The 115,343-nt window shown below is 41.3% G+C and carries 84 protein-coding genes, 2 tRNA genes and 1 pseudogene (1 of these 87 cut by a window edge); 48 read left to right on the plus strand and 39 right to left on the minus strand.

The window, feature by feature from the left end; all coding sequences use genetic code 11:
* From tig to ACQY4U_RS09995, 5 genes are all read left to right on the plus strand, one after another.
* On the plus strand, nt 1-546 hold the end of the coding sequence (gene tig / locus ACQY4U_RS09975; RefSeq protein ID WP_428329246.1) for a trigger factor. Its footprint begins 804 nt before the window's first position; 546 of the gene's 1,350 nt are visible here — the last part of the coding sequence; its start codon lies beyond the left edge, outside the window; its stop codon occupies nt 544-546.
* 260 nt (nt 547-806) lie between these two features.
* Nucleotides 807-1,514, plus strand: a complete 708-nt coding sequence (locus ACQY4U_RS09980) for an ATP-dependent Clp protease proteolytic subunit (RefSeq protein WP_428329247.1) — start codon at nt 807-809, stop codon at nt 1,512-1,514.
* Between the two features lie 111 nt (nt 1,515-1,625).
* Nucleotides 1,626-2,864 carry an ATP-dependent Clp protease ATP-binding subunit ClpX gene (gene clpX, locus ACQY4U_RS09985; RefSeq protein WP_428329248.1) on the plus strand — a complete coding sequence of 413 codons (1,239 nt, stop codon included), beginning with the start codon at nt 1,626-1,628 and terminating at the stop codon, nt 2,862-2,864.
* A gap of 124 nt (nt 2,865-2,988) precedes the next feature.
* Nucleotides 2,989-3,852, plus strand: coding sequence for an AMP nucleosidase (locus ACQY4U_RS09990; RefSeq protein ID WP_428329249.1), 864 nt, complete (start codon nt 2,989-2,991; stop codon nt 3,850-3,852).
* Between the two features lie 205 nt (nt 3,853-4,057).
* A complete protein-coding gene (locus ACQY4U_RS09995; protein WP_428329250.1) occupies nt 4,058-5,416 on the plus strand; it encodes a cystathionine beta-synthase in 1,359 nt (452 codons plus the stop codon).
* A gap of 71 nt (nt 5,417-5,487) precedes the next feature.
* Here the strand turns inward: ACQY4U_RS09995 and ACQY4U_RS10000 are convergent, their stop codons facing one another.
* From ACQY4U_RS10000 to ACQY4U_RS10020, 5 genes are all read right to left on the minus strand, one after another.
* A complete protein-coding gene (locus ACQY4U_RS10000) occupies nt 5,488-7,047 on the minus strand; it encodes an ArnT family glycosyltransferase (RefSeq protein ID WP_428329251.1) in 1,560 nt (519 codons plus the stop codon).
* 96 nt (nt 7,048-7,143) lie between these two features.
* The gene (murA, locus tag ACQY4U_RS10005; protein WP_428329252.1) at nt 7,144-8,451 is read right to left on the minus strand and encodes a UDP-N-acetylglucosamine 1-carboxyvinyltransferase; all 1,308 of its coding nucleotides are present in this window, start codon (nt 8,449-8,451) and stop codon (nt 7,144-7,146) included.
* 121 nt (nt 8,452-8,572) lie between these two features.
* Nucleotides 8,573-9,301 carry a DUF4290 domain-containing protein gene (locus ACQY4U_RS10010; protein ID WP_428329253.1) on the minus strand — a complete coding sequence of 243 codons (729 nt, stop codon included), beginning with the start codon at nt 9,299-9,301 and terminating at the stop codon, nt 8,573-8,575.
* Nucleotides 9,302-9,469: 168 nt separating this feature from the next.
* Complete coding sequence (locus ACQY4U_RS10015; protein WP_428329254.1) at nt 9,470-10,003, minus strand: hypothetical protein; 534 nt, start codon at nt 10,001-10,003, stop codon at nt 9,470-9,472.
* Between the two features lie 63 nt (nt 10,004-10,066).
* Nucleotides 10,067-10,297: a hypothetical protein gene (locus tag ACQY4U_RS10020; RefSeq protein ID WP_428329255.1), complete on the minus strand. Its 231-nt coding sequence runs from the start codon at nt 10,295-10,297 to the stop codon at nt 10,067-10,069.
* Between the two features lie 157 nt (nt 10,298-10,454).
* Between ACQY4U_RS10020 and ACQY4U_RS10025 the strand changes: the two genes are divergently transcribed.
* Entirely contained in the window at nt 10,455-10,886 is a 432-nt protein-coding gene (locus ACQY4U_RS10025) for a hypothetical protein (RefSeq protein ID WP_428329256.1), read from the plus strand.
* 118 nt (nt 10,887-11,004) lie between these two features.
* Here the strand turns inward: ACQY4U_RS10025 and ACQY4U_RS10030 are convergent, their stop codons facing one another.
* The gene (locus tag ACQY4U_RS10030) at nt 11,005-12,483 is read right to left on the minus strand and encodes a glutamate synthase subunit beta (protein WP_428329257.1); all 1,479 of its coding nucleotides are present in this window, start codon (nt 12,481-12,483) and stop codon (nt 11,005-11,007) included.
* On the minus strand, nt 12,483-17,000 hold the full coding sequence (gene gltB, locus ACQY4U_RS10035) for a glutamate synthase large subunit (RefSeq protein WP_428329258.1): 4,518 nt from the start codon (nt 16,998-17,000) through the stop codon (nt 12,483-12,485). The genes ACQY4U_RS10030 and gltB overlap by 1 nt, the downstream gene beginning before the upstream one ends.
* Nucleotides 17,001-17,432: 432 nt before the next feature.
* Here gltB and ACQY4U_RS10040 point away from each other — a divergent pair, with 432 nt between their 5' ends.
* The gene (locus ACQY4U_RS10040; RefSeq protein WP_428329260.1) at nt 17,433-18,974 is read left to right on the plus strand and encodes a tetratricopeptide repeat protein; all 1,542 of its coding nucleotides are present in this window, start codon (nt 17,433-17,435) and stop codon (nt 18,972-18,974) included.
* A gap of 62 nt (nt 18,975-19,036) precedes the next feature.
* Here the strand turns inward: ACQY4U_RS10040 and ACQY4U_RS10045 are convergent, their stop codons facing one another.
* Nucleotides 19,037-19,393, minus strand: a complete 357-nt coding sequence (locus ACQY4U_RS10045) for a cupredoxin domain-containing protein (RefSeq protein WP_428329261.1) — start codon at nt 19,391-19,393, stop codon at nt 19,037-19,039.
* Nucleotides 19,394-19,616: 223 nt separating this feature from the next.
* Here ACQY4U_RS10045 and ACQY4U_RS10050 point away from each other — a divergent pair, with 223 nt between their 5' ends.
* Entirely contained in the window at nt 19,617-19,913 is a 297-nt protein-coding gene (locus tag ACQY4U_RS10050) for a DUF3892 domain-containing protein (RefSeq protein ID WP_428329262.1), read from the plus strand.
* A gap of 67 nt (nt 19,914-19,980) precedes the next feature.
* Here ACQY4U_RS10050 and ACQY4U_RS10055 read toward each other — a convergent pair whose 3' ends face one another.
* The gene (locus ACQY4U_RS10055) at nt 19,981-20,454 is read right to left on the minus strand and encodes a CYTH domain-containing protein (RefSeq protein ID WP_428329263.1); all 474 of its coding nucleotides are present in this window, start codon (nt 20,452-20,454) and stop codon (nt 19,981-19,983) included.
* Nucleotides 20,455-20,650: 196 nt separating this feature from the next.
* Between ACQY4U_RS10055 and ACQY4U_RS10060 the strand changes: the two genes are divergently transcribed.
* The gene (locus ACQY4U_RS10060; protein WP_428329264.1) at nt 20,651-22,456 is read left to right on the plus strand and encodes a DUF6600 domain-containing protein; all 1,806 of its coding nucleotides are present in this window, start codon (nt 20,651-20,653) and stop codon (nt 22,454-22,456) included.
* Nucleotides 22,457-22,527: 71 nt separating this feature from the next.
* Here the strand turns inward: ACQY4U_RS10060 and ACQY4U_RS10065 are convergent, their stop codons facing one another.
* On the minus strand, nt 22,528-22,962 hold the full coding sequence (locus tag ACQY4U_RS10065) for a DUF6526 family protein (protein WP_428329265.1): 435 nt from the start codon (nt 22,960-22,962) through the stop codon (nt 22,528-22,530).
* Nucleotides 22,963-23,093: 131 nt separating this feature from the next.
* Between ACQY4U_RS10065 and ACQY4U_RS10070 the strand changes: the two genes are divergently transcribed.
* Nucleotides 23,094-23,957, plus strand: a complete 864-nt coding sequence (locus tag ACQY4U_RS10070) for an aldo/keto reductase (RefSeq protein WP_428329266.1) — start codon at nt 23,094-23,096, stop codon at nt 23,955-23,957.
* Between the two features lie 50 nt (nt 23,958-24,007).
* On the opposite strand, the gene ACQY4U_RS10075 is transcribed toward ACQY4U_RS10070, so the two are convergent.
* A complete protein-coding gene (locus tag ACQY4U_RS10075) occupies nt 24,008-24,298 on the minus strand; it encodes a YciI family protein (protein WP_428329267.1) in 291 nt (96 codons plus the stop codon).
* A 178-nt stretch (nt 24,299-24,476) separates the two neighbouring features.
* Here ACQY4U_RS10075 and ACQY4U_RS10080 point away from each other — a divergent pair, with 178 nt between their 5' ends.
* Nucleotides 24,477-25,667 (plus strand): galactokinase, encoded by a 1,191-nt coding sequence (locus ACQY4U_RS10080; protein WP_428329268.1) that lies wholly within the window; start codon nt 24,477-24,479, stop codon nt 25,665-25,667.
* Nucleotides 25,668-25,696: 29 nt separating this feature from the next.
* Nucleotides 25,697-26,227, plus strand: coding sequence for an RNA methyltransferase (locus ACQY4U_RS10085; RefSeq protein ID WP_428329740.1), 531 nt, complete (start codon nt 25,697-25,699; stop codon nt 26,225-26,227).
* Between the two features lie 67 nt (nt 26,228-26,294).
* Here ACQY4U_RS10085 and lpdA read toward each other — a convergent pair whose 3' ends face one another.
* A complete protein-coding gene (gene lpdA, locus ACQY4U_RS10090; protein WP_428329269.1) occupies nt 26,295-27,683 on the minus strand; it encodes a dihydrolipoyl dehydrogenase in 1,389 nt (462 codons plus the stop codon).
* 422 nt (nt 27,684-28,105) lie between these two features.
* On the opposite strand from lpdA, the gene ACQY4U_RS10095 reads away from it, so the two are divergent.
* Both ACQY4U_RS10095 and ACQY4U_RS10100 read left to right on the plus strand, forming a co-directional pair.
* Complete coding sequence (locus tag ACQY4U_RS10095) at nt 28,106-31,426, plus strand: carboxypeptidase regulatory-like domain-containing protein (RefSeq protein WP_428329270.1); 3,321 nt, start codon at nt 28,106-28,108, stop codon at nt 31,424-31,426.
* 43 nt (nt 31,427-31,469) lie between these two features.
* A complete protein-coding gene (locus tag ACQY4U_RS10100; RefSeq protein ID WP_428329271.1) occupies nt 31,470-32,555 on the plus strand; it encodes an NHL repeat-containing protein in 1,086 nt (361 codons plus the stop codon).
* A 75-nt stretch (nt 32,556-32,630) separates the two neighbouring features.
* Here ACQY4U_RS10100 and ACQY4U_RS10105 read toward each other — a convergent pair whose 3' ends face one another.
* A complete protein-coding gene (locus tag ACQY4U_RS10105; RefSeq protein WP_428329272.1) occupies nt 32,631-33,812 on the minus strand; it encodes an AIR synthase related protein in 1,182 nt (393 codons plus the stop codon).
* Between the two features lie 62 nt (nt 33,813-33,874).
* Between ACQY4U_RS10105 and ACQY4U_RS10110 the strand changes: the two genes are divergently transcribed.
* On the plus strand, nt 33,875-35,665 hold the full coding sequence (locus ACQY4U_RS10110; protein ID WP_428329273.1) for a chloride channel protein: 1,791 nt from the start codon (nt 33,875-33,877) through the stop codon (nt 35,663-35,665).
* Between the two features lie 80 nt (nt 35,666-35,745).
* Here the strand turns inward: ACQY4U_RS10110 and ACQY4U_RS10115 are convergent, their stop codons facing one another.
* Nucleotides 35,746-37,920, minus strand: coding sequence for a glutamine synthetase III (locus tag ACQY4U_RS10115; protein WP_428329274.1), 2,175 nt, complete (start codon nt 37,918-37,920; stop codon nt 35,746-35,748).
* 547 nt (nt 37,921-38,467) lie between these two features.
* Here ACQY4U_RS10115 and ACQY4U_RS10120 point away from each other — a divergent pair.
* From ACQY4U_RS10120 to ACQY4U_RS10160, 9 genes are all read left to right on the plus strand, one after another.
* Nucleotides 38,468-40,087 carry an ammonium transporter gene (locus ACQY4U_RS10120; protein ID WP_428329275.1) on the plus strand — a complete coding sequence of 540 codons (1,620 nt, stop codon included), beginning with the start codon at nt 38,468-38,470 and terminating at the stop codon, nt 40,085-40,087.
* Between the two features lie 240 nt (nt 40,088-40,327).
* Nucleotides 40,328-41,398 (plus strand): porin, encoded by a 1,071-nt coding sequence (locus tag ACQY4U_RS10125; protein ID WP_428329276.1) that lies wholly within the window; start codon nt 40,328-40,330, stop codon nt 41,396-41,398.
* Between the two features lie 71 nt (nt 41,399-41,469).
* Nucleotides 41,470-42,039 (plus strand): DUF4468 domain-containing protein, encoded by a 570-nt coding sequence (locus tag ACQY4U_RS10130; RefSeq protein WP_428329277.1) that lies wholly within the window; start codon nt 41,470-41,472, stop codon nt 42,037-42,039.
* A 169-nt stretch (nt 42,040-42,208) separates the two neighbouring features.
* Nucleotides 42,209-43,024, plus strand: a complete 816-nt coding sequence (locus ACQY4U_RS10135; RefSeq protein WP_428329278.1) for an energy transducer TonB — start codon at nt 42,209-42,211, stop codon at nt 43,022-43,024.
* A 78-nt stretch (nt 43,025-43,102) separates the two neighbouring features.
* Complete coding sequence (locus ACQY4U_RS10140) at nt 43,103-43,507, plus strand: hypothetical protein (RefSeq protein ID WP_428329279.1); 405 nt, start codon at nt 43,103-43,105, stop codon at nt 43,505-43,507.
* Between the two features lie 96 nt (nt 43,508-43,603).
* Nucleotides 43,604-45,826 (plus strand): phosphoribosylformylglycinamidine synthase subunit PurL, encoded by a 2,223-nt coding sequence (gene purL / locus ACQY4U_RS10145; RefSeq protein WP_428329280.1) that lies wholly within the window; start codon nt 43,604-43,606, stop codon nt 45,824-45,826.
* The gene (gene gloA2, locus ACQY4U_RS10150) at nt 45,826-46,215 is read left to right on the plus strand and encodes an SMU1112c/YaeR family gloxylase I-like metalloprotein (protein ID WP_428329281.1); all 390 of its coding nucleotides are present in this window, start codon (nt 45,826-45,828) and stop codon (nt 46,213-46,215) included. Before purL ends, gloA2 begins: the two co-directional genes overlap by 1 nt.
* Before the next feature lie 2 nt (nt 46,216-46,217).
* Nucleotides 46,218-46,931 carry a tRNA1(Val) (adenine(37)-N6)-methyltransferase gene (locus ACQY4U_RS10155; protein ID WP_428329283.1) on the plus strand — a complete coding sequence of 238 codons (714 nt, stop codon included), beginning with the start codon at nt 46,218-46,220 and terminating at the stop codon, nt 46,929-46,931.
* Nucleotides 46,932-46,934: 3 nt separating this feature from the next.
* Nucleotides 46,935-47,429: a metallophosphoesterase family protein gene (locus ACQY4U_RS10160; RefSeq protein ID WP_428329284.1), complete on the plus strand. Its 495-nt coding sequence runs from the start codon at nt 46,935-46,937 to the stop codon at nt 47,427-47,429.
* A 47-nt stretch (nt 47,430-47,476) separates the two neighbouring features.
* Here the strand turns inward: ACQY4U_RS10160 and rnhA are convergent, their stop codons facing one another.
* Together rnhA and ACQY4U_RS10170 are read right to left on the minus strand one after the other, a co-directional pair.
* On the minus strand, nt 47,477-47,947 hold the full coding sequence (gene rnhA, locus ACQY4U_RS10165) for a ribonuclease HI (protein WP_428329285.1): 471 nt from the start codon (nt 47,945-47,947) through the stop codon (nt 47,477-47,479).
* 138 nt (nt 47,948-48,085) lie between these two features.
* Nucleotides 48,086-50,179 (minus strand): heavy metal translocating P-type ATPase, encoded by a 2,094-nt coding sequence (locus ACQY4U_RS10170; protein ID WP_428329286.1) that lies wholly within the window; start codon nt 50,177-50,179, stop codon nt 48,086-48,088.
* Between the two features lie 116 nt (nt 50,180-50,295).
* Here ACQY4U_RS10170 and ACQY4U_RS10175 point away from each other — a divergent pair.
* Nucleotides 50,296-50,369 (plus strand) — tRNA-His (locus tag ACQY4U_RS10175).
* A gap of 37 nt (nt 50,370-50,406) precedes the next feature.
* Here the strand turns inward: ACQY4U_RS10175 and ACQY4U_RS10180 are convergent.
* Entirely contained in the window at nt 50,407-50,952 is a 546-nt protein-coding gene (locus ACQY4U_RS10180; RefSeq protein WP_428329288.1) for a hypothetical protein, read from the minus strand.
* A gap of 599 nt (nt 50,953-51,551) precedes the next feature.
* On the opposite strand from ACQY4U_RS10180, the gene ACQY4U_RS10185 reads away from it, so the two are divergent.
* The 6 genes from ACQY4U_RS10185 (at nt 51,552) to ACQY4U_RS10210 (ending at nt 59,531) form a co-directional block, all read left to right on the plus strand.
* Complete coding sequence (locus ACQY4U_RS10185) at nt 51,552-52,334, plus strand: zinc-dependent peptidase (RefSeq protein WP_428329290.1); 783 nt, start codon at nt 51,552-51,554, stop codon at nt 52,332-52,334.
* Between the two features lie 196 nt (nt 52,335-52,530).
* On the plus strand, nt 52,531-52,920 hold the full coding sequence (locus ACQY4U_RS10190) for a DoxX family protein (RefSeq protein ID WP_428329291.1): 390 nt from the start codon (nt 52,531-52,533) through the stop codon (nt 52,918-52,920).
* Between the two features lie 185 nt (nt 52,921-53,105).
* Nucleotides 53,106-53,723, plus strand: coding sequence for a (2Fe-2S)-binding protein (locus ACQY4U_RS10195; RefSeq protein ID WP_428329292.1), 618 nt, complete (start codon nt 53,106-53,108; stop codon nt 53,721-53,723).
* A gap of 11 nt (nt 53,724-53,734) precedes the next feature.
* Nucleotides 53,735-54,718: an FAD binding domain-containing protein gene (locus ACQY4U_RS10200; protein WP_428329293.1), complete on the plus strand. Its 984-nt coding sequence runs from the start codon at nt 53,735-53,737 to the stop codon at nt 54,716-54,718.
* A complete protein-coding gene (locus tag ACQY4U_RS10205) occupies nt 54,715-57,033 on the plus strand; it encodes a xanthine dehydrogenase family protein molybdopterin-binding subunit (protein ID WP_428329295.1) in 2,319 nt (772 codons plus the stop codon). The genes ACQY4U_RS10200 and ACQY4U_RS10205 overlap by 4 nt, the downstream gene beginning before the upstream one ends.
* Before the next feature lie 260 nt (nt 57,034-57,293).
* Nucleotides 57,294-59,531, plus strand: coding sequence for a PAS domain S-box protein (locus ACQY4U_RS10210; protein WP_428329296.1), 2,238 nt, complete (start codon nt 57,294-57,296; stop codon nt 59,529-59,531).
* 15 nt (nt 59,532-59,546) lie between these two features.
* On the opposite strand, the gene ACQY4U_RS10215 is transcribed toward ACQY4U_RS10210, so the two are convergent.
* Entirely contained in the window at nt 59,547-60,047 is a 501-nt protein-coding gene (locus ACQY4U_RS10215; RefSeq protein WP_428329297.1) for a VOC family protein, read from the minus strand.
* A 107-nt stretch (nt 60,048-60,154) separates the two neighbouring features.
* A complete protein-coding gene (locus ACQY4U_RS10220; RefSeq protein ID WP_428329298.1) occupies nt 60,155-60,703 on the minus strand; it encodes a hypothetical protein in 549 nt (182 codons plus the stop codon).
* A 503-nt stretch (nt 60,704-61,206) separates the two neighbouring features.
* Between ACQY4U_RS10220 and ACQY4U_RS10225 the strand changes: the two are divergent.
* The 8 genes and pseudogenes from ACQY4U_RS10225 to ACQY4U_RS10260 form a co-directional block, all read left to right on the plus strand.
* Nucleotides 61,207-64,382, plus strand: a pseudogene (locus ACQY4U_RS10225) (carboxypeptidase-like regulatory domain-containing protein); the annotation flags it as partial.
* A gap of 28 nt (nt 64,383-64,410) precedes the next feature.
* Nucleotides 64,411-66,111: a RagB/SusD family nutrient uptake outer membrane protein gene (locus ACQY4U_RS10230; protein WP_428329299.1), complete on the plus strand. Its 1,701-nt coding sequence runs from the start codon at nt 64,411-64,413 to the stop codon at nt 66,109-66,111.
* A 397-nt stretch (nt 66,112-66,508) separates the two neighbouring features.
* Nucleotides 66,509-70,681: a hybrid sensor histidine kinase/response regulator transcription factor gene (locus ACQY4U_RS10235; RefSeq protein ID WP_428329300.1), complete on the plus strand. Its 4,173-nt coding sequence runs from the start codon at nt 66,509-66,511 to the stop codon at nt 70,679-70,681.
* 40 nt (nt 70,682-70,721) lie between these two features.
* Nucleotides 70,722-72,083 (plus strand): glycoside hydrolase family 27 protein, encoded by a 1,362-nt coding sequence (locus ACQY4U_RS10240; protein ID WP_428329301.1) that lies wholly within the window; start codon nt 70,722-70,724, stop codon nt 72,081-72,083.
* Between the two features lie 60 nt (nt 72,084-72,143).
* A complete protein-coding gene (locus ACQY4U_RS10245) occupies nt 72,144-74,609 on the plus strand; it encodes a glycoside hydrolase family 95 protein (RefSeq protein WP_428329302.1) in 2,466 nt (821 codons plus the stop codon).
* 387 nt (nt 74,610-74,996) lie between these two features.
* Nucleotides 74,997-77,408, plus strand: a complete 2,412-nt coding sequence (locus tag ACQY4U_RS10250; RefSeq protein WP_428329303.1) for a TIM-barrel domain-containing protein — start codon at nt 74,997-74,999, stop codon at nt 77,406-77,408.
* Between the two features lie 20 nt (nt 77,409-77,428).
* Nucleotides 77,429-80,332, plus strand: a complete 2,904-nt coding sequence (gene galA / locus ACQY4U_RS10255; protein ID WP_428329304.1) for a beta-galactosidase GalA — start codon at nt 77,429-77,431, stop codon at nt 80,330-80,332.
* 153 nt (nt 80,333-80,485) lie between these two features.
* Nucleotides 80,486-81,265, plus strand: a complete 780-nt coding sequence (locus ACQY4U_RS10260; protein WP_428329305.1) for an HAD-IIA family hydrolase — start codon at nt 80,486-80,488, stop codon at nt 81,263-81,265.
* A 4-nt stretch (nt 81,266-81,269) separates the two neighbouring features.
* On the opposite strand, the gene ACQY4U_RS10265 is transcribed toward ACQY4U_RS10260, so the two are convergent.
* Complete coding sequence (locus ACQY4U_RS10265; protein ID WP_428329306.1) at nt 81,270-81,743, minus strand: lipocalin family protein; 474 nt, start codon at nt 81,741-81,743, stop codon at nt 81,270-81,272.
* 160 nt (nt 81,744-81,903) lie between these two features.
* On the opposite strand from ACQY4U_RS10265, the gene ACQY4U_RS10270 reads away from it, so the two are divergent.
* Nucleotides 81,904-82,761, plus strand: a complete 858-nt coding sequence (locus tag ACQY4U_RS10270) for an alpha/beta fold hydrolase (protein ID WP_428329307.1) — start codon at nt 81,904-81,906, stop codon at nt 82,759-82,761.
* 45 nt (nt 82,762-82,806) lie between these two features.
* On the opposite strand, the gene ACQY4U_RS10275 is transcribed toward ACQY4U_RS10270, so the two are convergent.
* The 3 genes from ACQY4U_RS10275 to ACQY4U_RS10285 all read right to left on the minus strand — a co-directional run bounded on the left by ACQY4U_RS10275 (nt 82,807) and on the right by ACQY4U_RS10285 (nt 85,293).
* On the minus strand, nt 82,807-83,313 hold the full coding sequence (locus ACQY4U_RS10275; RefSeq protein ID WP_428329308.1) for a DUF3347 domain-containing protein: 507 nt from the start codon (nt 83,311-83,313) through the stop codon (nt 82,807-82,809).
* Nucleotides 83,314-83,339: 26 nt separating this feature from the next.
* Nucleotides 83,340-84,797 carry a hypothetical protein gene (locus tag ACQY4U_RS10280; RefSeq protein WP_428329309.1) on the minus strand — a complete coding sequence of 486 codons (1,458 nt, stop codon included), beginning with the start codon at nt 84,795-84,797 and terminating at the stop codon, nt 83,340-83,342.
* Nucleotides 84,798-84,885: 88 nt separating this feature from the next.
* Nucleotides 84,886-85,293: a hypothetical protein gene (locus tag ACQY4U_RS10285; RefSeq protein WP_428329310.1), complete on the minus strand. Its 408-nt coding sequence runs from the start codon at nt 85,291-85,293 to the stop codon at nt 84,886-84,888.
* 298 nt (nt 85,294-85,591) lie between these two features.
* Here ACQY4U_RS10285 and ACQY4U_RS10290 point away from each other — a divergent pair, with 298 nt between their 5' ends.
* Nucleotides 85,592-86,176 carry a TIGR00730 family Rossman fold protein gene (locus tag ACQY4U_RS10290; RefSeq protein WP_428329311.1) on the plus strand — a complete coding sequence of 195 codons (585 nt, stop codon included), beginning with the start codon at nt 85,592-85,594 and terminating at the stop codon, nt 86,174-86,176.
* Nucleotides 86,177-86,335: 159 nt separating this feature from the next.
* Here the strand turns inward: ACQY4U_RS10290 and ACQY4U_RS10295 are convergent, their stop codons facing one another.
* The 11 genes from ACQY4U_RS10295 to ACQY4U_RS10345 all read right to left on the minus strand — a co-directional run bounded on the left by ACQY4U_RS10295 (nt 86,336) and on the right by ACQY4U_RS10345 (nt 97,878).
* The gene (locus ACQY4U_RS10295) at nt 86,336-86,956 is read right to left on the minus strand and encodes an HAD family hydrolase (RefSeq protein WP_428329312.1); all 621 of its coding nucleotides are present in this window, start codon (nt 86,954-86,956) and stop codon (nt 86,336-86,338) included.
* A gap of 9 nt (nt 86,957-86,965) precedes the next feature.
* On the minus strand, nt 86,966-88,189 hold the full coding sequence (locus ACQY4U_RS10300) for an MFS transporter (protein WP_428329313.1): 1,224 nt from the start codon (nt 88,187-88,189) through the stop codon (nt 86,966-86,968).
* 141 nt (nt 88,190-88,330) lie between these two features.
* Nucleotides 88,331-88,990, minus strand: coding sequence for an HAD family hydrolase (locus tag ACQY4U_RS10305; protein WP_428329314.1), 660 nt, complete (start codon nt 88,988-88,990; stop codon nt 88,331-88,333).
* 36 nt (nt 88,991-89,026) lie between these two features.
* A complete protein-coding gene (aroC, locus tag ACQY4U_RS10310; protein WP_428329315.1) occupies nt 89,027-90,133 on the minus strand; it encodes a chorismate synthase in 1,107 nt (368 codons plus the stop codon).
* A 37-nt stretch (nt 90,134-90,170) separates the two neighbouring features.
* The gene (aroA, locus tag ACQY4U_RS10315; RefSeq protein ID WP_428329316.1) at nt 90,171-91,463 is read right to left on the minus strand and encodes a 3-phosphoshikimate 1-carboxyvinyltransferase; all 1,293 of its coding nucleotides are present in this window, start codon (nt 91,461-91,463) and stop codon (nt 90,171-90,173) included.
* A gap of 98 nt (nt 91,464-91,561) precedes the next feature.
* Complete coding sequence (locus ACQY4U_RS10320; protein WP_428329317.1) at nt 91,562-92,689, minus strand: chorismate mutase; 1,128 nt, start codon at nt 92,687-92,689, stop codon at nt 91,562-91,564.
* A 127-nt stretch (nt 92,690-92,816) separates the two neighbouring features.
* A complete protein-coding gene (locus ACQY4U_RS10325; RefSeq protein WP_428329318.1) occupies nt 92,817-93,725 on the minus strand; it encodes a prephenate dehydratase in 909 nt (302 codons plus the stop codon).
* A 984-nt stretch (nt 93,726-94,709) separates the two neighbouring features.
* Entirely contained in the window at nt 94,710-95,612 is a 903-nt protein-coding gene (locus tag ACQY4U_RS10330) for a hypothetical protein (protein WP_428329319.1), read from the minus strand.
* Nucleotides 95,613-95,710: 98 nt separating this feature from the next.
* Complete coding sequence (locus ACQY4U_RS10335) at nt 95,711-96,607, minus strand: sterol desaturase family protein (protein WP_428329320.1); 897 nt, start codon at nt 96,605-96,607, stop codon at nt 95,711-95,713.
* Nucleotide 96,608: 1 nt separating this feature from the next.
* Nucleotides 96,609-97,667, minus strand: coding sequence for a 3-dehydroquinate synthase (gene aroB, locus ACQY4U_RS10340; RefSeq protein ID WP_428329322.1), 1,059 nt, complete (start codon nt 97,665-97,667; stop codon nt 96,609-96,611).
* Between the two features lie 4 nt (nt 97,668-97,671).
* Nucleotides 97,672-97,878, minus strand: coding sequence for an RNA-binding S4 domain-containing protein (locus ACQY4U_RS10345; protein ID WP_428329323.1), 207 nt, complete (start codon nt 97,876-97,878; stop codon nt 97,672-97,674).
* Between the two features lie 144 nt (nt 97,879-98,022).
* On the opposite strand from ACQY4U_RS10345, the gene ACQY4U_RS10350 reads away from it, so the two are divergent.
* Nucleotides 98,023-99,207: a proline dehydrogenase family protein gene (locus ACQY4U_RS10350; RefSeq protein ID WP_428329324.1), complete on the plus strand. Its 1,185-nt coding sequence runs from the start codon at nt 98,023-98,025 to the stop codon at nt 99,205-99,207.
* 48 nt (nt 99,208-99,255) lie between these two features.
* Here ACQY4U_RS10350 and ACQY4U_RS10355 read toward each other — a convergent pair whose 3' ends face one another.
* Nucleotides 99,256-99,909 (minus strand): HAD family hydrolase, encoded by a 654-nt coding sequence (locus tag ACQY4U_RS10355; protein ID WP_428329325.1) that lies wholly within the window; start codon nt 99,907-99,909, stop codon nt 99,256-99,258.
* Nucleotides 99,910-100,350: 441 nt separating this feature from the next.
* On the opposite strand from ACQY4U_RS10355, the gene ACQY4U_RS10360 reads away from it, so the two are divergent.
* A tRNA-Ile gene (locus ACQY4U_RS10360) sits at nt 100,351-100,424 on the plus strand.
* Nucleotides 100,425-101,312: 888 nt separating this feature from the next.
* On the opposite strand, the gene ACQY4U_RS10365 is transcribed toward ACQY4U_RS10360, so the two are convergent.
* Nucleotides 101,313-102,896 (minus strand): TROVE domain-containing protein, encoded by a 1,584-nt coding sequence (locus ACQY4U_RS10365; RefSeq protein WP_428329326.1) that lies wholly within the window; start codon nt 102,894-102,896, stop codon nt 101,313-101,315.
* A 143-nt stretch (nt 102,897-103,039) separates the two neighbouring features.
* Here ACQY4U_RS10365 and ACQY4U_RS10370 point away from each other — a divergent pair, with 143 nt between their 5' ends.
* Entirely contained in the window at nt 103,040-103,801 is a 762-nt protein-coding gene (locus ACQY4U_RS10370) for a nucleotidyl transferase AbiEii/AbiGii toxin family protein (RefSeq protein WP_428329327.1), read from the plus strand.
* Here the strand turns inward: ACQY4U_RS10370 and ACQY4U_RS10375 are convergent.
* The 3 genes from ACQY4U_RS10375 to ACQY4U_RS10385 form a co-directional block, all read right to left on the minus strand.
* Nucleotides 103,788-104,534: a hypothetical protein gene (locus ACQY4U_RS10375; protein WP_428329328.1), complete on the minus strand. Its 747-nt coding sequence runs from the start codon at nt 104,532-104,534 to the stop codon at nt 103,788-103,790. The genes ACQY4U_RS10370 and ACQY4U_RS10375 overlap by 14 nt on opposite strands.
* A complete protein-coding gene (locus ACQY4U_RS10380) occupies nt 104,531-105,700 on the minus strand; it encodes a zinc ribbon domain-containing protein (RefSeq protein ID WP_428329329.1) in 1,170 nt (389 codons plus the stop codon). The genes ACQY4U_RS10375 and ACQY4U_RS10380 overlap by 4 nt, the downstream gene beginning before the upstream one ends.
* Nucleotides 105,701-105,787: 87 nt before the next feature.
* Nucleotides 105,788-107,242: an RtcB family protein gene (locus tag ACQY4U_RS10385; protein WP_428329331.1), complete on the minus strand. Its 1,455-nt coding sequence runs from the start codon at nt 107,240-107,242 to the stop codon at nt 105,788-105,790.
* Between the two features lie 259 nt (nt 107,243-107,501).
* Here ACQY4U_RS10385 and ACQY4U_RS10390 point away from each other — a divergent pair, with 259 nt between their 5' ends.
* From ACQY4U_RS10390 to ACQY4U_RS10405, 4 genes are all read left to right on the plus strand, one after another.
* Nucleotides 107,502-108,539, plus strand: a complete 1,038-nt coding sequence (locus tag ACQY4U_RS10390; RefSeq protein ID WP_428329332.1) for a helix-turn-helix transcriptional regulator — start codon at nt 107,502-107,504, stop codon at nt 108,537-108,539.
* Nucleotides 108,540-108,706: 167 nt separating this feature from the next.
* Nucleotides 108,707-109,021 carry a DUF6660 family protein gene (locus tag ACQY4U_RS10395; RefSeq protein WP_428329333.1) on the plus strand — a complete coding sequence of 105 codons (315 nt, stop codon included), beginning with the start codon at nt 108,707-108,709 and terminating at the stop codon, nt 109,019-109,021.
* A gap of 77 nt (nt 109,022-109,098) precedes the next feature.
* Complete coding sequence (locus ACQY4U_RS10400) at nt 109,099-113,484, plus strand: CusA/CzcA family heavy metal efflux RND transporter (RefSeq protein ID WP_428329334.1); 4,386 nt, start codon at nt 109,099-109,101, stop codon at nt 113,482-113,484.
* A 2-nt stretch (nt 113,485-113,486) separates the two neighbouring features.
* Nucleotides 113,487-114,683: an efflux RND transporter periplasmic adaptor subunit gene (locus ACQY4U_RS10405; protein ID WP_428329335.1), complete on the plus strand. Its 1,197-nt coding sequence runs from the start codon at nt 113,487-113,489 to the stop codon at nt 114,681-114,683.
* Nucleotides 114,684-115,343: the final 660 nt, after the last annotated feature.

The raw sequence follows: 115,343 nt of genomic DNA on the forward strand, positions 1-115,343 counted from the left end.
GATAAATTATTTGGTGAAGGTACAGTAACTACCGAAGAAGAGTTTAAGGCTAAAATAACCGAGGAAATCGAAGTAATGATGATTCAGGATTCTGAACGTAAATTACAGAACGATGTTTACAATTACGGTTTAGGTAAGGTTGAATTAACCCTGCCTGATGAGTTTTTGAAACGCTGGTTAAAAGCTACTAACGATAAACTTAGCGAAGATGAGTTAGCTGGTGGCTATAATGATTTTGCTCAAAACCTTAAGTGGACTTTGATTGAAAACAAAATTATTAAAGACAACAAGATTGAGCTTAAATACGAAGAGGTTTTTGAACTGGCAAAAGAGCGTTTAGCACAACAGTTTAAAATGTATAGCCCGCAGGGCATACCCGATGATCAATTGGCTCAGTATGCAGTTCAATACCTGCAAAACAAAGAGAACGCTAACAAGATATTTGAAGAAGTGAAAGCTTTAAAAGTATTTAACCATATTAAAAGCGTAGTTACTTTAGAACCTAAGGAAATATTATATACCGATTTTAGCAAATTGGTAGCTTAATTATATAATTCCTGCTTTGGTAATCCGGTATGGCCGCAAGGCGATACAGTGTTGCTGAATGGTATCTATAAAACCTATAACCGGAAAGTCCGGAGTTTTGAAATCAGCAGTTGATTTTTAAACTCCGGACTTTCGGTCTTTACTGCCTTTTGGGTCTTCAGCAAATAAATTTACTTTTCGTAAACTTTATGGTACTAAATGTATTTAAGTAACAACTATATTTATCGCGATTAAAACCCGCATCTTAACAAAACAAAATCATGAGCAGTAACATTGATAAAAACGAATTCAGAAAATATGCTGTAAAGCATCACCGGATAAACAGTATCTATGTAGATAAATTTATTGCAGGTGTTGACAGGGCCAGCCTGCCAACCGGCATGACGCCTTATATTATCGAGGAGCGCCAGCTAAACGTAGCACAAATGGATGTGTTTTCGCGCTTAATGATGGATCGTATCATTTTCTTAGGCGATGCGATTTATGAAAATATTGCAAACATTATTCAGGCTCAATTGCTTTTCCTTCAATCGGCCGATGCAAAACGCGATATCCAGATCTATATCAATTCACCTGGAGGTTCGGTTTACGCAGGTTTAGGTATTTATGATACCATGCAATTTATATCAAACGATGTAGCAACAATTTGTACAGGTATGGCAGCCTCAATGGGCGCCGTATTATTATGTGCAGGTGCAGCGGGCAAAAGGGCAGCGTTACCACATGCCAGGGTAATGATACACCAGCCATCAGGCGGTGCACAGGGGCAACAATCTGATATAGAAATTACGTATCACGAAATAACCAAGCTGAAAAAAGAATTGTACCAGATCATTGCTGATCATAGCGGTACATCTTACGAGAAAGTTTGGGATGCATCAGACCGTGACCATTGGATGATAGCCGAAGAAGCTAAAGAATTTGGTATGGTTGATGAAATTTTAAGAGGAAACAATCCAAAGAAATAATTCTTTGAGGTAATAGCCCGCAACGGGTAAAAGCAGGTAAGTCCGGCATCTAATTAAGCTTTCGGACTTACCGACTTTTTTAATTAAATTTGAATAGAAAAAGTAAATCAGATGAATAAAAACAGCAAGGAGATCAGGTGTTCGTTTTGTGGCGCAGGTAAACAGGATTCCCTGATGCTGATAGCGGGCCTTGATGCGCACATTTGTGATAAATGCGTTAACCAGGCTAACGAAATTCTGGCTGAAGAGCTAAAGGTACGCAAGGTAAAAACATCGCCTGCAACACCCGCAACCCTAAAACCTGCTGAAATTAAGGCACACCTTGACCAATATGTTATTGGGCAGGATGATGCCAAAAAGGTATTGGCTGTTGCCGTATATAATCATTATAAAAGATTAAACCAGCGTGTTGATAAGGATGATATTGAGATTGAAAAATCAAATATCATTATGGTGGGCGAAACCGGTACCGGTAAAACCCTGCTTGCAAAAACACTTGCCAAAGTATTAAACGTTCCGTTTTGTATTTGTGATGCTACCGTATTAACCGAAGCCGGTTATGTAGGGGAGGATGTTGAAAGTATTTTAACCCGCCTGCTGCAAGCCGCCGATTATGATGTAGCCACTGCCGAAAGAGGGATTGTTTACATTGATGAGGTTGATAAAATTGCCCGCAAAAGCGATAACGCCTCTATTACCCGTGATGTATCTGGCGAGGGTGTACAACAGGCCCTGTTAAAGATACTGGAAGGTACCATGGTTAATGTACCGCCACAGGGAGGCCGCAAGCATCCTGATCAAAAAATGATTACCGTTAATACCAACAACATCCTGTTTATTTGCGGTGGTGCATTTGATGGTATCGACAGAAAAATTGCTAACCGCCTGCGTACGCAAACAGTTGGTTATAAAATGAAACGTGATGATAGCGAGGTTGACCTAAAAAACCTTTATAAATACATTACCCCGCAGGATCTGAAATCATTCGGCTTAATACCCGAGCTGATTGGCCGTTTGCCTGTGCTTACTTATTTAAACCCTTTAGACAGGGAAGCATTGCAGAATATTTTAACCGAGCCTAAAAACTCCTTACTTAAACAGTACAAAAAACTGTTTGAATATGAAGGTGTAAAGCTTGAGTTTGATGCCGATGTGCTTGATTTTATTGTTGATAAAGCAATGGAGTTTAAATTAGGCGCCCGTGGTTTACGTTCTATATGCGAAGCTATTATGATTGATGCCATGTTTGAGTTTCCATCGCAAAAAGATGTGAAGCGCTTAAACGTAACATTGGATTATGCACATGAGAAATTCGAAAAATCAGACCTTAAAAAATTAAAGGTAGCTTAACATAAACATATAATCAATTTCTTATATTTGATATAACAACTGGCCCTGGTTAATACCGGGGTTTGTTGTATAAAAGGCTTTCCTCCCCACGGAGAGTGCATTAAGACACTTAAACACCAGTACCATGAATGAACACCTGGACATTAAAAAAGAAGAAATATCCGAAGCAAAACCCAAAAGGATAAGGGAAGTACATAGCCCGGTAACATCAGGCCTTAAAACCAAGGAGGCTATAGTTACCAACTGGCTGCCTCGTTATACCGGCCGCCCCCTGGCTGATTTTGGCAATTATATTATTTTAACTAATTTCTCAAAATACATCCACCTGTTTTCGCAGTGGAACGATGATGCGCAGATATTAGGTTTGGATAAGCCGATGCAAAGCGTAACTGCCAATGGCATAACCATTATAAACTTTGGTATGGGCAGCTCGGTAGCGGCCACCATTATGGATCTGCTTACGGCCATACACCCTAAGGCTGTTATATTTTTGGGGAAGTGCGGCGGCCTTAAAAAGAAGAATAAAGTAGGCGACCTGATATTGCCGATTGCCGGTATCAGAGGCGAGGGTACATCAAATGATTACCTGCCTGCCGAAGTGCCTGCACTGCCATCATTTGCGCTGCAAAAAGCTATATCAACCACCATACGCGACTTTGGGCGCGATTACTTTACCGGAACCTGTTACACTACCAACCGCCGCGTTTGGGAGCACGACAAGGAGTTTAAAAAATACCTGAAAGAATTAAGGGCGATGGCCGTTGATATGGAAACCGCAACCATTTTTACAACGGGCTTTGCTAATAAGATACCTACTGGCGCACTGCTGTTGGTATCCGATCAGCCGATGATTCCGGAGGGGGTAAAAACTGCCGAAAGTGATTCGAGCGTTACCGAGCAGTTTGTTGAAACACATTTAAAAATCGGTATTGAATCCTTAAAACAGCTCATCAATAATGGGCTAACGGTTAAGCATTTGATTTTTTAGTTAAAATAGCAGGTAATTTCATGTAAAATGATATTCTCTACCTGTTAAAGTCCTTTCCTTTGGAGAGGATTTAGGTGTGGCTTTTTTTATGCAGAGATTTTATAATGCTTTAACAATTCCTCATATTAATTCGGGATATATCATTTAAGAAAGGTAATTTTGAAGCATAATCCGCTTTGTATACCGGATTAGTAGATATTAAATTATGTGGTACAATAACATATTGGAAACCATAGGGGACACCCCGATGGTTAAATTGAATAAAGTAACTAAAGATATCCCGGCAACGGTTTTAGCCAAAATTGAAACAACCAATCCGGGTAACTCAATTAAGGATCGTATGGCCCTTAAAATGATTGAGGATGCCGAAAAAAGCGGTAAGCTTAAACCCGGCGGAACCATTATTGAAGGAACTTCAGGTAATACGGGTATGGGCCTGGCCATTGCCGCCGTTATAAAAGGCTACAAATGTATTTTTACCAGTACCGATAAACAATCAAAAGAAAAATTTGATGCGCTGCGCGCCTTTGGTGCCGAGGTTATTGTTTGCCCTACCAACGTTGACCCGGAAGATTCACGTTCTTATTACTCGGTATCATCACGCCTGGAGCGCGAGGTGCCAAACTCATGGAAACCTAACCAGTACGATAACTTATCAAACTCACAGGCCCACTATGAATCAACCGGGCCCGAGATATGGGAGCAAACCAATGGTAAAGTAACGCACTTGGTTGCAGGTGTTGGTACAGGTGGTACCATATCAGGTATAGCCAGGTATCTGAAAGAGAAAAACCCGGCCATCCAGGTTATTGGGATTGATACTTACGGTTCCGTATTTAAAAAATACAAGGAAACAGGGGTGATGGATAAGAACGAGATCTACCCATACATTACCGAAGGCATTGGTGAGGATTTTTTACCGCAGAACGTTGATTTTAACCTGATAGATCATTTTGAAAAAGTAACCGATAAGGATGCAGCCCTAATGACCCGCGAGATTGCACGCAAGGAAGGCATTTTTGCAGGGAACTCAACAGGCTCGGCAGTTGCCGGGGTGTTGCAGATGAAGGATAAGTTTAAAGAAGGCGATGTGGTGGTGATCATTTTCCCGGATCATGGTACCCGTTACCTGGGTAAAATGTATAATGACGACTGGCTGCGCGACCGAGGTTTCCTGAAAGACGAAAAGCTTACAGCGCGCCATATCATCCAAAAGAAGGATAACCAGCTGATAGTTACCATCGATTGCGAAAAGACTGTCCTGGAGGCTATAAATACTATTAAATCGTTAAACATCTCGCAGATCCCTGTAACACAAAAAGGAATGGTGATAGGTAAGATTACTGAAAGTGATATTTTAAACTCGTTAATAGAAAACCCGTCGATCAAATCTCAGCCTATCAAAAACATCACCACCAGCCCCTTCCCCTTTGTTGATCTCAATACCTCTATCGATAAGATCTCGGCCATGATCAATAAGGATAACATTGCTGTATTGGTTGAAGATAACGGGCAGATAGAAATTATTACCCAGTACGATATTATCAATGCTATATCAGCATAAATAATAAAAGCTTTAGATTGAAAAGGTGTTTTGCATTAAGCGGAACACCTTTTTTAGTTTATCGGGATTATTTATTCTAACCTTTTCCTGGCAAGCTCATTACTGTAGCGCTTATTTAAAGCGGGATCCGGATGTACCAACAGGAAAATGCCGGTGCCTTTTTCAACAGCAAGGGGGTTCTCAACCTCGCCGTATTTTTTATAGCTTTCTAAATGCGATGCGAAGGTTTTAATGTTACCTCCGCCCTGGTCGTCCACATAAATAATATACTGTGCGTTCAGGCTATCGGGTGCCCAAAGGGTAAAGCTGCTGTTAAGTGATATAACCTCGGGCAAATGGTATTGCTTACCAAAGTGGTGTATGGCACCAGCCTCACCATAGTTATCGGCATATAACTGGGTATGCTTTTGCTGCTCGGGGGTTAGACTGTTCCATACCCGGGCTACTTTTGCGGTCATTTCGTCCCAGCCGAACATATCGGCGTAATCCTGTGTGGTGGCATGTGTTTGGTGATCTTCCCAGGTCACCGTAAATTTTAGAAAAGGCAGGTTTGCCTTGGTGTACCTGAAAAATGCCAGCGTTTTATCCATCGGTAAAACGGGTAAAAATATAGGGAAAAGCAAAAAGTTAGGGATGGTAAATAGAGCGATAACCAGGCTGCGCAATGCATAGCCACTGGTTTTAAGCCAACGCTCAAACCCAAAACCTCCGGCGGCAAACAACATAGGGAATGCGCCAAAAAGGTAATAGCTTTTACCCTTCATCGCCAACAGAAAGATAAATATAAACACAAAGGCAAACGCAATGAACTGGAACTTATGCAGCCTGAACGAAAACAGCAGAAATACAAACCCGGTTAACCAAACAAACAGGGCAATACCGTTATCCAAAAGATCCTGCATAATAAAGTCGGACGGTTTGATGTATTGCAGTTGTTGTTCGCGCAGGTTATGCATGTGGGTAAAAACCGGTAAATGATGTTGGAATTGCCAGATAAGGTTGGGCAAAATTATCAGCAGTGCAAGCAGGGCCGCACCTAAAACATGCTTGTTAAATAAAAGCTTGCGCTGCTTGCTTACCAGCAGGCCTAAAATTAAAGAGCCCGTAAAAAATAGCATGGTATATTTTGTAAGCACCCCAATGCCTACAACTATCCCCAAAAAGTATAAATATTTTATGGCTGATGTATTGCTATACTTTGTAAGCAGCCAAACGGCCATAACCCACCACAACTGGTCAAACACTACGGGCTGAAACAGGTAGCCGCTTGCGGCAAATGCTGGCGCAAACAGGAGCGACATGCAGGCCAATGCAATAGCAAACCTTTTACCACCCAGCTCCATCACAATAAGGCCGGTGAACCAAACGATAAGTCCGCTGCAAAGGGTTGGGAAAATGCGGGCCGCAAAAACAGAATCGCCAAAAAGTACGGAACTTATTTTTGCCAGCAGGGCAATAAATGGCGGCACTTCTTTGTAGCCCCAGTCTAAATGATCGGCAAGTACCAGGTGCAGCAGTTCATCGCGGTGAAAGCCGAAATGCGATATGGCAAACAGGTTTAAACCTATTTTAATGATTACAAATACAAGTATAAATACAGCGTAGGTTGATCTCTTGTTTTGGTAGGGCATTTTTAGGTCAGCTTATGATAAAGGTAATAATTTAGTGCTAAAAGCAAAAAAGCTGAAAGTTTATGTCTTTCAGCTTTTTTTGAGGTTATACTTGCTTTATATTCTTTTAATATCGGCACCCAATGCAATTAAGCGTTTGTCAATATGCTGATAGCCACGCTCAATTTGTTCAATATTGTAAATGGTTGATTTTCCTTTGGCCGATAGGGCTGCAATTAACAAAGCTACCCCGGCACGTATATCAGGCGATGTCATGGAGATACCGCGTAGCTGTACCTGTTTATCCAAACCGATCACAGTAGCACGGTGCGGATCGCATAGTATGATCTGAGCGCCCATATCTAACAGTTTATCCACAAAGAACAAACGGCTCTCAAACATTTTTTGATGGATCAGAACCGATCCTTTGGCCTGTATGGCAACTACCAAAACAATGCTCAGCAAATCGGGCGTAAAGCCCGGCCACGGCGCATCGGCAATGGTCATGATGGAGCCATCAATAAAGGTTTCAATTTCGTAATGCTTTTGTGCGGGAATGTAAATATCATCGCCCCTAAGCTCCAGCTTAATACCCAGGCGTTTAAAAACATCGGGGATCATGCCCAGCTCAGGGTAGTTCACATTTTTTATGGTGATCTCAGATTCGGTCATGGCGGCTAAACCAATGAACGAGCCGATCTCGATCATATCCGGCAATAGACGGTGCTCGGTACCACCAAGCTCGGTTACGCCTTCAATGCTCAGCAAGTTTGAGCCTATGCCGGTAATTTTGGCGCCCATGCGGTTAAGCATTTTACAAAGCTGCTGCAAATAAGGCTCGCAGGCGGCATTATATATGGTGGTAATGCCTTTTGCCAGTACGGCTGCCATCACAATGTTGGCAGTACCGGTTACCGATGCTTCGTCCAATAAAATGTATGTACCCTTTAAGTTTGATGCATCAACATTAAAAAAACCGTTGCTTGGGTTGTAATTAAATTGGGCACCAAGTTTTTCAAAACCTAAAAAATGCGTATCCAAACGGCGGCGGCCAATTTTATCGCCACCCGGTTTAGGGATGGATGCTTTGCCGAAACGGGCCAACAAAGGGCCAACTATCATGATAGATCCGCGTAGGCCACCGCCTTTTTCTTTAAAAGAATCAGAAAGGAAAAAATCAAGATCTATATTTTTAGCCTCAAAGCTATAGGTATCAGGTGCCAGTTGTTCAACCGTAACCCCCATATCGCCTAACAGCTCTATAAGTTTATTAACATCCTTAATATCAGGTATGTTGCTGATGGTAACTTTTTGACTGGTTAATAATACAGCCGAAAGAATTTGCAATGCTTCGTTCTTTGCACCTTGTGGTATTATTTCACCCTTCAGCGGTTTACCGCCTATTATTTCAAATGCATTAGTCATAAATTGGTTTATAGTTTATTGCCTTGCGGGCAATGGGTAGTACATAGTTTTTAAACAGATAAAAAGACAGGTCAAATATCTGTTCTTTTATCGACTATGGAATACCGGTACAAACAAATAATTAATATTTTTTTGGTCCGTTACTACGGCCACGATTTTGGTTATTGTTGTTGTTACGTGGGTTGTTGTTATTGGTGCGTCCGCCGCCACCTCCGCCGCTTCCGCCACGGTTGTTTTGGTTGTTATTGGTACGCCCGCGGTTATTGCTATTGGTACTGGTATGGGGGTTGGCGCGGTATTCCACACGGTTAAGGTTAATGTTTTCTTCTAACTTTAACTGCCCGCCCGATAAGTTATAAAGATCCGATAGGATACTTTCGTCGGTAACGGAATCCTTGTTCCATTGCACATAGGCCATTTTCATAAAATTAGCTACGGCTTGCACCATGTGGCGTTTACGGTCGGGGTCTTCAATGCTTTTAGCCTTCTCAATCATCAGCTCAATGGTTTTGCCATAGTGCTTGTATTTAATACGCTGATTGGGGTATCTTAAAGGCTCAGGCTTCATGTGGATAGCCTCAACCGTTGGTTTTGGATAGGGCGAATCTACATCTATCTTAAAATCAGATATGATGTGCAGGTGATCCCAAAGTTTGTGTTTAAAATCGGCAACATCGCGCAAATGGGGGTTTAAAAAGCCCATAAGGTCAATTACTACCTGTGCATAGCGGTTACGTTCTTCTTTGGTAGGCAGTGCAACAATGTATTTAACCATGTTTTGCACGTTGCGGCCATATTCCGAAAGGATAAGTTTATTCCTGGTGGAATTATAATCAAATTGATCAGGCATAGTTTTAAGCCAGTTAATGAGTTTTTTAATGAAAGTTTTAAAATTAGCGCAGACAGTATTCCGATAGGAGGAATTTGAGGCTAAAGTTGAATTTTACTTTGATGTAGAAATACAAATATAAGGCAATAGTTTAATTATCCAAATTTTGTAGTGTCTCTGTTTGAATTTCTATGGAATTGATGTCAATCCAAAAAATTTAAATTCGTCTTTCATTTTTACAAATTCAAAACCTTCACTTGCCCCCTCATGTCCTTTAGCAATTTCGTTTGGCTCGAATGTTACATACAGTATATCATATAATGTAATCGGCATTGATCTATGTATTTTCATATTTGGTGGTGGAAAATTCAAATAAGCCTCACTTATATTATATTTTTTGTATTTCATAACTTCAAAAAGTTTCGATTTTGGTAAATTTTTATAATATTGAATTAAAAATGTGTTTAGTGACATATAGGTAACAGCGATACTTTGCTCGTATGTTAGTTTTGGATCTATAGTTTCAAATAAATCACAGTGTATGGTTTTTAAAGAAAGATTACGTAAAGTTTTTGTGTCTTTCAATTCAAGAGCTTTTTTTAATTGTTTCCAAGTATTGATTAGTTTAACAGAATCTTTAAACGTAATATTTGTAGGTTTATAAGGTTGACCTTGCACCCCTATAGTAAGGAATAGAAAAAATGGAATTAATAATTTACTCATAAAAAAGCCACTTGTTAGGTGGCTTAAATATATAAACAAGAAAGCAGAATTAATCTGTCAACCTTATAATATCATTGCGTCTCGGTTTGGTTTTTTAGCTTTATTGATGATTAAAAATACAATCCCAATTATTATAGTAGGCAGCCAATATAAAAAGGAATATTCTCCTAATTTACTTACAAAATTGCTTAACGGTGGGCCCTGGTAAGCAAACAATGAGGCTCCAAAGCAAAACATTCCCAAACCTGTAAGGATTAAAATGATGCCAATTATTTTAAATTTATATTTTTTCATTATGAAAGGTTTCTTAAAAAAGGTGGAGTGAATATATGAATAAGTCCGCTTTTAATCTGCCATTCTCGCAATATGTTGTTCTCGCCGTTTGAAATTATTATATAAGAAAAAATAAAGCGAGATTTATAAAAGCGAAGTGAACACCCGCTCATTTACTATGAACATACCGGAAGAAATTGAAAAGTATATTTCCAGCCAGCCTGAACCCAAACGGAGCGACATGGAAGCCCTGCATCTGTTGATACTTGGGGTGTCGCCAGCTTGTAAACTATGGTTTGATGATGGGAAGAACAGCGAAAATAAAATCGTTAGCAACCCTAACATAGGCTATGGCAATTACACCATAAAATATGCGACTGGAAAAGCCAGGGAGTTTTTTCAAATAGGCATGAGTGCAAACACTACCGGAATCTCCATCTATATTCTTGGTATCGAGGATAAAACATACCTGTCCAAAACCTACGGAGAAAAAATAGGCAAGGCAAGCGTAACCGGGTATTGCATTAAGTTTAAAAATTTAAAAGATATAAATACTACAATACTTAAAGCGGCCATACGCTATGGCTTTGAGGCAACCAGTGAAAAGTAAATTATAAACTGCAAGGAAAATAAAGACGGCTTAAACTACAAACAAAAAAACCGAACAGCTTTAACTGTCCGGTTTTGATTATGATGATTGTTTAGATTAGGGTGCTTGTTGTTTATTACTAAAATACCTGTTCAAACTGGTTAACGGCATCCTTGCTTTCAAGTATGGAGTGTCCCATTAAAAACTCATCTACTTTACGTGCGGCTTCGCGGCCCTCAGATATTGCCCAAACAACCAATGATTGTCCGCGGCGCATATCACCGGCTGTAAATACTTTGCCTACGTTGGTGCGGTAAACACCTTCTTTAGCTTTAACGTTCTTGCGTTCGTCAAGCTCAATGCCCATATTCTCTAACATACCGTTATGCTGCGGGAATAAGAAACCCATAGCCAGGAATATCCGTTGGCAAACTATTTCGCGCTCCGAGCCTTCAACTTTATGAAATTTAATTGGCCTGCCCATTACATCTAATTCCCAGGTTACATCAGTTACCCTTATGGCCCTTAGATTACCCTCTTCGTCGCCTAAAAACTCATCGGTATTAATTCCCCAAAAACGATCAACTCCTTCTTCATGGCTGCTGGTAGTCTTTAGCACCATTGGGTAGGTTGGCCATGGCATGTGAGCCGTACGCTGAGCTGGCGGCTGCATCATCACCTCAAACTGCTTAATAGAGCTTGCACCCTGACGGTTTGAAGTGCCCACACAGTCAGATCCTGTATCACCACCACCAATCACAATTACATCCTTACCGGTTGCTATGATCTCTTCCTGCGGAAACTGGGTATTGCTTACGCGTTTGTTTTGCTGTTTTAAAAAGTCCATCGCAAAATGGATCCCTTTTAGTTCCCTGCCGGGGATATTTAAGTTACGCGGAATGGTTGAGCCACCTGCCAATATTACGGCATCGTTGCTGCGTAAAATTTCATCGTCGGCAATATCTTTACCTACTTCGGTATTGCATTTAAATACAATGCCGTCTTTTTCCATTACTTCAATACGGCGGTCAATAACCCATTTTTCAAGCTTAAAATCAGGGATACCGTAGCGAAGCAAGCCTCCCGGGCGGTCATCGCGCTCATAAACTGTTACTGCGTGGCCTGCCTTGCTTAACTGGGCTGCAGCAGCTAATCCGGCTGGGCCGGAGCCTACAACGGCAATCTTTTTACCTGTTTTTACAAGTGGGGCAACCGGTTTAACCAGGTTTTTTGAATAAGCTATCTCAATAATATGCTTTTCAATTTCTTCTATAGCTACAGCCGGTTTATTGATGCCAAGCACACATGCCGATTCGCAAGGGGCAGGGCATATCCTCCCGGTAAACTCCGGAAAGTTATTGGTTGATGATAAAATGCTGTAGGCTTCTTCCCAATTTTTACGATACACTGCATCGTTAAACTCAGGGATGATATTGCCCAGCGGGCAGCCCGAATGGCAAAAGGGGATGCCGCAATTCATGCAGCGGGCCGATTGCTGGTTTAATTTCTCGTCAGAATATGCGTGAACAAATTCGTTATAATTTTTAACACGTTCTGCAGCCGGTGTTTTTGAGGGAAGTTCTCTGTTAAACTCCTGAAATCCTGTTGGTTTTCCCATTAGCTGATAGTTTGATATTGTAATTTCTCTAAAACCTTTTTGTACTCTTTTGGATATACTTTAACAAACTGGCCTGATGCTTTGCCCCAGTTGTCAAGTAATTGTTGGGCTACTTTACTGCCTGTTAAATGAACATGCTTGTGTAACAATGCAATGATCTGCTCTTCGTCTTTTATTGATAAAGGATCCAGATCAACCATTTCAGTATTACAGTTTTCGGTAAAGGTGTTGTTTGGGTTATAAACCCATGCAATACCGCCGCTCATTCCGGCTGCAAAGTTTCTGCCTGTTTCGCCTAATATCAATGTGCGACCCCCGGTCATGTACTCACAACCATGATCGCCGATACCTTCAACTACGGTGGTAGCACCTGAGTTACGCACGGCAAAACGCTCGCCGGCCATACCGCGGATAAATACCTCGCCGGCAGTAGCACCATAAAGGGCAACGTTACCAATAATGATATTCTCTTCAGGAGTGAAAGTAGCTTTCTCTGACGGGTATATGGCTAACTGTGCACCTGATAATCCTTTGCCCACGTAATCATTCGCTTCACCTTCCAGCTCAAACGAAATTCCCTTGGTTGCAAAGGCACCGAAGCTTTGTCCTGCCGAGCCTTTGAATTTAAAGTTGATGGTATTGTCAGGCAAGCCTGCTGATCCATATATTTTTGAGATCTCGTTTGATAACAGCGTGCCTATGGTACGGTCAACGTTCTTTACATCAAATGCTGCAAATACCGGGGTTTTATCTTCAAGCGCCACCTTTGCAGCTGCTAACAGTTTCCAGTCGAGTATGTCGTCCATACCATGATCCTGTTTTTCGCTGTTGTAAAGGGTAACATCTTTTGGATTGGTTACCGGGTGCAACATTCCCGAAAGATCGATCTTTTTAGCTTTCCAGTTCTTTAATCCGTCCTTTACTTTCAGAAACTGAACACGGCCCACCATTTCGTTAATGGTGCGGAAACCTAATTCGGCCATAATCTCGCGCAGCTCCTCGGCCATAAAGCGGAAAAGGTTCACCACGTGTTCCGGCTTACCGGTAAATAGTTTTCTTAATTCAGGATCCTGTGTAGCAACACCTACCGGGCAGGTATTTAAATGGCATTTGCGCATCATGATACAGCCGCCGGCAACAAGGGCCGCAGTAGCAACACCCCATTCTTCGGCACCCATTAAACAGGCAATAGCCAAATCACGACCGGTTTTTAACTGCCCGTCGGTTTGTAATACAACCCTGCTGCGCAGTTTATTGCGTACCAGTGTTTGGTGCGCTTCGGCCAGGCCAAGCTCCCAGGGTAAGCCTGCATGTTTAACAGAGCTGATAGGGGATGCACCTGTGCCGCCATCATAACCTGCAATCAGGATAACATCGGCATGGGCTTTTGCAACACCTGCTGCTATAGTACCAACACCTGCCTTTGATACCAATTTTACGTTGATACGTGCAGCACGGTTAGCATTTTTAAGGTCGAAGATTAATTGGGCCAGATCCTCGATAGAGTAAATATCATGGTGAGGCGGCGGCGATATTAAACCTACACCCGGTGTAGAGTGACGTGTTTTTGCAATCCACTCATCCACCTTATGGCCGGGTAGTTGCCCGCCCTCGCCGGGTTTTGCACCCTGCGCCATTTTTATCTGTAACTCATCGGCATTGGTAAGGTAATTTGAGGTAACCCCAAAACGTGCCGAAGCCACCTGCTTAATAGCAGAGCGCATTGAATCGCCATTAGGCATAACTTCATAACGCAGCTCGTCCTCACCACCTTCGCCGGTATTGCTTTTGCCGCCTATGCGGTTCATGGCAATGGCCATAGTGCTGTGCGCCTCGTGCGATATGGAACCGAACGACATGGCACCCGTAGCAAAGCGTTTCATGATGTTTTCAGCAGGTTCAACCTCTTCAATAGCTATTGGTTCGCGGTGATGTGCAAAATCAAGCAACCCACGGATGGTATAATGCTTTTCTGTTTGCTCATTGATCTCTTTAGCGTAGTTTTTATAAACCCGGTAATCATTGCTGCGGGTAGCATGCTGCAATAAGTGTACGGTAGTTGGGTTAAACAAGTGCGATTCGCCGCGGCGTTTCCACTGGTAAATACCACCTTCTGGTAGTAAACGGTCGGCACTTTTTGCACCGAAACCGATTTTATGTTTACAAAGTGATTCGCGGGCAATTTCATCAAGGCCTAAACCTCCAATGCGGGTTACTGCCCCGGTAAAATATTTGTCAACTACAGTTTTGTTTAAGCCTAATATTTCAAAAACCTGCGAACCATGGTATGATTGCAAAGTAGAGATCCCCATTTTTGAGAATATCTTCAGCAAGCCATCATTGATTGATTTTACATAGTTTTTTTGCAGTGTTTTTAAATCAAGATTGGTTTCTAAGCCACCATTGTTTTTCAACGTTTCAATGGTTGACAGGGCCAGGTAAGGATTAATAGCCGTTGCACCAAAGGCCAGTAAACAGGCAAAGTGGTGCACTTCCCAGGTATCCCCGGTTTCAACAACCAAACCAACAGCACCACGGCGACCGCTGCGGATTAAATGGTGGTGAACAGCCGATACTGCCAGCAATGTCGGGATAGGGGCATGTTCAGAATCAATGGCACGGTCTGACAGGATCAGTACTTCAAAACCATCATCAACAGAATCTTCGGCATAACGGCAAAGCCTTGCTATACCTTTCTCTAACGAGCCCGGCATACCATCGGCATTGTAATAGGTTTGCAGTGTTTTAGCGTGGAACATACCGGTATCAATACTCCGCAGCTTTTCAAGCTGATGGTTTTTTAATATCGGGTGTTGTAATACCACGCAATGGCAGTGCATTTTATCTTCGTCTAACAGGTTGCCATTGTTACCTATAAACGTAGCCAGGCTCATTACCAAACGTTCACGGATAGGATCAATAGGCGGGTTGGTAACCTGGGCAAAAAATTGTTTAAAGTAGCTTGATAAGTGCTGTGGCTTGTCTGACAATATAGCCAGCGGCACATCGGTACCCATTGAGCCTATCGGTTCTTTACCATCAAGTGCCATTGGCTTTATAATGGTATCAATATCCTCGCGGGTATAACCGAATACCTGCTGGTAACGGAAAACAGAATCTTCAGACAGGCTGGCAAATGCCAAACGTGGTTCTGAAAGTTCGCTCAGGCGGATCTTATAATTTTCAAGCCAGCGGCCATAAGGCTGGCGCGAGGCTATCTGGTGCTTAATTTCATTATCGGTAATGATCTTGCCTTTTTCAGTATCGATCAATAGCATTTTACCGGGCTGTAAGCGGCCTTTGCGCAATACAAGGCTTTCATCCAGCTTTAGTACGCCGGCTTCTGATGCGGCAATAACACGGCCATCCTTGGTTACTACATAGCGCAACGGGCGAAGGCCGTTCCTGTCTAACAAAGCACCAACTAATTTACCATCGGTAAAGGTAATGGCAGCAGGGCCATCCCAGGGCTCGGTCATGGTTGCATGAAACTCGTAAAATGCTTTTTTAATCGGGTCCATCTGCTCGTTGCCATCCCATGCTTCGGGTATCAGCATCATCATTACGTGTGGTAATGAGCGGCCGGTGTGCAGTAGTATCTCGATGATATTATCCAAACAGGCCGAATCGGATTGATTGTTATCAATTACCGGTAACAGCATCTCCATTTCCTCGTTGGTAAAATAAGCCGAGGCATAAGATTTCAACCCCGAGTAAAACCAGTTAAGGTTACCTGTAAGCGTGTTGATCTCGCCATTATGCGCAATTAAGCGGAATGGCTGGGCCAGTTTCCACGATGGGAAAGTATTGGTTGAGAAACGCGAGTGGATCATGGCGAAGCCCGATGCAATACGCGGATCAGCAAGATCACTAAAGTATTTGCGCAACTGGTAAGTAGTTACCTGCCCCTTGTAAATAATAGTTTTGCAGGATAGCGAGGTAAAGTAAAAATGCTCGGCAGCGGCAGGTACAGTTTCAGTTATGGTTTTGTTGATGTAGCGCCTTAATATATAAAGCTTACGTTCAAAATCTTCGGTATTTGTAATATGGTGCGGCCTTAGTATAAAAAGCTGTTCTGAATCGGGTTCAGCACCGCGGGCAGTTTCACCAACAGCCGATGAATTAACTGTTAGCTTACGATAGCCTAATTTATGCAGCCCCATTTTTTCAATGGCGTTGCCAATAATAGTGCGGCAGGCTTTTTTAAGTGCAGATTCTTTCGGGAAAAATATCATCCCTACGCCGTATTCGCCAGGTTCTGGCAGGCTAATCTCTAAATCAGCGCATTCTTCTAAAAAAAATTCGTGGGGGAGTTGTATCAGTATCCCGGCACCGTCGCCGGTTTCAGGGTCACATCCGCATGCGCCGCGATGTTCCATGTTTTCGAGCATGGTAAGCGCGTCGTCAATTATCTGGTTACTTTTATGTCCGTTAATATTTGTAATAAATCCGGTACCGCACGAGTCGTGTTCAAATTCTGGCCGGTAAAGGCCCTGTTGGCTTTCAGCTTGATCCATTGCAATAAAATGTTTATAAATGGTGCAACGACGAAGTTACAGAATGCGAATTTGAATTAAAAATTTCTTAATGTTTTTAATTTATTCTAAATAATCTAATATTTATTGGTTTTTAAATTGTCAAATTGCTAATGAATGATAATTAATTATCAAAATTTCGTAAATCAAAAGTGCCGGATTGTGATTTTAGACAGTTTAGTAACATCTACTAAATCTATCTGCATTAAATAAATTAAAGATTATATGGGTTTAAAGTAGTTTGCTAGGGAGGTTTAGTAATTACGTCACTTTTAGCTCCTTAAAATTAGACTTGGTTTATTTGTTTTAATTAAAATCATAATAAGACATTTTGGTGATAGCTAAAATCACTGATCCTGATAATATTTTATAGCTTTATTGCTATAATAAATTTACTAAACCCTTACACAAAAAATGAAGAAACTTTATTCCATCCTGGCCATCCTTATAATTTTTAAAAGCAGTGTTTTTGCCCAGGTACTTACACAAACTAAAATACATAACGATTCATTAGCCATGGTTAAGCAGAGTATGAGTACTATAGAGTTCTGTAACCTGGCGATAAAAAGTGCCAAACAAACTAATAAATTAGGTTTAGCCCATATTTATCTAATACGCGGCAGTGCAGAATATCAATTGAAACACTACACAAAAGCAGTTAGTGATTATACATTATCTATCTCATATTATCCTGAATTAGGAGACACTTACGTGAGCAGGGCAATAGCTTATGAAAAACTTAATGAAAGCGGAAGGGTTATTGAAGATTATAAAAGTGCAATACCTTATTTAAACTTGGATAACGACCATAAAGCAGTTTTATTTAATAATATGGCAAGGGCTTATAGCCGTTTGCAGCAATATGAAAATTCAGTTAATGCAGATTCTGTCGCCATTTCATTGAGCCCTAAATTTGGCACAGCTTATTTAACCAGGGCCGAGGCTTATGGCAGATGGGGCAAATATCAGCTATCAATTAATGATCTAAATATAGCTGCCTATGCTTTTCAAAATAATGCACAATTACTTTCAACAATATATGAAGAGCGCGGCAATATGAAGAGAGCCTTAAAACAAAACTTAGAAGCTATTAATGATTTTTCATTTGCCATTAAACTAAGGCCGGATAATAAGGCTGCTTATTGGAATAGGGCGGCCTGTTATCGTGAAAATGGAGATTACCAGTTAGCTGATGAGGGCTACACCAAAGCTATTGAGTATTTTAAGAATGACCCTAAATCGTTGGCTAGATTGTATGACGATCGCGCCCTTATGGAAACGGGGTTACAACAATACGCTAAGGCAATAGCCGATGAATCGACCGCTATAGGTCTTAACACTGGTTTACAATCAGTTTATTATAACCGGGCAAATGCATACGCCCAAAATGGCGACTATGAGCTTAGCAATGCAGATTTTATAAAAGCAATAGAGGTATATAAAGATAATTCACCCGCTAAGGCAGCTATTTACAGTGCTATTGCCCATAATGAATATTTTTTAAAACAATATAAGCAGGATGTTGACAATTGCACATTGGCAATTACTTTAAATAAGACTGATTGGTCACCATATATGGAACGGGGTAGAGCATATATGAAATTGATGAATAAGGAACTGGCCATAAATGATTTTAAGCAGGTGCTTGTTTTAGATACCTCAAAAAGATCAGCGGATTATGCTTTTTCGCTTTATTATACCGGCAATGCTGATAAAGCAGTTGAAGTAATGAAAAGCGGCCTGATCAGTACAAATGATTCTTATACCATGATGGCTAATTACTACAATATGGCATGTTTGTTTTTTCTGATGAATAAAAATGAGCAGGCTTACGTTTATCTAAAAAAATGTATTGATGGTGGATACCCTAAAAGATACGCACTTAACGATGCTGATTTTGACAATATCAGGTCTACTGATGACTTTATAAGTATTATGGGCAACAGCAATAAATAATTTCTCCAAAAAAAAACGGGCCTGTAATAATACAGGTCCGTTAATTAAAATTATAAAACCAGTTAATTAGTTACAACAACTACAGCCGTTTTCATCATTGAGTGGATCAGGCAGTGATAGCTATAGGTACCTGCATTTGAAAACACAAAGTTAAAGGTGCCATTGGTTGATAAGCTGCCACTGTCAAAAACACTGGTTAGTGATGTTGCGGTATGCGGGGCGCTATCCTTGTTTGTCCAGGTAACTGATGAGCCTGCCTTGATCCTTACGGTATCAGGTACAAAAGCGAAGTTCTGGATAGCGACAGTTGCCGCCGGAACTGAGGCTACAGGTTTTACCGCAGTATTTGTTGAGCAGCTATAGATCAGGATAATGCCTGATAAAACGATCAGCGACAGGTAAACGAATTTCTTTTTCATGTTATTAGCGTTTGTAGAATATAATATTGTTTTATATCAACACGTGCCAAAATTGAAAATGGTTGCCTTGAAGTTTGATTTTTTCTGGTCAAAAAATGTCAGCAATGACAACTGCAGGGTGTGTACATACGTAGTTTTACGCAAAAAAAAGGGTGATAATACGGAGTTGATAAAGCTGTAATTGGTTTAATTTTACCATACCTGGTTAACTAAACTTTATTAAATGGCTGTACGCATAATCTGCATCAAAAAAGATGATGGGGATCATTCAAACCCTTATCTCGCAATTGACCATTTTGAATGGGTAAATGAGCGTATAAATGTGAATGGCATAACCGACAGGTCAGAAATACACGATTGGATAAAGGAGAGTAATGGGGAGGCGTATGTTATAGACCAGTACGGGAATAAAAACTATCTGATCCCGGCAATGTGCCCGCAGGGTAATAAATACGTTAAAACTGTTGCCGATGAAAATGTTAACGATCTGCTGCTTTTATTACCCGGATGCACAGAATAAATAAGGTCATTTTATTAGTATACTGCTTCGGGAAAGTTGCTTCAAACCTTTCAGAGCAATAAACTGATCATTTTGCCCAGCCATTAAAAGGGTTACGTGAAAGGTTTGAGTTGTAATACCGTGCGTCGTCACTTACTTCATGAGTGATCCAGTGGGGGAGGGTAAATTCTTCATCTTCACTTTCCAGTTCAATTTCGGCCATTATTAAACCGGAATTTTCGCCGGCAAACTCATCTACTTCCCAAAGCTTACCCTCAAAATCAAGGCAATATCTTGTTTTGTCTAATTCAGATAGCGCAAAGTTATCTAACAATGCATTGCCTTCATCTGTAGGGATACTGTACTCAAACTCCAGCCGCGAAATTCCTTTTGTAGCACCTTTTATGGTGATAAAGCCTTCTTTATCAGTTACGCGTATTCTTATGGTTCTGTTATCTTCATCAAGCAGGTATCCCTGGCGAAAATGATTGCCTTCGGGTTTTGTAACCTGTTCCCATTTTTTATGATCGACCAAAAACTTGCGTTCAATTTCAACTCCCATTTGTTTTTTTGTTAGGATATATGCTTACAATATTAAACAACAAAGAAACAATATGTTTTATAATTGGGTTAGTTATAATATGTATTGTAATAGCTGTTGTTGATTAATATAATTATTAGGTTTGATTAAACTTAATAATTTTGCAGCTGTCATAAGTATATAGAAAATATTATATACTTATTAAACACTCCTTATCATGAAAAAGATATTTTACATAGGATTACCAATAGCCGGACTATTAGCATCCTGTTCGCCAATTATATATACCAGTACTACACCGCAGCCCGTATACCAGGATCAGCCGCAACAGCAGCAGGCTTATAATGATCAGCCGCAAACAGACCAAGTTTTTTATGACGAACTAAGCCCTTATGGCCAATGGATTGATTACCCAAACTATGGTTATGTATGGCAACCAAATGTTGATGCTGATTTTAGGCCCTACGATACCAATGGTAACTGGGTTTACAGTGATTACGGCTGGACATGGGTATCTAATTACAGCTGGGGCTGGGCTCCTTTCCATTACGGTAACTGGTTTTTTGATGGCAATTACGGCTGGTTATGGATGCCGGGCCAGCAATGGGCACCAGCCTGGGTAACCTGGGGCCAGTCTGGCGATTATTACGGCTGGGCACCAGTTCCGCCGGGAGTGAGCCTTGGCGGCGGCTGGAGGCCAAGAAACGAAGACTGGAACTTTGTGCCGGCAAGACATATTACACAGGTTAACATTAATAATTATGTGGTTAGAAATAACGTAACCGTTGTAAACAACACCACTATAATTAATAATACCTATAACAATGGTGGTACCAGTGGCGGCGGTCGCCCGTTTATTTATAACAGGGGCCCAAGAGTGAACGATGTAGAAGGACGTACAAACACCCGCATCCAGCAGGTTAGGATAAATGAAACTTCAAGGCCAGGCCAGTCATTGTCAAATAACCAGTTGAATGTTTATCGCCCGGTTATCAACCAAAATAATAACCAGGGCAATGGTAATAAAAGGCCGATCCCACAAAATGTAATAAACTTTGGGCAGGGCAATTACCACAGGTCAAACCAGCAACAAAATAATGGGCGTGGTAATAACCAAAATCAAAACCCGCAACAGGGCAACAACGGGCAGGTAACCAACCCTGACCGTAATAATGGGCAAAACCATAATAACGGACAAGGCAATAACAATAACAATCAAAACCCGCAACAGGGTAATAATGGGCAGGTAACCAATCCTGATCGTAACAATGGACAAAACCATAATAACGGACAAGGCGGTAACAATAACCAAAATCAAAACCCGCAACAGGGTAATAATGGGCAGGTAGCTAATCCTGACCGTAACAACGGGCAAAACCATAATAACGGACAAGGCAATAACAATCAAAATCAAAACCCGCAACAGGGTAACAATGGGCAGGTAACCAACCCTGACCGTAACAATGGACAAAACCATAATAACGGACAAGGCAACAACAATAACCAAAATCAAAACCCACAGGGCAATGGTCAGGGAAATCAACAAAACCCTAATCAGCAGCAAAACGGCAGGCCGGGTAACGGGCAGGGCAATAACCAAAACCAGGTTCCGCAACAAGGCCAGGGTCAGCAAAACCCAAGGCAGGGAAACGGACAGCCTGTAGGTGGTCAAAATCCAAATCAGCAGCAAAATGGTGGCAGGCCGGTAATGAACCCTAACCAAAACCAGCAGATCATAAACAGGCAGCCCATGTACAACAGGCCGGCAACTGCTCAGCCTCAACAACAGCAACCACAACAACCCCAAAGGCAACAGCAAGCGCCGCAACAACAGCCGCAACAGCAACCTCAAAGGCAGCAGCAAGCACCTCAACAGCAGCCGCAGGTACAGCCGCAACAGCAAAATGGGAGGCCGGGCCAGCCAATAATAGTTCAGCCTAAAAAGGTTAACGAAAAAAGGCCCGAAGTTAGACCACAACCGGTAAAACCTGTAGTGCAGGATGCTCCAAAAGTGCAGAACTAAGTTGTTTACAGCTATAAAACAAAAAAGACGCCTTAAATAAGCGTCTTTTTTGTTGGGTTATATTTTGATTTTTACATGCGGTAATTATCAGCTCTCCAGTTTTTGATCTCCTTTTTTATTTCATCAGGCGATAATCCTTCTTTAGCTGCCCTGTCTGCCAATACTACAAACTCATCATCGGGTGCAAAACGCAGTGCAATAATATGCTGCATGGTTATTCTGCTATCGAATGGTTTGTGCGTAAGTATAAAGTGCCTTAAGCTTTCTTCTGCGCGGATAGCCCTGTTTTGTGCGCTTATGGGAAACTGGCGTAAATAATAGAATGACATTACGCCACAGATAAATAGAACGGCTATTAATATGGAGTTCAGCATATCGTAATGTGCAGCATATTGCAGCCATATGTTTACAAAAGCGCAAATAGTACCTATAATTAAAAATGCACTTAATACAAAGTGGTACCCGGTTACATAACGGGAGTGGTGGTTATAATTCTGAACGTTCATACAAGCCTGTTTTTTAGGCGAATATATGACAAATTACCCTATTGGTTGATTCTGAGTATCATTTTTAACAACCCGATTAAGAACAATTAGCCTAAACAGGCGTTAATATTTTAATTAAAAAGCAAGCAGATATGAGTAACACACCAGTTTCATTTCAAAAAACTTTAACAATAGGCGGCGAGTTAACCGTTAACCGGATGGGTTATGGTGCTATGCGTATTACAGGCAAAGGTATTTGGGGCCCGCCGAAGGATGAAGCCGCAGCAATAAGTGTTTTACAAAAAACAGTAGAGCTGGGTATCAATTTTATTGATACGGCTGATAGCTATGGTCCGCACATTTCAGAAGAGTTAATAGCCGAGGCATTATATCCTTATCCAGCCGATTTGGTTATTGCTACCAAAGGTGGCCTATTGCGTACCGGCCCTGATGAATGGCCTGTAAATTCGCATCCCGATCATTTAAGAAAAGCATTGGAAGGCAGCTTAAAACGCTTAAAGCTTGACCAGATAGATCTTTACCAGTTACACCGGATTGATCCAATAGTACCTGCCGAGCAAAGCTTTGAGTTTTTACAAAAAGCGCAGGAAGAAGGGTTGATCAAGCACATAGGCCTGTCGGAAGTTGATGTTGACATCATTAAAAAAGCACAGGACTTTTTTGAAGTTACCACTGTACAAAATATGTACAGCGTTGATAACCGCAAATGGGAGCATGTTTTACAGTATTGTAAAGCGCACGAAATTGTTTTTATACCCTGGTTTCCACTTAATGGGGGTAACGTTGCAGTGCAGGATAAATTAAAACAGATAGCCGATAAGCACAATGCAACCGTACACCAGGTGGCGCTCAACTGGCTGCTTAACCATTCGGATAACATTTTACTTATCCCCGGTACCTCAAGTGTTGAGCACCTGGAAGAGAATGTAAATGCACTCTCGCTCGAACTTGCCGAAGATGATATAAGCGAACTGAATAGTATATCGCCTAAATAAGTATATGTATCAGCTTTACGGCGTTTAAAAACACCGTAAAGCTGATCGTATTAAACCTGTGCTACCTTAAAGGGTTTTACATCTACAGATTCCCAGATCCCCTGGGTTATGTATGGCTCGCCCTGTTTCCAGGCTTCAAGCGCCTCTTCAGTTTCAAATTGTAAAATCATTACCGATCCCATCATTTTACCATCTTCACTAAGCATTGCGCCACCTAAAACATAGTTGCCGCTTTCTTTTAATGCCTTGGCACCATCTAAATGATGCGGACGCATGTTCATGCGGCGTTGCAGGGCTTCGGGATCTGTAAAATCGTATGCTGTTATCAAATATTGGTTCATCTTTTAATTATTTTTAGTTTATTGGTTAACAATTACAGGGCTATGGTTGTTCTGCGGCGGCAAACATATTTATTGTTGTGTAAATTGCATGGCAATCTATCATTAAAGAAAATTAAAAATCATAACTGTAAATGTGACATTTTTTACAATATTTGCTTTTATAATCAATTACAAATTAATGAAATACTTTCTTGAACAGGAATTTAATAAATTGTATAATAAGGATGCACACAATGCTTATTTTTCACCAGGCCGTGTAAACCTGATAGGCGAGCATATTGATTATAACGGGGGCCTTGTAATGCCCTGTGCTATTACTTTTGGTACTTACCTGTTGGTATCTCCTAATAATGACAATGTTTTCCGTTTTAAAAGTTTGAATTTTGAAGATGCGCTTGAAATTCCTGTTCAGGCCGATTATGTAAAAACCGGCGAAAGCTGGTTCAACTACCCTTTAGGTGTTATTGAGCAATTTTTAAAGGACGGCCACCCGGTAAAAGGGTATGACTTTCTTTTTTATGGCGATATACCTATTGGTTCAGGGCTTTCATCATCTGCTTCAATAGAAGTGGTTACAGGTTTTGCGTTGAATGACCTGATGGACAGCGGTTACTCAAAACTTGATTTGGTTAAGCTGGCAAAATCTGTAGAGAATAACTTTATTGGTGTTAACTGCGGTATTATGGATCAGTTTGCGGTGGCCTTTGGCGAAAAGAACAAAGCACTGATGCTAAACTGCGATACCCTGGATTACAAGGCTGTTGATACTAATTTAGGCGATTATATATTAGCCATTATAAATACCAACAAACCCCGTAAGCTTGCCGAATCAAAATATAACGAACGTGTGCAGGAATGCCAGGCTGCCTTAACTGCCCTGCAGCAGGAACTGGATATTCAATACCTTTGCGATATTGATGCCGCTACCTTTGAGCAGCATAAACACCTGATAACCGATGCTATTATATACAAACGTGCCAAACACGTTATTGAAGAGAACGACCGCGTTAAGTTAGCCGCCGTTGCTCTGAGCAGTAATAACCTGGCCGAATTTGGCAGGCTGATGTATGCATCGCACGATTCGTTGCGCGATTTGTACGAAGTGAGCGGCAAAGAATTAGATACAATAGCCGAATACAGTAAAACCGATGCAAATGTAGCAGGGGCCCGGATGACGGGGGCTGGCTTTGGCGGCTGCGGTATAGCATTGGTAAAGGAAAGTGCCTTTGATGATTTCAGCGAAAAAATGATTGATTATTACACCCATAAAATTGGTTATGCACCATCGGTTTATAGCTCATTAATAGGAAATGGGGTAGGGCTGTTGGCTGCTTTTGCTACCGATGACACTTTAAAAGGCAAGGGATAAAGATAAAATTTGTTCCTTTGGGGGCGATGATCAGAAAATTAAAACTTGATGAGTTGAACCGGGTTTCGGTAGCTGAATTTAAATCACAGCAAAAATTCCCGGTTGCTGTTGTGCTTGATAATGTGCGCAGCATGCATAACATTGGCTCGCTCTTCCGCACCTCGGATGGGTTTGCAGTTGAGCAGCTTTGCCTTTGTGGCATTACCGCCTGCCCTCCGCACCGCGAGATAGAAAAAACCGCATTAGGTGCAACACAATCCATCAACTGGAAGTATTATGCCGATACCTTACTGGCGGTTGAAGAGCTGCGTAACGCTGGTTATATTATAATAGCCGTTGAACAGGCCGAAAACAGTATTATGCTGCATGAGTTTGTGCCTGCCGACGGTAAAAAATATGCCCTGATATTTGGTAACGAAGTAAACGGGGTAAGCGAAGAGGTTATGGCAACTATTGATGCCTGTATCGAAATTCCGCAATTTGGAACCAAGCACTCCTTTAATATAGTAGTTTCGGCGGGAATAGTCCTGTGGGACTTTTTCTCAAAAATGATGGTTTAATAAAACAAAAAAGCCCTGGATAATAGTTTATCACTATTATCCAGGGATTAACAGTTTTATCTTAATGTTATAAGTGTATCACTTCATCGTAAGCTGCCGCGGCAGCTTCCATAACAGCCTCACTCATGGTAGGGTGCGGGTGTACAGATTTAATGATCTCGTGGCCAGTAGCCTCAAGCTTGCGCGCAGTAACCACTTCGGCAATCATTTCAGTAACGTTATGGCCAATCATGTGGGCGCCTAAAAATTCGCCGTATTTGGCATCAAATATCAGTTTCACAAAGCCATCTTTAGCACCGGCAGCACTTGCTTTACCTGATGCTGAAAAAGGAAACTTACCGACCTTAATTTCATAACCCGCTTCTTTAGCTGCTTTTTCGGTATAACCAACAGATGCAACCTCAGGCGAGCAATAGGTACAGCCCGGGATGTTGTTATAATCAAGCGGATGAGGGTTTAAACCTGCAATTTTTTCGACGCAGATAATACCTTCGGCTGATGCAACGTGTGCAAGGGCCTGGCCTTTAACAATATCACCAATGGCATAAACACCTTCAACATTGGTTCGGTAAAAATCGTCAACTATAACTTTGCCTCTTTCGGTGATCACACCGTTTTCTTCGAGTCCGAGTCCTTCAAGGTTGGTTGAAATACCAACAGCCGATAATACGATCTCAGCCTCTAATACCTCGGTACCGGTAGCTGTTTTTATCTGCACTTTACAAAGGTCGCCACTGCTATCAACCGATTCAACGTTTGAACCTGTCATAATAGTGATACCCTGTTTTTTTAGCGTGCGGGCTAATTGTTTTGAAACTTCTTCGTCCTCAAGCGGTACAATATTGTCTAAATACTCAACCACGGTAACTTTGGTACCTATGGTATTATATACATAAGCAAACTCAATACCTATAGCGCCCGATCCAACAACGATCATTGATGCCGGTTTTTTTGGTAATACCATTGCCTGGCGGTAACCAATAACCTTTACACCATCCTGCTTAAGGTTTGGTAACTCGCGCGAGCGGCCACCTGTTGCAATAATTATATTTTTAGCAGTAACTTCTTTTACTTCGCCACTGGCGGCAGTTACCTGTACTGTACTTTTATCTTTAAGTTTACCAAAGCCTGCAATAACGTCAATTTTGTTTTTACGCATTAAAAACTGCACGCCTTTGCTCATACCATCGGCAACGCCGCGGCTTCTTTTTACCATTGCTTCAAAGTCAACTTCGCTTTCACCTACCTTAATGCCATAATCAGCAGCATGGTTAATGTATTCAAATACTTCAGCACTTTTTATTAATGCTTTGGTTGGGATACAACCCCAGTTTAAACAAATGCCCCCAAGTGATTCTTTTTCAACTATTGCAGTTTTTAAACCCAATTGTGAGGCACGGATAGCAGCTACATAGCCACCCGGACCAGAACCAATAACAATTAAATCGTAGTTCATATTTGATAATAATATTTTAAAAGTGAATGATCGCTGTTTACATTTTGTTTATCAGCAATCTTTAAGCTTCGCCCTTTAACGTAACCGCTGTTTTTATGTTCCGGTTATTTGCCGTACCAAGCAATGCCTGAAAATTTATGCCAAAGCTAAACAAAAGGTGCCAAATGGTAAAATTAACACATCCGGATAATGGTAAGCACAACGTCACAATGATTTATAAAGTATGGTAATATTTATTTAACAATCTTTTTGCAAAATTCATACTTAAAGCGCAAATAGCTTTAATTCTTTTATGTTATTATTACTAAATGTTGATAAATACCTAATAATTATTAATATTAACTTAACATTGGCGATTAGTTGAATCTCTATATTTGCCCAAAATTATTTAACTATTAAATGTTTAACTAAAAAAGGAATGTATGAGGAAGTTTTTACTTTTTATTTTACTAACCGGGATCACATTTTTTATCAGTAAAAATGTATCAGCCCAGGGTGTAACCACAGCCAGCGTTAACGGTATCGTTTCCGATGCCAAAGGCGGTATACCCGGAGCAACCGTTACCATTACACACCTGCCTACGGGGTCTGTGTACTCAACTGTAACCCGTACGGATGGACGCTTTAACTTACCTAACTTAAGGGTAGGTGGTCCGTACACATTTAAAGTAACCTTTATAGGTTATAAAGATTACGTTCAGGAAAACCTAACCTTGTCTATCGGCCAGGATCAGCGTTTGGATGTTAAACTTCAGGATAATACAACTGCCTTAGGCGAAGTTGTTATTAAAGGCACACAAGGTAAGGTGATCAACTCATCACGTACCGGTGCCCGCGAAACAATAACCCGCTCACAGATTGATGCTTTACCTACTTTAAACCGTTCATTGAGCGATTTTACAAAACTAACACCATCAGCAAACGGCTTAAGCTTTGGCGGTCGTAGCAACTTGTTTAACAACTTAACTGTTGACGGTGCTTTGTTTAACAACTCTTTTGGTTTATCAAGCACATTAGGTGGTCAAACCAACTCACAGCCAATTTCATTAGATGCGATTGACCAGATACAGGTTGATGTTGCTCCTTTTGACGTTAGGCAGGGTAACTTTACTGGTGCCGGTGTTAACACTGTAGTAAAATCAGGTACCAACACTATTAAAGGTACTGTTTATGATTACTTACGCAGTACACACCTTACCGGTTACAATGCAGGGCCTACTGCTGTAGCTGTAACACCGTTTACTTACCACCAGGTTGGTGCAAGTTTGGGTGGCCCTATCATCAAAAATAAATTATTCTTCTTTATATCAGGCGAGGAAGAGCGTATAAGCCAGCCGGCTACAACTTATGTAGCTTCTGCACCGGGTATAAGCGGCGCAACAGTTTCACAGGCTGATGCTGCAACCCTTAACTCAATTTCTGCTTTCTTAAAGTCGAAATACAATTATGACCCGGGTGCTTACCAGGGATATAACTATGATACCTACAGCAATAAAGCAACTGTAAAAATTGACTGGAACATTGACAAAAACAATACCTTAAGTGCTAAGTATTTTTACTTAAAATCTTACGGAGATCACCCGGCCAGTAACTCAAACTCAGGTATCTCAAACTTTGGCTCAAGGGCTCCAAGTGTAACTACCTTGCCGTTTTATGGTTCAGGCTACCGTATCAACAACAACTTTAACATTGGTATTATTGAGTTAGATACCCGTATCAGCAGCAGCATCTCAAACAGGTTAACTGCAGGTTACTCAGCACTGCGTGATTACCGTGCCTCTTTAGGCCCTTCTAACAGCGTTCCTTTGGTTGATATTGGTAACGGAACAACTGATGCTACAGGTAAAATCATTACCCCGTCAAATGCTACTTTAACTACTTTTGGTTATGAGCTGTTTACCGCAGGTAATATTTTATATACCAACATTGGTCAGTTCAGCGATGACTTAACCATATACAAAGGTAAACACGAGATAACTATTGGTACAAGCGACCAGATTCAAAGCTATAAAAATGGTTTTGCGCCAAACTACAATGGTGTTTACGTATACAACTCAGCATCAGACTTTTTGAACGGTTTACCGGCTCAAACTTATGCCAGCCGTTATTCTGCATTGCAAAGCGGCGCTTTTCCTTATGCAACTATCAAAGCTTCGATTTACAGCTTATATGTACAGGATAAATACAACGTTACAGACAACCTTAAAATCACTTATGGTGTAAGGGCTGATTATGACGTGTTCCCAAGTTCATTACCGCAAAACGCTAACGTACCTTCATTAACTTTCCAGAACAACACACATGTTGATCCTTCAAAGTTACCTGCAAACAGGATCCAGGTATCGCCACGTTTAGGCTTTAACTGGGATGTAGCCGGCGACCAAACTACACAGGTTCGTGGTGGTACAGGCTTGTTCTCAGGTACAGTTCCATTTGTATGGATCTCAAACCAGGCATCAAATAATGGTGTATTGTTCGGATCATACTCTATCACAAAAGGAGCGGCATCAAATACAGCTGCTCAAAACGGTCAATTAGTGTTTAACCCTAATGTAAATGCAAATCATCCGGCTGCCGGCCAGGGCGTACCAAATACATCATACGAGTTAGATATAACCGATCCGCATTTAAAATACCCTACTATCTTCAGGTCTAACTTAGCTATTGACCATAAATTCCCTGGTGGCATCGTTGCTACTATTGAAGGTTCATACACTAAAGATCTGCACGCCATTTATACCCAAAACTTAGTATTATCAAATGGATACTATACTATACCGGGTACTGAGGGACAAATTCGTTACAATTCAAAAAACACTACACCTTCAGCAGCAGCAGCTACAGCAGCAAACCCTTCAATTACCGGTTTGTATTATTTAACTAACACCAACAAAGGCGATTCGTACTTTGTTACCGGTCAGTTACAAAAAAGCTTTAGCAATGGATTCTATTTTAACGTAGCTTATACCCATAGCGGTTCAAGAGATGTTAATGATGGTGGTTCAACTGCATCAACTATCTGGAGCTCACGTTATGTAGCAGGCGATCCTAACGGAAACAACCTGTCAAACTCAAGTTACATACAGCCTAACCGTATTATTGCATCAATTGCTTACAAGAAAGAATACTTTCAGCATACTGCAACTACCATAGGTTTAATATTTGAAGATGCTAACAGTGGTGTTGTATCATACGTAACCAGCGGCGACCCTAACAATGACGGTGCTACTAACGATTTGATGTATATCCCAAGAAACTCAGGTGATATTGAGTTAGTGAAAGATTTTGCTGCTGACCCGCGTACACCTTCGCAAATTTACACGCAGTTAAGTAACTTCATTAACCAGGATCCATACCTTTCTTCGCATAAAGGTCAGTTTGCACAGCGTAACGGTGTTATTTTACCTTATTTCCAAAGAGCAGATTTGCACTTTGCACAAGACTTTTTTGTTAAAGCAGGTAAAACAAGAAACACAGTTACCATATCATTCGACATTATCAACTTTACTAACCTGATTGATAAAAACTTAGGTTTATACTCAGATTCATTTAATGGTTTTGCGAGCGGTAGCACAACAGTGTTGAGCTATAAAGGTATTGACCCTGCAACAGGTCGTGCACAATACTCGTTCCCATACCTTGATAAAACAAACTTAATCCCGGTAACCAAATCATTTATTAATGATAGCGGTCAGGGTTCACGTTTCCAGGCTCAACTTGGTTTAAGGTATACATTTAATTAATCAGAATAATTGTTGACGAAAGTTTTAACACAAAAGATAATATATGAAACGATATAAATTTAATAATACTATAGCTATCGCATCTATTGTGCTATTGCCAGCCTTAATATTTACGGCTTGTAAAAAGGATAGCCCTGCTAAATCAGGCCCTACTGCAATCAGCACTACAGGTGTATTAAGTGTATTTGCAGGCAGCGGAGTTGCAGGTTCTGCAAATGGTGCAGCTTCTGTAGCAACATTTAACTATCCACAAGGCATCGCTTCTGATGCTGCCGGTAATTTTTATGTTGCCGATCAGGGTAATAACGAGATCCGTAAAATTAGCCCTGCTGGTGCTGTAACTACCTTAGCTGGTACCCTGGTTGCAGGTTCAACTAACGCTACAGCTATTGGTGTGTCTGCATTGTTTAATGCTCCTGCCGGTGTTGCTGTTGATGCAACCAATAATGTTTACGTTGCTGATTATGGCAATAACGCTATCCGTAAAATTACTGTTGCAACAGGTGCTGTAACTACCTTAGCGGGTGGTAAATCAGGTGCTGCTAACGGTACAGGTACTGCAGCAACTTTTAACGGCCCATCTGGTGTTGCTGTTGATGCAACCGGAAACGTTTATGTGGCTGATTTTTTAAATAACCAGATCCGCAAAATTACGCCTGCTGGTGTTGTAACCACGTTGGCTGGTTCAACAACTGCCGGTGCAGTTAACGGAACAGGTGCTGCTGCATCATTCAACGGCCCAAGAGGCGTAGCTGTTGATGCATCAGGTAACGTTTATGTAGCTGATGCAGGTAATAACCTGATACGCGAAATAAGCCCTGCTGGTGTAGTAACAACTTTTGCCGGTACAGGTGCAGCAGGTAATGTAAGCGGTGCAGCAAATGCATCAACCTTTTATTACCCAAGCGGCTTAACAGTTAACGCTAATGGTGATGTTTATGTGGCTGATGCGGTTAACAACCTGGTTCGTAAAATATCAGGCGGTACCGTAACTTCAATAGCCGGTTCAGGTTATGCAACTTTATCAAGTGCATTAAATGGCCCTACAGGTGTAGCGCTTGATCCTGCCGGTAATATTTATGTGGCTAACGACTTAGGTCAAACCATTAAAAAAATTGTTGCTCAATAATTGCAATAGTTTATATAAAACAAAAAACCCTGCTCAATTTAAGCAGGGTTTTTTTATGCAGAATATTTTTAAAACTTAATTGTAAACAAACTCACCAAACTCCGATGTTATGGTTACCTGTTTTTTATCGGCTTTTTCAACACGGCCAATAATCTGTGCCGCTATGCCGAAGCTTTCTGATATGCTGATCAGATCAGCAGCTATCTCTTCGGGTACATAAAGCTCCATACGGTGGCCCATGTTAAATACCTTGTACATTTCCTGCCAGCTGGTTTTTGACTCTTCCTGTATCAGTTTAAATAGTGGGGGTACAGGGAAAAGATTATTTTTAATGATATGCAGGTCATCAATAAAGTGCAGCACTTTGGTTTGTGCGCCGCCACTGCAATGCACCATGCCGTTTATCTGGCTGCGATATTTATCTAAAATAGTTTTAATAACAGGGGCATAGGTGCGCGTTGGCGATAATACCAGCTTACCTGCGGTAATAAATTTACCATCGCCGATAGCTATGGGGTCGGTAAGGTTTTTTGATCCCGAAAATATAAGGTCGTAAGGGATTGCCGCATCATAACTCTCTGGGAATTTATCGGCGATAGTTTTGTTAAACACATCATGCCTTGCAGAGGTAAGGCCGTTTGAGCCCATACCGCCGTTATATTCCTTCTCGTAAGTAGCTTGTCCATACGATGCCAGGCCTACAATTACATTACCAGGCTCTATGCGGTGGTTTGATATTACGTCGTCGCGTTTCATGCGGCAGGTAACGGTAGAATCCACTATAATGGTACGTACTAAATCGCCAACATCGGCAGTTTCTCCACCGGTTGAATAAATACCAATACCGGCATCCCTCAGTTCGGCCAGCACTTCTTCTGTTCCATTAATAATAGCAGCAATAACTTCGCCGGGTATCAGGTTCTTATTTCTGCCAATGGTTGATGACAGCAGGATATTATCAACGGCACCAACACAAAGCAGGTCGTCAATATTCATAATAATAGCATCCTGTGCAATACCTCGCCAAACAGAAATATCACCGGTTTCTTTCCAGTAAGTATAAGCTAAAGACGATTTTGTACCAGCGCCGTCAGCATGCATAATATTGCAATACGCGGGGTCTTTAGTTAATATATCAGGTATTATTTTGCAAAATGCTTTTGGGAAAATACCCTTGTCAATATTTTTAATAGCATTATGTACGTCATCTTTTGAAGCCGAAACACCCCTTTGATCGTATCTTTGCGAAGAAATCATGGGTCAAATATACTGTGTTATGGCATAAAAACCGTTATTTTGTGCACTCTCTCCTTTGAATTATGTTAAAAACAGTGTCCTATAAAATTAAAAAATGGCGATTACGACAAAATAGCCAGCGAAATTTTTTAATTTATTGCAGCGTTTTTGTTGGTTTTTTTGCCGGATTAGCTGCTGTTGCGCTAAAATTCCTGGTACATACCATGGAAGAGATCAGCCGGAATATCTCTTCGCATCTGCCATACCATATCATTTATGTTTTTTTACCTGCACTGGGTATTTTTTTAACGGTTGCTTACCAGCACCTTATTAACCGCGATAAAATTCAAAAGGGGATAGGCAACATCCTGGTCAACATTAAAAAAAACCATTCAAACATCAGGTATAATAATATTTATTCGCATTTAATTACCAGCTCGTTAACGGTGGGTTTTGGCGGTTCATCAGGGTTAGAGGCGCCAATTGTAAGCACAGGAGCAGCCATTGGTTCAAATACAGGTAAATTTTTTAACCTGAGCGACTATGAAAAAACTGTATTACTGGCCGCAGGCTCTTCGGCAGGTATCGCAGCTGTGTTTAACAGCCCTATTGCCGGGGTGCTGTTTTCGTTAGAGATTTTGTTGGGCGAGATAAGTATCCCCACATTTATACCATTATTAATGGCATCGGCAACTGGGGTGGTGGTATCAAAGCTTTTGTATTCGGGTCAGCTCTTTCACCTGGTTACCGAAGGCTGGGAGCTTAGGGCATTGCCTTTTTACATTGTATTAGGTTTATTTAGCGGGTGGATCTCGGTCTACATCTCAAAAGTAGGCGGCTTTTTAGAAAAAGGAATTCTTAAAAAACAAAACCGTTATGTGCGGGCATTGGCAGGTGGTTTATTTTTAGGCCTCATCATTATGATATTCCCTGCCTTGTTTGGCGAGGGTTATCATTATTTGCAGGCCATATTGAACGGCGATATCAATACCTTAAAAGAAGAATCATTATTTGCATCGTGGCTTTCATACCCGGTAGTAATGGCCATATTTATTGCCTGCCTTATATTTATGAAAATTATTGCAGCGGGCATTACCATTGGTGCAGGCGGTAATGGTGGTACATTTGCACCTACCATGTTTACCGGTGCATTTTTGGGTTTATTTGTGGCCTATTGTGTAAACCAAACCGGGCTGGTACATTTAAGTACCAGTAACTTTGTGGCCGTTGGTATGGCGGGTGCGCTAAGCGGTGTTTTACATGCACCCTTGACCGCTATATTTTTGATTGCCGAAATTACCGGTGGCTATGTATTGTTTATCCCGCTGATGATTGTTGCATCCATCTCTTATATTATAGCCCGGTTATTTAACCCGCATAACATGTACTGGCACGAACTGATCCATGAAAAAAACATTCATCCCGATCAGGATTATGATATGCTCAATGCCCTTACGCTTGATAGCCTGATCAATAAACAATTTATTGCCATAAGTAAGGATACCAGGATCAGGGATCTTTATAAATTGTTGTCGGCCAGCAATGCTAATATTTTTGCCGTGCTTGATAATGATAAAATGCTTGAAGGTGTGGTTTGGCTGGATCAGATCCGTAAGCAGATATTCGATACCGTAAGTGATATTAGCCAGGATAGTACTGTTGCTGATATTATGGTAGTGCCGCCGGCCATTATTGATTATAAAGACCCGGTAAGCAGCGCTATGGAACTATTTGATAAACTGGATGTATGGCAATTGCCTGTAATTAAAGATGAAGTATTTGTTGGCTTTATTTCAAAATCTACCTTGCTTGCCAAATACCGCGAAGAATTTATCAGGCAGCACCGGGAAGCAGATCTGTTCTCCCATGCATAAAATGGTCTGCCATTTAGCAACATAACAAAAGAGGCGTTTTACTTTAAGTAAAACGCCTCTTTTTAGTTTGATGAGCTGTTTTATTTGATAAACAGCAATTCCCTGAATTTTGGCAGCGGCCATAATGAATCATCAACCAATTGCTCCAGTTTGTCAACATGGTAGCGGATTGGCTGGAAAAATGGTTTTACCTTTTCATCATAATCAATAGCCTTGTCGCGTATATCATCAACGGTATTGGCCTTTTTACGGGCATCAACCATTTCTTCAATGTTTGATTTAATCAGGTTTACATGTTCAGATATTTTTACGATCAGGTCCAGCTGTGCTTTATAGGTATCCTTATCAAGCCCCAGGTCTTTTAATCCTTTCACGTTTTCAATCAGTTTGGTTTGATAGGCTATTGCTGCGGGCAAAATAACGTTTATACCTAATTCGCCAATAACGCGTGCCTCAATCTGTAATTTTTTGAAAAAGCTTTCCAATAAAATTTCATGGCGCGCATGCGCCTCTCTTTTTGAAAATACACCCGTATCCGAAAAAAGGAAATCTGTTTTGTCGGATATTAAAGCATCAAGTGCCCTTGGTGTGGTTTTTATATTTGGCAGGCCTCTTTTTTCTGCTTCTTTTTCCCAGTCGTCGCTGTACCCGTTACCTTCAAAGCGGATGCTTTTTGATTCTTTGATATACTTTTTGATCACGATCAATAAGGCAACATCCTTCTTTTCGCCTTTTTTGATCAGCTTATCCACATCATATTTAAACTTTTTAAGCTGATCGGCTACTATCAGGTTCAAAATGGTCATAGGGCTGGCCGAATTGGCTGATGACCCAACCGCTCTTAGCTCAAACTTATTTCCTGTAAATGCAAAAGGGGAGGTACGGTTACGGTCTGTATTGTCCTGTAGTATCTGTGGGATTTTTGGGATGCCCTGCCATAATAAAGCATCCTCTTTTATTTTTTTACTGATCCTTGAGGTTTCAATATCATCAAGCACATCATTGAGCTGTGTACCTAAAAAGATAGATATTATTGCCGGCGGTGCCTCATTTGCACCTAAGCGGTGATCGTTATTAACAGATGCTATTGATGCCCTTAACAGATCGGCATGTTCATGAACCGCCCTGATGGTGTTTACAAAAAAAGTAAGGAACATCAGGTTATTTTTTGGCGTTTTGCCCGGCGATAACAGGTTTTTACCTGTATTGGTTATCATCGACCAATTGTTATGCTTGCCTGATCCATTGATGCCTGCGTAAGGCTTTTCGTGCAGCAGTACTTTAAAGTTATGTCTTTTGGCAACACGGTCCATCAAATCCATCAACAGCTGGTTATGATCTATGGCCAGGTTAATTTCTTCGTAAATTGGGGCACACTCAAATTGCGAAGGCGCAACCTCGTTATGGCGTGTTTTTAAGGGGATACCTAATAATAAGGCCTCGGTTTCCATATCCTGCATAAAAGCATAAACACGCTCCGGGATCGAACCAAAATAATGATCTTCCAGCTGCTGGTTTTTGGCAGACATGTGCCCGAATAAAGTACGACCTGTTAAATAAAGATCGGGGCGGGCATTAAATAAGGCTATATCAACCAAAAAGTATTCCTGCTCAATGCCTAATGAGGCATTAACCTTTTCAATACTTTTATCAAAATAGTGGCATACATCAACAGCTGCCTTATCTAAAACGCTTAATGCTTTTAATAGAGGTACCTTATAATCCAGCGCTTCGCCGGTATAAGAAACAAATACGGTTGGAATACATAAGGTACGCCCCATAATAAAGGCAGGGGAGGATGGATCCCAGGCGGTATAGCCACGCGCCTCAAATGTATTACGGATGCCTCCGCTCGGGAAACTTGAGGCATCAGGCTCCTGTTGGGCAAGCGCATCGCCCGAAAACCTTTCTATCGCACCGCCGTCGCCTGTCGGTTCAAAAAATGCATCGTGCTTTTCGGCTGTTGAGCCTGTCAGTGGTTGAAACCAATGCGTATAGTGAGTTGCACCTTTACCCATAGCCCATGATTTCATGGCGGAAGCAACCTGCTCGGCCATATCACGCGGAATGGGTTCACCTTTTTCAATAGAATTAACAATACCCTGGTAAGCTTCAGACGAAAGAAATTCCTTCATCTTTTTTTTATCAAAAACATTTGCGCCAAAAAAATCTGAAATTTTATGCGAAGGAAACTTTACCTCGGGGATGCTGCGTGTAAGCACTGATTGTAATGCCTGAAAACGGAAATTAGCCATTGAATGGATTTTTATTAAAGGTTTTACATCAAAAATATAATTATCCTTTATAAATAGGTGTATTTAATAATAAATATAATCTTTGATTTTTTTCTGAAAAATTGCTTGAAATTATTGGTTATTTTAAGTTTAAAGTTAATTTTTATCAAATAATCAGCTTTTTTTAACATTTATTGGTATTTATACGACATAAAATAACCTTAATTGTTTCTTTTTGGTAGTAATTAAGCAATTATTTAAAAAAAATCACATCTAAAACTTATCTCTAACTTTTGTAATTGCTAAATATTCAAAAAAAGAGTTAAATTTTATGCTGTTTTTGCTATTTTAATAAAAGTTATGTTTTTCATGTTAATTTATTGTGTACTTATTTGGTTTTATTAAAATTCATCCATATTTTCATGGAAATATTTATAAAAAATATATAATTATTCAATTTTTAATAAAAAAAATGCAATAATTATAAGTTTCAAATAGATATTCCCCTGCTTTCGCTTATTCACCTTAAATAATTATATCAATCAAACTAAATTAAACTAAACAAACAATGAAAGTAAAATTTACAAAAGTAAACTTGCTCAGTTCAGTCCGACAACTGACACGTGAGAAATGGGCGCTGGGTGCTACCATCTTTGCTGGAAAAATGATAGGCTTAGGGCTTGTTGTATTAGCAATGATGATTTTGCCTGGTTTCTTTGGTACAAAAGCACATGCTGCTGCCGAAGTTTATACGGCACATGAAACAACCATGATGAACACAGTGAACACTGTTTGGACTTTAGTAGCTGCCTTCCTTGTGTTTGGTATGCAGGCTGGGTTCGTAATGCTTGAAGCAGGTTTTGCGCGTAAAAGAGAAACGGTTAACGTTTTAATGGAGTGCGTTTTTGATACTTGCCTTTGCGGTATTTTATTTTACGCTGTAGGTTATGCATTTATGTTTGGCCACGGTAACGGCTTTATTGGCTGGGGTGGTTTAGGCGCCGATGGTAAAACTATTACCAACTGGTTCTTTTTACAAAATACTCCTGCTACTTACGAAGCTACAGGTATCCCTGTTTTGGCTCACTGGATTTTCCAGTATGCTTTTGCTGATACTTGTTCAACTATCGTTTCTGGTGCTATGATCGGTCGTACCAGTTTCCGCGGAGATATTCTTTACAGTATTGGTATCACAGGTTTTATTTACCCAATAATTGGTCACTGGGCCTGGGGACCGGATGGTTTCTTAGCGTTAATGGGTTCTGCAGGTAATTTCTTGCCGTCATTAGGCCAGGGTTTCCGCGATTTTGCAGGTTCAACTGTAGTACACACTATAGGTGGTATAGCATCATTAGCCGGGGCAATAGTTTTAGGCCCACGCTTAGGCCGTGTATTTAAACGTGATGATAAAGAGAAAGGTGGAATGCCACCAGGACATAACTTATTAGTTGCTGCTGTGGGTGGTTTCATCTTATGGTTCGGCTGGTACGGATTTAACCCGGGAAGTACATTATCAGCAATGGACGGACAAGGTATTGGCCGCGTTGCTGCCAACACAACCCTTGCTGCCTGTGCCGGTGGTATGACAGCTATGTTTGCTGCACTATGGTGGGGCGGAACTAAAGGTAAATTTGATTTAGGCTTTACCGTTAACGGTTTCCTTGCAGGTTTAGTTGCTATTACATGCCCTTGCTACTGGGTTAGCCCGTTTGGCGCCATTATGTTAGGTGGTGTTGCAGGCTTTATAGTATTTGCAGGTATTTATTTAATTGAGTGGTTCCGTATTGACGATCCGGTTGGTGCAGTTTCTGTGCACGGTTTTGCTGGTTTGTGGGGAACTATCTCATTAGGTTTATTTGCATCAGGCCAGTACGGTGCTACAGGCCCTACAGGTGCTGATAACTCAGCCCCGGTTACAGGTTTGTTTTACGGTGGCGGTGCCAGCGTACTTGAAGCACAGTTAATAGGTACATTTACCATTGCGATTGCTGTATTTGTGGTAACATTTGTTATGATGTTTGCTATAAACAAATTAGGCCATCCTTGGAAATTACGTATCGAAGAGCATGGTGAACTTGGTGTTGGTGGTTTAGATGTATTTGACCACGGTATTGAAGTTTACCCTCCGCAAGACGAAGATGTTAGCTTAAGCGGCCTGTTTGAAAAAGGCACTAAAGTAACAGCTTAATACAATATTACAATCCATAATACGCCCTTGTGCGGTTGGTTAGTTGATCCTGATTACTACCCCACCGTTTATATCAACCGCACAAGGGTTTTTCGTTACTACACTGACACCAATTTACTAAAAATACCTGCTGAGCTAACTTGCATTATAGCTCAGACGGGATTTACTGTGCTTTAAATTATCAATCAATCAAACTAAATAATTCAAATCAACCAAACTAATCAAAATCCGTTACTTATCATGAAAAAAAGATTTCTACTCTTATCTGTACTTGCTGCATCCTTCTTCACCCTTAAAGCCCATGCAGCCGCTTTTCCAGCCGCAATGCCAGCCGATACTGGTAAAGCTGCAGCTGTAGATCCGCCGCTGGTGTTTTCAGGATCTGTTGATACTTATTACAAAGCCGATTTTTCTGGTCACCCAAACATTCCAACCAGTTTTGCCAATGAGAATAACTCGGTTTCAGTAGGTATGATCGATCTGGGCCTGAAGAAAAAAGTAGGCAAGGCATCATTTGTAGGCGAGTTGTCATTTGGTCCGCGTAGTGATCAATCTATCCCTACATCAGGATACCATATCCAAAACCTGTATGTTTCTTACGATGTTACCGATAAATTTAACCTTACAGCTGGTTACATGGCAACATTTGTTGGTTATGAAGTAATTTCTCCGACAGGAAACTTTAACTATTCTACTTCTTATTTATTTACCAACGGCCCGTTCCAGAATGCTGGTTTCAAGGCTACTTATGCTTTCAGCGATAAAGTAAGCTTAATGGCTGGTATTTTTAATAACTACTGGAATACTTATACTTCATACAGAAATACAGCTGCGGGTGCAGCAACAGCATCTGGCGATGTATCAACCTTTGGGGCGCAGTTAATGGTTTCCCCGGTTAAAGGCTGGACAGCTTACGTTAACTTAGTTACCGGATCGTACTCAGGCACAGAAGTGGACCTTACAACTACCTATCAAATAACAGATGCCTTTAAATTAGGCTTAAACGGCGCAACATTTTCAGCACCAAACAATGGTGGTGGTTTTGAAGGCGTAGCTCTTTACCCTCAGTTAGCAGTTTCAAAAGTTGTTACCTTTGGTTTAAGAGGTGAGTATTTTAAAGTTAAAGATGATGGCGGCGATGTTAAAGCCATTACCATAACTTCAAACATTAAAGCAGGCCCGTTAACTATCATCCCCGAGATCAGGTTTGATAGCAAAAGCGACAAGTTCCCTGCAACATTTACTGATAGCAGTTTAGCTGCAACTAACCATGCATCACAATTTGTGCTTGCTGCGGTTTACGCATTCTAATCAATCAGTCAATTTGTTATTTTTAAAGCCGTTGCCATTTATGGCAGCGGCTTTATATTTATATTTATACCATGAAAAGAATATTATTGATCGCAGTACTTTTTCTGTTTGCCAAACTTGCCAGTGCACAAAAAAACTTACTGGCTATGGATGAGCATAATAAGTATATTTATTACCAGGTGGTTGATATGCCGCATACCCCGTTAGATAGTTTAAAAGCAAACGCGGCAGAATTTGTACGGACAGAATATCCTAAAATAAAAACAAAAGAGAGCGAGGGCAGCACCAGTATTGCCGATAAGTTTTTAACCTATGCCGCCTTTGTAAAGCACGAAACCGGGGAGATTGATTATAACATAACCATTGAGTGTAAGGATCATAAATACCGGTACTGGTTAACTGATTTTGTATTTACCCCTTATCAGAAAGACAGGTACGGCAATTTTGTACCCCAACAGGGCATAAGCATCCCGCTCGAAAACGTATATGTAAAATTTGATAAAAAAGAAGCCACCGGCTACCTTGACCAAACAGGGGCGTTCAGCAAAAAGCTTGGCGAAAAATTAAAATTGTATATGACCAATGCCCCCGCGCCGAAAAAAGCAGAAATCGTAAAAAAAGTGGTGACTGATAAGTGGTAGTTTAAATACACAATGTTGCATTTAAATATGATTTTATTAATAAACTATAGTTTTAGTTGTCAATATTAATAAGTTTATATTCAGTTGATTGAAATAATTCTAAAAGTAACAATGTTGCAATAACAAATATTGCCGTAGCGTTATAATAGAAAATTTAATTTCAATCACTATGCTTATCTCAAAATTTGATTTGTACAAGTCCGAGTGGCTCGATCTTGTATTTGACAACCGTAACAAAGAGTACGGCGCTTACGAATTAAGGCAGCACTATGCCAGTACCATGGTAAAAGCAATGGGCATTACCTTTTTAGGGATCTCATTAATGTGCGGTGCTGTTATAGTTTTTACAACTGTGAAACCTGTTTATCACATTGTAGAGGTTGTAAATAAACCCATTGTATTACCGCAACCGCTTCCGCCCATCAAAAAAATTGAGAAACCTGCCGATCCCAAACCATTAAAGGCAGAGGCGCCAGCGCCGGCAGCGCCTACCACAAGGGATGTGCCACCGGTTGTAGTGGTTGATGCCAAGGCAGAAAAGCCCGTTGTAAATGCACAGATACAAGGCGCAATAGGTACCGAAACCACTAAAGGAACGGGAACAGCAATTAATGCTACGCCAGTTGATCCTCCGGGTGGTACGGGCGTTGCACCTGATGAAAGTGTACACACTTTGAACGGACTTGATTTTATGCCCGAACCTGTTGGCGGTGCCAACGCATGGGCTAAGTTTTTAAGTAAAAACCTGAGATATCCACCTGTTGCGCAGGAAGAAGGGGTAAGCGGCCGTGTTTATTTAAGTTTTGTTATTGAAAAAGATGGCAGCCTTTCAAATATAACAGTTGACAGGCCAGCTGGGCATGGTTTTGACGAAGAAGCCCTGCGCGTATTAAAATTGGCAAAAGCCTGGAAACCCGGCACACAAAACGGGCAGCCCGTACGTGTAAAATATACTATCCCCATTAATTTTCAAGTATCTGAATAAAAACCAAACCTTGTCACAAGCATCCGGCTCATAGCTTTAAAACTATGAGCCGGATTTTTTAAATTTATCATCTCAATCATGAATAAAACGGTTGTTGTAGTTACTTTATTGATATTAGTATCTGTTGGTATAAATGCACAGGATTTTAAAGGGACAAACAGGAAGGAAAAACAAGTTTTAAAATTGATTAATTCGCTCCCGGAAGTTATAAAGGAAAATCAAACTCGCAAAAAATTACACTTATCTGTGTTTTTGAAAGCCTATATTCAAAATATACCAAACAAAACAGATGATTGCTATTATGTGACGATAAGTGAAGAAAAAGGAGAGCGGCTATTTACCTATGATTGGTATAAAGTTAACAGCCATACTTATGCAGTTAGCTACTACGATGTAATCAATAACAAAGCCATTTCTTTAAAAGAATGGAGAATGCACAAAAAGCATCAGCCTATAAAGAGCTACCACCACTTAGCAAAATAGGGTTTGAATTTCCCTGCAAAAACGTTTCGCCTTTTACCTTTCTCCTTTCACCTTTTTTCTTAATTTTGTGCATCCTTTCAGAAAACAATATTAACATTGGAGCACCAGGAATTAACCACCGTTGAAACCGCTAAAGACTTAGGTTTACTACCCGAAGAATTTGAACGTATAAAAGAAATATTAGGGCGCGTGCCCAACTTTACCGAACTGTCTATTTTTTCGGTAATGTGGAGTGAGCACTGCTCGTACAAAAACTCTATCACCTGGCTAAAAACCTTACCAAAGGATAGCCCGCGTATGCTGGCTAAAGCAGGTGAGGAAAATGCTGGTTTAGTTGATTTGGGCGGCGGCATAGGTTGCGCCTTTAAGATCGAATCGCATAATCACCCATCGGCATTAGAGCCTTACCAGGGCGCTGCAACAGGTGTGGGCGGTATTAACCGTGATATATTTACCATGGGTGCAAGGCCAATTGCACAGCTAAACTCACTTCGCTTTGGGGATTTAACCCTTGACCGTACCAAATGGTTAATAAAGGGTGTGGTTAAAGGAATCAGCCATTATGGTAATGCCTTTGGTATCCCAACCGTTGGCGGCGAATTGTTTTTTGATGAATGCTATAACGTTAACCCGCTGGTTAATGCTTTTTCGGCAGGGATTGTGAAAGCTGGCGAAACCGTATCCGCAACATCGTATGGTGTGGGTAACCCGGTTTACATAGTGGGTTCGGCAACGGGTAAAGATGGTATACACGGTGCGGCTTTTGCATCTAAGGATATTACAGAAGATTCTGTTAACGATCTGCCAGCTGTACAGGTTGGTGATCCTTTCCAGGAAAAACTATTGCTTGAAGCTACCTTAGAAGTAATAAAAACAGGTGCCGTTATAGGTATGCAGGATATGGGTGCGGCGGGTATTATCTGCTCAAACTCTGAAATGTCTGCCAAGGGCGAGCATGGTATGGTTATCTACCTTGATAAAGTACCAATGCGCCAGGAAAACATGAAACCTTACGAGATCCTGCTTTCTGAATCACAGGAGCGCATGCTTATTGTGGTTGAAAAAGGCCGTGAAAAAGATGTAGAAGCTGTTTTTGATAAATGGGATTTAAATTGTGCCATTATTGGTGAAGTAACCGATACCCAACGCCTTGTTTATTACATGAATGGCGAAATGGTTGCCGATGTACCTGCCTTTGACCTTGTTTTAGGCGGTGGCGCACCTATTTACGAACGCGAATACCGCGAACCTGCTTACTTTGCAGAGAACCAGAAATTTAAAATTGAAGATGTTGAGGAACCAGCTGATCTGATCGCTGTTGCTGAACACTTAATAGGCCATCCAAATATTGCATCAAAAAGATGGGTAACTGACCAGTACGATTCAATGATCGGTACATCAACAATGACCACCAACCGCCCGAGTGATGCGGCTGTAGTTGCGGTTAAGGATACCGATAAAGCCATTGTTATTACGGTTGACTGCCATTCAAGATATGTGTATGCCGATCCGCAAAAAGGTACGGCAATAGCCGTTGCCGAAGCCGCACGTAACATAACCTGTGCCGGTGGCGAGCCGGTTGCTATAACCAATTGCCTTAACTTTGGTAACCCTTACAAGCCCGAAGTTTACTGGCAGTTTGTGGGTGCCATTAAAGGTATGGGCGAAGCCTGCCGTAAATTTGAAACCCCGGTTACAGGTGGTAACGTGAGTTTTTATAACCAGTCGTCAGATGAAGGCCCGGTATTTCCTACGCCTACTATAGGTATGCTTGGAGTTATGGATGACCTGTCGAACTTTATGACATCAGACTTTAAACAGCCCGGCGACATTGTTTATTTAGTTGGCGAATCGGTTAATGACATTGCTTCATCGCAATACTTAGCATCATACCATAAAATACTTAAAGCACCGGCACCATATTTTGATATTGATAAAGAATATGCAATGCACCAGGTAGTAAAACAGCTGATCCAGCATAAGGTTATCCAGTCGGCACATGATGTGTCTGATGGTGGCTTGTACGTTACCCTGGTTGAATCTGCAATGCCAAACGGCTTGGGCTTTGAAATTGAAACTGACAGCTCTATACGTAAAGATGCTTTTCTTTTTGGTGAGGCACAGGGCAGGGTAGTGGTAAGTATAGCACCGGATGATCAGGAACGTTTTATTGAAATGATGGCAACCAGCGAGGTTGATTTTACCATGCTTGGAACGGTTACCAATGGAAACCTGAATATTGATGAAGAGCTTTTTGGTAACATCACCGATATTAAAATGGTTTACAATAACGTATTGCACGAAATATTAGGCGCATAATGCTTAAGCTGAACCGGGTACATCATATAGCTATTATATGTGCAGACTATGAAAAGTCCAAACATTTTTACAGTGAGGTACTTGGTTTAAAAATACTACAGGAGGTTTTCCGCAAGGAAAGAAACTCTTATAAGCTTGATCTGGAAGTGGGCGACCAATACCAGATCGAGCTTTTTTCATTTCCTGATCCGCCTGCAAGGCCATCCCGGCCAGAGGCAGCTGGACTACGCCACTTAGCTTTTGAAGTTGATGATGTAGCGCAAGCCGCAGCCCATATTGAAGCCGCCGGAATAGCTATTGAACCTATCAGAACAGATGAGTTTACCGGTAAACGCTTTACCTTTTTTGCCGACCCGGATGGGTTGCCTATTGAGTTTTATGAGAAATAACGATGGCTGGCGTTTTTCAATTTAAACAATTTAGTGTTGACCAAAGTGGCTGTGCCATGAAGATCAATACAGATGGGGTTTTGTTAGCTGCTTTAGCTGTTAGTGATACTGCCAATACTATATTGGATATAGGTACAGGCACCGGGGTAATTGCTTTAATGTTGGCGCAAAAATTTAATGATGCTCATGTTGACGCCGTTGAAATCGATGCACAAGCGGCTGATACCGCAAACATAAATTTTGAATCTTCCCCATTTTCAAAACGACTAAAGCTTTATGCATTAAGTTTTGAAGCTTATTTTAAACAGCATCCGGAAAAACAATATGACCTGATAGTTTCAAACCCGCCCTTTTATATTGACTCATTAAAATCGCCTGGGGCAAAAAAGGCATTGGCTAAACATACTGATGTTGATTTTTTCGAGCAGCTGATAAAAAATGTATCCCGGCATTTAACACCAAATGGTAGCTGCTGTTTAATATTACCTGTTAATATTGCCGAAATGGTAACGACTTTAGCAGCAGCCGGGGGGATGTATCTTCAAAAAACCATCTGTGTTCAATCTTACGCCCATTCACAGGCCCACAGGGCAATTATATGTATTGGGTTTAATAATGTTGCTGCTGATGCAACTGAATTGATCATTTACAAGGCTGCGGGCATCTACACAGACGAATACCAAAAACTTTTACAGCCATATTTTCTTAATTTTTAAACGATGGTAAGAATAGGCTTAATATCAGATACCCACAGTTACCTTGACGATGCTGTTTTTAAACACTTTGAAAACTGTGACGAAATATGGCATGCCGGCGATATTGGTAATATTGATGTGGCTGATAAACTCGCCGCCTTTAAGCCATTTAAAGCGGTTTACGGTAATATTGATGGCAAGGATGTACGAATAACTTACCCCGAAAATTTAAGGTTTAAATGCGAAGAGGTGGATTTATGGATAACACATATAGGTGGTTATCCGGATAAATACAGTCCGCTGGTAAAGCCCGAAATTTATAACAACCCACCACAGCTATTTATATGCGGTCATTCCCATATTTTAAAAGTAATATTTGATAAAAAGATCAATTGCCTGCACATTAATCCGGGTGCAGCTGGTAAGCAAGGCTGGCAAAAAGTACGCACGTTAATGAGGTTCAGTATAACAGGTAACAAAATCCACGATATGGAGATCATTGAGTTGGGCGCGAAGTAATTTTATAGCCACAAACTCCATTTCAAGGTAGTCTTTAACAACTAAACCTATAAAAAATTCACCTTCGCATTTTCCATCTCAAAAACAGAATCAATCAAAAGCTCTTTCTGTTTCCCGGCGGCAACGGCTAATTGGTCGCAACGCTCATTTTCGGGGTGCCCATTGTGGCCGCGTACCCAGGTAAATTTGATGTTATGCAGCTTGCTTACATCCAGGTAACGTAACCAAAGGTCTTTGTTCTTTTTGTCCTTAAAACCCTTTTGTAACCAGCCGTATACCCACTTTTTCTCTATGGAATCGATCACATATTTTGAATCGGAATAGATCATTACATTTTGGTTCAGGGTTTTTATGGCTTCTAAACCCTTAATTACAGCAAGCAGCTCCATGCGGTTATTGGTAGTTTTACGAAACCCTTCCGACAGCTCTTTATAATGCTTGCCCGATCGTAAAATTACCCCATAACCACCCGGACCCGGGTTACCGCTTGATGCTCCGTCTGTATATATCTCGATCATAGTTTTTTAGTGCACAAACTATGGCCGATACTCCATAGTCAAGCCTCAAAAATAGGAAACATTGCGCTAAACAGGGTATAAGCTTGGTTTTTTATACTTAATGTTCATAAACAGGGGATGGGTGTTCTGAAAAAAGTATCAGTCTAACTTCTTTACTTTTAACCTTAACGAGTTACCAATCACCACTACATCAGAAAATGCCATGGTAAATGCGCCAACCATCGGGTTTAGAAAACCAAGGGCTGCAATAGGAATGGCAATAACGTTGTAGGCAAATGCCCAAAAAAGGTTTTGCTTAATGGTAAGCAGCGTGTGCTTACTGATCTGCAGGAATTTAACTACCGATTGCAGATCTGTATTCAATAATATTACCCTTGCCGATTGTATCGCCACCTGGCTGGCATCATTCATTGAAACGCCTACATCGGCCTTGGTAAGGGCCGGGGCATCATTAATACCATCGCCAATCATTATGGTTTTCCCTTTTTGTTTGTAAATGTCTATGACCGCCAATTTTTCGTCGGGCAGTTTTTCGGAGTGTATATCAGTAATGCCTATTAGCTGGGCCACTTTTAAACACCTGTTGTTTTTATCGCCGCTTAATAGCACAGGGATAATTCCCATTTTTTTAAGTTGGATGATCAGGTTTGCAGCCTCGGGTTTTATTTCATCGTCGATAGCTATTTGTGCAAGCAGTTGCTGGTTTTTGTAAAGCGACAAGTTAAAGCTGCTTTGATCGGCAGATTTACCTGATCCTAAAAAGTAATGATTCCCCTCCACGTCTTCCGCACGCATACCCAGGCCTTTTTCTTCCTTTACGGTTTTAATAATGAGCTTGGTTTGTTCAAGTGGTTTCAATTCAGCCACCAGCGATTTAGCTATCGGGTGATTAGATCTTTCCTCAATCGCCAGTATAATTCCCCTGATCTGTTCTATAGGTGCGTTAGTAGCCACCTTAATCTCATTAATGCGGAACTTCCCGGTAGTTAAAGTGCCAGTTTTATCAAATACTACATATTTGGTATGGGCTACAGCCTCAATGGTATCGCCACCTTTTATTAATATACCATTTTTTGCTGCGCGACCCAAGCCAACCATAACAGCCGTTGGGGTAGCTAAACCCATTGCACAGGGGCATGAAATAACCAGCACCGCAATGGCATTCATCAATGCAGTTTGCAGGGGGGTATGTATAATAAAATAAGTTATAACAAAGGTGATGAGCGCAATCAATATTACCGCCGGCACAAATATAGAAGCTACCTTATCGCCTAATTTTTGAACAGGTGGTTTGGCAGCCTGCGCCTTTTTCATCAGTTCAATTATCTGGGCCAGCACCGTATTTGAGCCAACTTTGGTGGCCATCATTTTTAAATTGCCATGTACCACTATGGTGCCGCCTATTACGGTATCATATTTTTCCTTTTCAACCGGCAGGCTTTCGCCTGTAAGCATGGATTCATCAACCGATGCATTGCCCGATAGTATGTCGCCGTCAACCGGGATCTTATCACCGGTATTTACCAACAGGGTATCGCCGGGGCGCACATCCTTAGCACTTATCACTTCAACCCCGCCATTAACCACCCGGTTGGCATTTACCTGCTGAATTTTCACCAGGTCTTTTACTGCCGATGTAGTTTGGGTAACCGAACGTTTTTCGAGCACGTTACCTAAAAGTACCAGTGTGATTATGGTAGAGCAGGTTTCATAAAACTGGTATTGCATGCCCAGGTTTTCAATAGTGCCAACAAGGCTGTAAACAAAGGCCGCGGTTGATCCTGTAAATATCAACACATCCATATTGGGCACGCCGCCCCTTATAGAGTTGATAGCACTTTTGCCAAAATGCAGGCATCCTACCACAAAAACAGGCAGGCATAACAACAATTGTACTACCGGCAGGTGCAAAAAATGCCATGAAAAAAGCATGTTGAGCAGTAAAGGCGCGGTTAATATGGCGCAGAAAATGAATTTATTTTCAACTTTTTGGTAAAAAGGAGTGATTTGAGTAGCCGGATCATCAACAACTTTAAAGCCTAAGCCCTCAATTCCTTTAATTATTTCGGGTAGGGATGATGTATTGCTGCTGTTTGAGAATTTTACCTCTTCGCTTGCAAAATCAACAAGGATATTTTGTAAGCCCTTTTTTTCGAGGAGTTTATGAATAGACAAAGCACAATTATTACAATGCATCCCTGTCACATTAAGTTCTACCAATTGCTCTGCCATAATTACAAATCTACTTATTAATTAAAATCGTTCTAAATAAAATGGGTAACCTTAATGTAATATTAAAAAGACTTTGCAATTAAGCGGGATATTTCTATTTTTGCACTCTCCAAACGGTAGATGTAGCTCAGTTGGTTAGAGCATCGGTTTGTGGTACCGAGGGTCGTGGGTTCGAGCCCCATCATTTACCCATGCGCCTCTCATGAATATGAGGGGCGCTTTTTATTTTATTCCATTTCGAGCTCTTTGTTTACAAGTTTCCTCTCTTTTTTTCGTTCCGATCTTCGCTTGTCTGATTTTACTTTTTGTGGATATGGATTTTTATCACCAAGGAAGTGCATGCTTGCTTCGGCTAATGATGAACCTTGTCTAATCATAAGTCCATTCCAAACGCAGTCTTTAAATGGGCAATTGTGTTTGGAATATGTTCCAAAATTTCGGTGCCTAATTTTCTTATCGGACAAAATTTTTTGTTGATTTTTTTTTACATCCTCCCAAATTTTGGCATAGTCGGCTTTTGTATTTTTTATTCCTAAAGTTGAAACTGCCACAAACACAGATGGATCTTTCAATTGTAAAAAATCAAAAGCTTTTTTGAATGTTTTGTGAGCATATTCTCGAACCATAATTTTCTCATTAAGGCTCAATCTTTCATTTTCAACCAGTGAACGGTAAAGTCCAAGCGTGTTGAAATCTTCAAAGTCTTTATAATTGTCAATGTATGGGTAATATTCTTCTATAGTTAATTGATTAAATTTTTTACCAATTTCCATTCTCTGAGATTTAATATTAATAAAGCTATGCAAAACCATGACATAGCGAAATGTATTATCAAGATAATTAAATTATTAAAAAACTTCAAATAAGCGCCAATTATAATCAATCATCAATAAAATGATTCGAGTTACGCACCATAAGGTAGTCAAAGCCGGACTATTTTCTGCAAATTCACTATAAACTGGTTCGGAATTTGTACAATAACCGACCCTTAAAGAGGTAGTCAATTTTTGACTGCCTCTTTTTTATTTAATACAACTTATTGTAAATTAATGTATTAGCAAGCTTTTTATTTCGAAAAGTGTTTTGAGCTTTTTGCTGCTTAAGCCAAGGGCATTATTACCCAAATAATGTCAACACCTGTTTCCACAGATAAATTTTTATTTAATATCTATACCAACTTTTAACACCATAACCTGTTGTTAAAACAAGCTTCCAATTACTTATTATATGCCCTCTTTCAATACGCGAAACTTTAGACCAGTTTTTTATCTCTGTATTCTGTGTCACTTTGCCTCAGGTACTTATGATTTATTTTAAGCAAAAGGAATTGAATACTTCAGTAGCTTTTTAAAAGAAAAAGAAATTAAACATCATGTATATATTTATCTCTATCGTTCTTATTGCCCTATTGACCTGGTTCTTGTTTCGGAAAAAAAATAAAGTTATCGTTTTAGATGAAACGGAAAAATCAGCATACAAAGAATTGCTTGATGCTCATATTGACTATTATCAGAAATTAAGCGATTTAGAAAAAAGCAGGTTTGAAAATCTTATTAATGAATTTTTAAGTGGAGTAACTATAGAAGGGGTTGGTACTGAAGTCACGGCTACAGATAAGGTTTTAATTGCGTCAAGTGCTATTATTCCAATCTTTGGTTTGGGCGACTGGCAATATAAAAATCTAACCAATATTATACTCTATCCGGATACCTTTGATAAAGAGTTTCAGTTTGAGGGTGAGAACCGTAATATATTAGGTATGGTGGGATCGGGCTATATGAATGGCCAAATGTTGCTTTCCCGTTCCGCATTAAGTAAAGGCTTTTCCGCATCAGCGGGAAAAGAAAATACAGCAATACATGAATTTGTTCACTTACTGGATAATTCAGATGGTACTACAGATGGTGTTCCTGAAAACCTGATGGCTCATCAATATGTTCTGCCTTGGCTAAATATGATGCATCAGGAGATGCACCGTATTAAAGAGGGAAAATCGGATATTAATCCTTATGCACTTACAAACGAGGCAGAATTTTTAGCTGTAGCTGCTGAATATTTTTTTGAAAAACCCGAAAAATTCCAGCATATGCATCCCAGGTTATATGACCAATTAAGCTTGATTTTTAATCAGAAGCCCGTTCAAAATGTCGGTTAAATATTTGAACAAATATCTTAGGCTTTTGTATTTCTTATTTGATTGACTTTCAGTTAATAAATGTGAATCTGATTCTGATTCTATTTCATCTTTTAAATGGCCCTTCTTAAATAAAGAATTAGAAATATTTATCAAAACATTAATAGTTACCATTAACAGGAATGGTTGTTGTGTACAGTTATCAAACACATCACCTATGAAACAAGAAAACATAAAAAATGCAGCGCGAATTTTATTGGGGACTAACCTCATTATAGCAGGAATCGGTCACCTGTCCTTTGCCAGAAAAGGTTTCCAGGCGCAGGTTCCTAACTGGGTGCCATTGAAGAAAGATGATACAGTAGTGTATTCCGGAATAGTCGAAATTGCATTAGGCACCGCAATTGCCTTTGCACCCAAAAAATACAGGCAGGATATTGGAAGAGTGGCCGCTGCTTTTTTTGTCGCTGTATTTCCCGGTAATATAGCTCAATACCAGTATAAGCGGAGTGCGCTTAATCTTGATACCAATAAAAAACGATTGATCCGTTTGTTTTTCCAGCCAGCGCTTGTTTATTGGGCTTTGAAAAGTACAAGTAAGGATTGATGGAAGAATATAATACTTCCGCTACAAAATTTACAACGCTCAATCTTTACCGTTCACAAAGAAATGTAGATTATATGGTAGTGGCTTGTTTTGTTTAGACGGATTCTGAATAGTTTATTTTTTAGTTCTTGTTTAAACATTTGCCTTGAAATTAATGTTTGTTTATTAGCAATCAATTAAATTATATGGACAATTCATCCGAAAGCAAAGAACCTTTAAAAGGTGGTACAACGCGGCGGCAGTTTTTAGGTCAGGTTGGTTTTGTAGGCGCTGGCTTACAATTAGCACCTTTACTTTCCAAAGCTACCGGTATCTTACCGGATAATGAGGCACTTCCTGCCGAACCGGTATCTGTAACGATGATGGTTAACGGCAGTCAAAAAACATTAACACTCGATACAAGGGTGACTTTACTTGACGCTCTGCGCGAAAAGCTGATGATGCCAGGCACTAAAAAGGGCTGCGATCATGGTCAATGCGGCGCATGTACCGTTTTGGTAGATGGAAGGCGCATTAACTCTTGTTTGCAGCTGGCCGCAATGTGTGAAGGCTCTGAAATTACCACCATTGAAGGGTTGGCAAAAGGCGAAGAATTACACCCCATGCAGGCAGCTTTTTTAAAGCACGACGGTTTCCAATGCGGTTATTGCACGCCGGGGCAAATATGTTCGGCAGTGGGTTTGTTGAAAGAAGGCCATGCCAAAACCGATGCTGATATAAAAGAACTGATGAGCGGTAATATTTGCCGTTGCGGTGCTTATCAGAATATAGTGGCAGCCATTAAAGAAGTTCAAAACGCTTAACCTGTATCATTATGGAACCATTCAGATTTGTAAAAGCGCAGGACAACTTAACCGCCATACGCGCAGCCAGTATCAACCAAGCTAAATTTATAGCAGGCGGAACTAATATGCTCGACCTGATGAAGCTTAATATCGAAACCCCTAAACAGGTGGTTGATATTAATAAGCTATCATTATATAAAATTGAGGAGCTTCAAAACGGTGGCATCCGCATAGGGGCGCTGGTAAAGAACAGCGATTTATCGTACAACCCTTATATCATAAAAAATTTCCCGGTATTGTCAGAAGCATTGTTGTCGGGCGCATCTCCGCAATTGCGTAACATGGCAACAACGGGCGGTAATTTAATGCAGCGTACCCGCTGCCCTTATTTTTACAGTACAGATTTTGCTTGCAATAAACGCGTTCCTGGTTCGGGGTGTGCCGCTATTTCAGGCTATAATCGGATGAATGCAGTTTTAGGAACCAGTGATAAATGTATTGCCACACACCCATCAGATATGTGTGTAGCGCTGGCAGCTTTGGGTGCGATTATTCACGTACAAGGATCAAAAGGTGCGCGGTCAATACCATTTGCCGATTTTCACTTATTACCTGGACAAACCCCGCATATAGAGCATAACCTTAAACAGGATGAACTGATTACCCATGTGGAAATCCCTGCTCTGGCATTTGCTGCTAAATCGCATTATTTAAAAGTACGCGACAGGGCATCGTATGAATTTGCGCTGACATCAGCCGCGGTTGCCCTTGATATACAAAACGGAATAATTAAAGGTGCAAGGGTTGCGCTGGGCGGCGTAGGCACCAAGCCCTGGCGGTCTTTATCAGCAGAGAAAACTTTAATTGGTGCGCCTGCTAATGCAAAAACCTATCGCGCAGCTGCCGATGCTGCTTTGGCAGAAGCAAAACCTTATAAAGACAACGCATTTAAATTAGAACTGGCTAAACGTACCCTGGTACGCGCCTTAACAACAGTGGGGGGCTTGTCATGAACGAATCACTTGGAAAACCGATAGACCGTGTTGACGGCCGGGCAAAAGTTACCGGCGCGGCCACATACGCAGCCGAATATCAAATTAAAAATCTGGCCTATGGAGCACCAGTTTTAAGTACCATAACCAAAGGCAGGGTTAAATTTATAGATGTAGACCAGGCCAAAAAAATGCCAGGCGTTATAGGTGTAATGACCAGTGAAAACTGTATGATGCTGCATTCACCAGCCGGATCAGACCCTGGCAGCGGAAAATTTGCGGAAAAAGATTTGTTACCCCTACAAAACGATAGGGTACTTTACGGTGGCCAGTACATTGCTGTGGTTGTTGCTGAAACTGCCGAACAGGCAGAGCAAGCCGCCGCTACAATGAAAGTAACCTACGAGGAACAAAAGCCAATGGTCGGTTTCGAAACTAATTTTGCCGCTGCTTACCAACCCGGCTCAGGTTTAGGCGGCGCTAAAACACAGGAGAAAAGAGGAGATGCTGACACGGCTATGAAAATGGCTGCTGTTACCATTGATGAAACTTATAAAACGCCGGTTTACAGCCACAATGCAATGGAACCACACGCTACCATTGCTGAATGGAATGGCGATAAACTAACCGTTTATGATGCTACGCAATCGGTTATAGGTGTGCAGGGCTTATTATCAACTATATTAGGCGTACCTAAAGAAAACACACAGGTATATGCTTTATACATTGGCGGCGGCTTTGGTTCAAAGGGATTTACCTGGGCCAATACATTATTGGCACCAATGGCAGCCAAACAGTTTAACAGGCCGGTTAAGATCGAATTAAAAAGACAACAGGTATTTTCGGCAGCGGGCAGACGTACACAAACACAACAAAAAATTGGACTTGGTGCCGGAGCGGATGGTAAATTACAATCCATTAAACATGATACAATAACAGAAACATCATTTGTAGATGAATTTGTAGAAACAGCAGGTGTTGCTACCAGTATGATATACAGCAGCCCCAACATTGAAGTTAAGCATAGTTTAGTAAGGCTTAACCGCGGTACGCCGTGCCCTATGCGTGCCCCGGGCGAGGCAGTAGGGATGTATGCACTTGAAGTAGCGATGGATGAACTGGCTTACAAACTAAAAATGGACCCGGTTAAGCTCAGGATGGCCAACCACTCAGATATGGATGAACAGAAGAAAAAGCAGTTCTCATCAAAATATTTAAAAGATTGTTACCAGCGTGGTGCTGATGCTATTGGCTGGGCCAACCGCAGTGCCGAGCCGGGTACAACCAAACAGGGTAATTTATTGGTTGGTTATGGTGTAGCAACGGCAACCTATCCGGCTAACCGTAGCGCCTCATCGGCAAAAGCTACTTTGTTTGCTGATGGCCATGCCGAAATATTATGCGGCACACAGGATATTGGTACCGGTACCTATACCGTTATGACACAGGTTGCTGCCGATGCATTTGGTTTACCTGTTGATAAGGTGAAGGTAAAGCTGGGGGATAGCTCATATCCCAAAGGGGCGCAATCAGGTGGTTCACAGGTATCGGCAAGTGTAGGCCCGCCAATAAGGGCTGCAGCTTTGGGTGTAGTAAGCAAAGTGATCAAAATGGCAATAGCTGATGAAGGCTCACCTTTACACGGTAAAAAAGAAGAAGATATTATAGCCGGTAATGGCCGTATACAGCTGAAAAATAACCCTGATAAGGGCGAATCTTTTGCTGATGTGTTACGCCGCAAAGGCATGGATAAGGTAGAGGCGCAGGCAAAAACCAATGTTTCAACCCGCCAGCAGCAGTCGGCCCCGGCTCCTGATGGAAGCCCTGAAGCTAAAATAGAAGCAGAAAGTAAAACCAATGCCGCAGTACAGGCTGATGAAAAAACAGATCGTAAGGATTATGTTTTCCATTCATTCGGCGCACAGTTTGCCAAGGTTTTGGTTGATCCTGATTTGGGAACTATCAGGGTTGAAAAAATTGCAAGTGTAATGGATATTGGTACGGTGATGAATTTAAAAACCGCTACAAACCAGATTATGGGTGGGATTTTATTTGGCATGGGCATGGCATTGATGGAAGAAACCAGGTACGATCCTAATAATGGCCGTATAGTAACGCGCGATTTGGCTCAATACCTGGTACCTGTACATGCCGACATACCAGAAATTGATGTGCAGTTTATTGAGAAACCAGACCCTTATATTTCTCCTATCGGCGCAAGAGGGATAGGCGAAATTGGCGTTACAGGTATGGCGGCTGCCATTGCGAATGCCATTTATAATGCCACGGGTAAAAGGGTACGTGATTTGCCGATCACGCCTGATAAGCTGATCTGAGGTTTCTAATAAGTGTCTTTTTTTTAAAAGGCATAATGATACTTACACTAAGCGCCTTTCATGAAAATGAATGGCGCTTTTTACTTTAATTAAATTGTTGATAACACACTAATTTAAGCATAAATTTAACCGCTTCATCTTTTCAAATTAGGGCTATTTTTTTATATTAGCTAAGTAAGGGCTAAAATGTATAGGATTGATTCATAGTATTTTAAACAATATAATTGTTAAATCCGTTAAAACGTATTATAGTAAGCTGTATGGGCAATCATAAAAATAATTTTAACCATCACGATGATCTTACCTATCAAATGTGCTATGAGCACAGCCTTGACGGAATACTTCTGACTATTCCTAACGGGAATGTTTTAGCGGCTAATCCTGCAGCTTGTGAAATTTTTGGTATGTCCGAGGACGAAATCTGCGCATCAACCCGTTCAATGCTTTTTGATCCCCAACATCCCAATTTTGAAAAATTTAAAGTTGAGCGCGAGCAAACGGGTGCCATAAGGGGTGATCTTAGCGTTTTAAGAAAAGATGGTACCCGGCTTATTGCCGAGATCAGTAACCGGATTTTTACTACAGATAAAGGCGAATTACGTGCAATTATCATCATCAGGGATAAAACAGAAAAGATATTATCGGAGCAAAAGATTTGGGAAACAGAAGAAAAATATAAACAGATTGTTGAATTATCTCAGGAAGGGATCTGGGTAATTGACGAAAACAATAAAACTACCTTTGTAAATGATGCAATGGCTGCCATACTTGGTTACCAACGCGGTGAAATGATTGGCATGGAGCTGTTTGATTTTATGGATGAAAGTAGCCGTAAAATTTCAGAACTTAATATTCAAAAGCGTAAAGATGGTATTAAAGAGCAGCACGACTTTGTTTTTTTAAAAAAGGACGGAACAAAAGTTTGGGTCATTATCTCTACCACACCCATTTTTAAAGACGGTAGCTATGGCGGTGCAATGGCTATGGTTACCGATATAACCCAAAGAAAGCTCGCTGAGGAAAAGGTTATTGCCAGCGAAGACCGCTTCAGAGAATTGGTTGAGAATAACAACGACGCCATTTTATTGCTGGATAAAAGTATGCTGACGATTTACCGCAGCCCGGCAACATCACGGATGATGGGTTTTACCGACGATGAACGGATTGGCCGTAGCTACCTTGAACTGGCACACCCTGATGATATAACCGAAATTAAAAGATTTCAGCAGATTGTTGTTAATAATCCGGGCAGGCCTATTCCAATTAAGGTACGTGCCAAACATACCGATGGGCACTACTTATGGTTGGAAGGTATTGCCACCAACCTGATGCATAACAAAAGCGTAAATGCCATTGTGGTAAATTTAAGGGACATCAGCGAGCGCAAAAAAGCAGAAGACGAAGTACAGCAATTAAATAACCGGTTACGCATTGCTATTGAGGCCAGCAGTGTTTGTATCTGGGAATGGGACGTTAGTACCCATGAATTAAAATGGGACAGTGCCATGTACAGGCTTTATGGCCTTGATCCTAAAGTAGATACTGTTAATTTTAATACATGGCCAACCTATGTACACCCTGAAGATTTACAAAAAGTTTTGGATGACAGCAACGAAGCCGAACAGGGGATAAGGCCGTTAGATACCGATTTCAGGATTATAAGGGCTTCTGACCATGCTATAAGGTATATACGCTCCAAAGCGCTAAATGTGGTTGATCAAAAAACGGGTAAGGTTTTAAAAATGATTGGCAGCAACTGGGACATTACCGAACAGCGGCGTGCAAAGCAAGAAAAAGAAAAGATTTTGGCCGATCTGATCCGTAGAAATGATGATCTGGAACAATTTGCCTATATCATATCGCACAACCTGCGCGCACCCGTTACCAATGTTTTAAGTTTGAGCGAAATGCTGATCAATGATGATGTTGACCACGAATCAAAACCAATGGTTTTAAATGGACTTGACCTGTCGGTAAAGAAGATAGATCTTATTATAAACGACCTGAACAATATCTTTCAATCGCGGCAGCGGATCGGTGATAAAAAAGAAACAATTTATTTTCAACAGCTTGTTGACGATATTAAATTCAGCATAAATCACATGGTTGAAAAAGAAAATGTTTTGTTGAACTGTGATTTTGGGGCAGTTAACCAGGTGTTTTCGGTTCGCAGTTATTTATACAGCATTTTATACAACCTTATTTTAAACAGCATTAAATACAGTAGGGAAGATTTTCACCCTGTAATAAACATCAGTACTGAAGTGGATGGCGATAAATACATCAAACTTTTGGTAGCTGATAATGGAAAGGGTATTGACCTTAAAAGAAACGAAGCAATGCTTTTCGGGCTTTACCAGCGTTTTGACCAAACTGTTGAAGGCAGGGGATTAGGATTATACATGGTTAAAACACAAGTAGAATCATTAGGCGGAACCATAAAAGTAGATAGTGAATTAGATAAGGGCACAGTATTTACTATATGCATACCTGTTTAATTGCATTAATCCTGGTTATTTAGTCGTAACACTTCCCATTTTAGCAAACTCCACATCATTGGGTTCCCAAAGTTCAATTTTATTACCTTCCGGGTCCATCAGGTGTATAAAATTACCATAACTGGTTTTTTGCATGGTATCGGCCGGCATTATGCCTGCTGTTTTCATTTGCGCTAAAAGCTGATCCAGGCCAACCACGCGGTAGTTGATCATAAATTCCTTTTCGGATGGTTGAAAATATTTGGTTGTTTCCTTAAACGGCGCCCAGATGGTAAAGCCCTTTTTGGTGCTGTCCATACCCTGGTGCCACTCAAAATCTGAACCGAACCCACCCATGCGGATACCCAGGTTTTTACTGTACCAGGCTTTGAGCGCTGTGGGGTCTTTAGCCTTAAAAAAAATACCGCCAATTCCGGTTACACGCGGGCCGCTGTTAACAGGTGTAGTTAAACGGCTAAAGCCATAACCCAACAGAAAGGCCACACAAAGCAGGCCGATTAGCATAAACTTTTTCATGATACAGGTTTTAATTTAAAGATAGTGAATAGATTTTATTTCTAAATTCAAAAGATGTGTAAATCAATGGAACATGTTAAAAGTTTTAGAATCCATGTGTTTTCAATTTAACTAACTTTAAGTATTTGAATGATCTTCTTTTTAACTGTTTCTCTATCTTTTTTTATAAGATCTATATATTTAGTAATAGTTTTTTTAATTTCTGTAAGAGCATTTATTAATTCTTCATTGGATGGATTGCCTGATGCAACTTCTTGAAATTGCGCTTCTGCAGTTTTTATTTCATTGATAAATAGTGCTGCTGTATCAGCACCAGATACTCCATAGAATATATCTGCACTCGTAATTGTAATATTATTTTCAGCAATCTTTGATAGGAGTAGTTTTAAATTATCATCAACTTGGCACATTACATTTGCAGCCTCTTGGGAATCATAATTGAACATGTTTTCGTAAGTGTCGAGTAATGTTTCGAAACGCAATAAAGCATAAGCGCTGAAACGATAAAAGTCTTCGCCAACCGATATTATCTTTTCTCGAGTGAATTTATACTTTTCGTTTTTTAGCTTTTTTGATTCTAAAAAATAGCTTGCGAGGAACGTTAGCAATCCGCCGATGATCACAGATAATATATTACTAATTGATATTTTCTCCATTTCACTAAGTTATATAATATGCTGAGCAAATAATTCAATTTTCTTAAAATCAGATGACTTGTTTGTTAAAAATACGAGGTCTATCCCTACCAATTGTATTGCCATAACCAATGGCCGGTAAAACGTATTCGCAAATGCTGCGCGCCATAAATTACCGGTTTTTATAAATAATTGTTGGTTTAACAGTTGTTTGCGCTGTATATAACATTTGTTGTATAAACATTAACAAAACTGTTACAATGAAAAAAGGATCTCTCCTAATTTCACCCTCCGGATAACTGTAATAAAGTTACAAGGCCTAACCAGCAAATTATTAAACCATTTTAACAAAAGTTTTACTGAAAAACCCTAAGCGCGAAGCATTTACTGTTACCTGTGCTTTTACCTGTAAACCAACCAGTTTTCTATTAATAAACCAATCAATTAAACAATTTAAATCTAAATAGATTCAAATGAAGAAAGATGTACTTTTTAACAATTTAAGTAGCTGCAAAAGGTCAATAATGATCCTTTTGTTGTCTATCTGCACCTGCTATGCCTCGTTTGCGCAAACACGGCAAATTACAGGCAAGGTAACTGCGGCCTCCGACGGCCAAACCCTGCCCGGCGTTAGCATCACTATTAAAGGAACCTCAACCGGCGTAACTGCCGATGCAAACGGCGCCTTTAAATTATCAGTTCAGCCAAATGCAACGTTGGTGTTTAGCTTTTTGGGGTATGTAAACCAGGAAGTAGTAGTTGGCAGCGGCAGTGTTTACAATGTAAAACTGGCAGCAACCGTAAATAACTTAAACGAGGTTGTAGTAGTATCGGTAGGGTACGGAACTACCAAGCGTACCGATCTAACCGGTTCAATCAGCTCAATAAGCGCTGCACAGATAGCTAAAGTACCCGTAACATCGTTAGATCAGGCTTTACAGGGCCGTGCCGCAGGTGTACAGGTTACTAATAATGATGGCGCCCCGGGCAACAGCGTTAGTGTAGTAATCAGGGTATTGGTAGCCTTGCCAGTAACGATCCTTTGTATGTGGTTGATGGCTACCCTATTTCGGGCGGGCTAAACAATATTAACCCTAATGATATTGCTACTATTGATGTGTTGAAAGATGCATCGGCCACTGCCATTTATGGGGTAAGGGCTGCAAATGGTGTAGTTATTATCACTACCAAAAAAGGTAAAAAAGATGGTGTGCAGGTTTCTTTGGATGCCTATTCGTCTTTTCAGTCTAAACCAAAAGAATACAAGGTGTTAAATGCACAGCAATGGGCAACTTTAGCTAACGAAGACAAGGCAACAGAAGGAAACTTCCAGGAATTACCAGAATGGAGCAACCCGGCGGCCTTAACAAATGTAGACTGGCAGAACGCCGTTTATCGTTCAGGCTTAAAACAGGATTATAACCTGGCCATAAGAGGCGGCGACGAAAAAGTGCAGTCGGCCTTTTCTGCCGGTTATTACGATCAAAAGGGGATAGTTTTAGGATCTTACTTTAAAAGGTTAAACCTTGGTTTTAATATTGATTACAAGATCAGTAACTGGTTAAAATCATCATCAAGCGCCAAATATTCAAGGCAGGATCAGAATAATCCGTTCGGTACAGGCTCATTACAGCAATTAACTGAGCTTATCCCAACCATAACCGGTAATAAGCTAACCAATCAAATTAAAAGCGGCAGTAATTACGGTTTCTATAACCCGGTAAATATTTATACCAAAAGCTGGGGTAACCCGGTTTATAATATCGAAACCAACGATTATAAAAACCTGAACAACTACTTTTTAGGCAGCACATCGTTAGAGGCTACTATTTTTGACGGTTTTAAAATTAAAACCAATGCCGGTGTAAACATCAGCGATTTTTCGGGCTATTATTTTCAGCCAGAGGATGACCGCTCCAGTGATCAATACGGTTTGGGCGGCCCAACACAGTTAAGCGTGTATTCGCAAAGTGCCAATAATACGTTCGAATATCTTTGGGAAAATACCTTATCGTACGATAAAACGTTCGGCAAGCACACCATCAGTTTTGTAGGTGGTGTATCTGAACAGCAAAATACTTTCAGGCAGATAGGCGGCAGCGGAAATGATCTGCCAAGTAATGCCATCAGAGACTTGGGTCAGGTTTCAAACCTAACGGCTTATGGTAACCAGCAAACGTATTCACTGGCTTCGCAATTTGCAAGGCTGAGCTATAAATACGATAATAAATACATCATAACCGGTACAGTAAGGCGAGATGGATCATCTAAATTTGATCAGGGCCATCAATATGGTGTATTCCCTTCGGGCGCAATCGCGTGGAAAGCAAAAGAAGAATCATTTTTAAAGAATGTAGATTGGTTGTCTGACCTGAAATTCAGGGGCAGTTATGGCGAGGTTGGTAACCAGGGTTCTATCGGCCTGTTCCAGTACGCAGCCTTGTATTCATCAGGTGGCCCGGCAAGCTCTGGCAGTAACTATGGTTATGCCTTTGGCAAAAATGGTTCAACCGGGGCAATTTACCAGGGTGGTATTGCACCAACCCAGCCCGAAAATCCTAACCTTAAATGGGAAACGGATCAGCAAACAGATATAGGTATGGATGCTTCCTTTTTACATGGCGAGCTTACCTTAACTGTTGATTATTACAATAAAAAATCAAAGGACTTTTTATTAAATCTTCCTGCATCGGCACAAACTGGCTTTAGCCAACCTTTGGCGCAAAATGTGGGGAGTATTGATAATAAAGGCTTTGAGTTTGCAGCCAACTACAACCATACCGTAAATGATTTTAAGTTTGGTGTAGGTTTATCCATCACAACGGTGAGCAATAAGCTGTTGAGCATCAACAAAAACACCACTTTTATAAACAACCTGATTACCTTAGGCGGTTTAAATGCTGATGGATGGGGCGCGTTCAGCCAAACCAACATTGGCCAGCCGGTAGGTGAGTTTTATGGTTACAAATCATTAGGCATATTCCAAACTCAGGCACAAATTAATGCTTTAAACACAAAAGCTGCGGCACTGCACCCAAGCAATCCATATTACCAAAATTCAACTACCCAGCCGGGAGACCGTTACTATGCTGATGTAAACGGCGACGGACAGGTTACGGCATCAGACAGGACAAGCTTAGGCAGCCCTATCCCTAAATTTTATGGCGGCTTAAACTTGGATCTATCTTACAAGGCATTTGATTTTAACGCTTTCTTTTACGGTACTTACGGCAACAAGATATTTAACTACCAGGAGCGCACTTTAGAAAGTTTCCAGGCACCGGGATTTGTTGGTGTTGAAAATGTTAGCGAGCAGTATTACCAAAACCACTGGACGCCTACCAACCCGTCAAACCGTTATGCAAGGGTTACCTATAACGATGATGTTAGCGGTAACAACGTACCTTCAAGCGTATATGTTGAAAACGGAAGCTACCTGCGTTTAAGGAATGTTACGTTAGGCTATACTTTACCTGCCGATCTGTTGAAAAGATTTTCAATAACCAGGGTAAGGTTATATGTATCGGCTCAAAACCTGTTCACTATCACCAAATACTCAGGGCTTGATCCCGAAATTGGAAATGCAACAGGTACAAACGTAGCAACCGGTGCTTCACAATCAAGTGCAACTGCATCAGGTATTGACGAAGGTACTTACCCTTCCTCTAAATTTTATACCCTTGGTTTAAACGTAACGTTTTAAAAAAGACTGATAAAAAATTAACGATATGAAACTTAACAGAAAAAATATATCCATAATAGGTTTGATTATGGGCGTGATAATACCCCTGAGTTGTAAAAAGGGCTTCCTGAACCAAACAGATACTACGCAAACCACAGCAAGTGCATTTTTTACCAAAGCATCTGACGGTGTGGCGCTTGTAAACGGAATTTATGATACTTTCCAAAATGCCGATCTGCTGAAAAAATCAATCTGGTACTATGCCAATTTCCAGACCCATGATTTTTTTAACTGGGGGAATGACCGGTCGTACAATATTTTTGCTATCCCGGCAGATTTCTCGCCGATAGAGGTTTTCTGGACACGCGCCTATGTAGGTATTGCCAGGGCTAACTCTGCGCTCCCTATTATTGCCGAAATGAAAGCAAAAGGAATCTTAACACAAGCCTTAGCTGATCGTTTAACCGGTGAAACTTATTTTTTACGCGGCATGACCTATTATTACCTTGCAGCCAGTTTCGGCGGGGTACCATTGGAGTTAAAAGCAACCAGCACGGGTTTAAACCCAAGGAGCACACAGGATCAGGTTTTTCAGCAGGTTGAATCAGATCTGAAAGCAGCAGTAACCTTACTACCCTGGAAAACAGACCTGCCAAGCACCGAAATTGGTAGGGCTACCAAAGGCGCAGCACTTGGATATTTAGGTGCGGCACAAATGTGGCTTAAGGATTATGCAGGTGCTTTGGCATCATTTAACCAGTTACCGGGTAAATATTCATTACTGCCCGATTTTGAGTCGGTTAATGAATATGATCACCAAAACAGTGACGAATCTCTTTTTGAAGTTCAGTTTGATGTTGCCGGAACACAAAGCTGGGGTGCAGGTAATGAAGTTGCCTGGATCTCGGATTTTAGCTGGCCCGAAGAAGTATCAAACTTTGGTTATGATTATGCCAACCCCGGATTATATCTTTCCTATCAAGCAGGCGATAAACGTAAGCTGGCTACAGTAATTGGCCCCGGTGATCAAAATATAAGCCCTGGTATTATTGGCAGGGGCGGTATAGCTGGTTATCCGTTGGTACAATCAGGCTTTACCAATAAAGATCCGCGTTATATTGGTGATGATGGTAAAATTATAAATACTTGTGGTACACTTACCAAACCGTGGTATGGATCAGACAAAGGCCGTACAGGTTATTATTGCGCAAAAATGTGGAGGGATCCTACGCTTGATGCAAACTCAGGTAACTCTACAATTTTTGGTGCACAAAACCAGATCCTGTTACGTTATGCCGAAGTATTGTTAGATAAGGCTGAGTGCCAGATCAGAACCGGTGATGTTGCAGGCGGTTTAGCTTCCCTTAAATTAGTCAGAGACCGTGCATGGGGAGGTACATCACCCGCAGTTATGCAGGATGGTGCTAACTATGATGGTTCTGCAGCATCTCCAATAACTGATCCTTTACAAATGGTTTACAGCGAATACAGGCATGAACTATCAGGCGAATATTCTGTGTTTTATGATTTGCGCAGGGCAGGTGTAGCTGCTGCCTTTATTAAAAAGGCTTATGGCACGGTTGATAACAGCACCAACCAGATACCTAATCCGGCTGGCCCAACTGCCGATGGTGCTTTGCATGGTTTGTATAATACATCATTGCCTGCTGGCCGTGATCTTTATCCAATTCCACAGGTTGAGTTAGGGCTTAATCCAAACCTGGTTCAAAACCCGGCTTACCAATAAACCTTATTATATTTATTACTTAAAAGTCCCCGGTTTTATACACCGGGGACTTTTTTTGTTAGGATATTTGGTAGCTATGAGCCTCTTTTTAGCTTTATAAACAGCCCTGCATTTGTAACATTTGTTATATTATATTTAACATTTGTTTTATCGCTGTATCGCATAAAATCAATAATTTTACTTCGTGCATCTCTTGCCAACCCAATAATAAACCTATTTGTACAACAGTTTTTGGTTGACATTGCATTTATAAACACGTACAGGATTTTTATTATTTATAACAATTTTAGTTATAGTTGATATGCAGCTGTAATTTATTACTGTTAATATTACAATTATTCTGTAATTTTAATGATGCATTTTCATGTATAATGTAATTAATGCCAATTATTAAATTATGGGGTTTAAGGTTTACTTAACTTTTATAGTAGCTATTTTTATGCAGCAGGTTTTGTTTGCGCAAACCGATGTATATAAATTTTCGCACCTTGATATAACCAACGGCCTGTCTGACAACCAGGTTAATTGCATTTTTAAGGACGATAAAGGCTTTATGTGGTTTGGTACCACATCGGGATTGAACCGCTACGATGGCTATAAGTTCAGGATTTTTAAGCACGATGCTCAAAACTCCGCTTCCTTAGGCGAAAACAATGTAACAAGCATTAACCAGGGACCCGAAAATAAGCTGTGGATATTTACACACAGCGCAATCAGTATTTATAATGCAGCTACCGAAACATTCTCCCGCAATATTACTGCCCAGCTTGCCGCTTATAACATTCCCGCCAGTCAAATAAAATCGGTTAAAAAAGATCAGCAGGGTAATTTCTGGTTCCTCACCGAAGGCAAGGGGCTTTATTGCTATAATACCGCAACCCGTACCACAGCTTTTTATAACAGTTCTTCAAAATCAAAAGTGGCGCTGTACTCAAACTACGTGGTTGATATAATTGGCGGTCAACACAATATGTACTGGCTTATTTATAACGATGGCACAATTGATCAGTTAAATACCCTTACCAATAGAATTTTATTCAGATACTCGGGCTTCACTAATGCAGTTGGGGTTAAACTACCATATTTTAACCTTACTGCCGATAACAAAGGCAACCTTTGGATCTACTCAAACGGTAAACCTATAGGTGTTTATTGCTATAATAGGTCTGCTAATTCATTAATACATTTCAGTAAGGATCTGCCGGTTAACAAGCTTAATTCAAACATCATTAACAGTATAGTACAGGCTGATGATAATAAAATTTGGATAGGTACTGATCACGGCGGAATCAATGTGGTTGATCCTATAACCAACAAGATTAGCTATGTGATGAACAAAGAGGATGACCCTAAATCATTAAGCGGTAACAGCATATTTTTATTTAAGGATAATACAGGCATTATTTGGGCCGGTACATTTAAGCAGGGTGCCAATTATTATCATACAGGTATTATGCAGTTTCCGCTTAACAGGCATTTTACTACGGATAAAAGAAGCCTTCCTTATGATGATGTGGATTGTTTTGCAGAAGATGAGCTGGGCAATTTATGGATAGGTACAAACGGTGGTGGGTTAATATACTTTAACAGGGTAGCCAATACCTATACGCAATATAAGCACGATGCGGCAAATCCTTCAAGCCTTTCTAATGATATTGTAGTGCGTCTACGGTTAGACCATGAGCATAAGTTATGGATAGGCATGTATTTTGGTGGTTTAGACCGGTTTGATGGTAAACAGTTTACACATTACCGGCACAATGATAAAATACCGGGTAGCTTATCAGATGATAGGGTGTATAGCATCCTGGAAGATTCAAAAAACAACATTTGGGTAGGCACTTTTACCGGGGGATTGAATATTTATGATCCTAAGCATAATAATTTTCTTCACCCTCAATATGGGTTAAGTAGCTATTACACCTCAACCGTATATGAAGATACGCAGCATAATATTTGGGTAGGCAGGGATCAGGGTGTTGATGTAATTGAAAATAATACCCACAAAGTTAAGCACTATTATAATAAGCCCAAAGATGCTAACAGCCTTGTGGCCAATGATGTAAATACCATTATTCAGGATAGCCGGGGGCTGATGTGGATAGGTACAAAAGATGGCTTGAGCATCCTGAACCCCAAAACAGATCAATTTTTAACAGCTAATGATGGTTTCAGCTTTCCATCAAGCAATATATCTAACATCCTGGAGGATAATTACGGGCAGTTATGGGTAAGTACCAATAACGGCCTTGCCAATATCAGGCTGACCCAAAGCGGCGGTAAATACCAGTTCCAGGTAAATAATTTTAACGAGTTTGATGGCTTGCAGGGCAGGGGATTTAACATGAACGCTGCCTTTAAAATGAAGAACGGCCTTTTAATGTTCGGTGGTGCCCACGGCTTTAACTTATTTGACCCGGGGGTTATCAATACATTTAAACCGAAGCAAAATTTAGTTTTTACAGATTTTCAGCTGTTTAATAAAAGCGTTGTGGTTGGTGATGCGGTTAAAGGGAAGCCTATCCTGGAAAGATCCATCTCCGAAACAAAAAGCATCACCCTGAACCATAACCAAAATGTTTTCAGCATTGAGTTTGCTGCCTGCGATTATTTTAATCCGGATAAAATAAAATACCAGTACACATTAGATGGGTTTGATAAAGGCTGGATCAATGCACCAAGCACCGACCGTAAAGCCATATATACCAACCTTGATGGGGGCGACTACCTGTTTAAAGTCCGCGCTAAAAATGCGAACGATGCGGCTTACGGTAATATAATTATGCTTAAAATTAAAGTGCTGCCCCCTTTTTGGAAAACTACCTGGGCTTATTTATCCTATTTGGTTTTAGCGTTTGGTTTGGTTCTTTATCTAAGGCATCGCGGCATTGTTAAGCTGCAAAAACAATTTGAATTAAGGCAGGATAAAATAGAGGCCGAACGGAAGATTGAAAATGAGCGTGAGGAGGCCCGGCGCATGCACCAGCTTGATTTGATGAAGATCAAATTTTTCACCAATGTGAGCCATGAGTTCAGGACACCTTTATCACTTATCCTGTCGCCAATTGATGACCTGATTAAGGTGACGGATAAACCCGAACAGCAGCAACGCCTGGTAATGATTAAACGGAACGGTAAACGCCTGCTCAATTTGGTTAACCAGTTGCTTGATTTCCGTAAAATGGAATACAATGAGCTTAAGCTTTGTTTAAGCAAAGGTGATATTGTTAAGTTTATAAAAGAAGTTTCCTCTTCGTTCACGGATGTGGCGCACCAAAAACAAATTGAATATCTTTTTGAGAGCGAAGTATCCTCTTTCGTTACTGATTTTGACCAGGATAAAATAGAGCGGATACTTTTTAACCTGCTTTCAAACGCGTTTAAATTTACACCGTCGGGCGGGCATATCAGTGTTATGCTGAGCCTTTCGGCAGCGGATGCAGCGGCACAACAGCAAAAAACACTGGATATCAGAATAATTGATACAGGCATAGGAATACCGAAAGAAAAGCAGGAAAAGATCTTTGAACGTTTCTTTCAGGATAGTATGCCCGAAAGTTTATTGAACCAGGGGAGTGGTATCGGCCTGTCAATCACCAAAGAATTTGTTAAAATGCACGGCGGGACGATCACTATTGAAAGCGAGCCCGATTATGGCAGCTGCTTTAGCGTTAGTATCCCGGTAGGTGAGCAATTTGAAGATCAGCAGGTAGATCTTCCGCAGCAGGACGAAGCCTTTGTTTATCCCGTTTTAAAAAGTGTGGATACTTCGCCAGGTGCAGCTAAAAAGCCGGCTATTTTATTGATTGAGGATAATGACGACCTGCGTTTTTATCTTAAGGATAACCTGAAACAAAGTTTCCATGTAATAGAAGCCGTAAATGGTAAGGACGGATGGCAAAAAGCGCTTGCTCTGCACCCAAAACTGATTGTAAGCGACATCAACATGCCCGAAATGAATGGCGTTGAGCTCTGCAAAAAAATAAAGGCAGATGAGCGCACCGCACAGATCCCCATTATTTTATTAACCGCCTTAACCGGGGAAAAGGAGCAGTTAGCTGGCCTTGACGGAGGAGCAAATGATTACATCATTAAGCCTTTTAACTTCGAAATCTTATTATCAAAGATCCACAACCTGCTACGGATGCAACAAACAATGAAAAAAACCTATCAGAAACAGATGGAAATTCAGGCTACAGATGTGGTGGTGGTATCGGAGGATGCAAAATTCCTTAAAAATGCTCTGGATTGTATAGAGCTTAATATCACCAACCCCAATTTTAGTGTGGAAGAGCTGAGTCGCCAGCTAAACCTGAGCCGGGTATCGCTTTATAAAAAACTATTAACGCTTACGGGTAAAACCCCTGTTGATTGTATCCGCACTATCCGTTTAAAACGGGCCGTGCAACTGTTGGAGAAAAGCAAGCTGAGCATAGCCAATATAGGTTACGAAGTTGGCTTTAACAATGCGGCTTATTTTGCCAAGGTATTTAAAGAGGAGTACGGCATTCTGCCGTCAGAATATATTAACGAAATGCGCAACCGGTTAAAAGAAGATCTGCTTGCCTAAAAGGCTTAGTGGCTTTTAAATAAAATATCCATCAATAAATATGAAGTACTTATACGCTTTTATTATTTTCTCATTCCTATCTGCTTATAATTTTTCATCGGCACAAAATGTGGCCCCAACCCCGCCAATGGGCTGGAACAGCTATAACTGTTATGGCTCGGCAGTGCATGAAGATGAGGTGAAGGCCAATGCCGATTACATGGCGCAAAATCTGAAGCAATATAACTGGCAATATGTGGTGGTTGATTTTTTATGGTCGTATGATAACCCGCCGGGGAGCAATATTGGCAACCCGTTTCAAAAAAGGCTGGATGATGGCTCCTATATTCCATGGCTTACTATGGATAAATGGGGGAGGCTAAGTCCGCAGCCAAATAAATTTCCATCTGCATTTGGCGGTAAAGGCTTTGGTCCGCTGGCAGCTTATGTGCATTCGCTGGGGCTTAAATTCGGGATCCATGTAATGCGCGGTATCCCTCGGCAGGCGGTATGGGCAAAATCACCCATAAAAGGAGCAAATGGAATAACGGCCGATATGGTTGCCGATACCAACTCAAAATGCCCCTGGATGAATCACATGTACGGGTTGGATATGAACAAGCCCGGTGCGCAGGAATACTTAAATTCTATTTTGGAGCTGTATGCTGGATGGGGTGTTGATTTTATCAAGGTAGATGACCTTTCAAGGCCATACAGCGAGCGTGAAGTTGCAGGCTATAAAAAGGCAATTGATAATTGTGGCAGGCCGATAGTATTGAGCCTTTCGCCGGGTGCTACGCCTGTAAAAGAAGAGGCCCACTTAATTCAAAATGCCAATATGTGGCGCATGGCCGATGATTTTTGGGATAACTGGAAAGAGATAATAGGAATGATGAACTATGCCGAACAATGGCAGGGAAAAGGCGGCAACGGCCACTGGCCCGATTGCGATATGATACAGATTGGCAAATTGTCAAAACGCGGCCCGGTTGGTCAGGAGCGTTTCAGCAGGTTTACGGAAGATGAAGAATATACGCACATGACTTTTTGGAGTATATTCCGCTCGCCGTTAATGCTTGGAGGGAATTTACCCGAAAACAGGCCATTTGAACTGCAACTGTTTAACAACAGCGAAGTGATAGCCGTAAACCAGCAAGGTGAAGACCCGCGCGAACTTTATAAAAAAGATGGTAACGTGGTTTGGTATTCGCACGTGCAGGGCCGCAAAGATATTTATGTGGCCATGTTTAATTTAAATGAGCAGGCAAGTGATGTTGCGGTATCCTTTGCTGCATTAGGCCTGAAAGGAAAAGTAAGCGTAAGAGATCTTTGGAAAAAACAGGATATAGGTACTTTTAAGCAGGCTTATCACCAGCAGGTTAATAAGCACGGGGCGGCATTGTTTAAACTGTCTGTAAAATAATAATATATAACATATACATACTTCTTTAATATAATCTACAAAAAACCTACTTTCATTTTTATGATCAAAAAGCTTTTTATCCTGCTTATCTGTTTACTTCCGCTTAGCGTTTTTTGTCAGCCTGGTTTACGTTTATGGTACAAAAAACCGGCAAAAGTCTGGACGGATGCTTTACCCGTTGGCAATGGTCGCTTGGGTGCAATGGTATTTGGCGGTGTAAAGCAGGAGCTAATCCAGCTAAATGAAGCTACCTTGTGGACAGGCGGCCCGGTACGAACCAACGTAAACCCCGATGCCTATGCCAATTTATTGCTGGCCCGCGAAGCGCTTTTTAAAAATGAAGATTATGCAAAGGCCAATGAGTACACCAAAAAGATGCAGGGTTATTATTCTGAATCGTATTTACCCTTAGGCGATCTGACCATTACGCACAATTTTAAAGATACCGTTACCTCGGCCTACTTTCGCGATCTGAATATCAGGGATGCTATTTCAACCACTCGTTTTACAATTGATGGGATAACTTTCACCAGTCAGGTAATCAGCTCAGCGCCCGATCAGGTAATCGTGATCCATTTTACAGCGAGCAGGGCAGGGGCATTAAACTTTAAAATAGGTGCTGCGAGCCAGTTACGAAACCACATCACCGTATTATCGCCACAGGGGATAGTTATGAAAGGCAAAGCGCCGGCGCATAACGAGCCTAATTATGTTGATTCATCAAACCCTATCCAATGGTATGATAGTGCAGGCTGCAAAGGTATGCGTTTTGAATTACAGGTAAAAGCGATAAATAAAGGTGGCAAAGTAAGCGCCGATACCACCGGGATCACGGTGAAAAATGCAACCGAGGTAACTGTATTTTTATCGGCAGCCACCAGCTTTAACGGTTTTGACAAATGCCCTGTAGCTGACGGGAAGGACGAAAATGCATTAGCCACAAATTATTTAAATAATGCAGCACAAAAAAACTGGGCCACTTTATTGACCCGCCATTTTGCCGATTATCACAAATACTTTAACAGGGTATCATTTACATTGGCAACACCAGCCGTTAACCAAAATGCTATGCTGCCAACGGATGAGCGCCTGTTGGGCTATACCAACGGTGCTAAAGATCCGGATCTGGAAACACTTTATTTTCAGTACAGCAGGTATTTGCTTATTTCCAGCTCGCGTACCAAAGGTGTGCCTGCTAATTTACAGGGCATCTGGAACAAGGAGATGCGTCCGCCGTGGAGTTCAAACTATACCACTAATATTAACGTGCAAATGAACTATTGGCCGGCAGAGGTCGCTAATCTTTCAGAAATGCACATGCCTTTAATTGATTTTATTAAAAATGCGGCCGTTACAGGCAGGGTTACCGCTAAGGAGTTTTACCATGTAAGAGGATGGGCCGTTCATCATAACAGCGATATTTGGGCACTTTCAAACCCGGTTGGTGATAAAGGACAGGGCGACCCAATGTGGGCCAACTGGACAATGGGATCGCCCTGGCTCTCGCAGCATTTATGGTGGCATTACCAGTATACAAAAGATAAAAAGTACTTGAAAGAGGTGGCTTACCCGCTGATGAAAGGCGCTGCCGAGTTTTGTGAAGACTGGCTGGTGCAGGATAAGGATGGCTACCTGGTAACTGCCCCGTCAGTATCGCCCGAGAATAGATTTATTGATGATAAAGGAAAGGTTGGCAGCGTTTCAATAGCAACTACGATGGATATGTCCATCATACGCGATCTGTTTACTAACCTGATAGATGCCGCTAATGAATTGAATGCAGATAAAGATTTTCGCGATACCATTATTGCAAAAAGGGCTAAATTATATCCTTTCCACATCGGTAAAAAAGGAAACCTGCAGGAGTGGTATAAGGATTGGGAAGATGTAGAACCGCATCACCGCCATGTTTCGCAGTTATTCGGCCTTTTTCCGGGTAGCCAGATCTCCCCAATAGGTACACCTGCATTAGCCGCCGCTGCAAAAAAAACGCTCGAACTTAGGGGCGATGAAGGTACAGGCTGGAGCCTTGCATGGAAGATAAACTTTTGGGCGCGCCTGCTTGATGGTAACCACAGCTATAAAATGCTGAAAGATCTGTTAAGGGTAACAGGCCAGGTAGGTACCAATTACCGCAGCGGCGGCGGCTCATACATCAACCTGTTTGACGCGCACCCGCCATTTCAAATTGATGGTAACTTCGGCGGATTATCGGGCATGGCCGAAATGCTTTTACAAAGCCAGAATAATGAAATATACCTGTTACCTGCACTGCCGGACGCCTGGGCAAGCGGACAGATCTCGGGCCTGAAAGCACGCGGCAATTTTGAAGTATGCATCACCTGGAAAAACAAAAAGTTAAACAAGGCTTACATCCTGGCCCTGGTTGGTGGTAAGTGCAGTATCCGTACAAATGAGCCAATTAAAATTACCGGGCAGGTAACCAAATCTACCAAAACTGCCAATGGCTATTTAACTAATTTTATTACCCAAAAAGGAATCAGGTACAACATTACCGGCGTATAAATTTATATAAAAACAAAACAGCAACTTGCTTAAAAATTAAGCAATATTGACTGTTGCTGTAGTAAATAATCCAATACATCAATTATGGGCTTGTTTACTACCAGCCTTAACCTTATAATAAACATTTGTATTATATTTATTATTATTTCTGTTATCCGTTTTTAAAAAAGCAGGGTAGTTTTAGCCTTGTGCTATAATCATAATTGCACAAAACCATTATAAATACATCCGCTCCATATAATCTGCTTTATTATTTAGCCTGATTTTTTTGGACGGGAAAATAAGTTAACAATTACCGGATGGTTCATAAATCATTATCCGTTTTAGGGTCAATCGGTATTTGGATAAAAAAATGCAAAGTTTATAACTACGAATAATATACAGGTAATGAAAATACACTTCCAAAAGTTCCTTATTTTAAAATGGGCTGTTGTTTTACTAATCAGCCTTAGTTCTTTACAATTTAGCATAGCATCGGTATTATCGTATACTAAAAATGCAGATGGAGTTACCTTTAAGTTAGATAAGGGTTTAATGAATATCAGGATTTGTAAGGCCGATATTATTGAAGTAAAATATACCATATTTGATGCCTTCCCTGCTAAAAACTCCTTAGTGGTAAATAATACCTGGGCTGTAAAATCACCTTTTACGGTAACCGAACATGGCGGGATGATCATTGTTTCGACAGCGAAGCTCAATATCAGCATCAATAAAACTACCAATGCTATTACTTATACCGATAAAAGCGGCAGGGTAATAACTTCCGAAGCATCAGAAAACAAAACCATGAATGCTGTAACCATTGCCGGAATTGCCACCTATAACTGTAATACAACTTTCAAATCTCCGGTTGATGAGGCCCTGTTTGGTTTAGGCTGCCACCCGGAAGATACCTTATCCATCAATTACAAAGGCCGCAACCAGGATATGGTGATCAAATACATGACGGGGGCTATCCCGGTTATGTTATCAACCAAAGGTTATGGTTTGTTATGGGATAACTATTCGGCATCAAATTTTTATGGCGCCGAGGCTAATAACAGCCAATATAAATATGTATCAGAAAGCGGTAAAATGGTTGATTACTACTTTTTTTACGGCCCCGGCTTTGATCATATTATTGATTTATACCGTACAGCTACCGGCAAGGCACCCATGTTCCCTAAATGGGCATTCGGTTTGTTCCAGTCGCAGGATAAATATAATACCCAGGCCGAAATATTAAGCGTTAAGGACGGTTACCGCAATAACCATATCCCGGTTGATGCCGTGGTGCAGGATTGGTATTGGTGGTCGCCGTTGCCAATCGGCTCGCATGTAATGAACCACGACAGGTATCCCGATCCAAAAGCATTAACCGATGAGCTGCACAAAGCCAACCTGCATGCCATGATCTCGATATGGCCCGTATTTGGCAGCGGAACCAATAACTTTAATGCGCTAAAAGACAAAGGCTATTTAACCAGCATTACCTGGGATAACTTTGTTACCCATACTTTTGATACTTATTACGATGCACATAACCCCAAAGCAAGGGATCTGTATTGGGAACAGGCCCGCGATAGCGTAGTGAAACGCTATGGCTGGGATGCCTGGTGGGTTGACCAATGCGAACCTGATAACGGCAGCCTGCTTGATGAGCGCCGTAAAAGCGATTTTTCGATAGGGAAGGGGATTGATTATTTTAATACCTATTCCCTGGAACATACCAAGGGCCTTTATAAGGGCTGGCGTAAGGATATTGATGGCAAGCGTGCTTTCTTTTTAGTAAGGCAGGCATTTGCCGGGCAGCAGCGCAATTCGGCTACCTTATGGTCGTCTGATATTACTACAACTTTCCGTGCTTTAAAGTCACAGGTGCCTCAGGGTATCAATGCCTGCATATCCGGCATTCCTTACTGGACATCAGATATTGGCGGCTACCTTTCAAGAACCTCGCCTGACGGGATCCCGAACTGGTCTGAGCCGCAATACCGCGAGCTGTTTACCCGCTGGTTTCAGTTCGGTACGTTTTGTCCAATCTTCCGGATTCACGGTAAAGGCGAAAGGGCGTTGTTCTCAAAAAACTGGGATGATAAAACCAAAGCCATTTTGTTAAGCTACGATAAGCTGCGTTACAGGCTTTTGCCCTATACCTACTCGTTGGTGGGCAAGGTTACACACGATAATTATACCATGATGCGTTCGCTGACGTTCGATTTCAGAAACGATAAAAATGTTTATGACATTGCCGATCAGTATATGTTTGGTCCTTCGTTTTTGGTTAACCCAGTAACCGAACAAATGTATACCGGCAAAAATGCAGGAACAGCGGTAAAAACCAGGAAGGTATACCTGCCCAAAACAAGTAATTGGTTCAATTTCTGGACGGGCGAAAGCCTTAACGGCGGCCAAACCATTGATGCCGAAGCACCGATTGAAACCATGCCGCTGTATGTTAAAGCAGGTTCAATTGTACCAATGGGCCAAAATATTGAATACGCTACGCAAAGCCCTGCCGGGGCAATTGAGCTACGCATTTATCCGGGCGCTAACGGCGAGTTCAAGTTTTATGAGGATGAGAACGATAATTACAATTATGAAAAAGGTTATTTCTCAACCTTCAGCTTTAAATGGAACGATAAGCTGCACCAGCTTACTATAACTGACAAAGCCGGGCATTTCCCGGGAATGCAGCAGCAACATACCTTTAACATTGTTATTGTGAAAAAGGGGCATGGTGCAAATGTCGGCATCAGCGAAAAGGCTGATAAAACCATCACTTATAAAGGCAAAGCACTAAGTGTAGTTATATAGGTAAATGATTATATTATAGTATGATGCCGAAAAAGTTAGTGCTCTTATTGTTTTGTATTGTTATTGCTAAATATTCATGGGCGCAGGGTGTAAGCCCAATAGCAGTAAGGGAACATTTGCTGATGGATTTCGACTGGCGCTTTACCTTTGGTCATCCATATGATACTAAAAAGGACTTTAACAACGGAACTGGCTATTTCTCCTATTTTGCCAAAGCAGGTTATGGTGATGGCGCAGCTGCCCCCGGTTTTGACGACCGGGCATGGCGAAAGCTTGATTTACCTCACGATTGGACCGTTGAGCTTGGCTTTAGTCCGCAGGCAAGCTTAAGTCATGGGTTTAAAGCTATTGGGCGCAACTTTCCGGATGTGAGTGTGGGCTGGTACCGCAAAACATTTAAAATCCCGGCATCAGATTTAGGCAGGCAAATTAGCATTGCTTTTGATGGTGTTTTCCGCAATTCAATAGTTTGGATAAACGGCCATTATTTGGGCACCGAACAAAGTGGCTACAATAGTTTTGAGTATAACATATCCGAATACCTGAATTATGGTGGGGAGAATGTTATAGCTGTTCGGGTTGATGCAACGATGGAAGAGGGCTGGTTTTATGAAGGGGCAGGCATCTATCGCCATACATGGCTTAATAAAACTGATCCGTTGCATATAGCTACTAATGGCACTTTTGTTACCACAAAGCTTAATGATGATAAAGCGTTGATAAGTGTAAATACCACTATAAACAATGATGGACGGCAAACGCGCAGTTTTACTGTTTTACAAACTATTATTAATGCCGATGGTAAAATCATTGCATCAGCCCAAAAAGAAAATATTACGCTTAGTGCTTTTAATACACAGGATGTAAAAAGTATTTTAACGGTTACTGATGCAAAACTATGGTCGATAGAAACACCCTATCTGCATAAGCTGCTCACCACTATTGAGGAGAATGGAAAAGTAATTGACCGTTATGAAACCAAGTTCGGTATCCGCACCATCAGGTTTGATGCTAACGAGGGCTTTTTTCTTAACGGGAAGCATGTTGAAATAAAAGGGACAAACAACCACCAGGATTTTGCCGGTGTTGGTACTGCCATGCCCGATGCTCTGCAGGATTTCCGCATCAGCACGCTGAAAAGTTTCGGCAGCAATGCTTACCGTTGCTCGCATAACCCGCCAACGCCCGAACTGCTGGAGGCCTGCGACAGGTTAGGGATGCTGGTTATTGTAGAGAACAGGCTGATGGGCACCTCGTCTACTCAATTAAATGATCTGAAAAAGCTTATCATCCGCGACAGGAACCATCCCAGCGTAATCAGCTGGTCGATAGGCAACGAGGAGTGGGCAATTGAAAACAACATTACAGGTGCGCGTATTGCCACTACCATGCAGGCCTTTGCTAAAAGTATTGATAGTACCCGCTATATAACTGCTGCATTTAGCGGTGGTATTGGAGCAGGCCTGTCAAACGTAATGGATGTAATGGGGTATAACTATGTGGTAAATAAAAATACTGATGAACATCACCAAAAGCATCCGGGACAGCTAAGCTGGGGTACAGAAGAGGGTTCAACAGTATCAACCCGTGGTGCTTATATTAATGATACTGCAAAACACCTGCGTGCTGCTTATGATGAACGGCAAAACGATAACTCATTAAGTATTGAGGAGGGCTGGAAGCATTATGCTGCGCGCCCATACCTGGCGGGGATGTATATATGGACGGGTTTTGATTACCGCGGAGAGCCTACACCTTTTGGCTGGCCATCTGTTGAGTCGTATTTCGGGATGGTGGATGCCTGTGGTTTTTTAAAGGATGATGCCTGGTACCTGAAATCGTGGTGGGGCAATCAACCTGTTGTACACCTGTTGCCGCACTGGAACTGGGCCGGCAAAGAAGGCCAGGTCATAAAAGTATGGGTGCACAGCAACTGCGATGAGGTTGAACTGTTCCTGAACAAAAAGAGCCTCGGTAAAAAAGTAATGCAAGCCAATAGTCATTTAGAATGGCAGGTAAAATATATCCCGGGCATGTTGGAAGCCATCGGTTATAAGAATGGCCGTAAAATAGCGGGTGATGTAGTTAAAACAACAGATGCCCCGGCGGCAATAGCTTTATCTGCTAATAAACCTTCAATCAATGCAGATAGGGAAGATCTTGCCATGATAACTGTACAGGTAAATGATAAAAATAAGCTGCGCGTGCCAATTGCCGATAATGATATTACATTTTCAATTACCGGCCCGGGTAAAATAATAGGTGTAGGCAATGGAAATAATACATCATTAGAACCGGACAGGTTTTTTGAAAGAATAAGTATTGCCCCTGTAAATAGTCTGAAAGAGAAAATAGTTGCTGAACCAGCTAAGGGAGCTGATTTTACTACCGCGGCTTACGATGATACTAATTGGGATAAAGCATTTAAGGACGAGCGAGATGAAGCTTTTGGGCAAAAAGTAAAATCAATTGTCTACCGGGGTAGTTTTATTTTGCCTGCAGATAAGGATAGTGCTGCTGTAACCTTCTTTTATAAAAGCCTCGGCAAGGTGCAGTCAGTGTATGTAAACGGTAAGGAATTGGGGCATAATTTACCGGCTGATGAAAAAGGAAATGTATTTAAGCTGGAAACATCATTAGTGCATCCGGGCATCAACAGTATTGCAATCATAGCGGTTCCGTTTACCAAAAAACATAGCTGGGATAATATCAATACAGATCCCGGATTGGTGCAGTTAGTTTACCCACCAGCTGCCTGGAAACGTAAATTATTTAATGGCCTGGCACAGGTAATTATCCAGTCGACCGGCCAACCTGGCGAAATTACATTGACCGCAACATCAGCAAGGGTAAAAAAGGCGGTGTTAAAAATCAATGCATTGCCATCTGCCAATCGCCCTGCTGTAGATTCAGCTGCTGAGTAAATATCTTCCCTGCTATGATGCTCAAAATTTAACGGCGGCTTCCTGTTAATAAAACATCAATTTTATCAGGATGGTCTTGTTTTAAATATCAGGCGCTTATCTTTGAAAATAGGGGCAGGATATTTTTGCTTGCCCAGCATTTATAAAAAAACTATGAAACACGGACTTTTGATAGATATGGACGGAGTGATCTACAGTGGTGAAACGCTGATAGAGGGTGCAGATAGATTTATTGCGAAATTATTAGAAACAAAAACCCCATTTGCTTTTATGACCAATAACAGCCAGCGTACCAGCCTTGAGGCCGTGCGCAAGCTAAAAAGGTTAGGTATTGAAGTAAAGGAAGAACATGTATACACCAGTGCTATGGCTACCGGAAAGTTTTTGGGTGACCAGGGCCCGGGCGGTACGGCTTATGTTTTGGGCGAAGGCGGTTTGTTAACAAGCCTGCATGAAAACGGCATTACATTAGTAGATAGCGACCCAGAATTTGTAGTGCTTGGAGAAGGTCGCAACTTTACCTTAGAGATGGTGCAGCGCGCCGTAGATATGATATTGGCGGGTGCTAAATTTATTACCACCAACCGTGACCCATCCCCCAAAAAACCGGGGTGGAATAACCTGGGGATTGCTGCTACTACAGCTATGATTGAGGAGGCTACCGGGCGCAAAGCTTTTGTTACCGGTAAACCAAGCCCGGTTATGATGCGGTCGGCACGGAAGTTTTTAGGGTTGGAAACTGCCGAAACAACCGTGGTAGGCGATACGATGGAAACAGATATACAGGGTGGTGTGCAAATGGGTTACAAAACCATATTGGTTTTATCCGGTATAGCCCAAAAAGAAGACCTGAGCCATTATGCCTTTAAACCCGACCTAATAGTAAGCTCGGTTGATAGCATTGAGTTTCCGCTTAAATGGTGGCCAAGCTAATAGCCTAAATTTGTTTGGTAACTTTCAGCTTTGATAAATCAAATCCTTTTTCTTTTAAGCGGGAAAGGATTTGGTTATACGTATGATCGTTCATTTTGGGGGTGCGGCAAAGTATCCACAGGTATTTTTTATTGGGGTTGCTTACTACGGCGTAGCTATAATCATTAGCCAGGTCAATTATCCAGTATTTGCCTTTAAAGGGCCAAAAAAACTGTACTTTAAGTTTGGCATTACCGGTGTTTTCTTCGACAAAGGCTTTACCTTTTATGCTGGAGAGCTTGCCGTTCACACTATCTTTATTACATTGGTTTTCAACTATTACATAGCCCTTATCGGTTAAAGTATAGTTAGCGGTTGTACAATTACAGTTTCTTTGAAACCACTGCGGGTAGGAAGCAATTTCATACCACTTTCCTGCGTATTTTTTTAAATCGACATGCTTAACGGTTTGCAGTGTTTGTGAGCTGGCTTTTGTCATAAAAAGTATTAAAATAAACAGGCTGAAAAGTTTGATCCTCATAAAATTGTGATTGCTTTTTAATAACACAAAACTGCTAATAATGTTGACGTTAAAGTATGTTAAATACCTTGCTTCATGCTTTTAAAATGGGAGATTTACATAAACTAAACCAACCGCCATGAAGTTATTCATTATCACTGCATTTTGTATCATCAGCAGTATTCAATTTTCCTGCGTTGCCCCTAACAAAACCAAACTGGTAAGGATTATGGATAAGGATGTAAATATTGCTTATACAGATACCAGCAAAGGCGATACTACGCTACTGTTTGTACACGGCTGGTGCATCAACAGATCGTACTGGGCAAACCAGGTAAATTATTTCAGTAAAAAGTACAGGGTGGTAACCATTGATCTGCCGGGATTCGGTCAATCGGGTAAAAACCGGAATGAGTGGAACATGGAGGCCTATAGCAGGGATGTGAATTGCGTTATCACACAGTTGCATCTTAAAAAAGTTATCCTCATCGGTCATTCAATGGCTGGCGATATTGTTTTACAGGCCGCTGCCAATGCAACTAAACAGGTAATAGGATTGGTTGGGGTTGATAATTTTAAAGGGGTTGGTGGCCCGATGCCAAGTAAAAAGGATACGGCAGATTATTTACAAGCTATTAACGAGCTGAAACATCATTTTAAAAAGGTATCCGTTCAGTATGTTACTTATGATCTGTTTTATAAAACTACACCCGATTCTATCAAAAAAAGGGTGCTTGCTGATGTGGCAAAGGCAGACTCTTCAATAGCCACCGCAGCTTTAATGATGAGCAATTTTGACGAAGTAAAAACGCTGATTGCTGCAAAGCAAAAGCTGTATCTTATTAACAGCGATATTCATAAAACAGATACTACGGGGCTTGCTAAAAATCATATTCCTTTTTTGGTAAAATATGTGCATGCTACGGGCCATTTCCCGATGATTGAAAAGCCGGCAGCATTTAATGCTGCACTTGGAGAGATCATCAAAGAAATATAATAAAAAGCCATCATGCCGAAACAAATTCAGCATGATGGCTTTTAATTATTTAGCTGCGGCTAATTTTTCTTTTGTTTGGCCGCATTCAATCATTTTATCGCCATAATAAGGGTTTTTGATCTTGGCAGTTTCACTAAGCCAGGTAGACTTTTTCATTGGGCAATATTGCTCATAAAGCGAGATAGTATTTAATTTTACGCCCTTTAAAAATGCATACATGTTTTTTGACAGGCTGGCAAAATGCTCCCTTTGATGATCTATCTTATCGGTTTCGCTGATATGCCTGCTATCAAACAACAGCATCTCTAAATTGGCCGATACAAACTTTTTTTGTGAACCGGATAATCCTTTATCCGGCTGCGCCGCTAAAAGCGAATACAACTCTTCGGCCTTAACTTTAGCTGTAGTGCTTTCGCCGGCCACCAGTGCATTTTTAATACCTAAATAAGCAGTGGTTATTTTATCAATATTATTTGTTGTGGACTGCGCTTTGGCAAACGGCATGCAAAATGCCATTGTTAATATCAGCAATAGTGATTTAATGGTTTTCATATTCTTATTGTTTTTTATCAATTTAATTACATTTTCATTTTATTCATCAACCTTGGGTAAAGCCTTAAAAAAACTTCGCCACCCATAGGGTTTTTACCATACAAGCCGTTTAATTGGCTGTCGGCAGCATAATAAGTAAGCTGTCCGCCAGCGGCCAGGTTTAAGGGGCCAAGTTTAAACAGATCATAGTTGATACCAAGTGTTATTGCATTTACCCCAAATATAGTATCGTCACCATAAATAATTGAATTAAGGTTCAGTTCTTCGGTGGTTTTTTGCACATATTCATAACGGGTATACAAGGATAACTTTTTTAGGCGCAAATTGGCCTCAAGCAAGGCCGAATTATCGCCACTTTGTCCCGGTGTTTTGTTAAGTCCCCAAACGGTCGTAGCATCAAAAACTTTTTCATCACCAAATGGCAGGCTGTAGGTTGCAGAAGCGGTAGTGCGGTAAATATTTTCATCGGGCCGAAGCGCTTCCGGGCTTTTAATATAGCCATGCGATACCTGGAAAGCCCAGTTAGCGCCTGGGTTATAATCAAGCCGTGTGCTCCATGAGTCAAAGCGGGGTTTATCAAAGTTATAACGGTTCTCGTCAGGTTCGCGCCCTGTAAAGGACGAAGCCTCTATCTTAAACTGATCAACCCTGAAGCCGATGGTAGCCACGCCAAAAGTAATATGCGTTGCATCCGACCAATGGTGGCTTATCGGTGCATCAGGATCAGACATGGCCGAAGGGCGGTGCATAAACGCAACCGGCCCTAAGGCAGGTTCGCCGGGGTAGCCCAGGTAAATACTTAAGTCGGTTTTTTTGGTGAATGAATAAGCATAACTGGCCGATAGTTCTGAAAATAGGTCATGCGGATGCTGCCGGTCAACCAGCGGGATACTTTTCCAGCTTTCGCCCGATTGAAACAGCAGCGGGTAGCCATTACCGCCTTCGGTTAACCGGTCTAATGACATCATCACGTTAAAATGGATCAGCCCGTTTTTGCCGACATTACGCTGGGCCATACCCATAAACCAGTTAGGGGCATCTACCTTATAACCACCTCGCGATCCTTTGTCCGAAAAATCCTGGTTGGTGTAGCGGAAAGATACATTGCCGTGCAGCATAAAACTCCAGGGGCCGCTGTTCAGCATTATACCATACATGGGCGATGCATCCGGCAACCAGCTGGTACCAGAGCCATCCCGGCCCATTGGCAGGTTTTTGGATTGTGCGCTGCTCATCATGCCCATATCCATGCCGCTCATGTCCATACCGTCCATATTGTCTTTGTCCATTTTCATGCCTTTCATAGCGGCTTTTTTTGGCGCAGGCATTTTTTTAGCGGTATCTTTAATCACCATGTGGTGATGTTTGGACGTATCTCTCATATCCATTTTTTGCTGTGCCGAAGCACTATACACCCAACCCAATACCAGGGCCGGGATAATGATCATATATTTCATATTAATAAATTGCAGATGGATAAGCATCTTTTATAACAGTAGTGGTTGATTATTAAGCTATAAAAATTAAAGGGTACAGAAACCCTGCCGCATAGAAACGCGGATAGCTTAAATCTCAGATCAGGAAAGAACAATGTTGAATTAGGAGGGCGCGGCCCGATTTTCCGGGTGGTGCGTTACTGTCTTCCCAACTATTGTTGGTGTACAGCTTTGTTTTTATCAGAAAATTAACCGCCTCAAACCGGGGGATCAGCGCAGTTGTTTGTGTGAATTGAAAATCAGTGCCTGGCTTCAGGTTTTCTTTAATGGTATAAGTACCGTGATTTTTGCAGCAGCCGCAATCGCCACCATTGGTGCAATGCTTTTTATGCTGATGCCCCATACCGGCAGTATGCATCATTTGCATAGACATGGCGGGTTTGCTAACCAGGCTTTCGGCAGCGCAATGTACTATGCAAACAAACATGCCTGTTGTAAGTAACAGGTAAAATGCTGCAATAGTAAGTATCGACGCTTTTTTCATCTTCAAAAACAAAGGTAGCTATTTATCAATTACAGTTTTTAGGCAGATATGTTTAGCGGGTGTAAAAATTAATGGTATTTAGGTTGGCAAGGGCTCCATCCGTAAAAGGGTATTAGTCCAAATATATTTTGCAGGCTGATACAGCATAAAACAAGGATTATGGCTCTTGATTGGTTAACTGTTAATGCAGGTTAAGAGCCGGACAGCTATCAGGATTAGCTATTTTAATAAATTAATACTATATACTTCTTCACCTCATATACTTTTACGACATTCGGCACAGATCAATTAATCCAATATGAAAGCTATCTGTGTATTCTGCGGAGCCAACTTTAACGGCGACCCACTTTTAAAACAAGCTGTTGAACAATTGGCCCAAATTATAGTGAGCCGTGACATTTCTCTTGTTTATGGCGGCGGCAAGGTTGGCGTAATGGGTATTTTGGCCGATGCCGTGTTGACCCGCGGTGGTAAAGCGATAGGGGTGATCCCCCGGTTTTTGATGGATAAGGAGGTTGGGCATACAGGCTTAACCGAACTGCATATTGTTGACAATATGCACCAGCGCAAGCAGCTAATGAATGATCTTTGCGATGGTATTATTACCCTGCCCGGTGGTTTTGGTACATTAGAAGAATTTTTTGAAGTTTTAACCTGGCTGCAGTTAGGCCTGCATAATCACCCGATAGGGGTGCTGAATGTAGGTGGCTTTTACGATCTTTTGTTACAGCAGATGGATGTAATGGTTGAGCAAAAGTTTTTGAAGCCAGTTAATCGTCAGTTGGTTTTAACCTCCGGCGACCCGGTTGAGTTGGTTAACCTGATGGATAACTGCAAAATAGAACCTGATGAAGTCTGGTTCAGGGATAAGAATTTAACGTAGCGGTTGCGGTGTTGTGTTCCGGTACTTCATTGCGATGAGGTACGAAGAAGCAATCATCAATATTACAGATCGACCATGCTTAGCGCCTCTGTAAATCGGGGGTTGCTTCGCTATCGCTCGCAATGACGAGTCATTTAAATGAGTGGTTATAAAGAAAGCCTAAATATAATCCAACGCATCCCTTAAAGCACCTGACCTGAAGCTGAATACGGCATCAGCATGTTTATTATGCGGATCAAATAAAAAGGTTTCAATCCCTAATTCAGCGGCGGCTTTTATTTCAGATTCAGGGTCATCGCCAATTACCAGTACTTCTTCAACTGAATAATTATACCGCTCCATAATCGCTGCGAATACATCTTTTTTTGTTTGTGCCGATATTTCGGGATCAACAATATGGATCTCCTTAAAATCAGCTTCTATGTTCAGCATCTTCACTTTGCTCCATTGTAATTTTGAAAAGCCGGTAGTTACCAAAAATTTATCGGTCTGTGCTAATTGGATATGCTGGTAATCTTCAAAAGGCTGCATGGGTAAATCATAGGTGATATTTTTCAAAAAACTGATGCCCTGATCCTTAAGCTCCTTACTGAAATTGAATTTATCAGCCACCAAATGATAGGGGCGGCGGGTAAGCTCATCCTTTACAGCAGTGATGTTTAATTCAGTTATTTCAGCACTTTGATCCAGCAGGTTAAATAGCTGGTCGAATAAATTATCAGCAATGGAGCTTACGGGATAGATGGTATTATCCAGATCGAGTATAAGGGCACGTTTCATAATCAGTATTTATAAGGCCGGATGAGTTACGGTTCGGTGTGTAAATTTATATAATAAATAAAAAGATGCCGATACAATTACGCTTAAACCTCCAAGTCCCCACCATAATAATTTAAAGCCGCCAAAAAATATTACCTGGCTGCCAATAAACGGCCCAAACACCTGCGCCATTGACCACGACATAGAATAAAGCGCTGCATAATCGCCCCGGTTATATTCGTTGGTGCGGGTTATCCAAAAGGTATTCATAAAGGGCATGCTCAGCATTTCGCTAAAGGTTACCAGCAGTACTATAATAACTGCAGCTATTACGCCAGGTGGTAAAATGTTGAGCAGTATAAAGCCGAAACCACCTAATAAAACACCTGCGGTAATGTATACCAACCCGTTTCGCCTGCCTTCAAGGTTGTGGATCAATACCATTTCTACAAGAGCTATCAATACGCCGTTCAGGGCCATCAGCAAACCAATCAGGCTCTCGCTCATGTGCCATTGCAGTTTGTAAAATACCGGCTCCATTATAAAGAACTGGAAAAAGCACATCCCAAACAAGGTAGATAGCAGGATGAACAGCAGGTAAACCTTGTCTTTATAGGCAGATACTTTTTTAATGGTTTTATCAAGCTTTTTAATGGTATTTACAACGCTTGCTCTTGGCATTAACTTTAGTAAAAGCAAGGCTGCTATTATGTTGGTGCAGCCATCAACCCAAAACAATAAGTGATAACTTACCGATGCGAGCAAACCACCCAAGCCCGCACCAAATGCCCAGCCTAAATTTACCGCCAAACGGTTAAGCGAATATGACCTTGTTTTATTTTCGGCGGTGCTATAGTGCGCTATTGCGGTTGAGTTTGCCGGCCGGAATGATTCATTGCAGAAGCTAAGCACAAAAATACCGATACCCATACTTAAAAAAGTATGCTGATAGCCTAATATCAGGAACAGGATACCACCGCTTAGCAAAGCTGCTACCTGCAAATCATAAAATCCAATTTTATCGGTCAGCTTACCGCCTGTAAACGCACCGCTCAAGGAGCCTATGCCGAAAAGCGCCATAATTATACCTGCCTGTACAATAGTAAAATGTAATTGCTGCACGCAATAAATACTCATAAAAGGTACTACCATAGTACCGCTGCGGTTTACCAGCATTACCGCACACAGATACCAGCTATTGCGCGAAAGACCACTGTAAGCTTGTTTGTATAATTGGATAAAGGAGGTGAGCATTGTTGTACAAATATATTAATTGTGAATATTGGTAAATCGGTTGCTTTGCATATGTTGGTATATTTTGCCCTTGTTAATAAAGCTGTTAAACAAAAAAGGCCCCTACAGGAGCCCATTAATAAATATATTTAGTTAGGGCCTTTAAATCTGTTTGGTTTGAATAAGATAAGCGGTTGCTTCGTTAAAATCCAGGAATATCTTATCTGCAATAGTTAGCTTATGATGCTCGTCTGTATTGCTTTGAATGGCAAAACAAACCAATCCGGCTGCTTTTGCTGCCTTAACACCATTCAGGGTATCCTCAAAAACAATACATTTGTTTTTTGCAAGGCCTAATTTTTCGACACAAACATTATAGCTTTCGGGGTCTGGTTTGCTATGGGTTACCTCGCTGCGGGTAATAATGGGATTAAAAAAGTGTTTCAAGCCATTGCGTTCAAACACAGCTTCCACATCAAGCCTTGGGCTTGAAGTAACCAGTGATAGTGTTAATCCTTTTTCAGTAAACAGGTTAAGGTTTTCCAGTACAAAAGGCATCAGCGCAACATCATTTGTTTTGAAACGTTCAAGGGTTAGCTTTTCGCGCCTTTCAACTAATTCATCATAAGGAATGGTGATATTGTATTTTTCTATCAGCCTTTGGGCATTAACGGGCAGGGGAATGCCTGCATAGTTTTTTATCCAATCATTATAAGTAAGCTTAACGTTTGCCTCGGCCAGGATCTCGTTCCAGCAATCAAAATGGAAAAACTCCGAATCGATCAATGTTCCATCAAGGTCAAAAAGAATAGCTTTAAGCATTTTATTATGTTTAAACAGATTGAACTTTAGTTATAATTATTCTCCTTTTAAAGGTAAAATAGAATTTCTGTTACGCAGCCAATGGTCGGCTAATACTAAAGCGGCCATTGCCTCAACAATAGGTACTGCACGCGGTACCACACAAGGATCATGGCGGCCTTTGCCCGATATTTCGGCAGTATTGCCCGCGCTATCAATTGTAGCCTGGCTTTGCATAATGGTAGCCACGGGCTTAAAGGCAACTTTAAATTCAATAGGCATACCATTGCTGATACCACCCTGTATACCGCCCGAGAAATTGCTGCGGGTAATAATATCGCCCAAATGGTTTTTAACAAATATGTCGTTATGCTCAGAGCCGCGCATTTCGCTGCCTGCAAAGCCCGAACCAAATTCAAAGCCGTGCACCGCGTTAATGCTTAGCATTGCTTTGCCTAATTCGGCGTGCAGTTTATCAAAAACAGGTTCGCCCAGGCCAACGGGGCAGTTTTTTATATAACAGCTAACCTTACCACCTACAGTATCACCCTGCTTACGGATGTCGTCAATATACTCGATCATTTCTTCGGCAGTGGCAGGGTCTGCACAGCGCACAATGTTCTTTTCGCGTTCGTTAATAAAATCCTGCGCGTTGTTGATCTCTACATTAGGGGCATTGATTTTGCCAACGCTGCTCACGTGGGCAACAATTTCTATCCCCTGTGTTTTTAGCAATAACTTTGCTAAAGCGCCGGCAGCTACACGAGCCGCGGTTTCGCGGGCAGATGAGCGGCCCCCGCCACGATGATCGCGGATACCATATTTTGTTTGATAGGTATAGTCGGCATGTGAGGGGCGAAAGGTGGTAACGTTATGCGTATAATCCTTTGAGCGCTGATCCTCGTTAGGGATCAGCATAGCAATAGGGGTGCCTGTAGTTTTACCTTCAAATACGCCCGATAGTATTTTTACCGTATCGCTTTCCTTACGTTGGGTAGTGATTTTTGACTGGCCGGGTTTGCGTTTATCCAGCTCGCCCTGTATATAATCGAAATCAACCTCTAATTGCGCCGGGCAGCCATCAATAATTACACCTATAGCTTCGCCATGCGATTCGCCAAAAGTAGTTATCCTGAATAGTTGACCGAATGAATTGCCTGCCATAGTATTTTGATGTACGGTTATTTTTTGTTCTGTTATATCAGGCTTTTACTTCGCCTAAAATGCCAACCTTTTCTAAGTCGGTCCAAAATGCGGGGTATGATTTCTCAACCACTTTTTCATCCTCAATCTCCACCTCGTTTATCAACATGGCCAGCGGTGCAAAGGCCATTGCCATACGGTGATCATCGTAAGTATCAATAAAGATGCGTTCCGGAATAAACTTTTCGCTTAGGTCGAGCTTATAAACCTGCCCTTTTTCAATCAGCTTAACACCAATTTTGGCAAGTTCATTTTGCAGGGCCTTTATACGGTCGGTTTCTTTGATCTTTAAGGTTTCCAGCCCGGTAAAGGTGGCTTCATGCCCTAATGCAGCGCAAACCACAATAACGGTTTGGGCCAGGTCAGGACATTCTTTCAGATCAAAGACCTTGCGAAAAACTGGCTTCACTTCCTTCTGTAAATATACACCGCCATCCTTAAACTGCGATGTGATACCAAAATTAGCCATTATCTCGGTGATAACACTATCGCCCTGCAAGCTGTATTGGGTTAAGCCTGGCAAAAATAGTTCGGCTTCATCAGCTAAGGCAGCAATGGCGTACCAGTATGATGCTGCGCTCCAGTCCGGTTCAACATGCAGCGAGGCAGTTGTAAATTCCTGGTGGGCTATGGCTATTACATTATCTGTCCAGCTATGTTTTATACCGGCAGTTTGCAGCATAGCCAAAGTCATCTCAACATAAGGGCGCGAGGTTAAATCGCCTTCAATATGTAGTTCCAAACCAAAAGGCAGCCGTGCAGCTATAAGCAAAAGCGCAGTGATGTACTGACTGCTTATATTTCCTTTTATACTGACCTTATTAGAAAGCTGCACTAAGCTGCCTTTTAGTTTGATGGGAGGGTAACCCTCGTTCTCAACATATTCAATTTGTGCGCCTAACTCACGTAAGGCATCAACCAATATCCCAATAGGGCGCTGTTTCATCCGTGCGCTGCCGGTTAACACCACTTCTTCGTTCTGCAAAGTAAGGTAGGCAGTTAAAAAGCGCATAGCTGTACCCGCCGGGCCAATATTGATCTCGGCTTTTGGATTTTCAATTTCGGATTGAGTAATTCCACCAAGTGCTAATTTTTGATCTTTAACCTTTGCCCTTAAAATGTTTGCGAGCAAAACCGCATCTGCAGCATCCGAAATATTTTCAACCTTAACCTTGCCATTGCTCAGCGCCTCAATTATAAGGGCACGGTTACACTCACTTTTTGAACCTGTAAGATGTATAGTGCCTTTTACCGAGCGCCCTTTTTTGGTAAGGATGATGTTATGCTTCATTTTTTATAAAGATGTTGTAAAGGCGCAGCCTGCTGCGCCTTTTATTTATCTGTGAAAATTTAACCTGTTAAAGATGCATGTGCATCCTTTACAAATAATTAAGCGTGGGTTAGCTTTTCGGCAGCCTGGCCAGCCTCGTCTTTGTTCATTATTTCAGTTTGCTTACGGATTGATTCGCTATGGATCAATTCTAATAATTTCTCTGTGAACTCGGTGCTTAATTTTAAGGCCTTAGCATAATGGGTGCGTTTCTGCAAGATCTCGTCCCAACGGTTTACCTGTAAAATGGTAATGTTGTTGTCTTTTTTGTAGTTGCCTATCTGCTCAACAATTTTCATACGCTCAGCCATTTTCTGGATCACTAAGTCGTCAATTTTATCAATCTGGTTGCGCAGTTCTTCTAATTTATCTTTCACGTCAGCATTGCGGATCTCTGGCTTACGTAAAGTAAGGTGCTCAATGATCTCAACCAGGGCAGCAGGGGTAACCTGTTGTTTAGCATCGGTCCAGGCAACACTTGGATCAATATGCGATTCGATCATTAATCCCTGCATGTCCAAATCAAGCGCTTTTTGTGAAATGTAACCTATCAGATCGCGGTTACCGGTAATATGGCTCGGATCGTTAATTAAAGGCAGGTTAGGTGCCAGTGTTTTTAAGCTGATGGCCAGATCCCACATTGGCTCATTACGGAAAGCACTTTTTTCGTGTGATGAAAAGCCACGGTGTATAGCCGCAATTTTGGTGATACCTGCATTGTTGATACGCTCCAAAGCACCTATCCATAAAGAAATATCAGGATTTACCGGGTTTTTAACCATCACTGGTATATCAACACCCTTAAGGGCATCAGCAATTTCCTGTACAGTAAAAGGGTTTGCGGTTGAACGTGCACCAACCCATAAAATATCAACACCTGCTTTTAAAGCTTCTTCTACGTGTTTAGCAGTAGCAACCTCAACTGCAGTAGGCAAGCCTGTTTCTGCTTTAGCGCGTTTTAACCATTCCAAACCAATGCTGCCAATACCTTCAAACTCACCCGGACGGGTACGTGGTTTCCAGATACCTGCACGCAGGGCCGATACACGGCCTGTTTGGGCTAATAAATGTGCTGTAGCAACTAATTGATCTTCAGTTTCGGCACTGCAAGGGCCCGCAATAACTAATGGTTCCTTACCGGTTTTTATCCATGAGCTAAGTGGTTGTATGTTTAAATTCAGTTTCATCGTTTTGATTTTTTTTATTCCGGATGCTTCAGGCTACCGGTGGTTTTTTGTTCTATGTTTATTTAATTTTTCTCTGTTATCTTTTTTTTCTTTTCGGACATCCCGGCTGCCGGACCATCCGACTAACTTATTGCCCTACTTTTTTAACATTGATATAGGTGCGTTGTAGCTTTTCGTTCTTCACGGTTTTGGGCATATTGCTATCCTCATCGTGCCTTTCGTATTCGCCCAGTATGTTGAAGTTATGTGTGTACTTCAATATCTGCCTTATGGCGGCGTCATATTGTTTGGGCTCGTCCCATTCAATATCTACATAAAAGTTATATTCATTGCGCTTGCCTAAAATAGGCATGCTCTGTATTTTGCTCATGTTAACGCTTTCCTCGGCAAAAATATTCAGCACCTTGGCCAGCGAGCCAACCTTATTGCTTACCTGGAAACATAACGAAGCTTTATTAGGGTTCTTTTTAACCACGTTTTCGTGATGGGTAAGGATCAGGAAACGGGTAAAGTTCTTTTTGTTTGATTCTATACGGCGCTCTAAAACATCCAAACCGTAAAGCCTTGCAGCTAAAGTATTGGCAATGGCAACGGTATCAGTTAACTGCTCATCGCGGATGCGTTTGGCGCAGGCGGCGGTGTCATTGCTTTCAACAATTTTTAAATGAGGGTATTCGTCAAAAAAATCAACACACTGGCGTAGCGCAATAGGGTGTGATATTACTGTTTTAACATCCTCAAACTTTACACCCGGCAAAGCCATCAGGTGCAACTGGATGGGCAGGTAAATTTCGCCAACTACCGGGAAGGCATAGCTTAACAGTAACGAGTAGTTAGGCAATATACTGCCCGCGATGCTGTTTTCAATAGCCATTACTACATAATCGGCATTTTTACTTTGAAGTGCCTCAAATGTTTGTTTAAAAGAGTTGCACTCAATAGTCTGGATGTTTTCTCCAAAATATTTAAGGGCGGCTTCTTCGTGAAATGAAGCGCGGATACCCTGTATAGCTACTCTTAAATTTTGATTTTTCATAAATCCCTTTTAAAGCAAAAAGTCCCGGTTTTTGGCCGGGACTTTTCAGTTTCTTTATATGTTTGTTAAAGCATATTAGTCCCGGCTCTTACTGTTAAAGTAAAAGTAGTAACCATAAAAATATGCAGTGTTAAATTTCATTTCTTTTTGTTTGCGCAGTAAATGTACAGGTTAAAATGGAATTGTCAATAGAAAATTTTATTTTTTTGAAAATAAAGAGGTCAAAACAAATTTTATTTGGTAAAAATGGGTTTTTACTTCTTTTATTTTAAAATGAGGGTGGTTTTTGTGGGTTTTCGGTTTATTGTTAGGTATATGCTTTAAGGCATAGCATGTGGGATTCCTTATTTGGGGAAGGGGAGGTAGGGGTTATCTTCGTTTTGAAGATATTTTATGGTAAATAACAATCATCGTTCCGCTCATAGCCGCGGAGGCTTAGTCACTTTTTCCTTAGATGAAAAAGTAACCAAAAAATCAAGTCAGAAAAAAGCTTCCACCCGCAGGCCATACTCCCAGGCCCGCTTTTCTGACAGGCCTTTTCCCGCTTTTTGATTGGGATAGTTTAGATGCTTTTAAAAGGGATGGCACTGTGCGATTCCTTCCCTGGGGAGGGCGAAGGTAGGGGTTATGTCAAGGTATTAAGTGTTGAGAAACATCACCGTTCCGCTCATAGCCGCGGGGGCTTAGTCACTTTCCCTTAGATGGAAAGTAACCAAAGATCAAGTCAGAAAAAAGCTTCCCCGCTGCAAGCCATACTCCCAGGCCCGCTTTTCTGACAGGCCTTTACCCGCTTTTTGATTTTATTAAACAAAGCTTTTCAAGTCCTCTCCTTTGGAGAGGATTAGGTGAGGCTTTTTCAAGCGCGGCCTCGTGTGATTCCTTCCCTGGGGAAGGGGAGGTGGGGGTTTATCCAACATGCTATTCAAGTCCTCTCCCTTGGAAAGGATTTTAGGTGAGGCTTTAATACTTAAATTCAAGCTTCCCTCATTCGCCCCTTGCAAAGGCCCACCTGCTTTTTTGTACTTCTGCCTGCTTTGAAAAAAACTCAGTCTTAATATCTTTGAATTTTGAAATGAATACTAATGGGTCAATCAGCATACCGGGCAATTTGATCCCGGAGCCATCTTTAAAAACAATTTCCATTATATTTAATATCGGTGTGCCTTTTGTACTGTAAGGGCCATATACATTTATATTGGAGATATCCCCTTTGTTATATTCTCTTACTTCATCATTATCTCCAAATTGAAAAATTGGATTCCCCTGCGATAAGTTGAGATACATGTTTTTTGAACGGTTATAAAACCTTAACGTTAAATACAGCGTGTAAATGACCAGCATGCAAATGGCCAAAAGGAAAATTGGAAATATTATACCAACTACTGCTGGTGGTTTTGAGATTATAAGTGTAGAGACTGATCCTATCATCAGCAGCAATAAAAAGATTGAAGAAACAAAGCGCATGGCAAATGCAAATGTGTTTATAGTATGCTCAAACGATGCATTTTGAAAATGGCTTTTTGAACCCATGCTTAAAAAATGCTTCTCGAATTTACCGAGGTCAATTTGTCCGCTGAAAAAGTCGGTTACTACGGTGTAAACATCTTTAAGCTCTGGCAGATGATATTCATACAGGTGATTATCGGTATCCAGGTAGTAAAGGCAATACTTGCCGCCAAAATAAAGACCAATCTTTAAATAGTTACCCATATCATCCTGTATGGTTACTGACGGCCCGGTTAGCTGAATATCAGTAAGGGTACGCTCTTTATCCCAGGGAAATGTTTTGATAATTTCAAGGGTATCGGCAAGGCTGCGTGATTGTTCATCAGTAAATTCGCCTTTTTCGTAAGTGTTGTGTTGTAGTTTTGAAATAAAGTCAGGCATGCAAGGGGTATCAATTAGTGTACTAAGCTAATTGATTTATATTAGGATGCAAAACTCATTAGTATTGTCGAAAATCAAGCGCCCACTCTTACAACAACCTAAGCGATTTGATTTTCCTTGTACTCCCGCTGCAAGGCCCTTGCAGTTTTTGTGCTGCCATCGTGGCTCCAGCCGGGGGGATTAAAAAAGTATTGCAATTTGTTTTTAAAGGTGGGCGCCTTTTTAACATCGGCAAGCAACGATTTCCACTCGTGGAAAAGGATCTTTACAGGGCCGGCGTTATCGGGCTGGTGGGTAAGGCCGTATTTTACAGGCTCGGGCAGGTCCTCATCTCTGAAGGTGCCGAAGATCCTGTCCCATATAATTAAAACCATCCCCATGTTTTTATCAAGATAAGGAATGTTTGATGCATGGTGCACACGGTGATGCGCCGGGGTAACAAATATCATCCCGTACCATTTTGGCAATGGTACTTTGTATTGGGTGTGCACTAAATTGCCGTATAGCTGGGTTATGAGGTACGCATATAAAATATCAACCGCGTTAAACCCCATTAAAGCCAGGGGCAGGTAAAAAAACACGCGGTATAACGGCTCAAAAACGGTAGACCGGAAACCTGTAGTAAAGTTAAAGTGCTCTGAGGAGTGGTGCGTTACATGTATGGCCCAAAACAGGCGGCAATAATGCCCGGTGTAATGCAGTGCCCAGTACAAAAAATCCTGCACAACAACTAACACAATCCAGTATAACACCGGATTACTTATTTGTATAAAATGAAACCTGTAAGTGAAACTAAGTATAAAAAAGGTGCTGCCATTAACAGCCAGGTTCATTAAAAAAGCAAGCGATGTAAGGTATATGTTGGTAAGGGTATCGCGTTTTTCGTAATAATGACGGTTTTCTCGATAGCTGAACCACATTTCTAAAATGGTTAATACTACCAGTAGCGTTACTAATACAATTGCTGTTTCTTGTCTGCTATCTAAATGGGGCATTTTATAAATTAGCGTAATAACTTAAGCTATCGCAAAGTTCGGCATCTGTACATATATTATCAAGATTGCATTGTCCAATCCGCGTCAATAATGTACAATTTATTTTACCGTTCTGGTTCTTTTTATCTTTAAGCATTAAAGCGCATAACGCCTTATGGCTTGATTCCTTTATATTATATTTTGGATAAAGATCGCTGATTACTTTAACAATCTCCTCTAACTCAGCGCTGCTTAGTCCTGTTTTTTTATGCGAAAGATAAGCCTCGCAGATCATCCCTATTGCTATGGCTTCGCCGTGGGTTAACGGAGTTTTATCATTGATCAGCGAGTTGGTTTCAACGGCGTGCCCAACAGTGTGCCCAAAGTTTAAAGCCTTACGGATTCCTTTTTCTGTAGGATCCTCTATAACTACCTTGTTCTTTATCTCGACAGACCAGTGAACCAGCTCAACCGAAGGTTTGCTCAGGTCGCTGCTTTTTAATGCTTCCCAGTAAGCCTTGTCAACTATCAAACCATGTTTAAGCATCTCGGCCAGGCCCGATAGTATTTGCCTTGCTGGCAGGGTATTTAAAAAATCATAAGCTATAAATACCGCTTTTGGCTGTGTAAATGTGCCTATAATATTTTTTATGCTGTCAATATCTATCCCGGTTTTGCCGCCTACTGATGCATCAACCTGCGATAATAGGGTAGTGGGTACGTGTACAAAATCAATACCGCGTTTAAATGTTGAGGCAGCAAAGCCACCCATATCGCTTATTACACCACCGCCAAGGTTTATCATTAAGCTTTTGCGGTCGGCGCCAAAATCAATCAGCATTTTCCATATCCCTATGCAAAAGTCAATGTCTTTGCTCTCTTCGCCGGCATTAATTTCGATGATGTCGAAATTATCCATATCGGCAAATTGCTCCTTTAATGCTGGCAGGCAATGTACGCCCGTGTTTTCATCCGTTAAAATAAAAGACCGGGAATAATTGCCTTGTTTAACAAAATTCACCAGTTCGGTTATGCTGTTATCAAAAAATATGGGGTAGTTGTCGCTTTGAATAGTCTTCATAAAATTAAATTATTCTGATAGTTTCACCGGCAAATTCAACTGTATCGCCTTTACGTACCTTAAGGCGTTTACGATAATCAACCTTACCGTTATACATTACTTCGCCCTCTGTTACAACAATTTGCGCTTCGCCGCCTGTTTGTACAAGGTTGGTTGCCTTTAATAATTGGATCAATGGGATATGATCGCCTGTAACTTTAAATTCTATCATGGGGCAGCAAAAATAAACTATTCGCAGGATAATGAGATATGTTAGCTTGCATTTTATATTTTTGCAAACTTTTGGTTCATTGAATATGCCTTATGGTTTATAGTTTAACCATGTATGCCTGCTGTGAACCATGTAATAACAAACATGGATCAGAAAGAAAACTTGTCTTTTGAAAACACGGAGATCGCCTTTCGTCACTCCTCAAATTACGACCTTAAACGTGCTTACTGGCTGTTTAAAGTAATTAATGTTAATTTTTTAGTGAAGATAGGGCCTCCTGTTACCAACTTCGCCATAAAAATAGGGCTGCCTATTCAGGGTATTATCAAAGCAACGATATTTAAACATTTTTGCGGCGGCGAAACTATTTCCGAGTGTGATAAAACCATCAAAAACCTTAACAATGGTGGTGTAGGTACCATTTTGGATTACTCTATTGAGGGTGAGGATGACGAACATGCGTTTGATAACACCCGTGATGAGATTATCCGCACCATTGAAAGGGCAGCAGTTGATAAATCAGTTCCTATCACCGTATTTAAAATAACAGGGGTTGGCCGTTTTTCATTGTTAGAGAAGCTGGATGAAGGTGAAATCCTTAACCCGGCCGAAGAAATGGAATGGGAAAAGGTACAGGCAAGGGTTTTGGCCATTTGTGAAAAAGCACATGCTGTAAGTATCCCGGTTATGATTGATGCTGAAGAAAGCTGGATCCAAAAAACAATAGATCAGTTAGCTTTAGATATGATGCACTTATACAATGCCGAAAAAGCAATTGTTTATAATACCTACCAGTTATACAGGCACGATAAGTTAAAATCTATTAAAAACGATTATGGAGTTGCCGCAAATGGTGGATTTATATTGGGTGCAAAACTGGTACGTGGTGCTTATATGGAAAAAGAACGCAGGCGAGCCGAAGAAAAAGGATATTTATCGCCTATACAGCCTGATAAAATATCATCAGACCGTGATTATGATGCTGCACTTGATTATTGCACCAACCATATTGATAAAATAGCCTTTGTAGCCGGTACACATAACGAAGACAGTTGCCGCTTTTTGGCTGATCTGTTAGATAAAAAAGGAATTGACCATAAAAACCCACATGTCTACTTTTCGCAGCTTTTAGGGATGAGCGATAATTTGAGCTTTAACTTAGCTAATGCCAAGTACAATGTGGCAAAGTACGTGCCTTATGGGCCAATTAAAGCGGTGTTGCCTTATCTTTTCAGACGTGCGCAGGAGAATACTGCTATTGCCGGGCAAATGAGCAGAGAGCTTAGCTTAATAGTGAAAGAGGTTAAGAGAAGAAAGCTGGTAAAATAATATACCACCGATCAGGAAACCCACACTCCGGCTTTCCTGATCGGTTAATTAAAATACCTGTAACCTTGCAAACAGGGTTTGTATCGTATCTGGCGCAGTCATCAAATACGTTTGTATTCCCAATTTTTGAGCCCCCACCAAATGCTGCGGGCTATCGTCAATAAATAACGTTTCTGCCGGATTAAGGTTATTTTCGTCTAATACCTGTTTAAATATCTCTGTTTCAGGCTTACGTTTACCGGTAAGGTGCGAATAATATGTTTTTTCGAACAGATGATCATTATCATCAAAGTTAAAGTCACTTTTAAGATAATTCATTATATAATCATAATGGATAGGGTTAATGTTGCTCAGTAAAAACGTTCGGTATTTAGGTTTAAGATCAAGCAGCAGGTTATGGTTGCCATCAGGTATGCCAACTAATAAACTATTCCAGGCATTATCAATTTGCGCATCAGTAAGCTCGGGCTTATCTAATATTTTGCGGATATAGGCCCTGAAATCTGTGGCGCTCACATCCCCGCGCTCAAAACCATCAAATATCGAATCTTGTACCTTATGCCCATAAAACTGGCCAGGGTTGTCGATGCCTAAATCTTTCCAGGCTTGCTGTGCCCGTATAAAATCAAGAGAGAAGATAACGTTGCCATAATCAAATATGATGTTTTTGATATTCTGCATTGCAGGTAGTTGAGTGCTCATTGATTATTATTTGATTGTGATTATTTGATTTTTTAATGATAGATGCCTAAAAAGCTATTGAAAGCAAAGCAATAAAAAAAATACGGCTATCGGTAATATTTTGAGGATAACATGAACTCAAATATAAAACGAAAAAAAATTAAAGATTGCCAAGAAATTATTTTACCGTTGGAAGGAACTATGATTCAATTGTTAAGTATCTTAAATTCAGATAAGTTGTTGTTAGGAGTAGCCCATTAATTGTAAAGGTTAAACATTGACATTATATAACACCCCATTAAATACGATACCTGTAGTTAGTTAATTGAGTAAAAATCTAAAAAATCATTTCTGTATAAATTAAAAATTTCTACATTTGCAGCCTGAACAGCGGTTTATTTGTAATTTGATTTATGAACAAGCACTGTTTAACTTAATGATTGTTATCAATGTCATTAATAAGCGCCTATAGCTCAGTTGGTTAGAGTAGAAGACTCATAATCTTTTGGTCCCTGGTTCGAGCCCAGGTGGGCGCACACACTCAAAAGCCCCTTAGTTTTTCACTAAGGGGCTTTTTTATGACAGGTGTATAGCAATTATATTTTAAACCAACTCAAGCTCGCCTACGGCATCTTTCATTATACTTTTAAAAAGGGCAAAAAGCAACCGATGAGATTTTTTATTATTTAGACTACTACAATTACTTGCAGGCAGAACTCGAATCTGCACCTTTCTCCACAAGGGAGAACATCATACCGAAGTATCACCAGTTTACGGCACCTTTTTAGGTTTAGGTATTTTAAAAAGAAGAGCGACAGGTGGCAGCGTTTCAGGATTCGAACCTGTACTGCTTGGGCAGCATTCACCGGGCGAAGTATTACCTACCTACGGCATCTTCTTTATTTCTTAAGGGCAATGGTCAATATGCGCTTGCACTGCTCTACCAGCTGAGCTACAATGGAATTTACTTCCAAAGGCCGGGATCGAACCGGCGACAAGAAGTAGCGCGTATTTACGTCACCTTAATATTTTCAGTTTCTTTAAAAAAGGGTAAAAAGCAATAAGTGACTGTTGTTGTGCTGTCCTCTACCAATCTGAGGTACCTTTTACAGGGCCGGAATCGAACCGGCGACCGCAGCGTTTGAAGTAACACTTATTTACGACACCTTTCTTTTATGTTTTATAAGGAGCAACAGGCGAACGCGGGACGGGGGAACGCAATTGGGACTCGAACCCACAGCATAGCTTGCGCCACACTGCCCACCCCCAACCAGAGCGAAGTATCCCGTTTCTACGGCATCCTTAATATTTTATTTACGGTTTTTGAATTACGAATTACGATTCAATGTGACTATTAATGATCTGCCGGCAACCTATTAAAATTCGTAAATCTGAAATCGTAATTCGTAAATTCAACTCCTCTGCTATAGCTCCACACTGTTTATCGCATCTAACGCCGAGCCTCCGTTATCTAAGGCGGCCAATACCTCAAAAACTTTGTCGCTCCAGCCTGCTACCAGGTATACATCATTGCGTAATACCTGCAATGGTGCTTGTCCGTAACCTTTCAGGTCGAACAGGTAGAGCTTTGCATTTGGCCATACCTCGGCCTTGTAGCGTAACCAAAGGGTTTGGATATGGTCGGCAGTATTATTGCTGTTCCATAACTGGGCATCGGTAAATAAAAATACCTTATCCATTTGTACCCTGCGCTGCAATATATCCTTTATAACCAGGTAGCCGTTAGTGGCATAACCCACCTCGCCCTCGCGGCGGTAAAACTCCTGCACGTTACCCAATATATTATTACGCGGCACTACAATGGTTTTCCATGTATCACCAAACATACCTACCTCCACGTTTTTACAACGCGATTGCAACAGCATAGCCAACATTAAGCCCACATCGTACAGCAAAATCTTGCTCTTGGCTAATACGTGTGTTTGCATCGATCCCGAAACGTCGCAGGCTAATAACACACGGGTTTCATAACCAAAGCCTTTGATATTGGCAGCGCTTGCCTGCACGGCTTTTTCCAAAGCATCCAGCAACTCGCCGGTGTAGCCTTTGTTTTGGCCCTGCATTAATTCGGTCAGCTTTTTAACCAGGCTTTGCGCAGGCACTTTGGTTACCACCGGATTGATTAATTCGCGGTAAGCCGCCAGATAACGGAACGGAAACTGCTTTGCCCTGGCAACTTCATCAGCATTGGCTAAACGGGCACATACTTTTTCAAAGTGCGCGTAGCTTACGCCCGCTTCCTGTATGTTGCGCAGGTTACGCAGCAGGGCCATGTAGCCCAGCTTACCGCTGTCTATCAGTTCTTCCCACTTGGCGCGGAACGCTATGGCCTTAGCCTCATCGCTGTCAAAGTTTAGCTGACCTAATGCCGACAGTTCAGTTTCCCAAGTGTAAGGCGTTTGCAGATCGCCGTTCACTATTTTGTTGAACAGTACTTGCTGCAATTCATCCTTTGCTTTAGGGTGAACCAAAAACAAAGCATCGCGCAGTTTGATGGCACCATCACGGTTGTATTTACCAAACTGGTACTCGTCGAAACGGTTAAACGCGGTGCTCAGGCCTTTCTGCAACTGCTTGCTCAGGCGGTTCAGCTTTTTTGGGCCTTTGCGCTCGTTCAGCAATTCGTAGCAGGCCAGCAATTCGGTGATCTCGTCGGCACGGCCAATTACGCCATCGGTAACCCGGGCAACCAGATCGTCGCCCGAGTGCAGCTTTGCCAATTCGGTAACCAGCACCAGCGGTACCGAACGCATATACATTTTAGTGCGGGCGTAAACAGCCAGCTTACCCACAAACACAGGGTTGCACGCGGTGATCAGTTTTTGAAGGCGCAGTAAACGCGCCTGGTCCTTTTCATAAAAAGAGTCGTTTAAGCTCCAGGTAACCACAGCGGTGTATAGTTCCATTTCTGGCGACAGCGTAAACGCTTTGGCACCCGCGTAGTTAATGGCCTGGTTTTTTAATTTGCTTAACAGGTTAAATTTCATGGTGAACCTCCTTTATTTCTTAATGTTGATACAAAGAAACAGGGGTACTGCGCAGTGTATTTGCGCAGATGGAATTATTTTGAAAAAAATTGAAAAGATGATAAGTTTGCTTCTTTAATACTAATATTATCACAGTTTATATCATGAAAACAATTATTGAAGGAGCACGAAAATTATTAATCGAGTCTTTAAGTTTATTAGGCCATTCTAAAGAAGATGTAATCATAGTTGGTGGGTGGGGACCTTATTTAAGACATCAGGATATTCATCCTGGAACAAAAGACGTCGATATACTTTTCCCTGAAAGTTATAGTAAGGAACAAATTCAAGGGCTTTTAGAGCATTTTCTTGACAATGATTTTTTTATTAACGCTAAGCATGATTTTCAATTATGCAGAGCCTATCAGATTGGAAATAGAAGATATATTTACAATGTTGATTTATTGCATCCAACAGAAGGCAAGATAAATAAAGTTGACTTCATAAACATAATGGATTTAGACATAACAGTCGACGGAATTATTGTAAAACCCATAATCACTATTAATATACTTCACGGTGATGTTATGTATTCTGAGAAGCTTTTTGAAAAAGTAACATTTCAAGATCAAACATTTAATGTCTTGGATGGAGCAGGAATAGTGATTTCAAAAATTGATTCCTGTACTAACAAGAAACGACCTCGTGATATATTTGATATATATTTGTCACTTAAGGAACCAAATGTTATAGAAAAACTCAAATTTCTAAACCGTTTGAATCCGCATTTAGCAAAGGCATTTGAAAAATATTCAAGTAGTTTTGAAACTAACTGGCCTTATTTTGAAAAAAATCTAAAAGAATTTGGTATCGACGAGGCAAACGCTAAAGAAATTTTATCACTGAATACCGTTACTGAATTTTAAGTATGACGTTGTCAATAAGATCTTCAGTAAAAGAGATAGCTTTAGTTTCCTTTATTATTATAGTATTAGGGTGAGCAGCCGTGTTTCGAAAACCAAGTTTTTCATCCAGTATTTTTCGAATATCATTTGTAAAAATTTTTCCAACTCTTAGAAGCTCTATAAAATCTGCTTCTTTTATATCTGTAAAATCATCTTTGTTTACTATTATAGTTTTTTTGTATTTACCGTGCGATTGTATCGCTGAGTTAAATTGAGATAAATATTTGTTTAGAATCAATTCATAAATACAATCCATTGTCAATAGCCAAGTCAGGACAATAGAAGCTCGATAACAATTGATTTCAAAACAAGAAACAGCTTCTTCCAAAAATATTTTTTGTTCTTTGCTTGTTAATTTAGGTAATAAACCCCTCAAAGTTGCGGAAGTATGTTTGGTATGTTTGTTTATAAGATAAGTTTCATCGAGCTCTTTTTTAACAGTTCTATGAAAGGTATAGAAGTTACCCTTTTTTAAAAATGTAGGATTTTTACCTTGCGCTAAATTCACAAAGCATTGAGGGACATTTGTCGGAGTCTTTAAATTTTCTTGATTAAAACATTCTTTTATTTCTGTAGATGAAAATTCATTTTTATCATTCACAACAGAATAAAAAAATGCAAGCAACCTAACTTGTTCAAGTTGCCTTAACGAATCGAAGTCACTGACTTTATCTACAAAATCTCCAATGTTCATTTTTGTTTGTTTATCGCCGGCAAACTTTCGTCTACGTAAATCTCACCTATTCGTTCAAGAGTCCATTTACCGGGTTCCTGATAGTCCTTAAACCAAACTTTAGTGCTTTTAATATTATTTACTGTTTGTCTTAAATGTTTTGATCTATTCCCTAATTGAAGCGCTTTATATGCATATTCAATATTGCCCTCACTAAAATATTCAACTTTATTAATTCTTGTAATGTAATAAGCAATACAAACTATTCTATCGTATGTACTATCACCGGGTTTCTTTTGATTCAGAAAATCATTGAGCGATATTTTTTTTCCATCAGTACTTTTGTGCAAATCGAACTCTTCAATCACGACTGATTTGGCCTGAGTCTTTGAAGTATTTCCACCAATATTTTTTTTAGTATTTTTTGATACTATAGTTGACTTTTGGCCTTTAATTAACATATTCAAACTGCCTATGCTATCGTGCTTAATTTTAAGTTCAGTATCGTTAACAGTCGAGAAGAATTGTTTTTGGCTTTTCTTCCATTCTCGCCCAAAATTTTTGTCCCGGTTTACAGTCTTTCGCTTTTTTAAATAACGTTCCCTTACGGATTCACGCGTAAAATTCTTTTTACCAAACTCGGATTCATAAAAAGCATAAATAGCTATCCACTCATTTTCTGAACATTCGATGTTATTTTCTACATCATTCAAATGAATGATTTCGACTGTCTCTGGATTTGAAGTAGTAACTTCTGCAATATCTTCAGATTTTGTATCTTCGTCTACTTCGGCATTTATATTCTCAGCCAAAACATTGTCATCATATGTTACAGAAGCATTATTATTAGCGTTAACATTATTTAATTGTCTATTATTGTTACTGCTATTATTTACGATAGCTGATATAAGTTCATCCATCCCACTCTTTCCGACTTGGTCTGTAAATGAAATTTCGCATGAGATTTCGTCTTTGCTTTTTTTGTATTTAATTGTGTTGAGAGCCGAAGTACCATTGTCCATAACGGCTGGCGTAACAGTTGGCTCGCCACATTTTTGACAAAAATTAGCCCCCGTCAATAGCTTGGCATTGCAAGACTTACATTGCAAACGTGTTCCGCAGTTGAAGCAAAATGCAGCTTCGTCATTAACAAGAATATCGCATTTAATACAATTGACTGAGTTCATTTGCTATTGATAATAAGGTTATTAAAGATAAAAGTAATAATAATATTGATTTAAATCACGTTAACTAATCAACTCTATAGATTTAAACTAATCCTCTGGCTTCTCCCTCGCATCTGCCATTCTAACAATCCTCGGCTCAAACTTGGCCAATACCTCAACTAAATCATGCTGCGCAGCCATAACAGCGTGGATGTCTTTATATGCCATTGGTGCTTCGTCCACATCGCTGCCCATTAAGGTAATGCGTTTGTCAACCAAATTAGCGGCAATAGCGGCTTTATCCAATGTTTTAAAAGCCGCGCTCCGGCTCATGGCCCTGCCCGCACCATGACTGGCAGAGTTAATACTGGCTGCGTCGCCTTTACCACGTACCAAAAAGCCGGGCGTACTCATGCTGCCGGGTATAATGCTTAACACACCTTCGCCGGCCGGGGTTGCGCCTTTACGGTGTACCATCACTTCGTTACCATCGGCAAGCTGCTCTTTCCAGGCAAAGTTGTGGTGGTTCTCTATCATGCTAATGGGCTTAACACCAAGGGCACGGGCAATTTTGTTATGGATCTCGTGGTGGTTGACGCTGGCATATTCGCCGGCCAGGTTCATGGCTATCCAGTATTCCTGGCCTTCATCCTTATCCAAATCTAACCAGGCCAAATGTTTTGCTTCGGCAGGGAGCTTGGTTTTGGTGATGGCAATACGGCTGTAATAGTCGGCCACCGTACCCCCAAATCCGCGCGAGCCTGAGTGCGATAGCAGAGCCAGGTATTTCCCGGCAGGGATATCAGCTAAAGCACCATCCGCAATGGTCAGCTCGCCCCATTCTACAAAGTGGTTGCCGGTTCCGCTGGTTCCTAACTGTTTATAAGCCTTATCCTTTAATCCACGGATCAGCTTAGTTTCGTTCCACGTTTTGCTATCAAACAACGAACTGTCAAAGTACGATTTAGTAGTACACCCCATCCCAAAGTAGGTGTTATCCACTAAAATATTTTTCAGCTTGTCGGTTTCGGTATCAATGGCTTCGGCAGGCAAATCAAAAATGCTTAAACACATACGGCAGGCAATATCAACCCCAACGGCAAAGGGGATAATGGTATTGGCAGTAGTAGCCAGCACACCGCCAATAGGCAGGCCATAACCCTGGTGCGCATCGGGCATCAGGGCGCCGGCAACGGCAATAGGTAATTGTATAGCGGTACGCATTTGCGCCAGTGCGCCAACCTCAATATTCTCCAATCCCCATACCGGGAAATTGGCTATTTCTTCTTTCAGCTTAAAGTTGCTGCGTTCCTGCTTTACAAACTTGCCTTCTTTTTGCAGGGCAATTACATCCTCGGCCAGGTTTTTAAACTTGCCGCCTTTCTTTAAGGCGTAGGGCATAGGGTCGTTAATTAAAGCTTCTAAATTGGCCAGTATCTCGGGCTTGGCCATTACGTTGTGTTTTAACAAGCCGTTAGCCACGCGGCTAAAGTTTACCAATACTTCCACATCATTAATACCTAATGCCTTTAACTCGTTGTTGCCTATTTTTTCCTTTTCCATAACTATTGTGGTATTCAAGTTTAACAATTAAAAGTCTCCGGGCCAAAACCCCTCTCCCCGGTTCGGGAGAGGGGGCGTTTGTGAACGCGTTCAGCCTTTCGACAGTACAAAGAGAAATATCAAGTGCGCAGCGTATTTGCGCAGTGAAAAATAATTTATAAATTCGTCTGAATCAGAATTCACAGGATTTTAGAATAAGGAGAATAATCTATCTTAAACAAATCCGAAATCGTAATTCCAAAACCTGAAATCAAAAGATATGCCCGTTAACCGCAACGCCTTGATCCGCTACCGCACTATCGACCAATGCCTGCAAAATCGTTTTAAGAAATGGACGCTGGACGACCTGATTGAAGCCTGCAGCGATGCCATATACGAATACCAGGGGATTGATACCGGTGTAAGCCGACGTACCGTACAAGCCGATATGGAAATGATGCGCAGTAATAAGCTGGGTTACGAAGCACCAATTGTGGTGGTTGATAAAAAGTATTATACCTACAGCGATAAGAATTACAGTATTACCAATAGTCCGCTAAATCAGCAGGATATGCAGGTACTGAGTGAAGTATCCGGCTTGTTAAAGCAATTTAAAGGCTTTAACCACTTTACCGACCTGAATGAAATGGTGAGTAAACTGGAGGACAAGATCTATTCGCAGAAAACACAAAGTGCCCCGGTAATTGATTTCGAGAAGAACGATAATTTAAAAGGGCTGGAGTGGATAGAGGTGATCCGCAAGGCTATCGTAGCTAAGAAAACTATTTGTATTACTTATCAGTCTTTCAAAGCCAGGGAAGCCAGCACCTTTTGTTTTAGCGGATACCTGCTGAAAGAATACCGTAACCGTTGGTTTGTATTAGGGATGCAGCACAAACGCAATGCACACATTATGAACCTGGCTTTAGACAGGATTCAAGAAGTAGCAGAACATGAAGAGCCTTACCGCGAGAACAGAACACTCGATCTTGCTACTTATTATAATGATTGTATCGGGGTAACCAAATCTCCCGGTCAGCGTGATTGTGAGGTGATATTTTGGGTAGATGCCGCTAATGCTCCTTATGTGATAACCAAGCCTTTGCACCATACGCAAAAATTGTTGAGCGAGGATGCAACGGGAAAAATATTCAGCATCAAGGTGATTATGAACTTTGAACTGGAACGCGAGTTGTTGGGCTTTGGCGCTAAAATGAGAGTGCTGGGGCCAAGGATATTGGTGAAACAGATTAAGAAACAATTGTATGAAGCGCTGGAGAGTTATAAAGTAGTTGAAAAAGGTCTTACAAAGGAATAAATCTCGTTTTTAAAACCACTGGCAGCCGGTGGGAAATATTAATTAACATGCCGATAGGTATTTGATATTGAATAGCCATCAATGAAACAAGGACCGCCGGTGCTAATACAACAGAATTACAAACAATTAAATCTTCATTCATAAATGAATTAATTATCTTTGTATTGTTGAAATACTTAGCTATTCTATTCAGTTTATATTTTACTGTTCTGGCGGTTTTGCCTTGTCAGGATAAGGATGGTATGATTGCAGGTGTAATTCATCAAACTATTAAAAAAAGTCATTCTGCGACTGACGAAAGAGCTCAGGAAACCTGTCCGCCTTTTTGTACCTGTTCATGCTGTTCTACTGCAAGAACTTTAACGGCAACTTCTACCATCATCGTTTTTACCAGATTAGTTACCCGTGAATATCCTGATTATAGCATACCTGCTGTTCAGGAACAGCAGGTAAAGATCTGGCAGCCTCCACAAATAGTTTAATACGAAAGTTCTAAATGTTTTTCGCCTGCAATAAACTTTGCACGGCTTTTTCGTATTCGTATTAATTTTTACAATTTATGTTTGACAAGATTATCGCGTTCTCTATCAGGAACAAGGTAACTATCGGTATCATGACACTGGTATTAATACTGGTGGGTGTTTACTCCGCGTACAACCTGCCGGTTGATGCACAACCCGATATTACCAATAACCAGGTACAGATCATTACACAAGCGCCGAGTTTAGGTGCACAAGAGGTGGAGCAATTCATTACCGCTCCCATAGAATTATCCATGGCCAACATTGCCGGGATCATCGAAAAGCGCTCCATATCCCGTTCCGGAATTTCTGTGATCACCATTGTTTTTAAGGATGATGTAGATATTTACTGGGCAAGAAGCCAGGTGAATGCACAACTCAAAGCAGCTGAAAGTGCAATTCCTGCCAATTTGGGGCAACCGATGCTGGCCCCAATTACTACAGGCCTTGGTGAAATATACCAGTACGTACTGCATGCCAAAAAAGGTTATGAAACCAAATATACTGCCACCGATTTGCGTACCATTCAGGATTGGCTGGTACGTACCCAACTTGCAGGAACGGTGGGAGTGGCCGAGGTAAGCGGCTGGGGCGGTTATGTAAAGCAATATGAAATTGCTTTGGATAATGACAAGCTCAATTCATTAGGCCTGACCATACCCGAGATTTTTGAGGCCCTGCAAAAAAACAACGAGAATACAGGCGGCTCCTATATTGAACAGCAAAGCAATGCCTATTTTATCCGGGGATTAGGGCAGGTGCAGAACCTGGATGATATTAGAAAGATCGTTGTCAAGAACGGTAAAGGCTCACTTATCCTCATCCGGGATATTGCAACGGTACAATTCGGCAGCGCGACCCGTTACGGGGCAGTTACCAGGAATGGTGAGGGTGAAGTAGTGGCTGGTGTTACCCTGATGCTAAAAGGCGAAAACTTTAGCCAGGTAATACATAACGTTAAAACCCGCATGGTGCAGATCCAAAAGTCACTGCCTGAAGGCGTAGTGATAGAGCCATTTATTGACCGCACGGAATTGGTGGGCCGGGCCATAGGCACGGTAGAACGCAACCTGCTTGAGGGTGCGCTGATAGTTGTCTTTGTATTAGTGCTACTTTTAGGAAACCTGCGTGCCGGATTGGTCGTCGCTTCCGTTATTCCCTTAGCCATGCTGTTTGCCTTTTCCATGATGCGTTTGTTCAATGTTTCAGGCAACCTGATGAGTTTGGGCGCTATTGATTTCGGCCTGATCGTAGATGGCGCAGTAATTATTGTAGAAAGTGTGGTACACCACATTACTACGGGTAGCTACAAGCAAAAAGGTGATGAAAAACTAACCACGGCACAAATGGACGGGGAGGTTAGGGAAAGCGCCAGTAAACTGATGAAGTCTGCCGCTTTTGGGCAAATTATCATCCTGATCGTTTACCTGCCGCTTTTATCTTTAGTCGGCATCGAAGGAAAAATGTTCCGGCCTATGGCGCAAACGGTAGCCTTTGCCATATTAGGTGCTTTTATTTTATCCTTAACTTATGTGCCGATGGCCAGTGCTTTGTTTTTAAGCAAAAAAACATCGCATCAACCAAATATCTCCAACCGTATTATTGGATTGCTGCAACGCATTTATCATAGAGCGTTGGTAGTAGTGCTTAAAGCCAAAGTGATCACCATTACTATCGTATTCATCTTATTTGGAGTCTCCTTATGGGCGTTCAGCCGTATGGGTGGTGAATTCATTCCTACGCTGGAAGAAGGTGACCTGACCGTTGAGATCTCCATGATGCAGGGCACCTCCCTAACCGAAGTGGTCAAGACTTTTGGTAAAGCTGAAAAAACATTGAAAGACCAGTTCCCGGAGATCAAACAGGCGGTGACGCGTATTGGCAGCTCCGAGATTCCTACTGATCCGATGCCGATGGAAAAAGGCGATATGATGCTGGCCATGAAACCTAAAGGAGAATGGAAGACGGCTAAAAACCGTGAAGAAATGATGGAGAAGATGGAAGAAGCGCTATCCATTATCCCAGGTATCAACGTAGAAATATCTCAACCTATGCAAATGCGTTTTAATGAACTCATGACCGGTATCCGCCAGGATGTGGCCATTAAGATCTATGGTGATGACCTGGATATATTAGCCACAGAAGCAGGTAAAATTGCCAAACTGATCGCCCCGGTTAAAGGCGTAAGCGAACCTTATGTAGAAAAGGTAAGCGGTTTGCCTCAGATCCAGGTAGCCTATAACCGCGATAAAATGGCGCAGTACGGGTTGAATATCAGCGATGTAAATATGATCCTGAAAACGGCTTTCGCAGGCAGTGTGGCAGGTGTGGTATTCGAGGGTGAAAAGCGGTTTGATATGGTGGTTCGGCTTAATCGTGACCTTAGGGAAAACATTTCCGGCGTACAAAATTTGCTCATACCCTTACCATCAGGCAACAAAGTACCTTTAAGCCAGGTAGCAGACATTTCCTTCAAGGATGCCCCGGCGCAGGTATCCCGTGAAGATGGTAAACGCCGGATCTATATCGGCTTTAACGTCAAAGACCGCGATGTGGAAACAACGGTTAAGGAAATACAGGCCAAACTTAACAATCGTTTAAAACTGCCATCGGGTTATTACCTCACTTATGGCGGTCAGTTCCAGAATTTACAAGCTGCTAAAGCCCGTTTATCAATCGCTGTACCGGCAGCATTACTGTTTATCCTGATCCTGCTTTATATTACGTTTCGTTCAGTAAAAGAGAGCCTGCTCATCTTTACCGCAGTGCCGCTGGCCTCGATGGGTGGAGTGGCTGCCCTGCTTTTGCGTGGAATGCCATTCAGTATATCTGCCGGAGTAGGTTTTATTGCGTTATTTGGTGTAGCTGTACTTAACGGTATCGTGCTGATTGGTTATTTCAACCAGTTAAAGGAGGAAGGCATGGATAATATTTATGACCGGGTTTTGGAAGGCACCAGGACCAGGCTACGACCGGTACTGATGACCGCTTCTGTGGCTTCGCTCGGTTTTTTGCCAATGGCTTTATCTGCCAGTGCCGGAGCAGAAGTGCAAAAACCATTAGCCACTGTCGTGATTGGCGGGCTGATCACCGCGACTTTCCTTACCCTTTTTGTACTGCCTTGCCTGTATTTATTATTTAACCGGAAGGAAACGGTAAAGGTGAAAATACCTGTAGTATCCAAAGTGCTGATTATTTTAATGATGATTAGCGCCGGCCTGTTGTTTCAACCCTCAGTTGCACAGGCGCAAAGTGTTGGGCCGCTCACTTTAGATAGTGCAATTGCTAAGGCAATGCGCAATAATTTACAAGTGCGTTCAGCCGGGCTTTCCGTCGAACAATCGAGGGCATTGCAAAAATCGGGTACAGATATCCCTAAAACAGAATTGATGATCACACAAGATCCAACCAGTGGCGGCAATATGGATAATTCCATTGGGATAATCCAAAACATCGCCTGGCCGGGGCTGTATAAGAACCAGCGTAAGCTCTTGAACCAGCAAACTATCCTTGCAGAAAGAACGGGAAATGTTACCCGTGCGGAGATCACCCGTGATGTGCGCAATGCTTATTATGCTTACCTGCTTAGCCGGGAAACCTTACGGATCCTGAATTATCAGGACAGTATCTACAACGGTTTTATCAAACGGGCTGAGATCAGGTTAAAGACCGGGGAAACATCCAAACTTGAACTTTTAAGTGCTAAAAATAAATACCAGGAAGTCCAGGCCTTGAAGATAGGTGTGCAGGCTGATCTGAAAAGCAATGAACTGGTCTTAAAGCAATTGCTCAACACAAGCGAACAGATCATCATTGCTGAAAACAAACTGTCTTTATTACTGACGATACCATCGGATACCCTGAACACTACGCGTAACGCGAATGTAAACGCCGAATTGCAAAATATAGAGGTGGCGAATGCCCGGCTTGCAGTAGAAAGATCAAAGGGAATGCCTGACCTGAAGATTGGTTACAACCAGCAACTGGTGATCTCCGGTTTTAACCCGGCAGGTATAGACCGTAGCTATTCTCCCGGTACCCGCATTGCCGGTCTGCAACTTGGACTATCGTTACCGATCTTCAACGGGGCTAATCGTTCGCGGGTAAAAGCGGAAAGATTATCCGGGCAGATCGCACAAACCAATTATGAGAATGCCCAAAGCCAGGTTCGGCTGCAATATGAACAGGAAATGCAGCAATATCAACAATACCGCCAATCGGCGGAATACTATACTTCCGGCGGGTTAAAACAGGCGGATGAGCAGTTGAGGATTACCCAGGTTTCTTTTAATCTCGGCGAGATCGGCTACATGGAGTACATTTCGAATATATCTGCCGCTGTGCAAATCAAATTAGCTTATATCGAAACGGTCAGCCGGTTAAACCAATCCGCTATTCAATTACAATTTTTAAGAGGGGAATAAAAATGAAATATCAAGCATATAGAATACACATCATCACCTTACTGATCGCAGGAACATTACTGGCTTCCTGCTCGGGAAGTTCAGAGAAAATGGACAATAAGGAAACCGATATCGGTAAAATCCAAAATAAAGACAAGGAAAGCGGGCTTGAATTATCTTCGGAACAAATGAAGTCGGTAGGAATTGCGACCGGCCCTATTGAGCAAAAGAACCTGGATGCGGTTGTAAAAGCGAATGGGCAGTTGGCCGTTCCGCCCCAAAACAAAGCGGATGTCAGTATCTTATCTGGCGGTATTATTAGTAATATCAATGTGCTGGAAGGACAGCAAGTGCACAAAGGCCAGGTATTGGCAACGATCAAAAATCAGGACCTGATCAAACTGCAACAGGATTATTTAGCGGCTAAGAACAATTTCGCTTATGTGCAGGCAGAATATGACCGTCAATCTCAATTGAAGGCCGCCGGTGCGGGCACAGGTAAATCATTTCAAGCTTCGGAAGCGACTTATAATGCCGAGCATTCCCGGCTTACTGCCTATGAAAGCCAACTAAAGCAATTGGGTGTATCGCCGGGCAGGATCAGTAACGGGCGCATCGTTTCCCAATTCCCGGTACCTTCCCCGATCAGCGGTACGGTTGGGACAATATCAGCCAATATCGGCGCTTACGTTCAGCCGGGTACTTCCATTATGGAAGTGGTTGACAACTCAAAAATTCACTGTGACCTCACCGTTTTTGAAAAAGACCTGATGGCCGTAAAGGTCGGTCAGAAAGTAAGCTTCCAGTTGACCAACCAGGATAACCAGGTTATTAATGGAACGATCAACGGGATCAATAAATCTTTTGAAAATGAGAGTAAAGGCGTAATTGTGCATGCCGTGATCAATAACAAAGCACATCAAAACCTGATACCGGGCATGTATGTAACTGCACTGATCAGTACCGGCAGCAAGCTAACCGCTGCAGTGCCTGTCGACGCCGTGATACGTTCGGCTGGCAAGCAATATATTTTTGTGACCACCACCCATAATACAGATGGCAAAACCATCTTTACTAAAACAGAAGTAACCACAGGTGTGGCCGAATTAGGTTATATACAGATAACTCCGTTAAATGCGCTGGCACCTAATGTACAGATCGCGACTAAAGGCGCATTCTATTTACAGTCAAAAGCAGCCGGAAGCGGCGAGGAAGATTAGTTATGTAAGAACCGGAAATTACTTTGTTTGAAAAACCAGTACACTCAACAGCATAGCTTGGGTGTACTTATTGTTTTCTCAATCAAAACAGCGCAGCAATTCTAATAGATATGGAAATAAATACTTATAAATGCCCTTGTAATCGGGCTGTTTTTTTCAGATCAGCTTTCACTCCATTAATCATGAACCAGCACACTTTAGGAGGATTTTATTACCAATGGATAATTCTTGAGTTAATTAAGCAGATTCTCCAATTTTCGGTTATTAGTTCAAACCAGGGTTTCCAACCATTGAGATATTGGCCAGACAAAAGAAGTTGCAGCCGGTATCGACTTTAAAGAACCAATTAAATTGCAAAAAACATCCAGGCGAATACTTAAAGCTGGCAAAATGCCACTTTCAAAACGCTGGTAGAAGAGGTAAAAGAAAAATTAAAACAAAAATGGATTTTCAGGCTTGCCTGCAATTACCTTAAAACTATAAACCTAATCTGCCTCATACAAATTGAATGTACAGGAAGTATATTGATCTGGATTTCAGAGCCGCTGTCAATCCCTGCCTATCCCAACCGTTCATCATTGATCGATAATTTCCTGATGTTGCTTTCATAAACCCCCTAACAATCGCAGGTTTATAATCCTGTCCATTGGCTTATGTGAT

The organism is Mucilaginibacter sp., from assembly GCF_965277465.1.
Classification (GTDB): Bacteria; Bacteroidota; Bacteroidia; order Sphingobacteriales; family Sphingobacteriaceae; genus Mucilaginibacter.

What these genes read in the sequence shown, in the direction of transcription:
- ACQY4U_RS09980 (WP_428329247.1), top strand. Translation starts at nt 807, where the DNA reads ATGAGCAGTAACATTGATAAAAACGAATTCAGAAAATATGCTGTAAAG.
- clpX (WP_428329248.1), top strand. Translation starts at nt 1,626, where the DNA reads ATGAATAAAAACAGCAAGGAGATCAGGTGTTCGTTTTGTGGCGCAGGT.
- ACQY4U_RS09990 (WP_428329249.1), top strand. Translation starts at nt 2,989, where the DNA reads ATGAATGAACACCTGGACATTAAAAAAGAAGAAATATCCGAAGCAAAA.
- ACQY4U_RS09995 (WP_428329250.1), top strand. Translation starts at nt 4,058, where the DNA reads ATGTGGTACAATAACATATTGGAAACCATAGGGGACACCCCGATGGTT.
- ACQY4U_RS10000 (WP_428329251.1), bottom strand. Translation starts at nt 7,047, where the DNA reads ATGCCCTACCAAAACAAGAGATCAACCTACGCTGTATTTATACTTGTA.
- murA (WP_428329252.1), bottom strand. Translation starts at nt 8,451, where the DNA reads ATGACTAATGCATTTGAAATAATAGGCGGTAAACCGCTGAAGGGTGAA.
- ACQY4U_RS10010 (WP_428329253.1), bottom strand. Translation starts at nt 9,301, where the DNA reads ATGCCTGATCAATTTGATTATAATTCCACCAGGAATAAACTTATCCTT.
- ACQY4U_RS10015 (WP_428329254.1), bottom strand. Translation starts at nt 10,003, where the DNA reads ATGAGTAAATTATTAATTCCATTTTTTCTATTCCTTACTATAGGGGTG.
- ACQY4U_RS10020 (WP_428329255.1), bottom strand. Translation starts at nt 10,297, where the DNA reads ATGAAAAAATATAAATTTAAAATAATTGGCATCATTTTAATCCTTACA.
- ACQY4U_RS10025 (WP_428329256.1), top strand. Translation starts at nt 10,455, where the DNA reads ATGAACATACCGGAAGAAATTGAAAAGTATATTTCCAGCCAGCCTGAA.
- ACQY4U_RS10030 (WP_428329257.1), bottom strand. Translation starts at nt 12,483, where the DNA reads ATGGGAAAACCAACAGGATTTCAGGAGTTTAACAGAGAACTTCCCTCA.
- gltB (WP_428329258.1), bottom strand. Translation starts at nt 17,000, where the DNA reads ATGGATCAAGCTGAAAGCCAACAGGGCCTTTACCGGCCAGAATTTGAA.
- ACQY4U_RS10040 (WP_428329260.1), top strand. Translation starts at nt 17,433, where the DNA reads ATGAAGAAACTTTATTCCATCCTGGCCATCCTTATAATTTTTAAAAGC.
- ACQY4U_RS10045 (WP_428329261.1), bottom strand. Translation starts at nt 19,393, where the DNA reads ATGAAAAAGAAATTCGTTTACCTGTCGCTGATCGTTTTATCAGGCATT.
- ACQY4U_RS10050 (WP_428329262.1), top strand. Translation starts at nt 19,617, where the DNA reads ATGGCTGTACGCATAATCTGCATCAAAAAAGATGATGGGGATCATTCA.
- ACQY4U_RS10055 (WP_428329263.1), bottom strand. Translation starts at nt 20,454, where the DNA reads ATGGGAGTTGAAATTGAACGCAAGTTTTTGGTCGATCATAAAAAATGG.
- ACQY4U_RS10060 (WP_428329264.1), top strand. Translation starts at nt 20,651, where the DNA reads ATGAAAAAGATATTTTACATAGGATTACCAATAGCCGGACTATTAGCA.
- ACQY4U_RS10065 (WP_428329265.1), bottom strand. Translation starts at nt 22,962, where the DNA reads ATGAACGTTCAGAATTATAACCACCACTCCCGTTATGTAACCGGGTAC.
- ACQY4U_RS10070 (WP_428329266.1), top strand. Translation starts at nt 23,094, where the DNA reads ATGAGTAACACACCAGTTTCATTTCAAAAAACTTTAACAATAGGCGGC.
- ACQY4U_RS10075 (WP_428329267.1), bottom strand. Translation starts at nt 24,298, where the DNA reads ATGAACCAATATTTGATAACAGCATACGATTTTACAGATCCCGAAGCC.
- ACQY4U_RS10080 (WP_428329268.1), top strand. Translation starts at nt 24,477, where the DNA reads ATGAAATACTTTCTTGAACAGGAATTTAATAAATTGTATAATAAGGAT.
- lpdA (WP_428329269.1), bottom strand. Translation starts at nt 27,683, where the DNA reads ATGAACTACGATTTAATTGTTATTGGTTCTGGTCCGGGTGGCTATGTA.
- ACQY4U_RS10095 (WP_428329270.1), top strand. Translation starts at nt 28,106, where the DNA reads ATGAGGAAGTTTTTACTTTTTATTTTACTAACCGGGATCACATTTTTT.
- ACQY4U_RS10100 (WP_428329271.1), top strand. Translation starts at nt 31,470, where the DNA reads ATGAAACGATATAAATTTAATAATACTATAGCTATCGCATCTATTGTG.
- ACQY4U_RS10105 (WP_428329272.1), bottom strand. Translation starts at nt 33,812, where the DNA reads ATGATTTCTTCGCAAAGATACGATCAAAGGGGTGTTTCGGCTTCAAAA.
- ACQY4U_RS10110 (WP_428329273.1), top strand. Translation starts at nt 33,875, where the DNA reads ATGTTAAAAACAGTGTCCTATAAAATTAAAAAATGGCGATTACGACAA.
- ACQY4U_RS10115 (WP_428329274.1), bottom strand. Translation starts at nt 37,920, where the DNA reads ATGGCTAATTTCCGTTTTCAGGCATTACAATCAGTGCTTACACGCAGC.
- ACQY4U_RS10120 (WP_428329275.1), top strand. Translation starts at nt 38,468, where the DNA reads ATGAAAGTAAAATTTACAAAAGTAAACTTGCTCAGTTCAGTCCGACAA.
- ACQY4U_RS10125 (WP_428329276.1), top strand. Translation starts at nt 40,328, where the DNA reads ATGAAAAAAAGATTTCTACTCTTATCTGTACTTGCTGCATCCTTCTTC.
- ACQY4U_RS10130 (WP_428329277.1), top strand. Translation starts at nt 41,470, where the DNA reads ATGAAAAGAATATTATTGATCGCAGTACTTTTTCTGTTTGCCAAACTT.
- ACQY4U_RS10135 (WP_428329278.1), top strand. Translation starts at nt 42,209, where the DNA reads ATGCTTATCTCAAAATTTGATTTGTACAAGTCCGAGTGGCTCGATCTT.
- ACQY4U_RS10140 (WP_428329279.1), top strand. Translation starts at nt 43,103, where the DNA reads ATGAATAAAACGGTTGTTGTAGTTACTTTATTGATATTAGTATCTGTT.
- gloA2 (WP_428329281.1), top strand. Translation starts at nt 45,826, where the DNA reads ATGCTTAAGCTGAACCGGGTACATCATATAGCTATTATATGTGCAGAC.
- ACQY4U_RS10155 (WP_428329283.1), top strand. Translation starts at nt 46,218, where the DNA reads ATGGCTGGCGTTTTTCAATTTAAACAATTTAGTGTTGACCAAAGTGGC.
- ACQY4U_RS10160 (WP_428329284.1), top strand. Translation starts at nt 46,935, where the DNA reads ATGGTAAGAATAGGCTTAATATCAGATACCCACAGTTACCTTGACGAT.
- rnhA (WP_428329285.1), bottom strand. Translation starts at nt 47,947, where the DNA reads ATGATCGAGATATATACAGACGGAGCATCAAGCGGTAACCCGGGTCCG.
- ACQY4U_RS10170 (WP_428329286.1), bottom strand. Translation starts at nt 50,179, where the DNA reads ATGGCAGAGCAATTGGTAGAACTTAATGTGACAGGGATGCATTGTAAT.
- ACQY4U_RS10180 (WP_428329288.1), bottom strand. Translation starts at nt 50,952, where the DNA reads ATGGAAATTGGTAAAAAATTTAATCAATTAACTATAGAAGAATATTAC.
- ACQY4U_RS10185 (WP_428329290.1), top strand. Translation starts at nt 51,552, where the DNA reads ATGTATATATTTATCTCTATCGTTCTTATTGCCCTATTGACCTGGTTC.
- ACQY4U_RS10190 (WP_428329291.1), top strand. Translation starts at nt 52,531, where the DNA reads ATGAAACAAGAAAACATAAAAAATGCAGCGCGAATTTTATTGGGGACT.
- ACQY4U_RS10195 (WP_428329292.1), top strand. Translation starts at nt 53,106, where the DNA reads ATGGACAATTCATCCGAAAGCAAAGAACCTTTAAAAGGTGGTACAACG.
- ACQY4U_RS10200 (WP_428329293.1), top strand. Translation starts at nt 53,735, where the DNA reads ATGGAACCATTCAGATTTGTAAAAGCGCAGGACAACTTAACCGCCATA.
- ACQY4U_RS10205 (WP_428329295.1), top strand. Translation starts at nt 54,715, where the DNA reads ATGAACGAATCACTTGGAAAACCGATAGACCGTGTTGACGGCCGGGCA.
- ACQY4U_RS10210 (WP_428329296.1), top strand. Translation starts at nt 57,294, where the DNA reads ATGGGCAATCATAAAAATAATTTTAACCATCACGATGATCTTACCTAT.
- ACQY4U_RS10215 (WP_428329297.1), bottom strand. Translation starts at nt 60,047, where the DNA reads ATGAAAAAGTTTATGCTAATCGGCCTGCTTTGTGTGGCCTTTCTGTTG.
- ACQY4U_RS10220 (WP_428329298.1), bottom strand. Translation starts at nt 60,703, where the DNA reads ATGGAGAAAATATCAATTAGTAATATATTATCTGTGATCATCGGCGGA.
- ACQY4U_RS10230 (WP_428329299.1), top strand. Translation starts at nt 64,411, where the DNA reads ATGAAACTTAACAGAAAAAATATATCCATAATAGGTTTGATTATGGGC.
- ACQY4U_RS10235 (WP_428329300.1), top strand. Translation starts at nt 66,509, where the DNA reads ATGGGGTTTAAGGTTTACTTAACTTTTATAGTAGCTATTTTTATGCAG.
- ACQY4U_RS10240 (WP_428329301.1), top strand. Translation starts at nt 70,722, where the DNA reads ATGAAGTACTTATACGCTTTTATTATTTTCTCATTCCTATCTGCTTAT.
- ACQY4U_RS10245 (WP_428329302.1), top strand. Translation starts at nt 72,144, where the DNA reads ATGATCAAAAAGCTTTTTATCCTGCTTATCTGTTTACTTCCGCTTAGC.
- ACQY4U_RS10250 (WP_428329303.1), top strand. Translation starts at nt 74,997, where the DNA reads ATGAAAATACACTTCCAAAAGTTCCTTATTTTAAAATGGGCTGTTGTT.
- galA (WP_428329304.1), top strand. Translation starts at nt 77,429, where the DNA reads ATGATGCCGAAAAAGTTAGTGCTCTTATTGTTTTGTATTGTTATTGCT.
- ACQY4U_RS10260 (WP_428329305.1), top strand. Translation starts at nt 80,486, where the DNA reads ATGAAACACGGACTTTTGATAGATATGGACGGAGTGATCTACAGTGGT.
- ACQY4U_RS10265 (WP_428329306.1), bottom strand. Translation starts at nt 81,743, where the DNA reads ATGACAAAAGCCAGCTCACAAACACTGCAAACCGTTAAGCATGTCGAT.
- ACQY4U_RS10270 (WP_428329307.1), top strand. Translation starts at nt 81,904, where the DNA reads ATGAAGTTATTCATTATCACTGCATTTTGTATCATCAGCAGTATTCAA.
- ACQY4U_RS10275 (WP_428329308.1), bottom strand. Translation starts at nt 83,313, where the DNA reads ATGAAAACCATTAAATCACTATTGCTGATATTAACAATGGCATTTTGC.
- ACQY4U_RS10280 (WP_428329309.1), bottom strand. Translation starts at nt 84,797, where the DNA reads ATGCTTATCCATCTGCAATTTATTAATATGAAATATATGATCATTATC.
- ACQY4U_RS10285 (WP_428329310.1), bottom strand. Translation starts at nt 85,293, where the DNA reads ATGAAAAAAGCGTCGATACTTACTATTGCAGCATTTTACCTGTTACTT.
- ACQY4U_RS10290 (WP_428329311.1), top strand. Translation starts at nt 85,592, where the DNA reads ATGAAAGCTATCTGTGTATTCTGCGGAGCCAACTTTAACGGCGACCCA.
- ACQY4U_RS10295 (WP_428329312.1), bottom strand. Translation starts at nt 86,956, where the DNA reads ATGAAACGTGCCCTTATACTCGATCTGGATAATACCATCTATCCCGTA.
- ACQY4U_RS10300 (WP_428329313.1), bottom strand. Translation starts at nt 88,189, where the DNA reads ATGCTCACCTCCTTTATCCAATTATACAAACAAGCTTACAGTGGTCTT.
- ACQY4U_RS10305 (WP_428329314.1), bottom strand. Translation starts at nt 88,990, where the DNA reads ATGCTTAAAGCTATTCTTTTTGACCTTGATGGAACATTGATCGATTCG.
- aroC (WP_428329315.1), bottom strand. Translation starts at nt 90,133, where the DNA reads ATGGCAGGCAATTCATTCGGTCAACTATTCAGGATAACTACTTTTGGC.
- aroA (WP_428329316.1), bottom strand. Translation starts at nt 91,463, where the DNA reads ATGAAGCATAACATCATCCTTACCAAAAAAGGGCGCTCGGTAAAAGGC.
- ACQY4U_RS10320 (WP_428329317.1), bottom strand. Translation starts at nt 92,689, where the DNA reads ATGAAACTGAATTTAAACATACAACCACTTAGCTCATGGATAAAAACC.
- ACQY4U_RS10325 (WP_428329318.1), bottom strand. Translation starts at nt 93,725, where the DNA reads ATGAAAAATCAAAATTTAAGAGTAGCTATACAGGGTATCCGCGCTTCA.
- ACQY4U_RS10330 (WP_428329319.1), bottom strand. Translation starts at nt 95,612, where the DNA reads ATGCCTGACTTTATTTCAAAACTACAACACAACACTTACGAAAAAGGC.
- ACQY4U_RS10335 (WP_428329320.1), bottom strand. Translation starts at nt 96,607, where the DNA reads ATGCCCCATTTAGATAGCAGACAAGAAACAGCAATTGTATTAGTAACG.
- aroB (WP_428329322.1), bottom strand. Translation starts at nt 97,667, where the DNA reads ATGAAGACTATTCAAAGCGACAACTACCCCATATTTTTTGATAACAGC.
- ACQY4U_RS10345 (WP_428329323.1), bottom strand. Translation starts at nt 97,878, where the DNA reads ATGATAGAATTTAAAGTTACAGGCGATCATATCCCATTGATCCAATTA.
- ACQY4U_RS10350 (WP_428329324.1), top strand. Translation starts at nt 98,023, where the DNA reads ATGGATCAGAAAGAAAACTTGTCTTTTGAAAACACGGAGATCGCCTTT.
- ACQY4U_RS10355 (WP_428329325.1), bottom strand. Translation starts at nt 99,909, where the DNA reads ATGAGCACTCAACTACCTGCAATGCAGAATATCAAAAACATCATATTT.
- ACQY4U_RS10365 (WP_428329326.1), bottom strand. Translation starts at nt 102,896, where the DNA reads ATGAAATTTAACCTGTTAAGCAAATTAAAAAACCAGGCCATTAACTAC.
- ACQY4U_RS10370 (WP_428329327.1), top strand. Translation starts at nt 103,040, where the DNA reads ATGAAAACAATTATTGAAGGAGCACGAAAATTATTAATCGAGTCTTTA.
- ACQY4U_RS10375 (WP_428329328.1), bottom strand. Translation starts at nt 104,534, where the DNA reads ATGAACATTGGAGATTTTGTAGATAAAGTCAGTGACTTCGATTCGTTA.
- ACQY4U_RS10380 (WP_428329329.1), bottom strand. Translation starts at nt 105,700, where the DNA reads ATGAACTCAGTCAATTGTATTAAATGCGATATTCTTGTTAATGACGAA.
- ACQY4U_RS10385 (WP_428329331.1), bottom strand. Translation starts at nt 107,242, where the DNA reads ATGGAAAAGGAAAAAATAGGCAACAACGAGTTAAAGGCATTAGGTATT.
- ACQY4U_RS10390 (WP_428329332.1), top strand. Translation starts at nt 107,502, where the DNA reads ATGCCCGTTAACCGCAACGCCTTGATCCGCTACCGCACTATCGACCAA.
- ACQY4U_RS10400 (WP_428329334.1), top strand. Translation starts at nt 109,099, where the DNA reads ATGTTTGACAAGATTATCGCGTTCTCTATCAGGAACAAGGTAACTATC.
- ACQY4U_RS10405 (WP_428329335.1), top strand. Translation starts at nt 113,487, where the DNA reads ATGAAATATCAAGCATATAGAATACACATCATCACCTTACTGATCGCA.